Below are 106538 nucleotides of genomic sequence, written 5' to 3'. Positions count from 1 at the left end.
TCATCGCCTAAGGATAATAAGTCACGACTATGGCCAACCAACGTATTCGTATTCGTCTCAAGGCGTTCGACCACCGGCTGATCGACCAGTCAGCGCGCGAGATCGTCGACACCGCAAAGCGCACCGGTGCACAGGTGCGCGGCCCCGTGCCGCTGCCCTCAAAGCACGAGCGCTACACGATCCTGATCTCGCCGCACGTCAACAAGGACGCGCGCGATCAGTATGAGCTGCGCACCCACAAGCGGCTGATGGACATCGTCGATCCGACCGACAAGACCGTGGATGCGTTGATGAAGCTGGACCTCGCCGCCGGCGTGGACGTGTCCATCCGCCTCGGCTGAAGACTGAACCAGAGCGCCGGGCTTACAGACCCGGGCGCGAATCGGGATAGCAGACATGAGCATTGGAGTGATCGGGCGCAAAGCGGGCATGACGCGCATCTTCGGTGACGACGGGGCGAGCATTCCCGTCACCGTCATTGAGGTGGCGCCGAATCGTGTCACGCAGGTGCGCACGGAGGAGACGGACGGCTACCGCGCCGTCCAGGTCACGGCGGGCTCGCGGCGTCCGTCGCGGGTAACCCAGCCGATGGCCGGCCACTTTGCGAAGGCCGGGGTCGAGGCCGGCGACAGCCTGCGCGAGTTCCGGCTCGAAGACGGCGTCGGTGACGACCTCGCGCCAGGCGCGGAGCTCGGCGTCGGCGTATTCGAGGCCGGACAGAAGGTGGATGTACGTGGCGTCACCAAGGGGCGCGGCTTCTCCGGCGCCATCCGCCGGCATCACTTCAGCGGCCAGGACCGCACGCACGGCAACTCGCTGTCGCACCGTGCGCCGGGCTCGATCGGTCAGTGCCAGACGCCGGGGCGCGTCTGGAAGGGCAAGCGCATGGCGGGCCAGCACGGCAACGTGGACCGCTGCCAGCAGAACCTGGAGATCGTCCGCGTCGATGCGGCGCGGAACCTGCTGCTGGTGCGGGGGGCCGTTCCCGGTCCCGCCGGTGGTCGCCTGATCGTGCTGCCCTCCGTCAAGCAGAAGAACAAGGGCTGAGCGAGATGCAACTCAACGCAGCGAATGGCGTGACGGTCGAGGTATCCGACTCGATCTTCGGCGTCGATTACAACGAGGCGCTCGTACACCAGGTCGTCACGGCCTATCTGGCGGGCGCGCGTGCCGGCACCAAGGCGCAAAAGAACCGCTCCGCGGTCAGTGGCGGCGGCGCCAAGCCCTTCCGCCAGAAGGGCACCGGTCGCGCTCGTGCGGGCACCACGCGCAGCCCGCTGTGGCGCACCGGCGGCAAGACCTTCGCCGCGGAACCGCGGAACTACGCGCAGAAGGTCAACCGCAAGATGTACCGCGGCGCGGTGCGCTCGATCCTGTCGGAGCTGTCGCGTCAAGGCCGCATTCACGTGGCGGAGAACCTCGGCATCGAGGAGCCCAAGACCAAGGCGCTGAAGGCGAAGCTCGTTGAGCTCGGCCTCACCGATGTGCTGATCGTCGTTGAAGCGCCGACCGACGCGCTCTTGCTGGCGGCCCGTAACCTGCCGCACGTGGACGTGGCCACAGCAGCGACCGTCGATCCGGTGAGCCTCATCGGTTTCTCGCAGCTTTTGATCACCGAAGCCGCGCTGCATCGCCTGGAGGAGCGCCTCGCATGAATCAGGAACGCTTGATGAAGGTGCTCTTGGGGCCCGTCATCTCGGAGAAGTCGACGCTCGCCGCCGACAACAATGGCCAGTATGTCTTCCGGGTGACCACCGACGCGACCAAGCACGAGATCGGGCGCGCCGTTGAGCTCCTGTTCGAGGTGCAGGTGGACAACGTCCGCGTGCTGAACGTGAAGGGCAAGCGCAAGCGCTTTGGGTCCCGCGGCGGTTGCCGCTCGGATTGGCGCAAGGCATACGTCCGCCTGAAGCCCGGGCAAGACATCGATTTCGGCGGCGGCGCCTGAGCTGCGTCGCACAGGGGTAGGCAGAGATGGCAATCGCAAAAATGAAACCCACGTCGCCCGGGCGGCGGTTTATGGTCAAGGTGACCAACCCCGACCTATACCGGGGCGAGCCGATGCGGCAACTGGTGGAGAAGAAGACGCGCACCGGCGGGCGCAACAACGCCGGCCGCGTCAGCGTCCGCCATCAGGGCGGCGGGCACAAGCAGCGCTACCGCATCGTCGACTTCAAGCGCCGCAAGCAGGACATCCCGGCGACCGTCGAGCGCTTCGAGTACGACCCGAACCGTTCCGCACACCTGGCTCTGCTCAAGTACGCGGACGGCGAATGGGCCTATGTGTTGGCGCCGAAGGGGCTGAAGGCGGGCGATACCGTCATCGCCTCCGAGACGGCGCCCATTGCGGTCGGCAATTGCCTGCCGCTGCGTAACATCCCCGTCGGCACGGAGGTGCATGGCATCGAGCTTCGCCCGGGCAAAGGCGCCCAACTCGCGCGCTCCGCAGGGACCTCGGTGCAGCTCGTGGCCCGCGAAGGCAACCACGCAACGCTGCGCCTGCGTTCCGGGGAGATGCGGAAGGTGCACACCGAATGCCGGGCCATCATCGGCACCGTCGGCAACGGCGAGCACAGCCTGCAGAAGCTCGGCAAGGCGGGTGCGTCGCGTTGGCGTGGTGTGCGCCCGACGGTGCGCGGTGTCGTCATGAACCCGGTCGACCATCCGCACGGCGGTGGCGAGGGCCGGACCTCCGGCGGCCGTAACCCGGTCACGCCCTGGGGCGTGCCGACCAAGGGTTACAAGACCCGCAAGAACAAGCGTACCGACGGCATGATTGTGCGTCGCCGCGGTCGCAAGTAACGACAGTTTCGAGGATCGAGTCAGTGCCACGTTCAATTAGAAAGGGGCCATTCATCGACCACCATCTGGCGAAGAAGGTGTCCGATGCGGTGGCGCAGAACAGCAAGCGCCCGATCAAGACGTGGTCACGGCGCTCCATGGTTCTGCCGGAGATGGTGGGCCTCACCATCGCCGTGCACAACGGGCGGCAGCACGTGCCCGTGTTGATCAACGAGAACATGATCGGGCACAAGCTCGGTGAGTTCGCGCTGACGCGGACCTTCCGCGGCCATGCCGCCGACCGCAAGGCCAAGAAGCGCTGATCCAGGACGCGCCGGGAGAACAGTCATGCAAGCGGTGGCAACACTGAAATACGCGCGCATCTCTGCGCAGAAGGCCCGGCTGGTCGCTGACCAGATCCGTGGCCTGCACGTGGAGCGCGCCCTCAACGACCTGCAATTCAGCACCAAGAAGGCAGCACCGCTGCTTAAGAAGGTGCTTGAGTCGGCAATCGCCAACGCCGAGCACAACGAGGGTGCCGATGTCGACGAGCTGAAGGTCATCGCGGTACAGGTCAATGAAGGGCCGACCATGAAGCGTATTCGCGCCCGGGCCAAGGGCCGCGCGTCGCGCATCCTCAAGCGGACCAGTCACATCAGCGTGACTGTGGCCGAAGGCTAAGTGGCAGAAAGCTATGGGACAGAAAGTTAATCCGACGGGCATTCGCCTCGGCATCGTCAAGGACTGGACGTCCACCTGGTATGCCGACACGAAGGACTACGCCAATTTCCTGAACACCGATATCGAGGTGCGCAGCTTTCTGAAGAAGAAGCTCGCGTCGGCGTCGGTGAGCCGGATCCAGATCAACCGTCCGGCAAAGAACGCGCATATCACGATTCACACTGCGCGCCCGGGTGTCGTGATCGGCAAAAAGGGCGAAGAGATCGACAAGCTGCGCGCCGAGGTCTCCGAGCGCATGGGTGTCCCGGTGCACATCAGCATCGAGGAGATCCGCAAGCCGGAGCTCGACGCACAGTTGGTGGCCGAGGGCATCGCCCAGCAGTTGGAGCGGCGTATCATGTTTCGCCGCGCCATGAAGCGGGCCGTGCAGTCGACGATGCGCGCCGGCGCCGGCGGTGTTCGCGTCAATATCGCGGGTCGCTTGAACGGCGCCGAGATTGCGCGCTCGGAGTGGTATCGGGAGGGCCGGGTGCCATTGCACACGCTGCGCGCCGATATCGACTACGGGTTCGCCGAGGCACGTACGACCTACGGCGTGCTTGGCGTGAAAGTGTGGGTTTTCCGCGGTGAGGTCTTCGAGGGCATGCCCGAGGAGCCGCAGCCGGCGGAGAAGCGCAGCGCGCGGAGGGGCTGACGCATGTTGCAACCCAAGAGAACCAAGTTCCGCAAGCAGCACAAGGGCCGCAACCGGGGTCTGGCGCAGAGCGGCAACCAGGTGTCCTTCGGCGAATACGGCCTGAAGGCGGTCGATCGCGGTCGCCTCACGGCGCGCCAGATTGAGGCCGCTCGACGTGCGATCACGCGCAAGGTGAAGCGTGGCGGCAAGTTGTGGATTCGCGTGTTCCCCGACAAGCCGGTTTCCAAGAAGCCCTTGGAAGTGCGCATGGGCAAAGGCAAGGGTAACGTCGAGTACTGGGTCGCACTGGTGCAGCCGGGCAAGATGCTCTACGAGATCGAGGGCGTCACCGAAGAGATGGCCCGCGACGCGTTCCGGCTCGCGGCGGCGAAGCTGCCGGTGCAGACGACGTTTGAGAAGAGGACGGTGCTGTGAGCAAAGCGGCAGAATTGCGCGGGCGAGCCCACGAGGATCTTCAGAAGCAATTGCTGGAGCTGCTCAGGGAGCAGTTCAATCTGCGTATGCAGAAAGGCAATGGTCAGTTGAGCCGGCCGTCCCGGTTCAAGGTGCCGCGCCGCGAGATCGCACGCATCAAGACCGTGATGGCCGAACAGCCGACGGGCACGGGTGGCAGCCAGTGAGCGAAGATAGCGAACCGAGTGGGACGGCGATGACAGACGATACAGACATGTCCGAGCAGACTAGCAACCGCATCGTCACCGGACGTGTGGTGAGCAATGCCATGGACCGGACGATCACGGTGCTGGTGGAGCGGCGGGTCAAGCACCCGCTGTACGGCAAATTCATTCGTCGTTCCACGAAGCTGCACGCACACGATGCGGAGAACGAGTGCAACAACGGCGACTGGGTCCGTGTCGAGCAGTGTCGGCCGCTGTCGAAGACCAAGTGCTGGCGGCTCGTTGAAGTCGTCGACAAGGCGCGCTGATTGCCGGCGCCGCGACCGTATTGCGCGGACGTCATCCGGGCGCACGCGCCATGGGACATTTATTGAGGTAGGTCCAGACCATGATTCAAATGCAAACCCGCCTCGGGGTCGCGGACAATAGCGGTGCACGTGCGGTCATGTGCATCAAGGTCCTGGGCGGCTCCCATCGGCGCTACGCGAACATCGGCGACATCGTCAAAGTGACGGTCAAGGATGCGATCCCGCGCGGCAAGGTGAAGAAGGGCGATGTGTTCAACGCCGTTGTCGTGCGCACACGCAAAGGCGTGCGCCGACCCGACGGCTCGCTGATTCGCTTCGACGGCAACGCCGCGGTGCTGCTGAACAACCAACTGCAGCCCATCGGTACCCGCATCTTCGGGCCGGTGACACGTGAGCTGCGTGGTGAGCGATTCATGAAGATCATCTCCCTTGCCCCCGAGGTGCTGTGAGCACCAAAGCGGTCGGCGAACCAGGTTTAGAGAGCTATGCGCAAGATCAAGGTAGGCGATGACGTGATGGTCATCGCCGGCAAGGACAAGGGTAAGCGGGGCACCGTGCTGCGTGTGTTGGACGTCGAGCACCTCGTGGTGGAGAACGTCAATATCGCCAAGAAGCATCAGAAGCCGAACCCGCAGCGGGGCGTCGCTGGCGGCATCATGGACAAGGAGATGCCGCTGCACGTGTCCAACGTCGGGCTCTACAACCCGGCTAAGGGCGCTGCCGACCGGGTCGGTTTCAAGGTGCTCGGCGACGGTCGCAAGGTGCGTGTTTTCAAGTCCGACGGCGAAGTCGTCGACGTTTGAGTTGAGCTGTTATGTCCAGACTGGCTACGCAATATCAGGAACAGATCGTCCCGCAGCTACAGGAGCACTTCGCGTATAAGAGCGTGATGCAGGTGCCGCGGCTGGTGAAGATCACGCTCAACATGGGCGTCGGCGAAGCGATTAACGACAAGAAGATCATGGAGAATGCAGTCGGCGACCTGACGCGCATCTCCGGGCAGAAGCCGATCGTGACTAAGGCGCGCAAGTCCGTCGCCGGGTTCAAGATTCGCGAGGGCTGGCCGATCGGTTGCAAGGTCACCCTGCGCCGCGAGCGGATGTATGAGTTCCTTGATCGGCTGATCAGCATCGGCATCCCCCGTATTCGGGACTTCCGCGGCTTGAGCCCGAAGGCATTCGACGGTCGTGGCAATTACTCCATAGGCGTGCGTGAGCAGATCATCTTCCCGGAGATCGACTACGACAAGATCGATGCGATCCGCGGCCTCGACGTGACCATCACGACCACCGCGCGCACCGATGAAGAGGGCCGAGCCCTGTTGGCTGCGTTCAATTTTCCGTTTCGGACATAGGGTCGAGACATGGCGAAGAAGAGCATGATCGCGCGCGAGGTCAAGCGTGCACGCATCGCGGCGCAGTACGCCGGCAAGCGGGAGCGACTGAAGGCCGTCATCAACGATCGCACGGCAGAGCCGGAGGCGGTCGACGCCGCCGTCATCGGCCTGCAGAAGCTGCCCCGTGATGCGAGCCCGGCGCGCAAGCAGCGGCGCTGCCGCATGACCGGGCGCCCGCACGCCGTCTATCGCAAGTTCGGCCTGTCCCGAAACAAGCTGCGCGAAGCGGTCATGCGTGGCGACGTGCCGGGCGTGGTCAAGGCGAGCTGGTAACTGATTGATTGGGTCCGTCTCGGCGGGCAACGGAAATGGTGCAGGTCGCAGCGGCGCCCGGCACCCTGACTCGAACGGGTATCGCGCCGGCATCGGTGGCCTGACCCTGGAGGAATACAATGAGTATGTCGGATCCCATTGCGGACATGCTGACGCATATCCGCAACGGCCAGACGCGCGGCAAGGTCACTATTCGCATGCCGTCGTCAAAGCAGAAAAAGGCTATCGCGGTCCTGCTCAAGGACGAGGGCTATATCAGCGACTTCTCCGTCCACGAGGACGGCGGCAAGGCGCAGCTTGAGATTCGCCTCAAGTACTACCGTGGCAAGCCCGTCATCGAGCAACTGACCCGCGTGTCCAAGCCGGGCCTTCGCATCTACCGCGGTTGCGACGAGCTGCCCCGGGTGTGGGCCGGGCTCGGCATCGCGATCGTTTCCACATCTCAGGGGTTGATGACCGACCGCGCGGCCCGGCAAACGGGCCACGGCGGCGAGATCATCGCCTACGTCGCTTAAGCGGGGGTCGGCATGTCTAGAGTTGCCAAGTCGCCGATCAAGCTCCCGTCCGGCGTGGACGTGACGATCAGCGGTCAGGATTTTGCGGTCAAGGGCCCGAAGGGCACGCTGGCCTGGCATGTGCACAACACGGTGTCCGTGGCGCTCGACGACGGCGTCGTCAAGGTCGCACCGGCCAACGACAGCGGCGAGCATTGGGCCATGGCGGGCACCACGCGCGCGCTGCTGAACAACATGATCACCGGTGTCGCCACTGGCTTCGAGCGCAAGCTCAACCTGGTGGGCGTCGGCTATCGCGCCCAGGCCAAGGGCAAGGTGCTGAGCCTGTCGCTCGGCTTCTCGCATCCGGTGGATTTCCCGGTGCCCGAGGGCATCGAGGTGGAAACGCCGTCGCCGACGGAGATCATCGTCCGCGGTGCCGACAAGCAGCGCGTGGGGCAGGTAGCCGCCGAGATCCGCCGTTACCGCCCGCCGGAGCCGTACAAGGGCAAGGGCGTGCGCTACTCGGATGAGCAGGTCATGCGCAAAGAAGCGAAGAAGAAGTAGGGGTGTCAGCGATGGACAAGAAACAAGCACGCCTGCGGCGCGCCACGCGCACCCGGGCCAAGATCCGCGAGCTCGCTGCGCATCGGCTCTGTGTGTTTCGCTCGCCGCGGCACATCTATGCGCAGATCATCTCGCCGGACGGCAATCACGTTGTCGCCAGCGCCTCAACGCTGGACAAGGAGTACCGACAGACGGCCGAGGGACACTCCGGCAACGTCAGCGCGGCTGCCGCCATCGGCAAGATCGTGGCCGAGCGCGCCCGTGCGGCGGGTGTCGAGCAGGTCAGCTTCGACCGCTCCGGCTTCAAGTATCACGGTCGCGTTAAGGCCCTGGCCGATGCGGCGCGGGAAAACGGACTCAAGTTTTAGGTAAGCGCCAATGGCAGCATTCAATCCCAAGCCGGAAGGCGACGACCTGCTCGAAAAGCTGATCTCCGTCAACCGGGTCGCGAAGGTCGTTAAGGGCGGGCGAGTCTTCGGCTTCGGTGCCCTGACCGTGGTCGGAGACGGCAAGGGCCGCGTCGGCTTCGGCACCGGCAAGGCGCGTGAGGTGCCCGTGGCCATTCAGAAGGCCATGGAATCCGCGCGCAAGAACATGATCGACGTCCGTCTCAAGGGCGCCACGCTGCAGTATCCGCTGGTGGGCCATCACGGTGCCGCGCATGTGTACATGCAGCCGGCATCCGAGGGTACCGGCATCATCGCCGGCGGCGCCATGCGCGCGGTGTTCGAGGTGGTCGGCGTGCAGAACGTGCTTGCCAAGTGCATCGGCACCAACAACGCCATGAACGTCGTGCGGGCCACCATCAACGGCCTCACCAACATGGTGGACGCCGAGTATGTGGCGGCGAAGCGCGGCAAGACCGTCGAGGAGATCTTGTCATGAGCGACGCGGGCAAGGCCACCATGCGTGTGCAGCTCTTCAAGAGCTTGCACGGGCGTCTCGATACACATAAGGCCTGTGTGCGTGGCCTCGGCATTCGGCGCATCCACCAAGTGGTCGAGGTTGAAGACACCCCGGCCACGCGCGGCATGCTGAACAAGGTCTCGTACATGGTGCGCGAGGTCACGGAGAGCTGACATGCACTTGAACGATTTGAAACCGGCCGCGGGCAGCCGCCCGGCGCGCAAGCGTGTTGGCCGTGGCATTGGCAGCGGCCTCGGCAAGACCGCCGGACGCGGCCACAAGGGCCAAAAGGCCCGCGCGGGCGGCTTTCACAAGGTGGGCTTCGAGGGTGGTCAGATGCCCTTGCAGCGCCGACTGCCGAAGGTGGGCTTCACGTCTCGTAAGGCAGCCACCCGCGAGGAGGTCCGCTTGAGCGAGCTCGCAGCGGTGGACGGCGACGAGGTCACGCTCGACACGCTGCGGACCGCCGGCGTCATTGGCAAGTCGATCAAGCGCGTCAAGATCATCAAGTCCGGCGAGGTGAAGCGGGCGGTGAAGGTGCGCGGCGTCGGCGTCACGGTCGGTGCGAAGGCCGCCATCGAGGCGGCCGGCGGCAGCGTCGAGGAGTGACGCCTCAGGCCTCGGATCGCGGTCACCCACGGCGCGCACGCGCGTGCGACGGAGACTCCAGGAGTCCAGCTCACACCTATGGCTAAGAGCAGCACATCGGCCATGCAGTCCCTCGGCGGCATGGGCAGGCTCACCGAACTGCGTCAGCGTCTGCTGTTCGTGCTCGGGGCGCTGCTCGTGTACAGGATTGGGACCTTCATCCCGGTTCCCGGCGTCAACCCGGAGGCCCTCGCGATCCTGTTCGATCAGAACCAGGGCTCCATCCTGGACATGTTCAACATGTTCTCGGGTGGCGCGCTGGAGCGCGCGAGCATTCTCGCGCTTGGGATCATGCCGTACATTTCGGCAAGCATCATCATGCAGTTGATGGCGGCGGTGATCCCGAAGTTGGAGCAGCTCAAGAAAGAAGGTGAGTCAGGGCGGCGCAAGATCACGCAATACACGCGCTATGGCACTGTAGTGCTGGCGACCTTCCAGGCCATTGGCATCTCGTTTGCGCTGCAGGGGCAGACGGCCGGCGGCTCGCCGCTCGTGGTCATGCAGGGCTTCGCGTTCGTGTTCACGGCGGCCGTGTCGCTGGTCACCGGAACCATGTTCCTGATGTGGCTGGGCGAACAGATCACCGAGCGAGGCATCGGCAACGGCATCTCGTTGATCATCTTCGCCGGCATTGTCGCCGGGCTGCCCGCCGCGGTCGGCGGCACCCTAGAGCTGGTGCGAACCGGTGAGATGAACGCACTCACGGTGCTGGCGCTGTTCGCGCTCGCGCTCGGGGTGACGGCATTTGTCGTCTTTGTGGAGCGAGGGCAGCGACGGATCACGGTCAATTATGCGCGCCGCCAGCAAGGCCGGCGCATGATGGCCGCGCAGAGCACCCATCTGCCGCTGAAGCTGAACATGGCGGGCGTCATCCCGCCGATATTTGCCTCCAGCATCATCCTGTTCCCGGGCACACTCGGGCAGTGGTTCGGGCAGTCCGAGGACTTGCGCTGGCTTGCGGACATCACGTCGAAGCTCTCGCCCGGTGAGCCGATCTACGTCATCCTGTACGCCGCCGCGATCATCTTCTTCTGCTTCTTTTACACGGCGCTTGTGTTCAATTCGAAGGACACAGCCGACAATCTGAAGCGCTCCGGTGCCTTCATTCCGGGGATCCGCCCGGGAGAGCAAACGGCGCGCTACATCGACACGGTGATGACGAGGCTGACTGCGGCCGGCGCGATCTACATCACCGCGGTGTGCCTGTTGCCCGAGTTCCTGATCGTTGGTTGGAATGTCCCGTTCTACTTCGGCGGCACGTCGCTGTTGATCGTGGTCGTCGTGGTCATGGACTTCATGGCGCAGGTGCAGGCGCATCTGATGTCGCACCAGTACGAAGGCCTGATGAAGAAGGCCAACCTGAAGGCGCCTGGTGCGGGGCTGACCCGCTGAGGCTAGGCACAGAACAACCAGAGCCGGCCGGCATGGGTCGACGCGGCGAAGGCGCGATCAGCGCCGGGAGAAACCAATGAAAGTTCAGGCATCGGTGAAGAAGATTTGCCGGCACTGCAAGATCATTCGCCGCAACGGCAGCGTACGCGTGATCTGCAAGGATGTTCGGCACAAGCAACGCCAGGGTTGAGTCCCCTTCTATTGACGGGGTCGAAACAGATTGTTAGACTGCGCGGTTTACGTTCGCGCTCGCGAGATTGAGGAGTTCCCAGCATGGCCCGCATCGTCGGCGTCAACATTCCTGACCGCAAGCACGCGGTCATCGCGCTGACGGCCATCTACGGCGTCGGCCGCACGCTTTCCGCGCGCATTTGCGAGTCCGCGAACGTGCCGGCAACGACGCGCATCCAGGACTTGTCCGAGGAAGAGGTCGAACGGCTGCGTGTCGAGATCGGCAAGTACACCGTTGAGGGCGACCTGCGGCGCGAGGTGTCTATGAACATCAAGCGTCTGATGGACCTCGGCTGCAATCGCGGCATTCGCCACCGGCGCGGCCTGCCGCTGCGCGGGCAGCGCACGCGCACTAATGCGCGTACCCGAAAGGGGCCGCGCCGCCCGATCAAGCGCTAGGCGCGAACGGCCGAGCGCAGCACAGTCATACAGCGCAGGCCGCCGGTTCTCGGCGGACCGTGAAGCGATTTCGCCCAGGAGCATTCGGTGGCAAAACAAGTTAAACAGCGTAAGAAGGTTAAGAAGCAGGTGGCAGATGGCATTGCCCATGTGCACGCCTCCTTCAACAACACGATCATCTCGATCACGGACCGGCAAGGCAATGCCCTCGCCTGGGCGACGGCTGGTGGTTCCGGGTTCCGCGGCTCGCGCAAGAGCACGCCCTTCGCCGCACAGGTTGCGGCAAGTCGCGCCGGCGCCGCTGCAAAGGAGTTCGGCATCGTCAACCTCGACGTGAACGTGAAGGGACCGGGGCCGGGACGCGAGTCCGCCGTGCGCGCGCTGAACAACGCGGGGTTCAAGGTCACCAGCATCACCGACGTGACCCCGATCCCCCACAACGGCTGCCGCCCGCCGAAGAAGCGGCGCGTCTAACCGGAGACTCATTCGAAATGGCAAGGTACGTTGGACCGACCTGCAAGCTAGCGCGGCGCGAGGGCGTCGACCTCGGGCTGAAGAGCCGCGCGCGTGCACTAGAAACCAAATGCAACATGGAAAAGGTGCCTGGCCAGACCCAGGACCGTCGGCGCCGGCTGTCTGACTACGGCGTGCAACTGCGCGAGAAGCAGAAGGTACGCCGCATGTACGGCATCATGGAGAAGCAGTTTCGCAACTACTACAAGGATGCAGCGCGCCTCAAGGGCGCTACCGGCGAGAATCTCCTGCAGTTGCTGGAGCGCCGCCTCGACAGCGTCGTCTACCGCATGGGCTTTGGCTCCACGCGCGCCGAGGCGCGGCAGTTGATCAGTCACAAGGGCGTGCTCGTGAACGGCAAGGTGGTGTCCATTCCGTCCTTCAGCGTGTCTCCGGAGGACGAGATCGAGGTCCGCGAGAAGGCCAAGAAGCAGTTGCGCGTGCAGAACGCCATGGCGCTGGCCGAGCAATACGGCTTCGTGGATTGGCTGGAGGTCGATACCAAAGCGGCCAAGGGCGTGTTCAAGCGCGTTCCCGACCGTGGCGACCTTCCCCCCGACATCAACGAATCGCTGATTGTCGAGCTGTACTCGAAGTAAGATTTTTCAGGGGTCTGATCCCCAGAGGTTCTTGAACATGGCAGACGCCGGAAGCGGATTCCTCAAGCCGCGCATTGTCAAAGTGGAGGCCGTCGAAGGCTCGAAGCATCGCGCTCGGGTGTCGATGGAGCCCCTTGAGCGCGGCTTCGGGCATACGCTGGGTAACGCACTTCGGCGCATCCTGTTGTCGTCGATGGACGGCTATGCGATCACCGAAGTGGAGATCCAGGGCATCCTGCACGAGTACACGACCATTGAGGGCGTGCAGCAGGACGTGCTCGAAATTCTGCTCAACCTGAAGGACCTCGCCATTGCGCTGAACGGGCGCGAAGAGGCCACGTTCACGTTGAGCAAGGTCGGTCCCGGGCCGGTGACGGCCGCGGATATCGCCCTCGACCACACCGCCGAGATCGCGAACCCTGAATTGCTCATCGCGAACCTGACCGGCGAAACCGAGCTCAGCATGACGCTGACCGTCAAGCGCGGGCGCGGATACGTGCCGGCGACGCAGCGGGAGCTTGAGCCCGGCGAGGACCGGCCTATCGGCAAGCTGCCGCTTGATGCGTCGTTTAGCCCGGTCCGCCGCGTCTCCATCGAGGTGCCCTCGGCGCGTGTCGAGCAGCGCACGGACCTCGACCGACTGGTGATCGATCTGGAGACCAACGGCACCATCGATCCGCAGGAGGCCATCCAGAAGGCGGCGATCATCCTGCGCGATCAGTTGTCGAGCTTTGTCGATCTGGAGACCAGCACGGGCGGTGACATGCCGGCGGAGTTCGCGCCGAAGGAGCCGCCGTTCGACCCGATCCTGGTTCGCCCTGTGGATGAGCTTGAGCTCACGGTGCGTTCCGCGAACTGCCTTAAGGCGGAAAACATCTACCTAATCGGCGACCTGATTCAGCGCACCGAGGTGGAGCTGCTGAAGACTCCGAATCTCGGCAAGAAGTCTCTCACCGAGATCAAGGACGTGCTGGCCACCCGTGGCCTGTCCCTCGGCATGCGTCTGGACAACTGGCCGCCGGAGAACATCGACGAGCTGATGGTCAAGTGACCTCGCGGCTACAGCACTCAACGGAATCAAGATCATGCGCCATCGCAAAGCCGGCAGGCAACTCAACCGTACCAGTTCGCATCGCGAAGCGATGTTTCGCAACATGACGAGCTCGCTGATCCGTCACGAGCTCATCAAGACCACCTTGCCGAAGGCCAAGGAGCTGCGGCGCGTCGCGGAGCCCCTGATCACCTTGGGCAAGACCGACTCCGTGCATCATCGTCGGCTCGCCTTTGCGCGCCTGCGCGACAAGGTCGCCGTGGGCAAGCTGTTCACGGATCTTGGGCCCCGCTACCAGGCCCGTCCTGGTGGCTACCTGCGCATCTTGAAGTGCGGCTTCCGCCCTGGGGACTCCGCGCCGATGGCCTTTGTCGAGCTTGTGGATCGTCCCGTCGGCGATGGCACCGGTGACGTCGCCGACGATTGACGCGTTGGCGGGAGCTCGCTCCCATGGCCCGCGCGGGCGAGAGAAGGCCGGGTCATCCCGGCCTTTTTCGTTGTCGATGACGCCAGCGCCCAAACCCGTGCGCGTGCCACGCCGGCTAAGGCCTAAGTGCGTGGCACTGCTGAGCGATTTCGGTACCGGACCGTATGTGGGCCAAATGCGGCTCCTGCTCGCCGCAGCGCGGCCGTCCCTTTCGGTCATCGACCTGATCTCGAACCTGGTGCCATTTCGCCCGGATTTGGCGGCCTACCTGCTGCCCGGTCTGGTACGTGACCTGCCTGCGCGGACGCTCTATGTCTGCGTCGTCGACCCCGGGGTTGGCAGCGAGCGTGGCGTTTTGGCGGTGCGCATCGGCAAAGACTGGTTTCTCGCCCCGGACAACGGGCTCTTGAGCGTCCTGGTGCAACGGCAGCGCGGCGCTGCGCGGGCCTGGCGCATCCACTGGCGCCCGTGCGGCATGTCCGCGACCTTTCATGGCCGCGACCTCTTCATACCGCTCGCCGTGCAGATCAGCAATGGGGTTCTGCCGGGCGCTGTGGCCATTGATCCTACTGAGATGCAGGGCGCCGATTGGCCCGCCGCGGCGGCAAAGGTCTGCTACATCGACCATTACGGCAACAGCCTGTCGGGATTGGTGGCCGCAGAGATCCCGGCCGACGCTGTTGTGCACGTCGCAGGCGCCAGCGTCCGCGGCGCGCGGACCTTCTCGGATGTCGTCCCCGGGACCGCGTTCTGGTACGAGAACGCCTTCGGGCTGCTTGAAATAGCCGTCAATCAGGGACGCGCTGATCAGACACTCGGTTTGCGGCCGGGTGATCCGATAACATTCACAACTTGACACAGCGACATCGGTCGGCCCCAGAGACGCTGCGTCGGCGCTGGCAGGTCGCGCTGCGCGGCGTCGATCTCTATCTTCCTTCCGCCGCGTCTGCGGCGCGCCGATAAAGAGTGCTTCATGATTCGACCACGCCTCTTGGCTCCATCTTGGATCGGCGCCGCCTTGTGCTGCGCTGCCTTGTGTTGCGTTGCCATCGCGTCTGCGGACGAGCTCGATCGCGCGCGGGACTATTGGCAGCAAGGCGAGCTCACAGCGGCCACCTTGGTGTTGAAGGAGCATCTGAACAAAGCCCCGGACGACATCGACGCCCGCGTGCTGCTGGCGCGCGTCATTCTTGACCTCTATCAAGCGGCTGCGGCACGGAACGAGCTCCTGAAAGCGCAATCCGCCGGCGCCCCACGCGCCCTCGTGCTGCCGCCATTGGCACGCGCGCTGCTGCTGTTGGGGCAGTACCAGCAGGTGCTGGACGAGGTTGCAGTGGCCGCGGTGGCGGACCCCGCAGGCCAGGCGGCTCTCGCTGCCCTACGGGGCGACGCGCATCGCGGGCTCGGCGACCCGGCGGCGGCTCGCGCCGAATACGGCCGCGCACTGTCCCTGGTTTCAAACCAGCTCGACGCCCAGCTCGGCCTTGCCCGCTTGGCGCTGCTCGAGGGCGACATCGAACAGGCCCGGCAGGTCCTGCTTAGCACAGCGGCGCAGGATCCCAGCGCTGCGCAGGCCTGGGAGCTGCTGGCCGAGGTCGATTTCGCCCAGGCCCGGTATGCGGCTGCCGAGGAGTCGCTAGTGAAGGCCATCGTGGCTGGACGCAACAAGTGGATGCCGCGCTTCAAACGCTCGTTGGCGCGGCTGGAGCTGGGTAAGCTCGACGCGGCCGCAGCGGATATCGACGCCGTCGCCGATGAGTTTCCGGGCTTTCCCGGTCTCTTTTTCGCACGCGGCGCGTTGGCGTTGGCGCATGGGGATTTGGAGGCCGGACTCACGTCACTCGCTGCCTACCTCAAGTTCGACCCCGGCAACCTGCGCGCGCTATACCTGTCTGCGCTGGCCGAGATGGAGCGTGGAAACCTGGATCTGGCCGCCAACTATCTGCAGAAATACCTCGATCTGTTGCCGTCTTCCGTGCCGGCAAACCGCGCGCTCGCGGAGCTGCTGCTCCAAAAACATAACCCTGCGGCGGCCGAGACGCTACTGCGCAAGGCGCTCGCGCAGAAGCCGGATCAGCCCGAGCTGTTGGTGAGTCTCGCGCGCGCGCTCGGCCGCCAGGGGCGCTGGCAGGATGCGCAGCAGCCGCTCGATCGCATCATCGAGCTCGAGCCCGATGTCGCCCAGTATCGCGTCGCCGTCGCCGAGAATCTGCATCGGCTGGGCGAGCGGGAGGCCGCGCTGGTGCAGTTGGAGCAGGCCTTGGCGCTCGATCCGCTGGAGCGAACCGCACCGCTGATGCAGGTGAAGATCCTGCTTGAGCTCGAGCGTGCGGAGGTGGCGCTGGAGCTGGCCCAGCGGCTCGCCAGCGCGCGCCGCGCCGATTCCTATGCGCTCAACGCGCTCGGCCTTGCGCAGCTTGCGGTTGGGGCGTAGGCAGATGCCCGCGCCTCCTTCCGTGCGGCCCTCGACAGCGATCCGGCGTTTCCGGATGCAGCGCTGAACCTGGCTAAGCTTGCTATTCTCGATGCGGAGCCCGAGCGGGCGCGTATGCTCTTGGAGCAGGTCGTTACCGCGGTGCCGGGGCATGTGGAGGCGACGCTGGCGCTGGCAGAGCTCGATGAATACGGCGGCGACCTGCGTGGCCAGGAGCAGCGCTTGCGGGCGGCGATGGATGCCCGTCCGGAGGAGGCGCGTTTCCGGCTCGCGCTGGCGCGAAGCTATCTGCGCCACGGCACGGCGGAACAGTCCCGCACGCTGGTGCAGTCCGCGCCCGAACGGATGCGGCAGGAACCGGAGCTGATGCTGGTGCTCGGCCAGGCCCAGGCCGCCGCGGGGGACCTCGACTTGGCCGTAAAGACCTTGCAGGCCCTCAAGCTCAAGACACCTGACAGCGCCACACCGAACTACCTGCTCGCGGCGGTGTATGCCGAGCAGGAGAACATCCCGGCGATGGAAGAGGCGCTGGTCACCGCGGCCGCCATGGCGCCGCGCAGCCCGCTCATGGGCTCGGCCCTCGATCGGGCGCTGGCGCAATACAAGGGCTCATCCGAGCAGCTCGCACTGGTGCAGCGGCTCCTCGGGGCCACCGATAACGCTCCGCGCTTGCTGGGGCTCAAGGCCGATCTGTTGCTGGCCCACGGCGATGGAGCAGGCGCGGTGCGTCTGCTCCAGGACCTCTACGCGGACTATCCCGACGACCTCGGCGTCTTGCACAAGCTGGTGGACGCTCAGCGCGCCGCCAATGCCACGGCAGAGACCGTGCAGGTGCTCGAGGACTGGCTCGCGCGCCACCCGGCAGACGCCACGGGCAAGGTCATGCTTGCGGAAGTGCTGGTGGATGTCGGTCGCGTGGACGAAGGCCGGATGCTGCTCGAAGGCCTGATGGAGTCGGACGCGGCCCTCCAATCCAACCCGCTGGTGCTGAATAATCTCGCCTGGCTGCTGCGCGAGACGGACCCGGGGCGCGCCCTCGGCTACGCCGAGCGGGCGCTGCGGGCCGATCCGACAGCGCCGGCCATCAAGGATACGCTCGGCATCCTGCTGGTACGCTCCGGCCAGGTGCAACGGGGCTTGACGCTACTTGAGGAGGCGACGCGCGAACAGCCCACGGACGCCACCATCGGGTATCACTACGCCGAAGGGCTGGTCGGGGCGGACCGCAGCGCCGAGGCACGCGCCCTGCTGCTGAACCTGATGACCAGGGAGTTTCCCGAGCGCCCCGCCGCCGAGGCGTTGCTGCGCCGCCTCGGCGGCTGACATCCTGGCTTACATCACATGGACTGACGCCACCCGACGCTACACCTGAGCGCCTCGCTGGGGTACAAAGCGCAGGCTGGGGCGGCCCGGTGCGCGCGCAGCTACGCCGCCCGCTCCCCTGTCATGTCTCCACTTTTTTTTCAGAGGATCGGCACATGAACGACTTCGGCAGCCTCGTCGGCGCCTTCATGCAGAGCGCCATGGCCCCGTCCGCGGGCAACCGCATCGGCAGTGCACTAGAGCAACTCCAGCGCACCGGCTTGGGCGCGATGGGCGGCGGTGGTGCGCCCGGCATGGGCGGCACTCCCGCTGACATGTCCGGCATGCTCGGCGGCCTTCTGGACATCGTCAAGAGCGGCCTCGGCAACGCCGCGCAGCAGCCGGGGCAGAGCGGCGGCCTGGGCGCGGTGCTCGGCTCGCTCATGAGCGGCGGCGGCACTGGCGCGGCGGCGCAGGGCGGCATGCTGGCCGTGCTTGCAGGCGTGGCGATGAAGGCGCTGACCAGCGCCGGCGAGGCCCAAGCAGCGGGCGGACAGGGCGGCGGCCTTGCGGAACTGCTCGGCGGCCTGATGCCGGGCGGCCAGTCCGGCCAGTCCGGTCCGTGGTCCGGTGGTAACGTGCCGCTCGGTCTGCGTGCGCCGCAGAACACCGCCGAGCAGGAGGCGCTCGAGTCCACCGCGCAGCTCGTGCTCAAGGGCATGATCAATGCCGCAAAGTCGGACGGGCAGATCTCCCCGGACGAGATGCAGCGCATCGTCGGCAAGCTGCAGGAAGGCGGCGCCGATTCGGGCATGCAGCAGTGGGTAATGCAGCAGATGCAAACACCGCTCAACGTGCAGGCCTTCGCCGCCGAAATGCCGAACCAGGAGGTCGCCGCCCAGGTCTATGCAGCCTCCCTGCTCGCGGTGGAGGTGGACACCGACGCCGAGCGGCAATACCTCGCGCAGTTCGCCCAGGCCAGCGGCCTGCATCCGCTCGTGGTGGGGCAGATCCAGCAGACCCTAGGGGTTACGGCCTGACGCGCCAGCCAGGGCCGCTTGAGCTGGGGCCGAGGGCCGGGGAGTGTTCCTCGGCCCGCAATCCGCCGCGCTTGGTCGGCTCATCGAGCCATCAGAACTGGCTCACCCGCAGCAGCTTGGCCCGGACGGCCGCGCTGATCTCGGCGGTCTCGTCGAGAAAGATCGGGCCACCGTTGGCCTGCGCCAACCGCCCTTGCACTGCGCCCGGCGGATTGCAACGACGCTGTAGCGCGCCGCGCCGTCAGGCAGCAATAGCGGTGTTCTCCCACCGCGATCGCCGGGCCTTGTCCAACACCCGTGCGGTGAACAAGGCATATGCCAACGACTGGTTGCTCGCCTGGCTGGGACAGGCAACTGGCTCCGACAAGCAGCTAACGGCCATGGCGACCAGCGCCACCCTGGAGGATGAAAGTGGAGGATGAAAGGCGCTGCTCGCCAGGGCCGTTGCCCTCACCCCGGCCCTCTTCCAGGGGGAGATGGGGACTAAGGCGCGCGCTGCGCGCGACTTTCGTGGTAAACAGGGGTGCATCGCGCTCGCTTGCGGTGTTGACGAGGAGGTCAACACTCCAGTCAACACCGACGACACAGGCAACACTAGTCCACCCGTCAGCAACTCGGACAGTCGATGGTGACCACGACCACGACCGCGACCGCGACCACGACCGCGACCACGACCACGACGCCGCGCGTGCAACAGTGCGGGAAACGCCGCACGGGGGTCAGGTGGGCAATGGCCGCTGCCGCCGCGCGAGGTGGTTACCCGACGCGCTCGCAACGAGCGCCGCGGCCGGCATCGGCCGGCCGAATAGGAAGCCTTGCGCCTCGGCGCAGCCTTCGCGGCGCAGAAAATCGGCCTGGGCTTGGGTCTCGACGCCCTCGGCGAGGACCTCGAGCCCGAGCCCGCGGCCCAGCGCAATGATGGCGCGCGCGATGGCGTCGTCGTTCTTGTCGAGCGTCAATTGGTCGACGAAGGACTTGTCGATCTTGAGCCGATGAATGGGCAGCCGCTTTAGATAGGCCAGCGAAGAAAAACCGCTGCCGAAGTCGTCCACTGCAATGGTGATACCCATGCCGCGCAGCACGCCTAAGTTGGCGATGACCTGCTCGGCGCGGCGCATCAGCATGGACTCGGTGACCTCCAGCTCAAGCCGGTCCGGCTCGACGCCGGTGCGCGCTAGGATGGCGACGATCTCCTCCACGAGCCCGGACCGCTCCAGTTGGCGCACGGACAGGTTCACGGCCAGGCGCGGCACCAGAAAGCCCTCCGCGTCCCAGCGTGCGAGCTGCCGGCAGCCATGCTCCAGGGTCCAGGCGCCAAGCTCGCTGATGAGCCCGAGCTCCTCGGCGATGGGGATGAAGCGCGCCGGCGGGATCTTGCCGAGCTCCGGGTGATGCCAGCGCAGCAGCACCTCGGCCCCGTGCATGGTGCCGTCGGTGAGGCGCACCTGGGGCTGGAACTCCAGGGCCAGCTCGTCGCGGGCGAGCGCGCCGCGCAGCGCGTTCTCGAGCTTGAGTCGCTCGATGGCGCCGTCGGTCATTTCGGGCTTGAAGAAGCGGTAAGTGTTGCGGCCCCGTTCCTTCGCCTGGTACATGGCCACGTCGGCGTTGGCGAGTAGCGCGTCCATGTCCTCGCCGTCGCCCGGGAAGACGCTGATGCCGATGCTCGCGGTGATGTGGAGCTCGCGCCCTTGCGCCTCGAACGGCCTAGTGAAAATGGCGAGCAGGCGGCGCGCGAGCATCGCGGCCGCGTTCGGCTCGGCCATGTCCTCCAGCAGCACGACAAACTCATCGCCGCCCAGGCGCGCGATATTGTCGCGGTCCGCCACCTGCTCGGCCATGGCGCCGGCGACGCTTTGTAGCAAGGCGTCGCCCACCGGATGGCCGAGTGTGTCGTTGACGTTTTTGAACAGATCCAGGTCCAGGAACAGCAGCGCGAGCATACTGCCGTCGCGCGCGGCGCGGCGCAGCGACTGCTCCAGGCGGGCGCGCAGCAGCGTGCGGTTGGCGAGTCCGGTGAGGGCGTCCTTGTGCGCGAGCTGGTAGAGGGTCTCCTCGGAGCGCTTTAGCTGGGTGATATCGCCGAATACGGCGATATAGCTCGACAAGCGCCCGCCAGCCTCGTGCACGGCCGTAATGGTGCTGAGCTGCGGGTAGATCTCGCCGTTCTTGCGCCGGTTCCAGAACTCGCCGCGCCATTGGCCGGTGCGCGTCAGCGCTGCCCACACGGCCTGGTAGAAGCTCTCGTCGTGGCGGCCCGACTGGAGAATGCGCGGCGTCTGGCCCAGGGCCTCGTCCTCGGTGTAGCCGGTGATCTCGGTGAAGGCGCGGTTCACGGCGACGATGCGAAGCTCCGGGTCCGCGACGATGATGCCCTCGGAGGTGTTCTCGAACACGGTTTTTGCCCGCGCCTCGCGCAGCGCCGCCGCGCGCCGCTCGGTGAGGTCGTGCCAGATGGCGAAGATGGCCGGCTCGCCGCCGAGCTCCACGGGGATCAGGGTCAATTGCAGCAGCCTGAGGCTGCCGTCGGCGCAGAGGTGCTCCCAGTTGCAGCGTTCCACCTTGCCGTCCGCCAACGCGGCGAGGATACGCGTCTGCTTGTCGATGCTACGCTCGCCGTCCGACTGGAATTCGGGCGCCAGATCCGCCGGCTGCTTGCCGAGCAGCGCGCCCTCGTCGTCGTAGCCGAGCAGGTTCAGGGCGGCACGGTTGAAGGATGTGAACACGCCGTTCTGGATGATGTTCATGCCTTCGCCGGCGGACTCATAGAGCGCGTGGTAGCGCAGCTCGGCCTCGCGGCGGGCGCGCTCGGCGGCGCGCTGCTTGTCGATGTCGGCGATCATGCCGATGGCGCGGCCCTCGCCGTCGTTCGGTTCGTGCAGCAGCGCGACGGTGAGCCGGCCCCAGACGACTTGGCCGTCTTTGCGGACATAGCGCTTGTCGCGGGTGTAGCTGCTGCGGCTGCCGGCGACGAGCTCCGCGTAGAGCTGCGTGTCCCAGGCGACTTCCTCCGGGTGCGTGTAGTCGCGGAAGCTCATGCCGCGCAGCTCCGCGGCGGAATAGCCGAGGAATCGCTCCAGCGCCGGGTTGGTCAGCACCGGGCACCCCTCGGCATCGACCACGGCGATGCCCACCGGCGCGGCGTCGAACATGGCGCGGAAGCGGGCCTCGCTCGCACGCAGTGCCCGGTCCGCATCCACGCGCGCGGTGATGTCCTGGATGCTGCCGCGCAGGCCGCAGACGCTGCCGTCCGCCGCGCACAGCGGCTCGCCGGTGGTCTTGACCCAGCGCTCCCGGCCACAGGCGCTGGTGAATCGCAGCTCCAGCGCGTACGGGGTGCCGTCGGCGAGCGCAAGCATCACGGCGTCGCGCAGCAGCGGACGATCTTCGGGGTGGTAGAAGGCCAGCGCTGACTCCAGGGTCGGCACGAAGTCGTCCGCCACCTCGTGCAGCTCGCGGGTAACCCGAGTCCACAAAAGTGTGTTCAGGCTGCTGTTGAGCTCCCAGCCGCCGACCCGCGCGAGGCGCCCGGTGTCGTTCAGCAGGGCCTCGCTGCGGCGCAGTGCCTCGCGTGCCTCGTGGCGCTGGGTAATGTCGCGGTTGACCCCGCGCCGGCCCAAGTAGCGCCCGTCCATGGTGGCCACGGGCCGGCAGACGTGCTCGATCCAGCGGATGCGCCCGTCGCGGGTGCGGATGCGGAAGCTCAGCGGGTCGTTGTCGTGATTGGGGCTCGTATGTGCAAGCCGGATGTGCGCCTGCCAGCGGGCGCGGTCGTCGTCGTGCACGATGCGCTCGAAGAGCCCGTGATCGGTGCGGAATTCCTCGGCGGTATAGCCGGTGATGCCGGCACAGGCCGGGGAGACGTAGATGAAGGTCAGGTCCGAGCCTAGCCAATAGTCCCAGTCGGGGCTAAAGTCGGCGAGCACGCGATAGCGTTCCTCGCTGCGCTCCAAGTCGTCGTAGGCGCGCGCCAGGGCGTTGCGCTGGCGGATGACCTCGGTTTGGTCCACGATGGCGCAAATGTAGCGCTGCGGGGCCTGTTCCTCCCCGGGCAGGTGGGCGATATGCAGGTCCGCCTGGAAGCGGCTGCCGTCGGCGGCGGAGAAGCGCACCTCCGAGAGGCCCTCGGAATGGCTTTCGCGGGCGCGATGGAACGCCGAGCCGACGGCGCCGCGGTCGTCCTCGTGTACGAGCCGGACCAGAAAATACTGGTGCGAGCGAATATCGCGCAGTGCCAGCAGCGCGCGGGCGCGGGGGTTCACCTCCAGGATCAGGCCGTAGTCGTCCACCACCAGGCCCGCCATCGGCAGCTCCGTGAAGAGCGTGGTGTAGCGTGATAGGGCCGTCTGGGCCTGCTGCTCGCTGGCGCGGAGCTCGTCGTTCTGGATCTCCAGCTCCGCCTGGTAGACGCGGAGGTTCTCGATGAGGCCGGGCACCGCCAGCTCGCCCGACTCCAGCACCTGCTCGACCAGGTCGAAGCGCCCGGCGCGCAGCGCATCGAGGGCGCGGCCCCGGAACAGGACGGCCGGGCTGGCGGCGGCGTCTCCGGGTGGGACCAGCGGCGCGGATGCAGCAGCGCCGGGCGCCATCGGCTCCGCCGACGGCAGCCGTGCCGTGTCGGCATTGGGTGCCGGCGGGTCTGCCCCGGGCCGCTCGGCACCGGGCGCCTCGCGGTCGCCTGTGTTCGCTGTGGTCATGGCTCAATCCTGCGCCGAAGCGCTCGGCACGGTGCCGTTGCGCGTGGCGCCGCGTCCGCAGGCTGTCCGCGCGCGGTTCAGCCGCCGGCGTCCCGGTACCAAGGGCTGATGTCGACATGGCTGACGACGATGCCGCCGTTGCCGTGCACGATGGGTGCTGCGTGCATCGCGAACCAGCGCTCACCGTCAGCGCCGCGGTAAGGGTAGACCATCGCGAAGTCGTCGCGCCCCCCGGCGATGAGCTCATCAAGCCCGGCACGGAGCATCGTCTCCTGCTCGGCCGCGAAACCCCGGCCGCCAGCCCAGGCATCGGGGTAGTGACCACCCGGGCCACCGTTGGCGTTGTGGCTGTCGGCAAACTCGCGCCAGGCGCGGTTGATCATCTGTACCTCACCGTCGTCATTGAGCAGCGCCACGTGCTCCGGCAGGGAGTCGAGCACGGCCTGCAGGCGCTCGGCGTCGCGCAGCACCGTGACGTCCACAAATGTCGCGACGGCGCCGCGCGCCTCGCGCTCGCGCACCGCATAGGGCAGCACCCGCAGCAGGTACAGCCGGCCATTGGCGACGCGGATCTCGCGCTGGCTCATGTTGCCGTCGGCAATGGTGCGCTTGAGCTCCTCAACGAACTCGGGATAGTCCAGCAGGTTTGTGAAGTCTTCGATGGAGCGCCCGAGATCCCCGTCACGGATCTTGAACAGGGTCGTCGCTTCCGGCGTGAAACGGGTCAGCAGCAGGTTGGAGTCGACGAAGATGGTCGCAATCGCCGCCGCCTTGGCCATGTTGTCGAGGTCGGCGTTGAGGCGGTTCAGGATCTCGATCTTTTCCTGGTTCTCGGCGTTGACGGTGTAGAGCTCCTCGTTGACCGACTGCAGCTCCTCGTTGGAGGACTGCAGCTCTTCGTTCGAGGCCATCAGCTCCTCGTTGGTGGCCTGCAGCTCTTCGTTAGCGGTCTCCAGCTCCTCAATGGTGGCTTGCAGGCTCTCGCGGGTGGCCGCGAGCTCGCGCTCCAGGGTCTGCACGCGTTCCACGTGCTCCTGGTCCATGTTCATGGTCTCGATGTCGCTGCTCGCCGGCGCCGCCGCTTCGCCGGCGGGGGCCACGACGTCCGGCTCGAAGGACAACAGCAGGTGCGGCTCGCCGTGGTCGAGCGACACGCTGCGCGCGACCAGGCGCAGGCGCTCCGTGGTGCCGTCCGGGAGCTGCATGGTGAGCAGGTCGGAGCGCAGCGGCTCTTGGCCGCGGGCGGTCTTGTGCAGCAGCGCCTGGGCCACGGGTGCCAGGGTCTGCGGCAGTAGCTTGGCGAGGTCGAGCGTCACGGCGCCCTCGCCGATGCGAAGATAATGGCTCACGTCGCCAAAGACGTGCATCAGCTCCTGGTTGGCGCTGAGCAGCAGGCTGGTGGGCGCATAGGAGCGCAGCAGCACCGACTCGCCCGCCTCGATGGCGGCGGCGTCGGTGAGGTGGCGGTCCTTGGTGGTATGCCGGCGCACATGGGTCGCGCTGCCGGCGAGCCGGCTCAGTTGCGCCGCGCCGGTGTCCAGCGGCAGCGCCACGTGCCGCAGGATGCGGAACACCTTGGCCTTGGAGTTAACGGCGGTGAAATCGCTCTGGAGCTGAGCCAGGGTCTCGCTGGAGCCGAGAAACAGGAAGCCGCCGGGCGCGAGGGCATACTGCAGCCGGCGCAAGGCGCGCTCCTGCGCATCGGTGCGGAAGTAGATGAGCAGGTTGCGGCAGGACACCAGATCCATGCGCGTGAAGGGCGGGTCGGACAGCAGGTTGTGCCGCGCGAAGACGATGTTCTGGCGGATCTCGTTCTTGATGACGAAGTGGTTGCCGCGCTTATAGAACCACTGCTCCAGGCGCTCCGGCGAGACCTCCGTCGTGATGGCCTCCGAGAAGACGCCGGCGCTGCCGAAGTCCACGTTGTGCTGTTCCACGTCGGTCGCGAACAGCTTGAGCGGCGGCCAGCGGCGCGCCCGCGCGCAGGCCTCGGCGAACAGGATGGCGATGGAGTAGGCCTCCTCGCCAGTGGAGGTGCCCGGCACCCAGACGCGGATGGGCTGGTTCTCGCCGCGCTCCTTGACGATGGTGTCGATGGCGGTCTGCGCCAGCACCTCGAAGGCCACCGGATCGCGGAAGAAGTTGGTGACCGGGATCAGCAGCTCGCGGCGCAGCGCGTTCAGCTCGGTGCGGTCGCCATCCAGGAGCCGGGCGTAATTCTCCAGGTCCGGCACGTGGCGGACCTGCATGCGGCGCTCGATGCGGCGCATGACCGTCGCCGGCTTGTACTCGCGAAAATCGATGCCGCCCTGGTGCTGGAGCAGGTGCATGGTCTCTTCCAGCGCGCTTTGGCGGTCGGCGGTGACGCCTTCCTCGGGCGGGCGGATGCGCGGGCGCGGGGCCTGGCTGATGTGGTCCATGACCCGCGGCCCGAGCTCCTCCGGCGGCAGCGTGGCGTCCACCAGCCCGGTGGCGATGACGCTGCGCGGCATGCCGTCGAACTTGGCGGATTCGGGCTCCTGCGCCAGCAAAAGCCCGCCGGCGTCGTTGATGGCTACGGCGCCGCGGGTGCCGTCGGAGCCGGTGCCGGACAGCACGACGCCGATGGCGTACTTGCCAAACTCCCGCGCCAGCGCGGTGAAGAAGAGGTCGATGGGCAGCGTCAGGCCGCGCGGGTTCTTCGGGCTCAGGCGCAACTGGTTGCGCGAGACGCTCATCACGCTCGCGGGCGGGATGAGATGCACCCGGTCCGGCTTGATCTCCATGCCGTCCTCAACCGTGACGACGGGCATGGTGGTGTGGCGCCCGAGCAGGTTGCCCATCATGCTCTTGTGATCCGGCGACAGGTGCTGGATCACGACATAGGCCGCACCGGAGCGCGCCGGCAGGCCGTGGAAGAACCGCTCCAAGGCATCGAGCCCGCCGGCGGAGGCGCCGACGGCGACAACGTAGAACTTGGCTTCGGGCAGGGCGTCCTCGGTCTGCTGCAGGTCGAGGCCGGTGCTGGTATCTGGCATGTGAGACTGCTCTATTGTCGTATCTCCAGCGCTAAGAACCTGTCCGCGATCGCGGCCGGATCTCGGCAAGGCATCGGAAAACGGCAGGCTGCGATCGCGTTTTCAAGGGTTTCGATGCTTGAAACTACCGATGCCCGCTGTCGGAAACGCCTGTTTGCCGCTGCATTCAGCGTCTATGCAGCCTTTGAATTGTACGCCATCCCTAGGTTCAAGCCCCGATGCGGCGAGCGCTACCGCAGCAATTCCGCCTGTATTGATCCGCGTCACCGCCGACGCTTGCGGCGCGCGGCGTAAAAACACCAGAATATTCGGGCTTACCGATAGGTGCCCCGGCCGCTCGCAGCACGCGAGGGGCCGTGGGGTTAAACGGGAAGCCGGTCCAGTGCCGGGCCGCGGACCAACGCCGATGTTCGGCGCCTCCGCCGCCCGCACGATTCCGGCGCTGCCCCCGCAACGGTAGACGAGCAGTGCCGCGGCAATTGACCACTGTGGTCTTCGGACCATGGGAAGGTGCCGCGGCCGGCAAGCCCTGAGGACCTGAGCTCAGCACAGGCCCCGCCTGCCGGCTCGTGAGCCCGGATACCGGCCTATCGGCTGCTCGCGGCGTCGCGGAGGGCGGTGTCGGCGTGCCGGTGCCGCGCGTGCGCCCGTCGCCTGCTCCCCGTGCGCTCTGCCGTACCCGGGCCGGCGCTGGTCCTGCCTTCGTCCATCGTCCACGCCTGCCCCCCCCGGCGTCTTCTTCCATAGCCGGGCCCCAGCGGGTGAGCGGGGCCGAGGGGTGACGCATGTCCTATTCCTGCCTGTCCGAGACTGTCCGCGGCGCGTCGCGCCGCCGGGCACTGCTGCTTGCGTTGGCGCTGTTGCCGCCAACACTCGCTGCGCAAATCGAGAGCGATCCCGACGCGTCCGGCGGCGGTCGCGCCATCAGCGACCTAGACCCCGTCGTGGTCACCGCGACCCGCACCGCCGAGACGGTTGACGCGACCCTGGCCCCGGTCAGCGTCATCACGCGCGCGGAGATCGAGCGCACCCAGGCGCAGAGCACCCTGGGCCTGCTGCGCGGACTGCCGGGCGTGGTGCTATCGAACGCGGGCGGACCCGGCCGCGTCACGGAGCTCTATCTGCGCGGTGCCAACCCGAATCAGGTGCTGTTCCTGGTGGACGGCGTCAAGGTCGGCTCCGCCACCACGGGCCAGACCGAGTTTCAGCACCTACCGGTGAGCCAGATCGAGCGCATCGAGGTGGTGCGCGGGCCGCGCTCCAGCCTGTACGGCTCCGAGGCGGCGGGCGGCGTGGTGCAGATCTTCACCCGCCGCGGCGGCGGGCCGCTCACGGCCTTCGGCGAGGTCACGACCGGCCGCTATGAGACCGCCGGTATTTCCGGTGGGCTGCGCGGCGGCGGCGAGCACGGGCGCTTCAGCCTGTCCGGCAACTTTGATCAGACCGAGGGCTTCAACGCCTGCAGCGGCCGCGGTGCGCCGTACTTCGACGGCTGCGGCACCGACGAGCCCGATGCCGACGGCTACGAGAACCAGGGCGTCAGCGCCAGCGCGGGCTACGACTTCGCCGACCGGGCCAGCGTCGACCTGAGCTTCCTCAGCGTCGACAGCGAGGTCGAGTTCGACGGCGCCTTCCAGAACAAGGCGCGCAATCGCCAGCAGGTGGCCGCAGCCAATGTGCTCGTGCGCCCGCTGGACGCCTGGGACATCCGCATCACGGCCGGGCGAAGCTGGGACGAGCAGCGCAACTTCAAGGACGACGCCTTCGCGAGCCGCTTTGCGAGCCGCTTTGAGACCCGCCGCGACACCCTGAGCGTGCAGAACGATGTCGCCATCGGCGCCGAGCACCTCGTCACCGTCGGCGTGGACTATGTGCACGACGCGGTCGGCGCGAGCGTTGCCTATGCCGAGGACGGGCGCGACAACGTCGGCGTCTTCGGCCAATACCAGGGCTGGTTCGGCCCCGCCGCGCTGAAGGCGAGCCTGCGCCACGACGACAACGAGCAGTTCGGCAGCCATGTCACCGGCGATGTCGTGCTCGGCTATGATCTGCGGCCCAATCTCAGGGCCACCGCCGCCTACGGCACCGCCTTCACGGCGCCGACCTTCAATGACCTGTACTTTCCGTCCGATCCCTTCTTCGCCGGCGGCAACCCGGACCTGGACCCCGAGCAGTCCCGCAGCGCGGAGGTCGGCCTCGCCGGGCGCATTGCCGCGCTGGACTGGTCGCTCAACCTGTATCAGATGGACATCGACGACCTGATCACGCTGGTGCCGCCCGCCTATGGCGCCGAGAACATCGACGAAGCGCGCATCCGCGGACTCGAAGGGGCGCTCGCGGGCGAGGTGCTCGCCACCGAGGTCCGGGCTTATCTCACCCTGCTGGACCCGCTGAACCGCTCCGCCGGGCCGGACCATGGCAAGCTGCTGCCGCGGCGCCCGGAGCAGACGTTCAGGCTGGATCTGGACCGCAGCTTCGGCGCCATCGGTGTCGGCGGGACGCTATTCGCAGCCGGCCGACGCTTCGACGACGCCGCCAACGCGGTGCGGCTCGACGGCTACACGCTGCTGGACCTGCGCGCGTCCTACGCCTTCAGCGACGCCCTGCGCGTCGAGGCGAGCGTCGAGAACGTCTTCGACGAGGAGTACGAGACCGTGGCCTATTACAATCAGCCGGGCCGCGGGTTGTACTTGACCTTGCGCTACGGAAGGAACTAGGTCCTAGGGGCTAGGTGCTAGATGGCCCTAGCCCCCCGCATCTTGTCCCTAGCACCTAGCACCTAGCACCTAGCACCTAGCTCCTAGCTCCTAGCTCCTAGCTCCTAGCCCCTAGCCCCTAGCCCCTAGCCCCTAGCCCCTAGCCCCTAGCCCCTCTCCATGCATACTTTGATCCTTGGCGGCGTGCGCTCCGGCAAGAGCCGGCTGGCGGAGCGCCTTGCGCGCGATTCGGGCCTCGCGGTGAGCTACATCGCTACGGCGCGGGCGTCGGACGACGAGATGGCCGCGCGCATCGCCGCGCACCGCGAGCGCCGCCCGGCAGACTGGCAGACCATTGAGGAGCCGCTCGCGCTCACCGCGACGCTGCGCGCGGAGGCCGCGGGCGGGCGCTGCATCCTGGTGGAGTGCCTCACGCTCTGGCTCAGCAACCTGCTCTGGGCCGACGACGAGCCGGCGCTGCAACGGGAGCTCGCCGCGCTGCCCGCGCTGCTGCCCGAGCTGCCGGGGAAGGTCATCTTCGTCGGCAACGAGACCAACCTGGGTGTCATCCCCATGCACCCCCTGGCCCGGCGCTATTGCGACCTGGCGGGCACGCTGCACCAGGCGCTTGCCGAGCGCTGCGGCGCCGTCTACTTTACCGCCGCGGGGCTGCCGCTGGTGTTGAAGGGGCCACCCATCGACGGAGTCAATACATGAGTCAAACACCCTGGGTTAGGGTCCCCGCCGCCGCGCCGGACGCAGCCATTGCCGCCGCCGCCGCCGCGCATCAGGCCGAGCTGACCAAGCCCGCCGGGTCGCTCGGGCGTCTGGAGGACATCGCGATTCGGCTTGCCGGGCTGCAACGGCGCGCGCGACCGACGGTCGATCGGGTCTGGATCAGCATCTTCGCGGCGGACCATGGGGTCGCGGCGGGCGGCGTGTCGGCCTTCCCGCAGGCCGTGACGGCGCAGATGGTGGCGAACATGGCCGCCGGCGGTGCCGCCATCTCGGTGCTCGCGCGCGCGATCGGCGCGCCGCTGGAGCTCGTGAACCTGGGCACCGTGGTGCCGGTGCCGGAGCACCCCGCGGTGCGCCACGCCGTCATCGGCCCCGGCACCGCGGACTTCACCCGCCAGCCGGCCATGTCCGACGCCGAGCTCGCCATTGCGCTGAACGAGGGGGCGGCGGCCGTGGAGCGGGCGCTGGCGGACGGCGCCGAGCTCTTCATCGGTGGCGAGATGGGCATCGGCAACACCACCGCGGCGGCGGCGGTCGCCTGCGCGCTGCTGCATGCGCCGCCGCGGACGCTCGCCGGGCCGGGCACCGGTCTCAATGCCGCCGGGGTCGCGCGCAAGGCGGCCGTCATCGAGCAGGCGCTGGCGCTGCATCGCAATCGGCTCGACGACCCCGTCGGCGTGCTCGCCTGCGTCGGCGGCTTTGAGATCGCGGCCCTCGCCGGCGCCTACGTCGCCTGCGCGCAGCGCGGGCTGCCGGTGCTCGTGGACGGCTTCATCGCGAGCGCCGCGGCGCTGGCCGCGATGCGCCTGTGCGCTGGTGCGCAGGACTGGTTTCTGCTCGCGCACTGCTCCGCGGAGCCGGGCCATGCGCCGATCCGCGACGCCCTCGGCGGCGGTGCGCTGCTCGATCTGGGCATGCGGCTCGGCGAGGCCAGCGGGGCGGTGACGGCGGTGCCGCTGCTACGGCTCGCCTGTGCGCTGCACGCGGGTATGGCGACCTTCGCCGAGGCCGGCGTCGCTGGCGGCGCCTGAGGCAGCGCGCCGGATGAGCGGCGACGGCTTGCCGGAGCGCTGCGTGGATCTGCTGCGGCACGGCGAGGTGGTGGGCGGGCCCTGCTTTCGCGGCAGCCGGGATGATCCGCTCACCGAGCGGGGCTGGTCCGAGCTCCTAGGCGCCACGCAGCCCATCGCCGACGGCACCGGCTGGGATGCGCTGCTGTGCTCGCCGATGCGGCGCTGTGCGGACTTCGCGCAGGCGCTGGGGGCGAGGCACGGGCTGCCCGTGACGACGCTGCCGGGGCTTGGCGAGCGCCACTTCGGCGACTGGGAGGGGCTGCCGGCGGCCGCGCTGCCGGCGGCCGATCTCGCCGCCTTCTGGCAGGATCCGATCGGCTTCACGCCGCCCGGGGCCGAGCCCTTCGCGGACTTTCGCGCCCGCGTGCTGGCGGCCTGGGGGCAGGTCCAGACGGGGGCCGGCGAGCGCACGCTGGTGGTCACCCACGGCGGCGTGGTGCGCGTCATCGTGGGCGACGTGCTGAGCCTGCCGGCCACGTCGCTGCTGTTGCTGGAGGTGCCGCACGCCTGCCGCACGCGCATCCGGCTGCCGCGGGGTGCGGGGCTGCCGAGCCTCGTGTCCCATGGCGGCTGAGCCGGTCAGGGATGGGCGAGGTCCGACAGCTCGCTCACGCAATCCTGGCACACGCTGTGGTTTATGCGCGGCAGGTCCTCTCGGCCCAGCAGGTTGAGGCGGACCACGGCGTCCTCGATCTCGGTCCAGCGCCCCGCCATGTTGACCCGCTTGCAGCAACTGCACACGTCGAGGCTGCCGTCGTCGTGCGCGTGCGTGTCGTTGAGGATCGCCTGGGGGGCGCGCCGCTTAATACTCAAGATCTTGCTCGCGAACTCGATTTCGCGCGTCTCGGGATCGAACTGCAAGACCATTTGCATGAAGCGCCGGCAGTCCGGTGCATCGCAGCGGTATTGGTAGCGGACGGGCCCGCGGCCGGCGCGCAGCCGGGCCAGCAGCAGCCCGTAAAGGTAGTGGAGCTCGGGGTTACCGATGAATTCCATCAAAGGCCGACCGACGACATCGGCGGCACTGATGGGCCAGCCGTTCTCCGCGGCGAAGTCGAGCCACTCGTCATTGACGTGGCTGATGCGGCCCCGGGCATCGACTCGGTGCTTGAAGGTGCGGGCGTCGAGTTGCTGAAACAGCTGCATCGATCTCGGCCCGTCATGGGGCGGCTGGGAGCCTTGTCTTGTCGGCCTTAAAGATAGCCCAGGGTGGGGGTCGGCCTATATGGCGAATGCGATGGGGGTTACGGTGCCGGGCGGGCATGAGCTTGCCGGAAAACCACAATCGCAGCAGGCGTAAAGCGCGGTTGCGCTCGTGCTTAACGCTCGGGCGGCACCGATAAGACCCGGTTATGGGCTCGCGCGATGTTGCCGGGTGACATCGTCTGTTAGCCTGCGCCTGTTACCATGACAGTCGCGCGCAGCGCGCTCCTTGAAGTCCTCCTCTCCCCCCTGGGAGAGGTCCGGGGTGAGCGAAATGGTCATGGCGAGCAGCGCCTTTCATCCTCCGGGGTGGCGCTGGTCGCCATGGCCGTTAGCCTGTTGTGCAGACCAGGCTTTGTCCGGCCGCCCGTGCGGAGCACCCCATGACGACCTACGCCCCGACCACCGCCGACTCGCTGCTCAACGCCGCCGATTACGCCGCGCTGGAGCGCCGCCTGGGCCGCGCCCGGCTGCGGCAGCGGCTCAACGCACAGCTATTTCATGTCGCGGGGGAGGCGCACCAGGACGCCTTCTTTCTGGGGCTAGGCCGCGTTGTGGACGTCGACGTGCTGGCGGATCGCGCGGCCCGGCTGCTCGGCATCTACCGCTGGGGCTACCGTAATTTCACCGCCCTGAGGCTGGTGGACAATCGCATCCGCCATCCGCGGCTGCCGCCCGGCCTGGATGGGCTCCGGGTGCTGCAGCTCACCGACCTGCACCTGGACCTGGACCCGGCGCTGGGGCATGCCGTGCGCGAGCGGCTGGCGGGCGTCGACTACGACCTCGCTGTCATCACGGGCGACTTCCGCAACACTACCGATGCCGACCATGGCCCGTCCGTGGCGGAGACCACGACGCTGCTCGCGGCGCTGCGCGGACCGGTCTACGCCGTGCTCGGCAATCACGACTTCATCGAGATCGTGCCGCCGCTGGAACGGGCGGGCCTGCGGTTCCTGCTGAACGAGGTGGCGACGGTGCCCTTCCGCGGTGCCGAGCTGCATCTCGCCGGCGTCGATGATCCGAACTTCTACCGCACGCACGATCTCGCCGGCGTGCGCGATGCGGTCCCGGATGACGGCTTCTCGCTCCTGCTGTGCCATTCGCCGGAGACCTACCGGGAGGCCGCCGGCTTCGGCTTCGACGTGATGCTGTCCGGCCACACCCACGGCGGACAGATCTGCCTGCCCGGCGGGTATCCGCTGGTGCGGGTCTGCGACGCGCCGAAACCCATGCAGGCCGGTGCCTGGCGCTACCGGGAACTGGTCGGCTACACCTCCGTCGGTACCGGTTCCTGCGGCGTGCCGCTGCGCTACTTCTGCCCGCCGGAGATCACGCTGCATCGGTTCGAGCGGGGCTGACGGCGCGCTGGTGCCGTCCGGGGGCAGGGGATCTGGTGTCGGCGATTGGTTGCTGAGTGACGGAGGACGGCAAGGCGCCCTAACCGAGCGACACGTGGGAGGTCCTTCAACACTTGAGCGCCCAGGCGAGACGGCGGACTGTACCACTTGTTGGCGAGGCGTTCGTTAAGGCTTGTCCGAACGCCGATCGGGCGGCGGGGCACAATGCTTGCTTGCCGCTTGCGGTCGGCGCTGCTACCTTGCCGCGTGTTTTTCGACCGGCAGCCAACTGAGCTGCCAGCCGAGCCCATTTTTTTCAGGACCGACGATGGCCACTAGCCTGCTTGCCCTGCTCGATGACATTGCCACCGTGCTCGATGACGTGGCCATCCTGACCAAGGTCGCGGCGCGGAAGACCGCGGGCGTGCTCGGCGATGACCTCGCCGTGAACGCCGAGCAGGTCACCGGCGTGCGTGCGGAGCGCGAGCTGCCGGTGGTCTGGGCGGTATTCAAGGGCTCGCTGATCAACAAGCTGATCCTGGTGCCGGCGGCGCTCATCCTGAGCGTCATCGCGCCCTGGGTGATCACGCCGCTGTTGATCGCGGGCGGGCTGTTCCTGTGCTACGAGGGTTTCGAGAAGCTCTCGCACAAGTACCTGCACCCGCACGCTAGCGATGATCGCCACCAGGAGCTCGCGGACGCGCTGGCCGACCCGAAGGTCGATCTCGCCGCGCTGGAGCGCAACAAGGTGAAAGGCGCGATCCGCACCGACTTCGTGCTGTCGGCGGAGATCGTCGCGATTACGCTCGGCATCGTCGCCGAAGAGGCGCTGCTGACGCGCGCCGTCGTGCTGTCCGGTATCGCCTTCGTGATGACAGTAGGCGTGTACGGTCTGGTCGCCGGCATCGTCAAGCTCGACGACGCCGGGCTCTATCTGGCCAAGCGCCAGGCCGAGGGGCTCTGGTCCGAGCTGCTGCGCCACCTGGGTCGCGCCCTGCTGACGGGCACTCCGTACCTGATGAAGTCCCTGTCGGTGCTCGGCATGTTGGCGATGTTTCTCGTCGGCGGCGGCATCCTGGTCCATGGCGTGCCCGCGCTGCATCACGGCATCGGGCACCTCGCCCACGTGCTGCACGGCGTGCCGGCGCTGGAGGGGCTCTTCGGCCTCGTCGCCACCGGGCTCATCGGCGTTGCCGCAGGCGCCGTGGTGCTCGCGCTCGTCACCGTCGTCGGGCGGCTGCGCGGTGGGCCGGCCAAGGCGGCTTAGCCGGGCCCGACGCCGATGCTGCCGCCCGTCGCGCCGGCCTGGCGGGCGTTCTGTCTGGCCGGCCGGTTCCTGACCCGCTGGCCCTTCCGCGCGCCCGCGGATGCGCCGCCGACCCTCTACGGCGAGGCGGCGCCGTACTTTCCGCTCATCGGGCTCCTGCTCGGCGCCGTGCTCGTGGCGTTGGCGCAGCTCGCCTGGGCGCTCGGGCTCGCTGCGTCGCCCGCCGCGGGCGTCGTCGCGGTGCTGCTGCTCGGCGTCTGGGTCTGGTCCACGGGTGCGCTGCACCTGGATGGGCTCGCCGACTGCGCGGATGCCTGGGTCGGCGGCATTGGCAGCCGGGAGCGCACGCTGGTCATCATGAAGGACCCGCACATCGGTGCCATCGGCGTCGTCGTGCTGGTGCTGGCGCTGCTCGGCAAGCTCTCGGCGCTCGCCGCGCTTTTGGGCCTCGCCAGCGGCGCGGCGCCCGGCACGGACGGGGCACCGGCGCTGCTGTGGCTGCTGCTGTGGCTGCCGATGCTGGCCCGGGCGCAGATCCTGCTGCTTGCGCTCACCACGCCGACGGCGCGGCCCGAGGGGCTCGGCGCCGTGCTCGGTGCGCACCTGCCGCGGCGGGCCGGCTGGGTCGCGGGCATTGCTGCGACGCTGGTCGCCTTGGCGGGCTGCGCGCTCGCGTCCGGGCCGGCGGCCCTTGCCGCCGGGCTCACCGCGGTGCTGGTGCTGTGGGCCTGGCGCCGCACGCTCTGTCAGCGGCTCGGCGGCTACACCGGCGATGGCGTCGGCGCGCTGGTGGAGATAACCGAGACGCTGGTGCTGATGGTCGCCGTGCTGGCCGTCGTCGCGGGTCGCTGAGACGCCTCCCGCGAATGACGCCGGCTTTCTACAAGGACTCCTCTGCGCTCACTCCTCTGCGCTCACTCCTCGCGCCTCGCTCTCAGCGCCGAGCGGCCAGCGCCTCCATGGCGGCGTCGTAGCGGCTGCGCAGCTCGTCGCGCAGCCCCGCGTCCTTCGCACCGGGGCAGCCGCCGAGGTCCCGCAGGCGGTCCAGAAAGTCCTGCTCCATGCGCTCGCGGGCGGTGCGATAGTAGCCCTCGGGGAAGTAGTCGTCGAGCACATCGAGCACCGTCATGCGGTAGTTGCTGACCAGCTCCTTGTTCAGGTTCTCGGTGTGGCGGCCGGCCTGATCGCTGCGGCAGCGCGCGTTGTACAGGTCGCTCTCGAAGGCCACCTCCACCGCCTCCACCAGCAGCGCACGATCGGCATCCGTCAGCAATGCCTCGTCGAACGCGGCGGTGGTGCCAGCGAGGGATGCCCCGATGAGCAGCGCGCAGCCGCATAGCAGGCGGCGGCCAGGGCCGCCAGGGCGGTAACGGCGAGAGCGGTTCAGGGTGGGGAGCACGATATTCAACTGCGACCGTACACTGGCACTGCGGCCCCGCTGATGCAGCGGGCGGCCTTGGATGCGAGGAACAGCATCACGTCGGCGAGTGCATCCGGCGGCACCCAGCTCGCGTGGTCGGCGTCCGGCATGGCGGCGCGGTTCTGAGGCGTGTCGACGGTGCCGGGAAGGATGCAGTTGACGTTGATGTCGAGCTCCCGAGTCTCCGCGGCGAGGCTCTCGGTCAGGGATACCACGGCGGCCTTCGACGCGCAGTAAGGTGCCATGTTGGCTTGGCCCTTGAGCGCGGCGCGCGCGGCGACGTTGACGATGCGCCCGAAGCCGGCCTGGCGCATCAGCGGCAGTACGGCGCGGACCGTGTGGAAGACCGAGCGGGCATTCAGGTCCAGCATCAGGTCCCAGGTGGCATCGTCGGTGGCATCAAGGGTCGGACCCATCGTGAAGCCGCCGGCGATGTTGGCGAGCAGGTCGATGCGCCCGAAGCGCGCATGGACCGCGGCGATGGTGCCCTCGACGGAGCCCGGGTCCAGCAGGTCGACGCCGAAGCTTGCGGCGGTGCCTTCCGGCAACTGGCTCACCATCTGGGCCATGGCGTCGGCGTCGCGGTCGAGCAGTGCGACGGTGGCGCCGGCGGCCGCCAGCTTGCGGCTCAAGGCCGTACCCAGGTTGCCTGCGGCGCCGGTGACGACGGCGACTTGGCCTTGCAGCTCAGTCATGGACGCTTCTCCTGGTCTGATCAGATCCGGTGCGGTGCTAGCCTGCGGGGCTAGCCTGCGGTGCTAACCCAGAGAGTTGTGGGCGGAGCGGCCCGAGCTAAACCGTGCCGACGCCCGCGGGCGCACAATGCGACGCCCGAAGACTCTTTGTATGATACCCGCATGATGCGAGCCGATACCGAAGCCTCGGCGGGCGGATGTGCCGATCCGCGCTGCCGCTTGCTCCTGCGCCCCCCGTGCGGGCCGGCGCTCGCGCAGGCCGCGGCGGCCGGCCCATCCCGGCGGGCTGGCTGGCGGGCGCCGGTGCCGGTGCACCGGAGGCTGGCCTGATGGAATGGCTGTTCCTGCTGCTGCCGTTGGCGGCGGCCAGTGGCTGGCTGATCGGGCGGCGCGATGCCCGGGGCGCCCCGGGTGGGGGTCGCGAGCCCATCTTTTTTCGCGGCCTCAACTATCTGCTGAACGAGCAGCCGGACAAGGCCATCGACGTGTTCCTGAAGCTCGCCGAGGTGGATCGCGAAACCATCGAGACGCATCTCGCCCTGGGCGCGCTGTTTCGTCGCCGGGGGGAGGTGGACCGCGCCATTCGCATCCATCAGAACCTGGTGGCCCGGCAGAGCCTGGACGAGGGCGCGCGCGGTCTGGCCCTGTACGAGCTCGGTCGGGACTACCTGCTGGCAGGCCTGTTCGACCGCGCGGAAAGCCTGTTCAAGGAGCTGGTTGAGCGGAGCCTGCAGCAGCGGCGCGCGCTGCGTGGCCTCATTGAGATCTACCAGGCGGAAAAGGAGTGGCGCAAGTGCATCGAGACCGCGCAGGCCCTGCAGCGCATCTCCGACGAGTCCGTCGCGACCGAGATCGCGCAGTACCATTGCGAGCTGGCCGAGCAGTGCCTGCGCGATGGCCAGAGGGAGCGGGCGCGGGCGCACCTGCTGGACGCCCAGGCCATCGACCCCGACTGCATCCGTGCGACCATGGTGCAGGCGCGCATGGAGATGGCCGCCGCTGATCCGGAAAGCGCAGCGCTACTGTACCGGCGGATCGCGCAGCGGGGCCCCCGCTATCTGCCGGCGATGCTGCCGGGGTTGCTGGAGTGCTGGCGCGCGCTCGGGCGCGACTCCGCCATGGCGGAGCTTGAAGCGCTGTTCGAGCAGCATCCGTCGCCGCCGCTGATGCTGCGGCTCTGCGACGCCATCGAGGCCGAGCGGGGCGTCGCCGCCGCGCGGGGCTTTCTGAAGGACTATCTTAGCCAGCGGGCAGATCTGTCTGGCGCCGAGCGCCTGCTGGCGCTGCGCATCCCTGCACAGCAACATGCTGCGTCCGTGGAGGATCGCGTGCTGCGCGAGGTGATCGCGCACCAGCTTGCGCTGAACCCGGCTTACCAATGCGACCATTGCGGCTTCGAGGCGCGCGAGCTGCACTGGCAGTGCCCAAGCTGCAAGCGCTGGGGCACCATCAAGGCGGTGGAGCCGGAGCCCATCGCGGCGCCGCCGGTCCTGCGGCAGCGCAAGATTGCGTGAGCGTCAGACCGACCATAGCAACGCATGAGGCATGCAGATGACAGGATTCCCACAGTGACCGGGCACGGCGAGCCACGCATCATCGTCGCCCTCGACTTCGCCGACGTGAGCGGGGCAGAGGCGCTGCTTGCAGCCCTCGATCCGGCCCGCTGCCGGGTCAAGATCGGCAAAGAGCTGTTCACGCGCGCAGGGCCTCGCTTTGTCGAGCGTGCCGTTGGCGCCGGCTTTGGCGTCTTTCTCGACCTCAAGTTTCACGATATTCCGAACACCGTCGCCGCGGCCTGCGATGCCGCCGCGGACCTCGGCGTCTGGATGGTCAACGTGCACGCCCAGGGCGGACCGGCCATGCTCGCCGCGGCGCGCGAGCGCCTCGCGCCGCGCACGGTGCGACCGCTGCTCATCGCCGTCACGGTGCTCACCAGCCTGGAGGCGGCTGATCTCGCCGCCATCGGCTGCCCGGGCGAGCCCCCGCAACGGGTGCTTCTGCTCGCGGAGCTCGCCCGCAACGCGGGGCTCGACGGCGTGGTCTGCTCGCCGCAGGAGGCCCGGGCGCTGCGGGCGAGCTGCGGCGCCGATTTCCGGCTCGTGACGCCCGGCGTGCGCCCGGCGAGCGCCGAGCGGCATGATCAGAAGCGTGTCATGACCCCGGCCGCCGCCGTGGCCGCCGGCGCCGACTATCTGGTCATCGGCCGGCCCATCACCGCGGCGGCGGACCCGCTGGCCGCGCTCGCGGCCATCGAGGCGGACCTCGTAGCGCCGCTGCCCGACGCCGCCGTGTCCGCCTGAGCGCGGCCACGGCGCAAGCCGCAGGTCGGCACCGACCTGCACGATAAGCAAGACCGACCAGGAGTCGACATGGCGAAAATCCGCAAAGCGGTGTTTCCGGTGGCGGGCCTCGGCACGCGCTTTCTGCCGGCCACCAAGGCAAGCCCCAAGGAAATGTTGCCGGTGGTGGACAAGCCGCTGATCCAGTATGCCGCAGAGGAGGCGGAAGCCGGCGGCGCAGAGCATCTGATCTTCATCACCGGACGGCACAAGCGCTCCATCGAGGACCACTTCGACAAGGCCTACGAGCTGGAGGCGGAGCTGAAGGAAGCGGGCAAGCACAAGCTGCTCGAGCTGGTGCAGAACGTGCTGCCGGCCCACGTGAACTGCATCTTTCTGCGCCAGGCGGAGGCGCTCGGCCTGGGCCACGCGGTGCTCTGCGCCAAGCCGGTGGTGGGCAACGAGCCCTTCGCCGTCATCCTGGCGGACGACCTGATCCGCAACGACGACAAAGGCGTCGTTGAACAAATGGCCGAGGTGTTTGATCGGACCGGCGCGAGCGTGCTGAGCGTGCAGGAGGTGCCGCCTGGTGAGACCGACAAGTACGGCATCGTCGCCACCGAGCCGCAGCCCGACGGCACGCTCAGGGTGGTGTCCATCGTGGAGAAGCCGAAGCCCGCCGACGCGCCGTCCAACCTCGCCGTGGTGGGCCGCTACCTGCTGACGCCGACCATCTTTGACAAGCTGGAGCAGACCACGCCGGGCGCCGGCGGCGAGATCCAGCTCACCGATGCCATCGCGGCGCTGCTCGAAGATGAGCCGGTGATTGCCTATCCGTTCGCGGGCAAGCGCTACGACTGCGGCAGCAAAGAGGGCTATCTGGAGGCGACGGTCGAGTACGCGCTGTCCCACCCGGAGCTTGGCGAGAGCTTTCGCGCCTACCTCAAGCAGCTCGCGCTGTAGCACAGTCGGGTCGCCCGGGAGGCGCTATCGCGGCGAACGCAACATCGAAGGGCCGAGGGCCGAGGGCCGAGGGCTCGGGATCGGGATCGGTTGGCACTCGGTTCGATTTCGATCCCGAACCCGATCCCGACGCGCCTCGCCAGTCCGACGTCCAGTTGCCCGCTTGACGCGCAAGTCAATGAAGGGCCAACGGCCGAGCAGGGCTCCCTTGGCCCTTGGCCCTTGGCCCTTGGCCCTCGTGCCTTCCCCCTTGGCCCTTCCCCCTTCCCCTAAGCCGCCTGGAACCCCGGATAGCTGGACATCCGGTTGCGGCCCGCCTGCTTGCTCGCGTACAGGGCCTTGTCTGCGTGGTTCAGCAGGTCCTCGACATCGCCGGCCATCACCGGGAAGGTGGCGAGTCCGATGCTGACGCTGACGCTGATACGTCCCGTCGGCAGCTCCAGCGGGCATGACGCAATGCGTTTCAGGAGGCGCTCGCCGGCGTGCCGCGCCGCCTCCTCGGAGGCGGAGGGCAACAGAACGGCGAACTCATCGCCGCCGTAGCGGGCAACGATGTCGTTGGCGCGCACGGAGGCCTTGATGGCGTTCGCGACGCTGCGGATGGCCGCACTGCCGGCATCGTGGCCGTGCTGGTCGTTGATGGCCTTCAGGTTGTCGATGTCGATCATCAGGAGCGACAAGGGCTCGTCCAGCGCCCGCGCGCGGCGCTCCAGCCGCGCCAGCGCCTGGTTGAAGGCGCGCATGTTGTTGACGCCGGTGAGGGTGTCGGTCTCCGCGAGCCGCTCTACATAGGCGCGCGCGAAGCCCAAATCCGCCGCCAGCAGCGAGGTCACGTAGGCAACCAGCACGAAAGGCGCGAAGTGCAGCATCAGCGAGCTGAAGATCTCGTACTGGAAGATCTCCGTGCCGTTCACGGAGTAGGCGGCGAGCAGATAGAAGCTGGTAATGAGCGCGAGCTCCAGCAGCGTGATGACCTTGCCCAGCGTCAACGCGCTGAAGATCACCACCAGCAGGAACAGGTTCATGAGCGGGCTGTCCACGCGACCCGTTTGCCAGACGGCAACGGCGTTGAGCCCGAGCATGGCCCAGGTCTCGATGGTGAACTTCCACCGGGCCGGCAGCGTGAACAGGTTGGCGTAGCGAAAGCCCACGACGAACAGGGCATACACGGACGCTGAGGCCAGGATCACCAGCGGCTGCGCCACCGGCTCGTCGGGCAGCGTCATGTACACGAGTATCAGCACCAGCAGGAGCCATTCCGTCTCCGCCAGCGTGCGGTTGAACCCCTTGAGCTCGATGGTGCCGGCGCGTTCCTCGGCGTTGCGCAGGGACATGGCGCTGTGCGTCTCCCGGTTATCGCCGTCACATTCAGCCGAGCAGGGCCTTCTCCAGCTCGTCGAAGTCGATGGCATCCAGATAGGCCTCGAGCGTCTGTTGATCGACGCCGCTGCCCTCCACCTGCACCTGTATGCGCGTGCCGACCATCAGCAGGATGCGGCTCGCGGCCCCGTCGCGCAGCTCCAGCACACCCCGGTAACCGCCGCGGGTGTAAGGCGAGCTGCTGGGATTGGCCTGCATCAGCGTGCTCAGCATCGACAGCACGGGTGAGTCGGCCGTGATGGTGAGGGTCACCGTGGCGTTGTCTTCCGTCCTACGATAGCCGCGCGCGAGGGTCGTGCCCGTGAACATGGCCGCAATTCCACCCGCGTCGCTGACCGGCTCGTCGGCGCTCCAGCCCGGCAGGGGCGCGGGCAGCAGGCCCAACTGCTCGGTTTTGAGCTTGTCCTTGATCTGCGCGATGGCGAACTCGAGCGCCTGCATGGCCACCTGCTCGTCACCGGCGGCATAGGCGCGCTTGGCGGCGTCGATCTGGTCCGTGACGGGGTCGGCAAGCAGTTCTGCCGGGAAGAGGGCTGCGGCGAGCGCCGCAGCGCGGACGAGGGGCGTCAGGCAGGTCATGGGCCGGCTCCGTTGGAGGGCTGCGATGCGATCATGCACCGCGGCTGCCCGGCGAATTGTAGTGGAATCCGCGGCGCAGGACGATGTGTAGGGACCTGACGTGAACCCGGAATCCGGCATGGACTGGGAGCGCCGGCTTTCAGCCGGCTTCGCGTGCCGGGGGCTCAATGCCCCCGGCGCGCGATCTGCATCGTGGGAGCCGGGCGGTTGGCCATGCCGCGCTGCCGGGCCGACACCGCGCATGTGGCCTCTTATCGGCCCGGACGCCGCCGACGCGGCATCGAGCCGCGTCGGCGGCGAGCCGGCTGGAAAGCCGGCGATCCCGGTCACCGGCGCCGGCTCGGACTGGGACCGCCGGCTTTCAGCCGGCTTCGCGTGCCGGGGGCTCGATGCCCCCGGCACGCGATCTGCGGCGCGGGAGCCGGGCGGTTGGCCATGCCGCGCTGCCGGGCCGACACCGCGCATGTGGCCTCTTATCGGCCCGGACGCCGCCGACGCGGCATTGAGCCGCGTCGGCGGCGAGCCGGCTGGAAAGCCGGCGATCCCGGTCACCGGCGCCGAGCTCTACCAGCCGCGGCATCAATAAAGCAGCCGGGAGAGTCTGGCACGGTAGCTCGCGACCAGCGGATCATCGCCGAGCAGGTCGAAGATCATGACCATGCCCTTGCGTGCGGCGTCCTCGCCGTAGCCGCGGTCTTTTTGCATCAGCGTCAGCAGGTTGTCGAGCGCGTCCTGGTACTCGCCGGCGATCACCTGATGCGCGGCGAGGCCGTAGCGCGCCTCGCTGTCCGCCGGGTCGGCGGCCAGGCGGGCTTCGCAATCCGCCCGCGGCGGTGTGCTCGCGGCGGCCTGTGCGAAGGCCACCTGGCCGCGCAGCCGCGCCACCTCGGGGTCGGCGGCGAGCTCGATGGGCGTGCGCTCGAGCCGCTCCGCGGCGGCGGCCGCGTCGCCGCGGGCCAGCGCGAGCTTGAGCTCGGCGATGAAGAGCTTCGCATTGTCCGGGTCCCGGGCACTGACCTCGGCCAGCAGCGCCGCGGCGCCGTCGAGGTCGCCCGCGAGCATGCGCTGGGCGGCGTCGGCGAGGCGCTTGTCGGTCTCGCTCTCGACATGGCGGGCCAGGAAGTCGCGGATCTGTGCTTCCGGCAGCGCGCCCATGAACTGATCCACCGCCCGGCCGCCCTTGAACAGTTGCACCGTCGGTAGGCTGCGGATGCCGAAGGCCGCCGCTAAGCCCTGTTGTGCCTCGGTGTCGACCTTGGCCAGCACGAAGGCGCCGGCGAGCTCGTCCGCGAGCTTGGCGAGGATCGGCATCAGCGCTCGGCAGGGCGCGCACCAGTCGGCCCAAAAATCCACCAGCACCGGCCGTTGCATGGAGCCGGCGATGACCACTTGCTCGAAGTTGCTCTCCGTGACTTCGATGATGTAAGGCGAGTCGGCCATGGCGGTCTCCGGGTTGGGTGGCAACGGGTTGGGTGGCAACGGGGTGGGTGGCAACGGGGTGGGTGGCAAATGGATAGCTGGCAACTGCGCTGGCCTTGGAAAATAATTGGTCAGCCGGGGCGATTCAACCCGGCCGGCGGCTCGGGCACGCACCGGCGCCAGCAAACTGCCGCCCCGGGCCGGCGCAACACTAGCGAGGCGAGGCCTCAGACCGACCAGGGCGCGGAGCGTCGTCTTGCGCAGCCCGCTCGTTGCCGCCGCTGAACCAAGGGCCAAGGGCCAAGGGCCGAGGAGGGCTCCCTTGGCCCTCGGCCTTCGGCCCGATTGCCCTCAAGCGCCTTGGCGCCATGAAACTTGACTCATCTGCAAGCATTTGGTGCCGTCAAGCCATCTAGTGCAACACTATTAGGAGGACACGCCATGGCCGAATCGCTGCACGTCGTCTGCCCGCATTGCGATGCGGTAAACCGCCTGCCCGCCGCACGCCTCGCCCAAGGACCGGCCTGCGGCAAGTGCCATCGGCCGCTGTTCGACGGTCATCCGGTGGCGCTGGACGAGGGTCGCTTCGAGCGGCACCTCGCCCGCGGCGACCTGCCCATGCTGGTGGACTTCTGGGCACCCTGGTGCGGCCCCTGCCGGGCGATGGCGCCGGCCTTCGAGGCGGCCGCGGCGCAATTGGAGCCGCAGGTTAGGCTGGTCAAGGTCAATACCGAGGAGGCGCAGGGGCTCGCCATGCGTTTCGGCATTCGCAGCATCCCGACGCTGGCGCTCCTGCGTGGCGGCAGCGAGGTCGCCCGCACCGCCGGCGCCATGGACGCCGGCAGGCTGGTCGCCTGGGCGCGGCAACTGCTCTGACGCCGCTGCGGCTAGATGCCGACGCGCGCGTCGATGTCGCTGTGCGAGAGACCCTGCAGGATCGTGACCACGATGGCGCGGCTCTGGTCCTCGTGCGGGGTCTCCTTGCCGCGGCGGGCGGCAGTGAAGAACCGCGCCAGCGTGCGGTGGTCCTCCGCGCTCAGTTCCTCGGTGAAGCCGCGCTTGTGCTTGATGTCGCGTTCCGGCACCCGGTTCGGGGCCGTCTCGTCTGCCGCTTGGCGGCCGTGGGACCAGTTCATCGCCCGCGCCGCGTAGAGGATGATCCGGTCCAGCAGCACGAAGGGGAAGCGCGGGTTCGTGACCGGTCCCATCGAGAAGCGCTCGACGCCGAGCGTGCGCTGGATGTCGATCTTGGCCAGCGCCGCACCGCCGAGCACGCCGAGCGCGCCGCCGACGAGGCCGCCGATGAGGGCACCGGTGCCGAAGGAGAGGCCGCCGAGACCGAGGTCGATGACGCCGCCGGACACGGCACCCGCCGCGGCGCCGGCCATGGCGACCTGGCGCTGACGCAGGCCGAGCGCCTCCTCGACCTCCTCGGAGAACAGATCCTTCGCCAACAGTGAGGTCGCCGGGACGTCCCAGACGTTGTGGCGGAAGTGGGCGCGGATGCGCTGCTGGGCCTCCACCTCCAACTGGCGGAGCGCCTGCTGCAGGGCCTCCGTGAGCTGTTGCTTGATGGCCTCGCGGTGGTCGTCCGACTCGATCTCGTCAACCTTGACGATGCGCGTGACGCGCTTGCTCAGCGCCTCTTTCATCAACTGGATGATGGTGTCCGTGCTCTGCTCGATGCGCCGCGCCCAGTCCTCGCGGAAGGCGCGGATGGTCTCCTCCAGCATCGGCTCCCAGCGCTGATCGATCGCCTTGAGTGCCCCCAGCAGCGCAATGCGCTCATCATAGGTAGCGCGGTGGGCGTTGAACTCCCGCACCGAGTTGAAGGACTTGTTCAGTGCGTCCTGCCAAGCCGGCATGTGTTTGTTGACGTTGCTCAGATTGTTCAGGATCGCCATGCGTGGGCGCCCGGTGAGCCGCAGCAGTTCCATCTCGGTGCGGTCCTTCTCTTTGATGCGCTTGGAGCCGTCTACGACCAGGATGATCCCGGCGCCCTTCGCCACCGGGCGGAGCAACGCGCAGTCGTGGCTGAACATCGGATTGTCGCCGTGAGCGGCGAGGAAGGCCCCGGCTAAGTCCGTCTCCTCGGCGTGCGCCTGGAACCACTCCAGCACGTCGCTCGGGTTCTGGAAGCCGGGCGTATCGATGAAGGTCATCACGGTTCGACCGTCGATGATGACCGGGTATTCATCGGTGGTGGTCGTGGTGCCGGCACGCTTGTCGATGGCGATGCGGTCGTTCTCGGTCAGCGTCGCCACCACCGAGGATTTGCCGGCATTCGGATGGCCCATGATCGCGAGCACGGGGGATTCCACGCCGGTGTCTGCGGCGCGTGCCGGCTCCGGCCTGTTGCTCCGGCGCTTGGGGCGTGGCTGCCGGTCGGTCTGCACGCGGCTTGCGGTAGCCATCAGTCGGTCTCCTCGGCGGGGCCCGCCAGCATCTCCAGGCGGAGATAGGGATCGCCAAGCTGTTCCACTTTGCGCTGCCAGTCCTGGTAGTCGAACGCCGACAGCGGCGGCAGCGGGTCTGCACCCTCGGGGTCGCCCACCAACAGCAGCAGGATCTGCGCGTGCTCGCCGGCGGCGGCCCGCAGCGCGCGCAGGAAGCGCAGGCTTTCGGTGATGGGCGGCTGTGAGCCGTCGGCCAGCAGGGCGACCCGTGCCGGCGGCGCCCGCCATTGTGCACCCTCAACGATGGTGAGCGCCTGCTTGGCCATGCCGCTGCCGCCGCCGTAGGTGGCCGATGTCGCCACCCGCCAGCCGGAATGCTGGTGCAGCAGCCGTTGCAGGCGCTCGTGATCGCGCTGATCGAGCACGTCCGCGACGTCCACGTGCAGCAGCAGCACGCAGGCGTCGGCGGCGATCTGCGTGCCGCTTGCGCGCACTGCCGTGGGCTTGACCGGTGCCGGTGCCGCGGGCCGGGGCTGCGGCGGGGCCGGCCGTGTCGGCTTGGCGGCCGGCGTCGGCTCGGCGGGCGCGTCCGCGCTCGCGGGCGTGGTTGGAACCACAGGCCTGGTCGCTGGCGGCCTGGGCGCCGGCGCCGCCTGGGCGGCTGGCTTGGTCCCGGGCTTGGGCTCCGGCTCGGGCTCGGCGGGTGGTCGTGCCGGTGCCGCGGGCGCCGCTGATGGCGGCGCGGCGCGCGGCGCGCTGACCGGCTTAAGCGGCTCCGGGATATACATCTCCGGCCCGTGGCCGGGATCGCCCGCGGTTTCGAGCTGCGGCGTGACCATGCGCGCGTACAGCGCCTGTGTGCGCTGGTGCGTAAAGGGCAGCCGCGCCAGCGTGCGGCGCTCCGTGAGCGCGGAGAGGCCGAGCATGACGAGCCGTGGCAGGAGCCCGTAGGTGAAGACGGACAGCACCAGGAACCAGCGCCACGAGCGCAGGTGCTCCGCGTTCATGATGAACAGCGGGTCCTTCAGGCTGATGCGCGTGCCCTGGACCTGCTCCAGCGTCGGCACGCCGACGCCTTCGCCGAACAACCAGCTCCACGGCAGCGCGATAATGTGAGCGAAGGTGTGGATTGTGCCCGGCTGCACGTTCAGTGCCGAGCCCCAGCCGAAGGCGAGGTCCGTGAACCACTCCAGCGAGATGGTGGCGAGGATGGCGCCGACGTTGAAGCCGATGCCGAACAACTGCGCCGGGATCAGCATCGGCAGGTAGGCCGCCGGCCCGTAGAGGGCGAAGTGGCCCATCAACATGCCCTTGCGGGCCTCGGCCTTCTCGCGCAGGTCCGGCGGCAGATGCGCGAGGCGCTGGCGCTGCACCCAGCGCGCGGCGGTGCTGAACAGCGGCTTCATCAGGTGGCTCAGAAGCGACAGATCCTGCACCGCTGTCTGCACAGCCTTGGTGCGCCGGCTGTACCAGGCCGCCGCGGTGCCGGCGACGAGCAGCACCTGCACGATGACCAGGATGAACACGTACCAGGATACGTTCACCGCCCGGTCGCCTTCGTAGTGGAGCAGGGCGGAGGCGACGCCGATGCCGGCCACAACGCCCAGGATCGCGACCAGAACGGCGACGAGCCGCTGGCCGCGGGCGAAGGCGGCGCCCGGCAGCAGCGCCGCGAGCTCCGGGTCCTCGGCGCCGCGCCGGATGCCCAGCCAGCGTCGCAGTGCCTGACTGCGGTGCTTCGGGCTATGCTCAGGCGCGCTGATGGCGGGTGCGATGCGTTCCCGGTAGAGCCGGCGGTCGCGCTCGGTGAGGCGCTTGCGCTCGGCGGGGTCGGTGCGCAGCGCCTGCTCGTCGCGGTCGACGTAATAGTCGAAGTCGAGCAGGTCCGGCAGCCGCCAGCGGCCGCTGTCGGGCTCCGCGGGCGCGGACTCGGGGTCGAAGCGGTGGGCTGCGGGTTCCATGTTGGCGTCGCGGCGGGCACTGCGGGCCGGCGGTGACCGGCGGGTTGGTATCTTGTCGGCGCCGCACCGGTGGGCGGCGGCGCCGGGGGTAATTCAAGGCAGCACGTTATACCCGCCTTCGCCGGCCAATCAAGGCCGGGAGTCGATGCCGGGTGCGGCTTTGGGTGACGCCAGAGGCGCGAATGAGGAGTTTATGTCGATGAAGCAGCCGAAGCGAACAAGCAGCCGGCACGCCGTCGGGCCCGACGCACTGTTGCAGGCACTGGAGCCGGGCGCCGACGAGGCGCTGCTGCATCAGGCCCTTGCCCATGCGCACTACCGGCCGGTCGCCCAGGCCGCGGCGCTGGCCGCCGACGGCCTGCACTACGCGCTGGAGCCCGCGCTGATGGAGGCCTTCCGCCGCTTTGCGGCGCTGGACCACAAGCGCGACCCGGGCTGCATCGCCAAGGGCGCCCTCGCGCGGGCGCTGGTGGCCCTGGACAGCCTTGATGCGGCCTTCTTCCGCGACGGGCTCAAGCTGCGGCAACTGGAGCCGACCTGGGGCGAGTCGGTGGACACCGCGGGCGACGTGCGCGCGAGCTGCGCCATGGGCCTGGCCGCGAGCGGCGACACCGGCGCGCTCCTGGACCTCGTGGACTTGCTTGTCGATCCGGAGCACCGCGCCCGCAGCGGCGCCGTGCGCGCCATCGGCTGCACCGAGCCCCGTGCGGCCAGCGCGGTGCTGCGCACCAAGGCGCTGCTGGGCGACGCCGAGCCCGAGGTGACGGGGGAGTGCTTCCGCGCCCTGCTGGCCGTGGACGCGGACGGCGGACCGGGCTTCGTCGCGCGCTGGCTCGACGGCGCGGGCGGGGTGGAGCTTGCCGAGCTCGCGGCGCTCGCCTTGGGCGAGTCGCGTCTCGACGCCGCCGTGGCGGCGCTGCGGGCGCGCTGGGAGGCGGAGCCGTTCCGCCGGCCCTGGCACCAGGTGCTGCTGCGGGCCGCGGCGCTGGCGCGCTCGGACGCCGCACTCGCCTGGCTGCTGGGCCTCGCCGCGGATGCTGACGCCGGCACGGCAAGGCAGGTGGTCGAGGTGCTGGCGGTCAATCGGCACCAGCGCCGCGTCGCCGACGCGCTCCGCACGCGGCTCGCGACCCGCGGCGATGCCGCGCTGCTCGCCGCCTTCCGGGCCGAGTTCGGCAACGCGGCGGAGGCCGACCCATGAGCCCCATGAGCCAGTGCCTGCTTGCGCCCTGGTGGCGGGGGGACCTGATCGAGTCGCTGCTGGCGGACCTCATTGCCGATGAGCGCCAGCGGCGCTTGTCGGACATGCCGAGACCGGCCCGGTCGGGGCTCGCCGCAGAGGACATTGACGCGCTGCTCGGCCTCGACTCCATCGACCTGCTCGACATCGCCACCGCCGTGTCCGTGCGCTTCGGGCTCCATCACCACGGGCTCGACCCGCGCCTGCTGGCGGAGCGCCGCCTCGGGGCCTGGGCGGAGGCGGTGATCGAGGCGCGTCGCCGCGACGATGCGGACATCGCCTTCTTCACGTCCGGCTCCACCGGCCGGCCGAAGCGCTGCGTGCACCCGATGGCGGCCCTGACGCGCGAGGTGGAGCACTGGGCCGGGCTCCTCGACGGGCGGCGCCGCGTGCTGCGCGCGGTGCCCTGCCATCACATCTACGGCTTCCTATTCGGCCTGATGCTGCCGGCACGGCTCGACCTATCAGTGGTGGATGTGCGCGACGGCCTGCCCGCCGGCGTGCTCGCGCGTGCCGAGCCCGGCGACCTGCTGGTGGCCCATCCCGGTTTCTTCGCGCTGGCGGCCGACCTTGACGGCCGCTGTGCGGAGGACGTCATCGCCGTCACCTCCACGGGCCAGTGTCCGGACTTCGTCTGGGCAGCCGTTGCCGAAGCCGGTATCGCGCGCATGCTGGAAGTCTACGGCTCCAGCGAGTGCGCCGGCATCGGCAGCCGCTGGTCCGCTCATGAGCCTTTCGAGCTCTTGCCCTGGTGGGTGCCGCAGCCGGGCGCGGCGGAGCGCCTGCTCCGGGCCGACGCCGAGCCTTGCGCCGCCGCGGACCGCTGGGCGTGGCTGGACCGACGCCGCTTCTGCGTGCACGGCCGGCTGGACGGCGCCGTGCAGGTGGCCGGCGAGAACGTCTTTCCGGGGCGCGTGCGCGATGTGCTGCTGTCCCACCCGGGCGTGGCCGACGCGGCGGTGCGGCCCTTCGGTGCGGGCATTGCCGTCCGGCTCAAGGCCTTCGTCGTGCCGTCGGACCGCGGCGCCGACCACGCGGCGCTGCACCAAAGGCTCGTGCCCTGGCTCACCGAGCGGCTGCGGCCCGCCGAGCGTCCCCGGCGCATCGACTACGGCGCGGCGCTGCCGCGGACGCCGGCGGGGAAGCCGACGGACTGGTGAAGAAGGTGCTGGGAGATAGATGCTTGGGGCTAGGGCTGGCTCCTAGCCACTGCTTTTCGGCTGCCACCCGCCGCTCAACGCCTGCTCCGGCGGCAGCGGCTTGGACCAGAGGTAGCCCTGGCCCCAGTCGCAGCCGAGCCGGCGCAGCGCGTCCAGCTCCGTGATGCGCTCGACGCCTTCGGCCACGACGACCTTGCCCAGCGAGTGCGCCATCGCGATCATGCCGGCGACGAGCCGCTGATCCTGCGCGCCGGTGATGTTGCGCACGAAGCCGCGGTCGATCTTGATGGTGGCGATGTCGAGCTCCCGCAGCGAGGCCATGGAGCTGAAGCCGCTGCCGAAGTCGTCGAGCGCGATGCGGATGCCGCCCGCGGTGAGCAGGCGCAGCGACTCGCGCACGCTCTCGGTCATGCGCAGCAGCAGGCCCTCGCTGATCTCGAGCTCCAGGCGCGCCGGTGATACGCCGGCGTCGTCCAGCTCGTCGAGCAGACCGCGCGCGAACCAGCGCGCCTCCAGGTCCGCGGCGGACAGGTTCACGGCCAGCGTGGGCTGGCTGGCGCCCGCCGGCGTGTTGCGTAGCAGGGCGATGGCGCGCCTCAGCACCGCCGTGGTGACCGCGCGGAGCAGCCCGTTCTGGCGCGCGGCGTCGATGAAGTCTTGCGGCAACAGCAGCCGACCGTCGCTGGTGCGCCAGCGGGCGAGCACCTCGTAGCGCGGGTCGCCGTTGGCCGCGGCGATGGGCACCTGGGGCTGCAGCAGGATCTCGACGGCGTCCTCGGCGCGCCGGCCGAGCACGTCGCGCGCGACCTCGAGCCGGGCCAGCGCGCGTTGCTGCAAGCCGCTGTCGAAGGCGCGCACGCAGTTGCGGCCCGCGTCCTTGGCCTGGTAGAGGGCCATGTCCGCCTGTTTCAGCAGCTCGGTGCCGGAGGAGCCGCCGTGACCGAGCGTGATGCCCATGGAGACGGTGACCGAAAAGCGGTCGTCGCCGACCAGGATGGGCGTGCGAAAGGCGGCGACCACACGCTCGGGCATCGCGTCCAGCGCGTCCTCATGGCCGGCGGGCAGCAACAGCGCGAACTCGTCCCCGCCCAAGCGCGCGACGACGGCGCTGTCCGGCAGCGCGCCGACGATGCGTCGCGCCGCGGCCGCGAGCAGGATGTCGCCCTTGTCGTGGCCGAGCGTGTCGTTGACGGTCTTGAAATGATCGATATCGAGCAGCCCGACCCCGAACATCCCGCCGGTGGCCGCCGCCTGGGCGATGGTGTCGGCGAGGATCTGCCGGCAGCGCTCGCGGTTCGGCAAGCCGGTCAGGCCGTCGCGCAGGGCCAGCACCTCGAAGTGGGCGGCGCTGGCGACAATCACCTCCTGCGTCAGGCTGCGCAGCGCCGCGGCGATGCCGAGCTCGACGGCGGTCCAGGGCTGGGCGTGGTGGGTGCGGGTCTCGGTCCAGACCCGGAAGCTGCGCCCGGGCCAGCCCAGCGGGTCGCCGTCCGGCAGCGGCAGCGCGTCCGGGGCGGAGCCCCAGCGCACCTCATAGGTGCTGCGCTGGCGCCCGAACAGCATCACGTAGTCGTCGGACGGTCCGATGAGCACGGCAATGACGCCGGCGAGCCGATCGGGGTAGGCCGCCGCGGCCTCGAGCTCGCCGGACAGGCAGTCGGTGCTCCAGACACCGCCGCCGCGCCCGCGCAGGAAGCGCAGCAGGGTGCGTTGCTCATCGGCGCCGAGGCCGTTGGCGCTGGTCTCCATCAGCGGCGTGTCGCCGTGGTAGATCTGCACGGAGTCGGCCGCGAATAGCTCGCGCAGCAGCCGTTCGTTGCCGACGAAGCCCTGCGGAAAGGGCTTGTGCAGGTCGATGCGGCCGATGATGCCGTTCACGGCCGCCATGCCGGCCTCGCGCGACTTGAGCAGCGCGTACTCGTCGAGCAGCGCGATGCGGGCGGACACGAGCGTCGCGAGCTCGACGAGCCGGCGGCGCAGCGCCACGGTGACCGGATGCGGCCGGCGGTGATGGCAGATGATGAGGCCCCAGAGCCGCCCGCCGCAGGTGATGGACAGCGACAGGCTGCCGTTGACGCCGAAGCGCTCCAGATAGGCGCGGTGCACCGGCGAGTGGGCGCGCAGTTGCGCCGCGCCGATGTCGATATCGGTAGGCGGGAGGTCCTGCGCCAGGAGCGGGATCTCGGCATGATCTCGGCTCGGCATGTAGCGCAGCGGCATCTCGGCGTAGAGCGCCCGGGCTTGCCGCGGGATGTCCGCCGCCGGGTAGCGCAGGCCGAGCACCGAGGGCAGCGTGTCCTCCGCCAGGGACTCGGCGATGACGATGCCGTCCCCGTCCGGCTCGAAGCGGTAGGCCAGCACCCGCTCGAAGTCGCTCAGGTGGCGCACCGCCTGCACCGAGCGCGCGCAGATCGTGCCCACGTCCGGCAGGGCCATCAGCTCCTGGGCGTAGGCGGTGAAGTCGAAGCCCTCAAGGCGCGCGTCGGAGTCCATCTCGGCGTGCGGCTCGATCTCAAGCAGCAGCCGGCCGCGCCAGGGCGTGAGCAGCAGGTCCAGGGCCAGGTCCGGTCGCAGCGGCTGCGGCAGTGTGCGGAAGGCGCGCGGGCAGAAGGCGTCGGGATCTGCACGCTTGGTGGCCACGCAAGTCGCGAGCCCGCCGTCGCCGGCCGGCAGCAGGGCGGCCAGCTCTGCGCCGAGGGCGGTCTCCGGCAGGACGCCCAGAAAGCGCTCGGTATTGGCGCCGGCGGCGATGACCCGGAGCGACGTCGCGTCGAGCACGAGCAGGCAGCCGAAGGGCTGCAAGGTCGCAGAGGTCCCAATCCGCTCCGCCTCGCAGGCGCTGAAGTCAACGGACCGCGCGCTGCGCGGGGCGCCTGCGGCGTCGCCGTACTTGTCCAACAGCATCGCTTCGCCCGCGCTCGCGTCGCGGGCCGGCAGGTACTCCAGCGGCGAGACGATGACCCAGTATTCGCCGGCGCGCTCGGCATCGCGCATGTGGATGCGCACCCGTACCGGCTGCATGGCGAAGTCGTAGATGAACTCGAAGCTCGTGTTCAGCGCGCCGGTGAGCACGCCGCGGCGGAAGCGGCCGTAGAACTCCGGCACGGCGGTGCAGGGCGCCACGTCGCGAAAGAAGTGCCGGCCCAGCACCTGCTGCGGCGCGCGGCCCGTGAGCGAGGCCTGCGCGCGGCTGTAATACAGGATGCGGCCGTCGGCATCGACTCGGATGGCGCCGATCGGCAGGGCGTCGAGCTCGGCCTCGGTCATCGCGTCCAGACGCGAGGCGTCGTGGACGTCGACGCTGAGCGCGTGCGACTTGACCGACATTGGGGGTCCCGTGGGCTCCGGGCACGCGGGCGTCACGCCCGCTCGTCGCCGCGGGCGTTGAGCCGGCGCTGCACCAGATGCAGGGCGGCGGCATCGAGCTCGCCGTCGCCGTGACCCACCAGGGCGTTCACGAGCTGCGCCACCAGCGCCGTGCCGGGCAGCGCGAGGCCGAGGGCGTGCGCGGCCTCCTGCACCAGGCGCAGGTCCTTCTGGTACAGCGCGAGCTTGAAGCCGGGGGTGTAGTCGCCGTCGAGCATGCGCTGGCCGTGCAGCTCCAGGATGCGGCTCGCCGCGAAGCCGCCGAGCAGGGCCTCGCGCACCTTGGCGGCGTCCACCCCGGCGGCTTGGGCCATCAGCAGCGCCTCGCCGACGCCGGCGATGGTCTGGCCGACCACGATCTGGTTGCAGGCCTTGCAGACCTGGCCGGCGCCGGCGGCACCAATGTGCCCGATGTTGCGGCCCATGGCCTCGAACAGCGGCTTGACCCGCAGGAAGGCCGCCTGCGGCCCGCCCACCATGATGGAGAGCGTGCCATCGCGGGCGCCGACGTCGCCGCCGGAGACGGGCGCGTCGAGCATGCTCACGCCGGCCGCGCCGAGGCGCTCGGCGATGGCGCGGGTCGCGGCCGGGGAGATCGTGCTCATGTCCACGACGATGCTGCCGGGCGCGGCACCGGCGATGACGGCGCGCTCGGCTTTGGCGCCGGAGCCTAGGATCACGGCCTCGACGTCCGGCGTGTCGGAGAGCATCGTGAAGGTGATGTCGGCCTCCCGGGCCACCGCCGCCGGGCTGTCGCAGGCGATCGCGCCGGCGTCCGTGAGCGGGACCATGGCCTCCGCCCGCCGCGCGAAGACGGCAAGCCGATGTCCCCGCTTGATCAGGTTCAGTGCCATGGGCCGGCCCATGATGCCGAGCCCGATGAAGCCGATGCGTGCTGTCATTGATCGGTTCCCGCCCCGTCGGATGCCACCCAAACGCCCGAGTTTACTCCTTAGCGGCGAGGCGAAACCTGACCGACAGGGCGGGCTGAGGGCCGAGGGTCAAGGGTCAAGGGCCAAGGGCCAAGGGCCAAGGGCCGAGGGCCGAGGAGGGCTGCCTTGGCCCTCGGCCCTCGGCCCTGCCAATGCTGATCCGGATCAGCCATCCGCCGACAGCGGGATTTGCCTAGATCTAGCGATGGGTCTAAGCTCTACCACAACATCTAGTGCGGCTGCTGGCGACGGGGAGACAAGATATGGGTGCAGAGGGCAAGGCGCTGGCGGTGCTGCCGACACGCATCGTCAAGCGCGACGGGGACGTGGTGGCCTTCGACGCGGGCAAGATCGAGTCCGCCATCCTGCGCGCGGGGCGCGCCACCGGCGAATTTGACGAGCTGGAAGCCAAGCTCCTGACCGCGCAGGTGGTCAAGGTGCTCGCGCACCGCTATGGGCACCCGGCCGGCGCAGCCGCGGGGCAGCCGCGGCATCCGGACATCGAGGGCATCCAAGACGTCGTCGAGCAGACGCTCATCAGTGCCAACCACTTCGACACGGCCCGCTCCTACATCGTCTACCGCGAGCAGCGCGCGAAGCTGCGCAGCGATCGGCGCACGCTGGTGGACGTGGAAGGCTCCATCAACGAGTACCTCGACCGCTCCGACTGGCGCGTGTCGGCCAACGCCAATCAGGGCTATTCGCTCGGCGGGCTGATCCTCAACACCTCGGGCAAGATGATCGCCAACTATTGGCTGAGCCATGTCTACCCGCCGCAGGTGGGCGAGGCGCACCGCAACGGCGACCTGCACATCCACGACCTCGACATGCTCGCCGGCTACTGCGCCGGCTGGTCGCTGCGCACGCTGCTGAACGAGGGTCTGAACGGCGTGCCCGGCAAGGTCGAGGCCGGTCCGCCGAAGCACATGTCGAGCGCCGTCGGGCAGATTGTGAACTTCCTCGGCACGCTGCAGAACGAATGGGCCGGGGCGCAGGCGTTCTCCAGCTTCGACACCTATATGGCGCCGTTTGTGCGCATCGATCGGCTCGGCTATCGCCAGGTCAAGCAATACATCCAGGAGCTGATCTACAACCTGAATGTGCCGAGCCGGTGGGGTTGCCAAACACCCTTTACTAATTTGACCTTCGACTGGGTTTGCCCGGCGGATCTGCGCGAGCAGGTGCCGGTGATCGGCGGCGTGGAGCAGCCATTCACTTACGGCGAGCTCCAGGCCGAGATGGACCTCATCAACCGCGCCTATATCGAGGTGATGACCGAGGGCGATGCGAAGGGCCGAATCTTCACCTTCCCGATCCCGACCTACAACATCACCGATGACTTCCCGTGGGACGGGGAGAATGCGGAGCTGCTGTTTTCCATGACGGCCAAGTACGGCCTGCCGTATTTCAGCAACTTCGTCAGCTCGGACATGGAGCCCAACATGGTCCGCAGCATGTGCTGCCGGCTGCGGTTGGACGTATCGGAGCTGTTGAAGCGCGGCAATGGCCTGTTCGGCTCCGCGGAGCAGACGGGCTCCTTGGGCGTCGTCACCATCAACTGCGCGCGCTTGGGCTTCACCCATGCCGGCGATGAAGCAGGGCTGCTGCGGCGCTTGGATGAATTAATGGAGCTGGCAAAAAAGAGCCTGGAGCTCAAGCGCAAGGTCATTCAGCGCCACATGGACGCCGGGCTGTTCCCCTACACCAAGCGCTACCTCGGCACGCTGCGCAACCACTTCAGCACCATCGGCGTCAACGGCATCAACGAGCTGATTCGCAACTTCACCGATGATGTCGAGGACATCACCACCGAGTGGGGCCACGCCTTCGCGGCGCGGCTGTTGGAGCACGTGCGCGCGCGCATGGTCGCTTTCCAGGAAGAGACCGGGCACATGTACAACTTGGAGGCCACGCCCGCGGAGGGGACCACGTATCGCTTTGCGCGCGAAGACAAGAAGCGCTTCCCGGGGATCATTCAGGCGGGCACCGAGGAGGCGCCGTACTACACCAATTCCTCCCAGCTCCCGGTGGGCTATACCGACGACGCCTTCCAGGCGCTCGCGATGCAGGATGAGCTGCAGACCAAGTACACCGGCGGCACCGTGCTGCACCTGTACATGGGCGAGCAAGTGAGCTCCACCGAGGCCTGCAAGCGTCTGGTGCGCCGGGCGCTGACCAACTTCCGGCTGCCCTACATCACCGTCACGCCGACCTTCTCCATCTGTCCGCACCATGGCTACATCGAAGGCGAGCACGAGTTCTGCCCCAAGTGCGATGCGGAGCTCATCGAGAAGAAGCTTCAGGAGAGGGCCAAGGGCCAAGGGCCAAGGATGGAAGGCGCGCACGACGGCGACGTTCGCAACCATGTTGCTTCGATCAGCAGCGCGGGCGCGGCGCAGGCTTGATTCCTCGGCCCTCGGCCCTCGGCCCTCGGCCCTCGGCCCTCGGCCCTTTTGCATTAACCAGGAGCCCAACCAATGAACATAGATGGCATCGAAATCCACGACGAAGAACGCACCCGCTGCGAGGTCTGGACCCGCGTCATGGGCTATCACCGCCCCGTCAGCGCCTTCAATGCCGGCAAGCAGTCCGAGCACCGCGAGCGCGTCTGCTTCAACGAGCAGCCGGCTGGCGTGCGGGCCGTGCCTCGGCGCCGCGCCGAGGCGGCCTGAGCGGCAGAGCGCGAGACGGTAGGTCGGGAGACGCAAGCGCATGGGCATTGCCACGACGGGCGCCGAGCAACTGCGCATCGGCGGCCTGACCCCACTTACCAGCCTGGACTATCCGGGCGAGCTCGCGGCCGTCATCTACTGCCGCGGCTGCCCCTGGCGCTGCCCGTATTGTCACAACGCGGACCTCCAAGACGCCACGGGGCCGTCGGCACTCGGTTGGCGGCATATCGTGAGCTTCCTGGAGGTGCGGCGCGGTCTGCTGGACGCCGTGGTGCTGAGCGGCGGCGAGCCGACGGCGCAACAGGCGCTGCCGGGGGCGCTCGCGGAGATCCGCAAGCTCGGCTTCAAGACCGGCCTGCACACCGGCGGCCCTTACCCGGACCGGCTTGCCGCCCTGCTGCCGCTGCTGGACTGGGTCGCCCTCGACATCAAGGCCCTGCCCGAGGACTACCCCCGCATCACCGGCGCGCCAGGCTCCGGCGAGCGCGCGTGGCAGAGCCTGCGCCTGCTGCTCGACGCGGGCATCGATCTGGAGGTCCGCACCACCCCGATGCCCGGCCTCGACGACACGGGCTATCTGACGCGACTCTTTGCGCGCCTGGCCGCGGCCGGCGTCGAGACCTACGCGCTGCAACAGTGCCGGACCGTCGGGCCGTCTGCGGGGATGCCCGCACCACGGCAGATCAAGATCGACGACGCGGCGCTCGTCGCCGCGCGCGGGGCGTTCCCGCACTTCACGCTACGTGCGGTGTGAGTATCGCAGCAGCTACTGTTCCTCAAACTCGCCAGTCGCGACGAATTCGGACGCGGATGCGAAACAAGCAAGTTGTAGGGCGGGAAAGCGAAGCGCATCCCGCGCCGAGAACTGGCGGCGGGATGCGCTGGCTATCCCCGGGCTTGTGCCGGATCGCCCTGCTGCAGCAATGCCACAGCCTGTTCCGCGGCCATCGTCGGCGACCATCTCTGTAGCTCCAGAGTAGGCGAGCGACGTATGGCGAAACAGGAGCTCATCTTACAAGGCTTCACCGCCAAGACTCATCGCGTGGCGGTTGCGCAATTATTCGATCTACCGAGTATTGAGCGAGTTATTGTTAGCGTCGCGTTTGTGAATCGCAGCGGTACGGAGCTGCTTGAGAAGCAGCTTAACGAACACGGCGCGAAGACCCAGGCCTTCATTGGCATTCGCAACGACATCACTTCCAGTCAGGGGGCGAGGCATCTGCTCGACATGGGCGTGTCGCTTTATTGCGTCGACACGGGCTCGCGGTCGGTGCTCTTCCACCCGAAACTCTATCTGGTAAAGGGAGCAACCCACGCTCGCCTTGTCATCGGCAGCGCCAACCTCACGATAGGTGGACTGCACAACAACATCGAGGCTGGCCTAGTCGTTGAGCTTGACCTCAATAACGTCGATGAGAAGGCCCTGGTTGAGAGTATCGAGAAAGAGTTTGATGCGCTGGCCAAGGATTATCCGGAACACATCGTCCCGATAGCGAACCCAACGCAGCTTGACGCGCTTGTGGCAACCGGCCGGCTGATCGACGAGATGACGACTTCGCCGCCTCGGCCGGCGTGCTTGGCAACATCGCCGACGAGCGACACCGTACCCAGAATCAAGCTGAAGGTCGTCCCCTTGCGCCGTGCGCTGATTGCGGCGAAGAAGGCGGCGAAGCCCGCCGCGCCAGCACCGGCGGCCAAGAAGGCAGCGCATGCAAAGAAGGCGGCAGCCGCACCAGTCGCGCCTCTGCCCGCGCCTGGTGTCGCGTACGAGCTCGTCTGGGAAAGCAAGGCGCTCACGAGGCGGGATCTCAACATTCCCGACGGTACGAACACCAATAGCACGGGCTCAATCAGCCTTGACAAGGGATTACTGCCGGCGGACATCGATCATCGACACTATTTCCGCGAGGAGATCTTCCCCGAACTGTCGTGGCGGCCAAGCCGCACGGAGACCGTTGAAGAGGCCTACGCGAAGTTTCATCTCGTCCTCAGAGGCATCAGCTACGGGGAATTTGACCTTCGCATTGCCCACACCAAGGGGACGACGAGCGCAGCCTACAAGCAAAAAAACGCTATGACCCGCCTAAGCTGGGGTCCGCTGCGTGACTACGTGGGTCGAGATGACCTTCTCGGTCGCACGCTCGCTCTCTATCGCGACAAGGCCGACCCGAAGCGCTTCGCCCTCGAAATCGACTAAGCGGCTTCAGCCGCCTCGTCTTTCGCATCGCTTGGCGTGCGGTGTCTGCGGTTGCGCAGGCGCAACCATGCATTGAGGATGCTGTCTTGCTGCGCGCACGACAGACCGAGGCCCCCGAGCACGATGCGCGAGTTAGCCTCAAGAACGTCCTGCACAGACATGGACGATCGGATTTGTCGGTCGAGCTCCCTCAGGTCGATTTGCGCCGTCGTGGGCAGCGGCAGCGCCAGTTTCTCGATCTCGGAGGGCACAAGCTCCAGCACGCCGCCCCCGTAGTGCCGCCCTTCCAGCTCGGCACTGAGAGCTGTCAAGCCGTTATAGAAGCAGCCGACGAGGTGCTCCGCGGATGCCCCGTTAAGCGTTCGGATGCGATAGGCCGTGTCCGTGGTGTACGCACGGACCTTATTGAGGATGAGGCGCGGGAGGTCGTGTGAGCGCTTGAGCATCCCGATTTCCGTTGCATACACGGAGGGAACCTTAAACCACGGCGAGCGAATGCGGCACTTGTAGCGTGTATGGAGCGCGACGGCCTCTCCGGCCTCAATGTATGATTTTGACTTCTTGTGTTTCAGTGGTTCGTCGTCGCAGAACCACAGGAAGTTCGTTGGGTTTCCTGCCTTCGCGTTGGCCGCGTGCTGGTTGGCGTCGTAGATGATGCCGGGGCAGTGCTCGCTCCGACCGAACATCGGATGCGCCCAGGGCTCTAAGCCGTGCTTGCTGACGACATCGTTGGTCACGAGGAAAAACTTGTTGGCCCCTGTAACAATGCCAACGTCTACATCTGCGACCTCAGCGAAGCGATGCACGCTGGAGTGACCGCCAACCTCATCGATCAACTCGCCCGTCTCCTTGTCCAGCAACGCGCGTGTCCACTTACCGGCGACCGTCTTGCCGTTAATTGACTGCGGTGCGGCGAAAATCCGCGCCGGGGACTCGCGCAGAAACTCACGGTCGCGGACCGGGTAGATAGCAATGCCTTCGGCAATATCGTGCTGATCTGTCCGCTTCTCGGCCAGCAGCAGCACAGCGCCTTGCAGCGTGCCGGCGAACCACAGCTCCTCAGGGTCGACGATGACCAGGCGACGGCACTCGCGGCCGAGGTACGAGCGTAGCGACTGCGCGTGCATCACATGGATGATTTCAGCCGGGACGACCATCGCCAGTCGGCCGCCTGGCCGAAGCATCCGCATGCTTGCCAAGATGAAAGGCACCCATGCATTGGTGTGCTTTGTGAAAGGCAGCTCGAGCGCGCGGAAGATCTGCTCAGCCTTCACCTGGAACGGCGCCGGCAAGTACTGATAGCGAACGAACGGCGGGTTTCCGACCACCGCATCGAATAGGGTGTCGTGCGGCAAGAGGCCAAAGCCGGCCTTCTCGATAGCCCAACTCAGGAAATCTACGGCGTGGATCTTGCTCGCCGCCAGTCCAACATCCTTTGCGAGCAATGTGGCCTTTGCTGCCTCTTCCTGGTTGAGCTCAAAGCCAGTGACGGCCAACGTTGTGTTAGCGCCCGCGTTGCGAAGCGCTCTGAAGAACACGCCGTCTCCGCAGCTAGGTTCAAGGACGCGGCAAGGGTTGATTTCGAGTACCCACTTGCACAGAAACGTCGCCAAGTCTTCCGGGGTGTAGTAGCCGCCGCGGAGTTTCTGCGCGGTTTCGTTGGCGATAAAGTTCAAGGGCTAGTTCCTACCCTGTGCAGGCGCTTTGTCGACCACGTACTCAGACACCGCTTCGCGCACCACCCACGCCACGGATACCTTCTTCTCCGTGGCGATACGTTCAAGCGCATCATAGAGCTCTGCCGGGAAGCTGATCGACGCCCGAGCCGTTTTTGATTCGGTACGTTGGTTTCCGCTGGTCTTTGGTGTCTTCGCCATGATATGCCCTTTGCGCCCGTTGATGATGCACCACCCTACACCACTGTGGTGCAGCCGTAAAGCCAGAGATCCAAGAGCGGCGCGGGCTTCATGAGCCGATACCAGCGGACAACTCGGCGGCAGGGGTGTCCGGTGGCGTGCCTTCGCTTCGAGAATACGCGTCTGGCGCAGTGGGCACACCCGGAGGGACTGAGTCGAGGAAAAAAGGTTCGTGCGGCACGCCTCGTTCATGCTGCAATCCCCGCACCCGGGGTCAACGGGGGATACCATGCCCACCGATCTGTTGACGGTGCTGCTGCTGCTCGCGGCGGCCATTGTGATGTTCGCGATCAACAAGCCACGCGTGGACGCGGTGGCGCTCATCATGCTGGTGCTGTTGCCCTTCACCGGCGTGCTGACCGTGAACGAGGCCCTCGCCGGCTTTAGCAACCCGAACATCGTGCTCATCGGCGCCATGTTCGTCATCGGCGAGGCCTTGGCGCGCACCGGCGTCGCCCGCAGCATCGGCGACCGGCTGGTGGGCTGGGGCGGCGACAGCTCCGCCCGCCTGCTGGTGTTGTTGATGCTCGCGGTGGGGTTCCTGGGCGCCTTCATGAGCAGCACGGGCGTGGTGGCGATCTTCGTGCCCATCGTGCTGCGCATGGCGAGCCGTAGCCGCATCCCGCCCGCGACGCTGATGATGCCGATGGCCTACGCGGCCCTGATCAGCGGCATGATGACGCTGGTGGCGACCTCGTCGAACCTGGTGATCAACTACGAGGTGGTACGCGGCGGGGCCGATGGCTTCGGCTTCTTCAGCTTTACGCCCTTCGGCGTGCCCATTCTGATCGTCGGTACGCTGTACATGCTGCTCGCCCGGCGCTGGCTCGGCCGGGATGTCCCCGGCCCTGCCGCCGCACGGCTGCGCCCGGGGCTGCACAGTCTGGTGGAGCACTATGGCCTCGGCCTGCGCGAGTACCGCTTGCGGGTGCTGCCGGGCTCGCCGCTGCTCGGGCGATCGCTGGGCGAGCTGGCGCTGACCGCCAAGATCGGCGCCCGCGTCATCGTCATCGAGCGGCGGGTGGGCCGAGCGCGGCGCCTGCTGCCGCGCAGCGACGACACTGTGCTTGCCGCCGGCGACGTGCTGCTGGTCGATATGGACGACGACAGCGCCGATGTCGAGGCGCTGTGCCGGGAGTACGGCGTCGAGCGCCTGGCGCGCGCGGGCTCCTATTACACCGGCCGGGCGCAGGACGTTGGTCTGGTGGAGGTCATGCTGCCGTACCAGTCCGCCTTTGTCGGCAAGACCGTCGCCGAGGCGGAGGCCGCGGCCCAGTCCGAGCTGGCACTGGTGGGCATGCGCCGGCGCCGCGGCGTGCTTGCGCCCCATCATCTGCGCGAGAAGGTGCTGAAGGCCGGCGACACGCTGTTGCTCGCCGGGCCGTGGCGGGCCATCCGGCGGTTGCAGAAGGGCGGTCAGGACTTGGTGCTACTGAACCTGCCGCGGGAGTTCGACGAGTACCTGCCCGCGGCCAAGCGTGCGCCCTACGCGGTCTTCACGCTCGTCGTCGTCATCGTGCTGATGGCCACCGGCATCGTGCCCAACGTGCAGGCCGCGCTCATCGGCTGTCTGCTGATGGGCCTGTTTCGCTGCATCGACCTCGATGGCGCCTATCGTTCCATCCAGATGAAGAGCCTGATCATGATCGTCGGCATGATGCCCTTTGCGCTGGCGCTCGATCGCACCGGCGGTGTGGACATCGCGGCGGACTTTCTCGTCGGCGTGCTCGGCAACAGTAGCGAGCACTTGATCTTGACGGTGCTGTTCGCCATCACCGTGCTGCTCGGCATGTTCATCGTCAACACCGCCAATGCGGTGCTGCTGATTCCGCTGGCCCTGGCCGTTGCGGAGGAGCTGCAAGCCTCGCCCTATCCGTTCGCGATGATCGTCGCGCTGGCGGCCTCCGCCGCCTTCATGACCCCGGTCTCGCCGGTGAATACCTTGGTGACGACGGCCGGCAATTACCGGCTCGTGGACTTCATTCGCATCGGCCTGCCGCTGACATTGATTATCGGGGCCATGAGCGTCGCGCTGGTGCCCTGGCTGTTGCCGTTGTATCCGGCGCTGTCTCCATAGCCGCCCGCCGCCGGCTGATGCCAAGGTGTACAAGCCCATTCAGCGCGCATGGTTGATCATCCGCACCGGCGTTGGCCTGTGGCTGGAGCACAACGCCTTTCTGCATGCTGGTGCGCTCGCCTTCTTCACGCTCTTTTCGCTGGCGCCCACCTTGATCATCGCCGTCACGGTCATCGGCGTCGTGCTCGGCGAGGGTGCGGCGCAGGGCCAAGTCGTCGCGCAGTTGAAGGGCGCCATGGGCACCGATGCCGCCATATTCGTGGAGCAGGCCATTCTGGCATCGCGTATCGACGAGGCCGGGCTGCTGCCCACCATGGTCGGCGTTGGCGCACTGCTGATCGGCGCGACGACGGTGTTCGGCCAACTGCGCTATTCGCTCAACCTGCTCTGGGGCGTGCGGCCCGCGCCCGGGCGCAGCAGGTTCACGCCGCTCGGGCGGTTCGCCAAGACGCGGCTGCTGGCGCTGCTGGTGGTGCTGCTCATCGGCCTCGGCTTCCTGCTCTATTTCGTCGCCATTACCGCCCTCCAGGTCGCCGTGGCCTATTTCCACGTCAAGGGCTTGGGCCTGCTGCCGGCGCTGCAGTTGGATGTGCTGTCCTGGGCCGCCCGCAGCGCCGTTGCGGTGCTCGTCACCACGCTGTTCGTTGCAGCCGTATTCAAGGTGTTGCCGGACGTACTGGTTAGCTGGCGCGACGTGCTGCCGGGCGCGCTGGTCACCGCGCTGATGCTGACGGCGGGGCGCTACGGCATTGCGGCCTTTCTGTCCAGCACCGCGATCGCGTCCGCCTACGGCGCCGCGGCCTCGCTGCTGGTGGTGCTGATGTGGGTCTACTTCTCGGCCCTGCTGCTGCTGCTGGGTGCCGCGCTGACGCGGGCCTATCTCGGCGTTTGCGGGCGGCCGATGCTGCCGGGGTCGACGGCGGTGAGGGTGGTGCAGCAGCGGATGGAGTGACGGGCTCGGTGGTCAAGGCAGGAAGCTTTCCGCACTGACCCCGAACCGATCCGCCAAGGCCCGGCACTGGCGCGCGTTGAGGCTGCGCTTGCTGGACAGGATTTCGGAGACGACACCTGGCTCAGGCCATCGCTTGGCGCTCGCGCAGCGCATCCAGCCAGGCGCGCTGGGCTTCCCGCTGCCGGCGCTGCGTGAGGGCGGTTCGAATACGCTCGCCAACCTGCGCGAAGGGCAGGGGGTGCGCGGCGTCGATGCGCTCGCAGAGCAGGATGTGGAAGCCGATCTCGGAGCAGACGGGCTCGCTGACGCCGCCTGCGGGCAGTGCGAACAGCGCCGCGTCCACCTCCGGATAGAGCTGGCCGCGGACGATGTCGCCGAGCTTGCCGTCCTGCATGGCGGTCGGGCACTCGGAGTGGCGGCGGGCGAGCTTGGCGAAGCGCTGCACCAGGTTCTCGGTGGCGCCGTCGCGGAGCTTCGTGACCAACGTGGCGACCTTTGCTTGAGCGGCCTCGCGGGAGTTTTCGGCGTAGTCGTCGTTGACCGTGATGAGGATATGCCGGGCGGCGCGGCGCTCGGGCGTCGAGAAGCGCTCGTGGTGGAGCTCGTAGAAGAGCCGCGCGTCGGTGTCGGTGACCGCGGCGTGGCGGGCGCCGACGTGGTGCATCACGGCATCGAAGGTCAGCTCCCGGCGCAGCGCGAGCTTGAGTGCCGCGGCGTCGAGGCCGTTGCGAGCCAGGTCGGCGTTGAGCTCGGCGGGATCATCGAAGCGCCCCGCGATCTCGCGAAAGCTCCGCTCGACGGTGGCGTCCGGGATCTGCACCTTGGCGGCTTCCGGCGCCGCGAGCACCAGGTTTTCCAGCGCCAGGGTCTTCGCCGACAGCGCCTCGGCCTCAGCGCGCTGCTCCGCGTCAAGGGCCGGAACGTTGCACTTGAAGCGCTCCGTCGCGGCGCGCAGCAGGTGGTAGCGATGGGCGGCGGCGTCGGTGTCGGGTGCGGATGGCGGCAAGGTCAGCGCGGCGGTCAGGCTCATGCTGCGTCCTCCGGCGCCCGGTCGGCGGGCGGTGGCTGTTGCTCGGTCGCGGCTTCGAGGGCGGATTCCGGCACCTGCAGCGTGTTGCAGCCCGGAAAGTCCACGTAGTAGGCGACGTCGCCGGGGCTGCCGTCGGCGAGCGGCTCGCCGCGCAGCACTCGGGCGACCTCGCCGACGGTGCCGGCCGGCACCAGCACCCGGCCGCCAGCACCGAGCGCGATGCGAGCCGCGACCTTCTCGCGGCCCTCGAACAGGCTCGGCGTCCAGGGCGCCTCGGCGGGTTGGAGCTCCTCTTCGCGGCAGCCGACGACGCGGCCCTGCTCCAGGAAGTGCACGCTGTAGATGATCTGGTCCTGCAGGAAGGTGCCGATATCGCGCACGAAGCCGGTGCTGCCGCGGCGGATCAACAGGGCACCGGTGGGCTCGCCCGGAAAGGTGCCGTCGTTGCGCACGTTGCGCAGCACGCGCACCTCGGCGCCGAAGTCGAACTCAGGACGCATGATCGGCGGCGGGCTTCGTGGCGATCTGGGCCTGGGAGCCCAAGAGCTCGTCCAGGCCGACGTTGACCGTGCGCGGCTCATGCATGCGGAACACCGCAAAGACCTTTTCGGTGCGGGCGTCGGACGCGACGAAGTCCTGGTAGGCCCGGGCTAACAGCGCGCCATAGGCCAGGTAGCGGGGTTCGGCCTCGGTGGGCATGTCCACCGCGGCGTTCAGATAGTCGTGAAAGCGCTGGAGGATGTGCAGCCGGTTGACGTGCACGACGGGCGCGTCGAAGGGCACGCCGAAGAAGGTCAGAAAGTCCTCGGCGCTTTCCAGCTCCTCAAGGGCGTCCTCGAAGTCCTCCGGGACTGGCGGCAGGGTGTCGGTGATGGCGGGCATGGCGGACTCCGGTTGGTGGCTAAGCGTGTGCGTGGCAAGTCCCTGCGCGGCGGAACCTCAGGCCGACAAGGGCAGGTGGGCCGTGTCGCAAGGCCGAGGCGGGCTCCCTTGGCCCTCGGCCCCCGGCCCTTTCGCCTGCAAGCGCCTTGTCGTCGTGAAACTTGACTCATCTGCAAGCATTCGGCGCCGTCAAGCAATCTAGGTGCGGTTGGTGCCGAGAACGAGGTTAATGGATGAATCTCACGTTGTCGCCCAGGGCGCGGACCTCGTCGCGCCGGGCGGCATTGCGCGCCCAGCTCAAGAGCTCGGACAGGCCGAGCCGGTCGCGCTCGTCGAAGTCGGCGATGCGCTCCAGCCGCGCGAGCGCGTCGGCGGGCCGGTCCATGCGCATCAGCACATAGCCCGCGCCCTTCAGCGCCAGCAGCAGGAAGCGGGTCAGGGTCATGGACTGACCCACGGCGTGGCTAAGCTCCGCGGCGCCGAGCGCCTGCCAGTCCGTCGGGATGCCGAGCTCGTCGGCGGCGATGACGATGCAGCGGTCCGCGACGGCGAGCGTCTCGGCATAGCGTTGGCGGTAGAAATAGAAGCGATAGAGCGCGACCAGCACGGTCAGGTTGTCCGGCGCGAGCAACTGCGCGCGCAGCAGACAGCGCTCGGCGTCGTCGCAGTCCTCGCCGTAGCGCGCCGAGGCGGCGTCGATGAGGCGGGAGACCGCCGGCGGCAGCGGGCGGTCGAAGTACATCTCATTGACGCTGAAGTCCAACAGGTCCATGGCGCGGCTCCGGGTAAGCGGGATCAGGTCCGGGTTCAGGCCGGGTTCAGGCGACGTCCGCCAGCAGCGGCAGCACGCTCGCGGGCACAGCGGCCCGAGCGCCGCCGAGCTCGTCCAGGAACCGGCGCAGGTCCGCGCCCTCCGGCGCGTGCTTGGTGGCGGTGACGAAGCGGCGCACCAGCGGCAGCAACTGCTCGGCCTGGGCGTCGTCGATGGTCGTCGCGAGCGCTTCGGCGTAGGCCATCTGCACGGCATGGCGCCCGGAGTGCTTGCCGAGCACCATGCGGTGCCGGCGGCCGACCTCGGCGGGGTCGATGCCCTGGTAGTTGCGCGGGTCCTTCAGCAGGCCGTCCACGTGGATACCCGCCTCGTGGGTGAAGGCACCGTCGCCGACCAGGCTCTTATGCCAGGCGACGGGGTGGCCGGAGGCCGTGGCGACGAGCTTGGACAGCGCCTCGAAGCGGGTGAGGTCCACGCCGGTGGCGACGTGGTGCAGGTGCTTGAGGCCCATGACGACCTCTTCCAGCGCGGCGTTGCCGGCGCGCTCGCCCAAGCCGTGGACGGTGGTGTTCACGTGCGTTGCGCCGCCGCGCACGGCGGCGAGGGTGTTGGCGGTGGCGAGTCCGAGATCGTCGTGGGCGTGCATCTCGATCTCGCAATCGCAGGCGGCGCGCAGGTCCGCGATGCGCTCGCAGGTGGCGAAGGGGTCGAGCAGGCCGACGGTGTCCGCGAAGCGCACCCGCCGCGCACCGGCGGCCTGCGCGGCCTGGGCCACCTGGCGCAGAAACACGGGGTCGGCGCGGGATGCGTCCTCCATGCCGACGCAGACGCCGAGCCCGAGGTCTAGCGCCGTCGGCACCAGCCGCGCGATCTGCGCGAGCACCCAGGGGCGGTCGCGGCCGAGCTTGCGCGCGATCTGCTGATCCGACACCGGCATGGACAGGTCCACCGTGTGCACGCCCAGGCCCCGGCACAGCGCGATGTCCGCCGGCAGCATGCGCGCCCAGACCATGAGCCGCGCGTTGAGCCCAAGCGCCGCGGTGGCACGGATGGCGTCGCGCTCGTCGTCGCCCATGGCCGGGATGCCGACTTCCAGCTCCGGCACGCCGAGCGCGTCGAGCCCGCGGGCGATGGCGAGCTTTTCTTCCAGCGAAAAGGCGACGCCGGCGGACTGCTCGCCGTCGCGCAGCGTGGTGTCGTTGATGGTGACGGTCGCCGGCGTGCGGCTGGCGGGGTTGCCCGGGATCTGCATCGGCCGTGCTCCACGGAGGTGTTGCAGATGGCTAAAGCAAAACCCGGGCCAGAGCTGTAGATGCTTTTGTCATCAGCCGGTTGGGGCGGGCCTGGGCGGCGTCGCTGCGGGCTTTGCGACAGCCGCCGACGGGCGCTTGTCGCGGATGCGACGCGGCGCGCGGCGCCGCGCCGTGGGTCAGTCCGGCAGCCAGTCGGGGTTTAGGATCTGCTCGGTCGGCCAGGGGCAGGACTCGGGGAGGTCATCGAGCCCCGTCTCTTTGAACGCCAGGCCGAAGGCGTCGGCCCAGGCGTCTGCCCACCAGTCCGGGTCGCACAGGCTGTGCTTCAGGCTTGGGGTTCGCGCAAGTCGCCGTTCGATGCCGTGGCGCTGGTTGCGGATGGTGAGCTGCCAGCTCCGGCCGCGCCGCTCGGGTTGGTGCCGCCACTTGATGAGATGCGCCAGCAGCACGGCCATGCGGCTGCCGAGCTCGCGCTGCTCGCTTCGGGCCACGTCCTCGATCTCGTCGGCGACGTGCTCAATGTCCAGCTCAGTGAAGCGCCCGGCACGCAGCAGCGCGGCTTGCCGGTTGGCCCAGGCGATGATGTCGGTGTCGTAGAGCGTTGCAGGATTGCCTGCGTGGTCGGCGACGCGGTAGTCGGGCTGCATGGCGGGGCATGGCCAATGTGGGCGGATTGGGCATTGGCCGGAGTCTAGCGTATTCGGTTCACTGTCGCAGCGTGGATTCGCGCGGGCGCATGTCGCCGGATCGGGGCTGCTGGCGTTGCGGCGGTGCACGCGTCTGGCGGACCGCAAGACTATTCTCGCGTCGTTGTCGTTGTCGTTGTCGTTGTCGGCATCGTGCGCGGTTCGATGGACGATTACGACAACGACAACGACAACGACAACGAATGGATGGCTCGCGCGGCTCGGGCATCAGGGTCGGATCTCGATCGGCGTTCCGTCATCCACGGCCCGCCAGATGACCTCCATCGGCACGTTGCGCACGGCGATGCAGCCGTGGGTGTGGTCGCGGTACTGCATCAGCCAGCCGAGCCAGCCCCAGCCGTTGACCTGGCCGTGGATCATGATGAGCCCGCCCGGGTCGTCGCCGCGCGCGCCGGCGGCGGCGAAGTCTGCTGCGTCCGGGTAGGAGACGTGCAGGGAGCGGTAGCAGCAACTGCCGGGGTTGCGCCAGTCCAAGACGTACTCGCCCTCCGGCGTGCGCAGATCCCCTTCGCGCTGCTTGTGGCCGATGGGGTTGCCGCCTAGGGCCACCCGCCAGCTTCGGTATGGCTCGCCGTCGCGGATCAGGTACAGCCGCCGCTCGGACTTGACCACCAGCACCGACTCGGCCTGCGGCGGCGTCTCGGCGAGCCATTGCGGGATCTGGTACTCGAAGCGGCGCAGCAGGCCGATGGCTGCGAGCACCGCGAACAGAGCGGAGACGAGCATCGTCGGCAGCGCCCGCCGCGGGTTTCGAGCCGAGTCGGTCCGGGTTGGCGCCGACGGGGCGCGGCCGTCCACGACCGGCTCGCGGCTCGGTGTCTGCTCCGTCATCGGCTCGCGCCAGGGCCAATCCCCCGCGTCACCCCCGCAGCTTCTCCTTCAACAGCGCATTCACCTGCTGCGGATTCGCCTTGCCCCCGGTCTGCTTCATGACCTGGCCGACGAAAAAGCCGAATAGCTTGTCTTTGCCGGCGCGGTACTGCTCCACCTGGCCCGGATTCGCCGCGATGATGGCGTCGATGGTGGCCTCGATGGCGCCGGAGTCGGTGATCTGCTTGAGGCCCTTCGCTTCGATAACCTGATCCGCGTCGCCGTCGCCGGCCCACATGGCGTCGAAGACCTGTTTGGCGATCTTGCCGGAGATGGTGTCGTCCTGGATGCGCGCGATCAGCCCCGCGAGCTGCTCCGCCGAGACCGGGCTGTCCGCGATGTCCAGGTCCGCCTTGTTCAGCGCCGCCGCCAGCGTGCCGGTGATCCAGTTGGCCACCAGCTTGGCGTCGCCGCAACGCGCGGTGACGTGCTCGAAGTAGCCGGCCAGGCCAAGGCTTGCGGTCAGCAGCGCCGCGTCGTACTCGTTCAGGCCGTACTGCCCCATGAAGCGGTGGCGCATCGGGTCCGGCAGCTCCGGCAGGTCGGCGGTGGCGGCGTCGATGAAGGCGTTGTCGAGCTCCACGGGCAGCAGGTCAGGGTCCGGGAAGTAGCGGTAATCGTTCGCCTCTTCCTTGCTGCGCATGGAGCGGGTCTCGTCCTTGTCGGCGTCGTACAGGCGCGTCTCCTGGATGATCTTGCCACCGTCCTCCAAGATCTCGGTCTGGCGCGCGATCTCCAGCTCCAGCGCCTTCTGCAGGAAGCGGAAGGAGTTGATGTTCTTGATCTCGGCGCGGGTGCCGAGCTTGTGCTCGCCCATGGGGCGGAGCGAGATGTTGGCATCGACGCGGAAGGAGCCCTCCTGCATGTTGCCGTCGCTGATGCCGATCCAGCGCACCAACTGGTGGATCTTGCGGGCGTAGGCGACGGCCTCCGCCGGCGAGCGCAGGTCCGGCTCGGAGACGATCTCGAGCAGCGGCGTGCCGGCGCGGTTGAGGTCGATGCCGGTCATGCCGCCGCCGCCCAACCGGCCGTCCTCGTGCAGGGACTTGCCGGCATCCTCTTCGAGATGCGCGCGGGTGATGCCGACGGGCTTCACGCTGCCGTCATCGAGCACGATCTCGATGCTGCCGCGGCCGACGATGGGCAGCTCGTACTGGCTGATCTGATAGCCCTTCGGCAGGTCCGGATAGAAGTAGTTCTTGCGCGCGAACACCGAGCGCGGTGCGATCTCGGCGCCGATGGCGCGGCCGAACTGCACCGCGCGCTGCACGGCGCCCAGGTTCAGCACCGGCAGCACGCCGGGCAGGCCGAGGTCTACCGCACAGGCCTGGGTGTTGGGCGCCGCGCCGAAGGCCGTGGCGGCGCCGGAGAAGATCTTCGATTCAGTCGCGAGCTGGGTGTGGATCTCCAGCCCGATCACGGTTTCCCATTGCATGGCCGATAGGGGTCTGATTCTGTGCGGGTGGTGAGCGGCGGGCAGTCTGGCTCAAGCCCGCAAGTATCGGCCATCGCTGCTGCCCGCGTCACCCGTCCGTCGCTGATCTCCCCGCCGGCGTGCCGAGCGCGTCCGCGAGGAGCTGCGCCAGATGGCGCGGCTGCTGGGCGGAGTGCGCGCGGATCTGTGCTCGGCAGGAGAAGCCGTTCGCAATCACGCGCGCATCCGGTTGCGCCGCAAGCTGCGGCAGCAGCTCCAGTGCCGCCATGCGGCTGGACAACTCGGCGTGCTCGCGCTCCAGGCCGAAGGTGCCGGCCATGCCGCAACAGCCCGCGTCCAGCAGCGCGAAGTCGAGGCCGGGCACGAGCTTCAGCACCTTACGCAGCGGCTTCATGCCGCCGACGGCCTTCTGGTGGCAATGGCCGTGGACCAGCACGCGGCCGGCCGCGGCCGGTGCGCCGAGCGGCAGGTCGAGCCGCTTGGCCATGCTCTCCCGGGCCAGGAATTCCTCCAGCAGCAAGGCCTTGTCGGCGACCTCCCGCGCGGCGTCGCCGAGGCCCAGCGCGCGGTACTCGTCCCGTAGCCCGAGCAAGCAGGAGGGCTCCGCGCCGATGATCCAGCGCCCGGCGCGGGCGTGGGGCAGGAGCGCCGCGAGCAGGCGCCGGGCCTCGGCGGCGGCCTGCTCGACCATGCCCTGCGCCAGGTACGTCCGACCGCAGCAGAGCGGGCGCCGGGGCTCGGCGTCGTCCGCGGCGGGCTCGGCGACGAGCACCCGGTAGCCGGCGGCCGCAAGCACGGCGGTCATGGCCCGGGGAATCTCGGGCTCGAAGTGACGGCCGAAGCAGTCCACGAGCAGCACGATCTCCGGCCGGCCGGCCTCGGCGGGCGCCAGCGGCGTTGTCGTCGAAGGCGCGTGGAAGGGCGTCGGCGTCGGCTCCGGCAGCGGTACGCCGGCGGCGATGCCGAACAACCGCTGGCCGAGCCGCGCGAGCCAGCCATGGCGGTTGCGCGCCGCAATGAGGCGCCGGGTCAGCCCCCGGTGGCGGTGCAGCCAGCGCGGCAGCCCCGCGAAGAGCCGGGCGCGGAGCCCATGGCCGTGCTGCGCTGCGCGCTGTGCCAGGTACTCGGTCTTGATCAGCGCCATGTCGACGTTGTTCTCGCACTCGCGCTGGCAGCCCTTGCAGCCGACGCACAGGTCCATGGCCCGGGCGAGGTCCGGCGCGGCGAGCGCGGCCTCGGGCAGCTCGGCATTGAGCGCGGCCTTGAGCAGTCGCACGCGCCCGCCGGTGGAGAGCGCGGGCTCCAGGCTGGCCCGGTAGCTCGGGCACATCACGGCTTTGGCGTCCGTTGCCTCGCAGCGGCGGCTGTTGATGCAGCTCGCGACCGCCTTCGCGAAGTTGCCGCCGTGGCGCGGGATGTCGGCGTAGGCGTCGCCTAGGCCGGCATCCGCGTAGGCGGACCAGTCGAGGATGGTGTTCATCGGTTCGGCAGCAAGCGCGGCGCCGGGCCGGCGCGCCACGCGTTACGCGCTCTCCGCCTCCGGTGCCGTGGCGACCTCCAGGAGCAGCGGCAGCACGGCGTCCAGCCAGGCCTCGATGCGCTCGTCGGTGAGCTGGTGCTGCAGGTGCTGATCGAGCGCGAGCCCGACGAAGCGGCCATCCTGCACGGCGCGGGAGCGCCGAAACTCGAAGCCGTCCGTGGCCATGCCGCCGATCAGCGCGGCACCGGCGTCGCCGAAGAGCTTGTAGAGGTCCATCAGCGCGTCGCAGAAATGGGTCGGGTACTTTTCCTGGTCGCCCAGGCCGAACAGCGCGACGCGCCGGCCCGAGAAGTCCTGCCCCGCGAGCTGCGGCAGAAACTCCATCCAGGCGGCCTCGTCGGTGCCGTTGTCGCGCCCCGGCAGCACGCCCTCGCCGTAGGTCGGCGTGCCCAGGATCAGCGCTCGATAGGCGAGCAGGTCCGCCGCCGTTGCGCGGTTCACGTTCATCGGCTTCGCGGCGACGCCCTCGCCCTGCCGCGCCTTGATGCTCTTCGCGATCTTCTTCGCGATGAGCCGGGTGGTACCGGAGTCGGTGCCGAAGAAGATGCCGATCTGAGCCATGCTGTCACCGTTGCGTCCATCAAGCCCATGCGGGCGCCATACCGATCGCGCATGCGCGTCGGCGATCGGGGCTACTTAGCAAGAGCTGCTCAGCAAGAGCTGCGCCAAGCGGCGCCCACGGGTCTGCCGACGGCCGTGCGCTCGCGGCTGGCGGGGAAGGGCGAGGCCAACCCCCTGAGTCTTTTCGGTTTTGCTCGCGCCGGGGCCGGCCGGGATCGGTGTGGTGCAAGCCCGGGGGCAGCGGACGCCGACGGGCACCGCGGCGGGCGTTGTCGTAAAGCGGACAAAGACAATGACGATAGGGTTGCGACTCGTCCCCAGCGTCGATCTCGCTCAGGACTTGAATAGGTCCTCGGCGGCGCGGCGAACCGCATCGGCGTCCGTCGGTGCGCTGCCGGCGTCCTTCGGAAAGGACGCCTCGAAGTAGCCGCAGAAGTTGGACCGCTCCTTGTCGGACACCGCCTCCGCGATGGGCTCGGCGCAGTCGTTCGGGCGCCCGCGGGCGTACCAGCGGCAGTTGCGGCAGCAGTGCGTGGCCTTGCGGCAACTGGGGCAGGTGGCCTCGCGGGCGTAGTCGAGGTCCGTGAGATCCGCGCCGCAGTGCCAGCAGCGGCCGATGACGGGGTGGTACATGGCTCGAATGCTCGTGTAAGGGGCTTGGCTCGTCAGCCTTCCGCGGCGCGCAACTGCTCGGTGAGCTTGGACAGCTCGCGCTGCATTTCGAGGTTCTGGAAGGGCCGCAGCGCCGGCACCTGGCGCCGCAGCAGGCCGTCCAGGAGCTTTTGGCTCGACTGCACCAGGTCCACCAGCTCGCCGGAGACGCGCACGGTCTCGTAGGTGTTCCAGGCGGTGGCGATGTCCTCCTGCAACGCGGCGCGGGCCTGGGCGACTTGGCCGCCCTGTTCCTTGAGATAACGGCGGTAGACCTCGGCCGCCTCGACGGTGAGCTGTTGGGCGGCGAGGTTGGCGTCGAGAATCTCGGCCTTCTCGGGGTGCCGGCGCTTGAGCTCGCGGGTCTCTGCCGACAGCGCCCGGGCGCGCTCGGCGATGTCGTTGATCTGCGGCACATAGCGCTCGTCGATGGCCTGCTCGACATCGAGGTGCATGCGGTTCAGCGCCCGCAGCAGCACCAGGTACATGCCGTAGTAGCGCCGGGCGCTGTCGAGGTCCTCGCCGGTCTCGCGCATCAGTGCTTCAAGCTGGGCGGTGATCGCCTTGACGTTGTCGAAGACGATGCCGAGATCCACGATGTTGTCGCCGACCACGGTGGAGAGCAGAAACTCCAGTTGCTCGTCGGACAGTTCCAGCCCCATCCCGCGCAGCTCCGCCGCGAAGCGCTGCTTGATGGCGCGGAGCTCCGACTGCGCCCGCGCGATGGCCCGCTCGCGCTCGCTGATGAGCCGGTCGTAGTCGGCGACGGTGCGCTCCACCAGGGACTTCTCGGGGGCCGCGACCCGCGCCTTGCGGTACTGGTCGATGGCCGCACGGGCGTCCCGGATGGAGGTCTCCAGCGCGCGGATCTGCTCGCGGTACTGCTGCACCGGCGACGCGGACAGGATCGCCACGGAGGCGTCGAGCAGATCGTCGATGTCCGCCTGCACATCGGCCTGATCACGGCGGAACCAGGCCTTCTCGGGCAGGTCGCGCTGGACTTCTTCCAGCGCGACGGTCTCCTCCAGCTTCGGCACCACGTTCGTCCAGACCTGGCCGAAGGCGTCCGGCGCCGCGGGCGTCAGCGCATCGCGCGCGCCGTCCCAGGCGCCGCGGGAGCGCTGCCACCAGTCGCCGGCGGTGTCGCGGGAGCGTTCCCACAGCGTGCCGGCCTGCTCGGCGGAGCGCTGCCAGAGCTCCAGCGCCTGGTCCGTCAGCCCGGCGTCGCCGGCCGCGGGCGGGTTTGCGCCGGCCTCCTGTGCCGCGGCGCTTGCGCACAGCAACAGGGCGAGTGCCGGAAAAAGAAGGCGCGCTGCGCCGATCGACAACGCAGCGCGGTCGGCTGGCCTGGGCATGGGGTGGTCGCTGTGGCAAGACATGCCGTCCATTCTAGCGAGGCAGAGCCTCAGAGCGACCAGGGCGAGGAGCCTTATTGCGCAATCTTCGGCTCCGCAGGCGAGCCGGGGGCCGAGGGCCGAGGGCCGAGGAGGGCTCCCTTGGCCCTCGGCCCTCGGCCCTTTTGCCTGCAAGCGCTGTGTCTTCGTGAAACTTGACTCTAGTGGCTTGTCGAATCGCTTGGATTCTAAGGGATGGCGCCGCTGGGCTCGCCCCGAGTCGGGCAACGTCGGTGGGGCCTTTCGCTCCGGCTTGTTCGGGTTGACGGGCTTTGCTACTGTGACGGGCTTCGCGCGGCATGGTTCGCGCGGCAACCAGTCAATGGTGGGCACCGCCGGTCCCCCCGCAACGCGAAACCGTGAACCCGGTCAGGCCCGGAAGGGAGCAGCCGCAGCGGTGGCAGTGTGTGCCGGGGTGTGGCTGGCGGGGCTCGCCGCCCAGTTTCGCGGGTCGTAGGTTTGCAGCGCGGCAGCCGCCGGGCCGCCGCAACACCTTCGGCCCCGGGCCGCTGCGGTACACTCCCGGCATGACGCCGACAGACGCCCTTCCGACCCGTCGCAGATGACCTACGAGGTGCTTGCCCGCAAGTGGCGCCCGCGCGCCTTCGCCGACCTGGTGGGGCAGGGCCATGTCGTGCAGGCCCTGACCAACGGCCTAAAGCGCGGGCAGCTCCACCACGCCTATCTCTTCACCGGCACCCGCGGCGTCGGCAAGACGACGCTCGCGCGCATCCTCGCCAAGACGCTCAACTGCGAGCAGAGCGACGGTCCCACGCCCACCCCCTGCGGCACCTGCTCGGCCTGCACCGAGATCGACAACGGCCGCTTCGTGGACCTGATCGAGGTGGACGCGGCGTCGCGCACCAAGGTGGAGCAGACCCGCGATCTCCTGGACAACGTGCCCTTCGCGCCGGTGCGCGGCCGCTTCAAGGTGTACCTCATCGACGAGGTGCACATGTTCTCCAATAGCAGCTTCAACGCCTTGCTGAAGACGCTGGAGGAGCCGCCGCCGCACGTGAAATTCGTGCTCGCCACGACGGACCCGCAGAAGCTGCCGGCGACGGTGCTCTCGCGTTGCCTGCAATTCCATCTGAAGCGCCTGCTGCCGGAGCAGATCCGCGAGCGCTTCCGGCTGGTGCTGGAGGCGGAGGGCGTCGGCTTCGACGAGCCGTCGCTGGCGCTCCTCGCCCGGGCCGCGGACGGCAGCATGCGCGACGGGCTGAGCCTGTTGGATCAGGCCATTGCCTTCGGCGCCGGTACGCTCGCGGCGGAGGACGTCCGCCGCATGCTCGGCACCCACATGGGCGATCTCGTGCCGGCGCTGGTGGCGGCGCTGGGCGCCGGCGACGGCAAGGCCCTGCTCGCCGAGGTAGACCGCCTGGCCGAGCTGACGCCGGACTTCGCGATGGTGCTGGCGGAGCTCATCACGCTGCTGCATCGCATCGCGCTGGCGCAGCAGGTGCCGGAGACGGTGGTCGAGGACGACCCCGAGTCCGCAGCCCTGCGCCACCTGGCGGCGGACCTGCCGGTGGAGGACGTGCAGCTCTTCTACCAGATCCTGCTCACCGGACAGCGCGACCTGCCGCTGGCGCCGGATCAGCGCACCGGCTTCGAGATGGTGCTGCTGCGGGCGCTCGCCTTCCGGCCGGCGGACGGGCCTGCCGGCGGCGGACCGCGGCGGAGCGCGGCGCCGCCGGTGCCCTCGGCAAGTGCGGCGCCGGCCGCAGCCGTGCCGACCGGCGGCGCGTCCCCACCCGCCGGGGCGCGGGCGCAAGCGCCGTTGCCCGGCGCCGCCGCGGCGCAACCAACGCCAACACCGGCACCGCGCAGTGCAGCGCAACCGCCCGCGGCTGCACCTGCCTTCGCCGGGCCCCTCGCCGACGCCGAGGACTGGCATCGGCTGGTCGGCACGCTGCCGCTTGAGGGCATCGCGCGCCAGCTCGCGGCGCACTGCGCGCTGGTGGACTGGGACGGGCGCACGCTGCGCCTGGCGCTGGCGCCGTCTTTGGGCAACCTGCGCGTCGCCGGGGCCGAGCAGCGGCTCGGCGCCGCGCTGGCCGCCGCGCTCGGCCGCGAGGTGGCGCTTTGCATCGACAGCGTCCCGGCGTCGGCGGCGGTCGCGCTCGCGCAGCCGGCCGGGCTCGCCGAGACGCCCGCCGGCCGCGAGGCCCGCCAGGCGGCGGCGCGCGTCACCGCGGCCGAGGTGACCATGGCGCAAGACCCGGTGGCGGCAGAGCTCAAGCGCCGCTTGGGCGCGGACTGGGTGCCGGGGAGCATTCGGCCGCTCGCTTGAGGCGGCGCGGGGCTGCCGGTGCGGTCGGCTCCAGCCGGGGCCTGCCGATCGTGTCAAAATCCGCTGATCCGGCGTTCAGTGCGGCACGGCCGCGGCACGCCACCGATGTTCAACCCGAGAGGTGATGCAATGAAAGGCGCATTGGGCGGCATGCTGAAGCAGGCGCAGAAGATGCAGGAAGATCTCAAGGCCGCGCAGGAGCAGCTCGCCAAGGAGGAGGTCACCGGCGAGTCCGGCGGCGGCATGGTGCAGGTGACCATGACCTGTCGGCACGAGGTGAAGCTGGTCAGTATCGATCCGTCGCTGATGAGCGACGACAAGGAGATGCTCGAAGACCTGATCGCCGCCGCCGCGAACGACGCGGTGCGCCGCGTCGGCGAGCGCACGAAGGAGCACATGGCCGGCATCACCGCCGGGCTGCCGCTGCCGCCCGGCTTCAAGCTGCCGTTCTGAGCCGAGCCGCCCGGGAGGGACCATGCATCCGTCCGGCTCCGACAGCGGGCTCCTGCCGGCGCTGGTGGAGGCCCTGCGCTGCCTGCCGGGCGTCGGCCCGAAGTCCGCGCAGCGGATGGTGTTCTACCTGCTCCAGCACGACCGCGACGCGGGCCGTCACCTAGCGCGCGTGCTCGCCGACGCCATGGCCCGCATCGGCAACTGCCGCGACTGCCGCACCTTCACCGAGCGCGAGGTCTGCACGCTCTGCGCGAGCCCGGCCCGGGATGCGTCCCTGCTCTGCATTGTCGAGCAGCCGTCGGACATCGCCGCCATCGAGCAGGCCACGGACTACCGCGGGCGCTACTTCGTGCTCGGCGGGCGGCTGTCGCCGCTCGACGGCATCGGGCCGGAGGAGTTGGGCATGGAATCGCTGCGTGAGCGCCTGCACGCGGGCACGGTGCGCGAGGTGATCCTCGCCATCAGCCCGACGGTGGAAGGCAGCGCCACGGCCCATTACATCAGCGAGCTCGCGGAGGGCAGCGACGTCCGGCTGACCCGCATCGCCCACGGGGTGCCGCTGGGCGGGGAGCTTGAGCTGGTCGACGGCGGCACGCTCGCGCATGCCTTCGCCGGGCGCACCGGCATCTGACTGTTCTGCAATGACGCCCTTTGAGGAGGACCTCCCATGGCCGAGGACACGATTTTCGGCAAGATCGCACGCGGTGAGATCCCTGCCGACATCGTCTACGAAGACGACGACGTGGTCGCCTTCCGCGACCTCCACCCGCAGGCACCGACCCATGTGCTGGTGATCCCGCGCAAGCCCATCCCGACCCTGAACCATGCGGTTGTGGAGGACGCGGCGCTCATCGGCCGGTTGTTCCTCGCCGCGGCGAAGGTGGCGGAGCAACTGGGCTTTGCCGAGGACGGCTACCGGACCGTCATCAACTGCAACGCCGACGGCGGCCAGACCGTGTTCCACCTGCACGTGCACCTGCTCGGCGGGCGCCCGCTGCAATGGCCGCCGGGCTGATGCCGGGTACTGGACGGGCTCGCGCGCGGCAGCGCCGGCGCGCGGTGCTCCGCACACGAGGGACGCCGAACCCCGACATCCGCCTCCCGCGGATGCGCTCCACTTGCTGTCGCGGCTTTCAGGTTTGCGCGGCAACGGGTAGCATGCCGCGATCCGCGCCGGGCCGACCGGCGCCTCTGGTTTAAGGACTCGACCCTCAGGAGCTGACCCGCCCGCCGATGGCTGTGCAATCCTCTCCCCAACGCGCCGGTGCCGCAGCCGCGGAGCCTGCCTTTGAGCTCAAGGCGTCGAGCTTCACGCTGCCGGTGATCCGGCTGCTGGGGCACGACATGGACGCCGTCGAGTCGCAGTTGGCGCCGAAGGTGGACCAAGCGCCCGGCTTCTTTCGCAATACGCCCATCGTCATCGATCTGGGCGCACTGGCCCGGGACGCCGATGCGGTGGCGTTTCCGCGGCTCGTGGGGCTGCTGCGCGGCCTGGGCATGATCCCGGTCGGCGTGCGCGGCGGCGGTGCCGCGCAAAACGAGGCCGCACGCGCGATGGAGCTTGCGATCCTGGGCGACCACACCCGCGGTGCGCGCCAGGCCCCGCCGGAGCGGTCAGCGGAAGACGTGGCCGTCGAGGCGCCGCCGCAGGCGGCCCGGGGCGAGCCGTCCGTGGCGAGCACGTCGATGCTCGTGGATCGGCCGGTGCGCTCGGGCCAACGGCTGTATGCGCCGGGCGGCGATCTCACCATCGTCGGCCCGGTGAGCTCCGGTGCCGAGCTGATGGCGGATGGGAACATCCATGTTTACGGCGCCCTGCGCGGGCGCGTCATTGCCGGTCTGCGGGGGGACACGGGTGCGCGCATCTTCTGCCGGGAGCTGCACGCCGAGCTGGTGTCCGTGGCCGGGCATTATCGGGTCAGCGAAAACATCCCGGCCGATCTCAAGGGCCGCACCGTGCAGGTCTTCTTAGACCACGAGGTGCTGCGCATCGAGCCCATCGGCTGAGTCGTTGTAAAACTTGACGCACACGCGCTTTGCGCCGTCAAGGAGTCTAGTCAGCGCTCGTACGGGTGTCGCGGTGCGCCAAGCCGCTTGCGGCGGTGGCCCGCCCGGTCGTCGCCGCTGCCCGGTCAGTGTCCCGGGCGCGCCGCTCCAGGATCGATCAGAAGCAAGCATTGGGAGAGACGTCTTTGGCCAGAATCATTGTCATCACCTCCGGCAAGGGCGGGGTCGGCAAGACCACGACGGCCGCCGCCATGGCCATGGGCCTGGCACAGCGTGGGCATCGCACCGCCGTTATCGACTTCGACGTGGGCTTGCGCAACCTGGACCTGATCATGGGCTGTGAGCGACGCGTCGTGTATGACTTTGTCAACGTCATCAACGGTGAGGCGAACCTGAACCAGGCGCTGATCCGCGACAAGCGCTGCGACAGCCTGTACGTGCTGCCGGCGTCGCAGACCCGCGACAAGGAAGCGCTGACGCAGGAGGGCGTCGGCAAGGTGCTCGAGGAGCTGGGCAAGGGCTACGACTACATCGTCTGCGACTCGCCGGCGGGCATTGAGCATGGCGCAACCATGGCCATGTACTTCGCCGACGATGCGGTGGTCGTCACCAACCCGGAGGTGTCGTCGGTGCGCGACTCCGATCGCATGCTCGGCATTCTCGCGAGCAAGTCCCGGCGGGCCGAGACGGGCGAGGAGCCCATCAAGGAGCACCTGCTGCTGACGCGCTACTCACCGCAGCGCGTGGAACGCGGCGAGATGCTGAGCGTGCAGGACGTGCAGGAGATCCTGTCGCTAAACCTCATCGGCGTGATCCCCGAGTCGCCCGCGGTGCTGAACGCCTCCAACGCCGGCATTCCGGTTGTGCTGGACATCGAGTCCAGCGCCGGCAAGGCCTACAACGACATGGTCTCGCGCTACCTCGGCGAGGATCTGCCCATGCGGTTCGTGGAGGCGGAGCGCAAGGGCATCTTCAGCCGATTCTTCGGGGGGTGAGCCGTGGGTCTACTCGATGTCTTTCGTGCCAGCCGCAAAAAGGCCGGCTCTGCGTCCCTTGCCAAGGAGCGGCTGCAGATCCTGGTGGCGCACGACCGCGCCTTTCGCAACCGTCCGTCCTACCTGCCGAAGCTGCAGCAGGAGATCCTCGCCGTCATCCGCAAGTACGTCGAGGTGGACATGGATGCCGTGTCCGTGAACTACGAGCAGGACGAGACCCAGGAGATCCTGGAGCTCAACATCGTCCTGCCGGACAGCGGCGGGCGCGGCTGAGGCGGACGCACGTCGGCGCGCGGCGCAGCTAGCGCGCTGCGGTCTGTCGCCGGGCCGCTCCGGCAGTGTTCTTCGAGTCGGGCAGGCGCAACCAATTCGGTTGAAATTCGTAAGATTCAACTAATTTGGTTTAATTCTGCCAGATTCAACCTGTTTAGTTGACTGCGACGCCCGTTCGATGCCGCACCTGGTCGTCATCGCCGATGTGATCGCCTCTCGCGGGCTGCCCGATCGTGCCGAGGTGCAGCGCGCGCTCCAGGCGAGCCTCGCGGCACGCAACGCAGAGCACAGGCCGCAGGCCCTGCTGTCGCCCTACACCTTGACGCTGGGGGATGAGTTCCAGGCGGTGCCGGCGCGCGCGCAGGGCGTGTTCCGGGATCTGCTCCAGATCGCCGCCGACTTGCAGCCGGTGCAACTGCGCTTTGCGCTCGGGCTCGGCGACATCGCCACCGGCATCGACCACGAGCGTGCCATCGGCATGGATGGCAGCGCCTTTCACCTGGCCCGCGCCGGCGTCGAGGGGCTCAAGCACAGCGACGGCCGCTGCCGGGTGGAGGGCCTCGATGGTGTCGCGGTGGAGCTGGTGAACCAGGGTCTCGCGCTCGCCTTCGGCCGCCTCGCCGGCAGCCGCGGCAGTCGGCTGGCGCTGGCGGCGGGACTCGTCGGTGCCGAGCCCATTGCCGACATCGCCACACGCCTGGACCGCACCGAGCAGACGCTCTACAAGACCGCCCGCAGCGCGGATCTGTATGCGCTCGCGGGCTTCCTGCACGCGGTCGAGGCGCTGCTCGACGAGCGCCTGGGCGCCGCTGACCGGCCCTGAGCGGCCAGGGCCTCCGGCATGCCGTCGTTCCTGTGGTTTCTGCTGTTCGTGCTCGCGAGCCGCTTCGCGCTGATCCTGCGCGATGCCCCGCTGACGCGGCGCCAGGCAGTGATGCTCGCTGGTGTGCAGGCCGCGGCGCTGCTCGCCGTCGCCCCAAGCGTGCGCATGCTGCCACTCGTGCTGCTCGTCGTCACGGCCAACCTCGCCGGTGCCTGGCTGGAGCACCGGGAACCCGGGCGTGCCGGCGGTTACCGGCTCGCGGTGCTGTTCCTGATCTTGCTCGGTGCGGGCTTCAGCTTCGCACCGGCGCAGGCAGTGGCGCCGAACCCGCTCTGGCCGCTGCTGGCGGACTGGCTCGGGCGGTACTTCCTGCTCCCCGCGCCGCTCGCCGCCGGCAGCGGGAGCGTGCCGGTGGTGCTGACCGTGCTGATCGGCGCGCTACTGGTCATGCACGAGTCGAACCTGCTGATCCGCCTCATTCTCCAGCTCATCCGCGTGGTGCCGTACGCGCGCGACGGTGGCGGCGCGCCGACGGACACTGAGCTGATCCTGCCGCCGCTTCGGCCCGGCGCGCCGCCGCAGCGCCTGGATCTGCGCGAGTACAACGCCGGACGCTTCATCGGCGTGCTGGAGCGGCTGCTGGTCTATGTCTTCGTGCTGCAGGGCCAGTACGCGGCCATCGGCCTCATCCTGGCAGCGAAGAGCTTCGCACGCTTTCGCGAGCTGGACCGGCGCGAGTTCGCCGAGTACGTGCTCATCGGCACGCTGCTGTCGGTGGGCGGCGCCGTGCTAGTGGGGGAGGCGGTGAAGGCGCTGCTGCCCTAGAAGGCGCGACATGAGGGACGAGGGCCGAGGGCCGAGGAGGTCGTCCTTGGCCCTCGGCCCGTTCGCCTTCAATCTAGTCGGCCTCTTGCGCCATGTCGGCCCGCTCCGGTGAGGGCTCCGACTCTGGCTGCTGTGCCGGCCCCACCGCCGGGCATTCCGCCGGCGGTGTCTCGCCGAGGGCCTCGATCCAGGTGCATAGCAGCTCCAGGCGCAGCGCCTCGCCGCCGGCGGCGCTGGTGAGCACGACAATGCCGGACTGGCGCTCCGGCACCGCTGCGAAGAGCCCGCGCCAGTTCGGTGGGTTGTCGCCCGGATGGTAGACGAGCGTGTTGCCGCTGTCGGGGAGGGCCCTCAGCGCGACGCCCAGCCCGTAGCGCGAGCCCGCAAACAGCAGGTCGTTGTCGCTGTTCGGCTGCGGCTCACGGGACAGTTGGACGAGACCCGGGCCGACGGCACCGCGGCCCATGGCCTCCCCGCAGGGGCCGGGCAGCATCGCGGCGACGAAGCGCGCGTAATCCGCCACCGTGGTCTGGAGCCCCGCGGCGCCCAGGGCCGAGAAGCTGCGTGCCGGTGCCGGGTTGCCCGCGTCATCGTAGGTGACGGCGAGCGGCGGCGAGGGGTCCGGGCGGTCCGGCAGGCTGGAGCGGAACATGTCCAGCCGGCGCAGGATCTGCCGGTTCGCCAACTTTGAGAACTGTTCGTTGGCGGTTTGTCGCACCATCAGCTCGGCAAGGGCATAGCCGCCCGCGGAAAAGGCGAAGCCTGCGCCCGGCGGCGCGACGATGGCGACCGGCACATCGCCCGCGTCCAGTGCGCCGCGCAGGGACTGATTCAGCGTCTGCAGCGTCTGCTTCGGTCCAAAGCCCTCATAGCGCGGGATCGACAGCCCCGCGGTGTGGCTCAGCACCCGGGCGGGAGTGACCGCCGCGACGTCGAAGGGCGACTCGGGCAGGTCTCGGCCCTTGAGGTACTGCGACACCGGCGCATCAAGCTTGATCTGGCCGCGCTCCACCAGGTGCAGCAGCGCCCAGGCAGTGATGGGCAGGGTCATGGAGCCCACCTGAAACATCGTGTCCGGCGAGAACGGGATGCGCTTCTCCGGCACCGCCCAGCCGTAGCCCGCGGTCCAGCGCGGATGGCCGTCGGCGATCAGCGCCACGGACGCGCCCGGCACGCCATGGCGGCGGAGCAACTCCGGCAGCGCCGCCTGCACGGCGGCCTCGGCACGCTCGGTCGTCTTGCGCTCCGCGTCGGTGAATTCGCAGTTGCGCTCGGTGGCGCCGCTGGCGGGGAGCGCGAAGGCGAGGCAGAGGCCTGCGCCCAGCAGGGTTCGATGCAGAGGCATCCGTTGACTTCTCCTCATTCCCGGGATTGTGTCGGGCGCCCTAGTTGGAGGGAGCTTGCGCTCCGTGCTGCGGCAGCGGTGCACGGGCTATGGTCGGTCGGGTTATCGCCAGGCCGGAACCCAAGCATTGGCGCCGTTGCTTACTCGCACCGCCACGACCCGGGGCCGATCTGATGAGCCCGGCCCCCAGGCGGGCACGCAGCAGCCCTCAGCAGGCCGCTGCCAAAGCCGGGCAGTCTAACCCGAGGCGGGCCCGGGCTGAACCAGGACGCGCGCAGCAAGGGGTGTCGGCGTCAGGAATTCACCGATGCTGCCGGTTCAGCCGCCGCGTCGGCGGCCTGGGCGGATACGAACGTTGCCCCTTCAATTCTGGTCGAGAAGGCTCTGCTGAGGGCTGAGGGCTGAGGGCTGAGGGCTGAGGGCTGAGGGCTGAGGGCCGAGGGCCGAGGGAGCCCCCTCGGTCCTCGGCCCTCGGCCCTTTGGTTTTTGGATTTCGATAGCGATCAGCATGGACTAAACAACCGTACGCAGCCGCTGCACCACCGTCGCGATGGCGAGTCCCGCGGCGGGCAACAACAGCCACGGCAGCCACGACGCGGTGTGCGGATCGACCGCGAGAATGACCCCGGCGATGCCGAACACCAGCGCACGGTCCGGCGTGCCCATGGGACCTCCCCTGTGGCGCTCGGCACCGCGCAGCAGCGGTGCGAGCCCGGCGATGTCCGCGAGCAGGCCGAGCACCGCCAGGAGTACCACCGGCGTGGCAGCCACACCGGGGTAGAACGCAAGCGGCAGGTACAGCGCGAGGTCGGTGGCGGCATCGAGGACGGCGCCGAGCGCCGGGTCCGCTGCCGGCAGCGCCGGGTGCTCGCGCGCTTGGACCTCGGCAACGGCGCTCGCCAGCGCCCGCAGCAACAGGACTGCCGGCAGCAGCCACAGCACCGCATGCAGCCCCGGCATCACGGCCGGCAAGGTAAGCAAAATGGCGCTCACCAGTCCGGCGATGCCCAGCACCGCCCATGCCAGGCGGTCGCCGACGAGGCCGCTGGCTGCGGCGCGGGTCGAGAGCGGGCCTATCTGGGCCGCGAACCGCTGCGTCAGGCTGCGGGGGATGTCCATGCAAGGCTCCGAATGGCTGGCGAGGCTGAGCGAAGATTCAAGAATAACCGGTACACTCGTGGCAGCGGAGCCCAACGTTGGGCTATCGCTATCGACGGTGAGCGATATCGGCACGACATAAGGGTTTCGCACTTTGCCGCCGCTGGAGCCAAGTGCCGTTAGGGGGCGAGTTTCGATCCCGATCCCGATCTCGATCGCCACTAGGTTGCTTGGGGGCGCCGAATGTTTGCAGATGAGTCAAGTTTCACGACCAGACGGCGCTGGCAGGCAAAAGGGCCGAGGGCCGAGCAGCCGGCTCGGCGCCGACGCGGCTGACTGGGAGCGCCGGCTTTCCAGCCGGCTCGGCGCCGACGCGGCTGACTGGGAGCGCCGGCTTTCCAGCCGGCTCGGCGCCGGCGCGGCTGACCGGGAGCGCCGGCTTTCCAGCCGGCTCGGCGCCGGCGCGGCTGACTGGGAGCGCCGGCTTTCCAGCCGGCTCGGCGCCGACGCGGCTGACTGGGAGCGCCGGCTTTCCAGCCGGCTCGGCGCCGGCGCGGCTCGATGCCGCGTCGGCAGCGTCTGAGCCGATAAGAGGCCACATGGGCAGTCGTCCGCCCCGCGGCGCGGCATGGGCAACCGCCCGGCTCCCACGCCGCAGATCGCGCGCCGGGGGCATCGAGCCCCCGGCACGCGAAGCCGGCTGAAAGCCGGCGATCCCAGTCTGTGCCGGCGCGGTGTCGAGCCCGCTTGTCGGGCATACCTCGGTTTGAGACCACTTTTCTCTGTCCACGCCAGGGCGCAGCGGCCGACATGGCCGTGCTGACATCCGCGGCCGACGACCGCATTGTCACCGGCTCGCCCAGGCGCCGCCAGCACCTGCATAATCCGCCGCCAGCACCTGCATAATCCGCCGCCAGCACCTGCATAATCCGCCGCCAGCACCTGCATAATCCGCCGCCCGCACCTGCATAATCCGCTGCCAGCACCGCACAAGCCGCCGCCAGCATCCGCACGATCCGCCGCAAGGCGCAGGCCGACCCAGGAGCCGACATGAGCGCCGATCCCATCGGACCAGCATTCACCGCGCTGCCGGAGCACCTGGCCGAGCGGCTGCGCCCGATCCCGGACCGGCCGCCGGCGCCACGCGGCGAGCTGGTCTTGTACTGGATGCACCATGCCGTGCGCGGCCACGAGAACCCCGCGCTGGATGCGGCCCGCCACGCCGCTCTGGCGCTCGGCCTGCCGCTACTGGTCTATCAGGGGCTCGCCGGGCGGCATCGGTTCAATGCCGACCGCCACCATGCCTTCATCCTGGAAGGTGCCCGGGATGCCCATGCCGAGCTTGCCGGGCAGGGCATCCGCGCCGTCTTCCATCTGCCGGCGGACCCCGCCGCGCCATCGCCGCTGCCGGTGCTCGCCGCGCGTGCCGCGCTCGTCGTCACCGAGGACTTTCCGGCACCGCCCTTTCCGGCCTGGACCGAGCGGCTGGCCGCGCGCGTCAAGGCCCCGGTCTGGCGTGTGGACTGCGCCTGCGTGCTGCCCATGCGACTGCACGGCAAGCGCTTCGAGCGCGCCTTCGAATTTCGCCCCGCGCACGCGCGCGCCTACGCCGAGCGCGTGCCGCGACCCTGGCCCGTCTGTGTCGCGGCGGCGGAGCCCTATGCGGGCGAGCTGGCGTTCACGCCCGCCGAGCTTGCCGATGCGAACATCGCCGAGCTCTGCGCCCGCTGCGACATCGACCACAGCCTGCCGCCGGTGCCGCACACCCGTGGCGGCTCGCGGGCCGGCTATGCGCGCTGGGATGCCTTTCGGTCCGATGGGCTCGCGCAGTACCACAGACTCCGCAACGATGCCGCCGAGGCCTGGCCGCGCGGCGTGAGCCGGCTCTCGCCCTATGTGCATCACGGCCAGGTATCGCCGCTGCGCATCGCCCGCGAGGCCGCCGCCGCGGGCGGCGAGGGCGCCGAGAAGTTCTTGGATGAGCTGCTCATCTGGCGCGAGCTCGCGCACAACTGGTGCTTCCACACCGCGGACCCGGAGGCCTGGGAGGCCCTGCCGCGCTGGGCGCGCGATACCCTGGCCGCCCACGCGCAAGACCCGCGCGAGCGGGCGCTGGACTCGGAATCCCTCGCCCGCGCGCAGTCCGACGACCGGCTCTGGGACCTCGCGCAGCGCTCGCTCCTCGTGCACGGCGAGCTGCACAACAATCTGCGCATGACCTGGGCGAAGGCCATCCCACACTGGACCGAGTCGCCGGAGCGGGCGCTGGCCGAGCTCATCGACCTCAACCACCGACACGCCCTCGACGGCTCGGACCCCAACTCCTACGGCGGCCTGCTGTGGGCGCTCGGGCTGTTCGACCGGCCCTTTCCGCCGGAGCGCCCGGTGACCGGCACGCTGCGCATCCGCCCCACCGCGGATCATGCCCGGCGGCTGCACGTCGACACATACGCAGCTCGGGTCAGTGCACCCGCGGCGGGCACGCGACTTCGCATCGCCGTCGTCGGTGCCGGCGTCGCCGGGCTCGCGGCGGCGCGCACGCTGGCGGATCAGAACCATGTCGTGACGCTGTTCGAGAAGTCCCGCGGTCGCGGCGGGCGGGCGGCGACGCGCCGCATCGAGCACGCCGGCCGCGAGATCGCCATCGACCACGGCGCGCAGTACTTCACGGCCCGCGATCCGCGCTTTCGGCGCCGCGTCGAGAGTTGGGTGCGCCGCGGCGTCGTCGCGCCTTGGGCAGGCCGTTTCGGCGCGGTGGAGGACGGGGGCATGCGCCGCGCCGGCGACGACGACGCGCGTTTCGTCGGCGTGCCCGGCATGAGTACGCTCGGGCGCATGCTGGCGGACGGGCTCGACCTGCGCCTCGGCATCCGCGTCGCGGCGCCGGAGCGCGCGGGCGACGCGTGGCTGCTGCGGGACGACACCGGCGCCGAGCTCGGCCGCTTCGACCGCGTGCTCATCGCGGCACCGGCGCCACAGGCGGTCGACTTGCTTGCAGCGGCGCCGGCGCTGGCGGCGCGGGCCGCGGGCGTCGACTACGCGCCCTGCTGGACGGTGTTGGCCGGCTTCGACGGGCCGGTGGACCTGCCCCGGGACGGGCTCTTCGTCAACGGCGGGCCGCTCGGCTGGGTGGCGCGCAACACGTCTAAGCCCGGGCGGACCGGCGCCGGGCCGGGCGAGGTCTGGGTGCTGCACGGCGCCGCGGACTTCAGCCGCGCGTGGCTCGAAGCAGAGCCCGCACCCGTCATGGACGCCCTGCTCGCGGCCTTCGCCGATCTCGCCGGCGGCACGCTGCCGGCGCTCGGCTGGTCGCAGGCGCAGCGCTGGCGCTTCTCGTTCTGCACGACGCCGCTCGCCGACGGCTGCCTGTGGGATGCCGCGCTCGGCCTCGGCGCCTGCGGCGACTGGTGCGCCGGCGCGCGCATCGAGGCCGCCTGGCTGAGCGGCGAGGCGCTGGCCGGGCACGTGTTGGGCAGCCTTGCGGCGGATCGAGGCGGCGCATCGCCCCATTGAGCACCGCTTCGTGGCGCGCTGGTCCGCACCCGGTCGCGCCGCTGCGGGCCGGCGGCCTGCAGCCTCGGCAGCAAGCTGAATCCGTTGACGCATAGCCCGGGTGCGCAACGGCCAGGAGCGAGGGCCTGAACCGCAGCAGGACGCGGCGGCCCGAGCGGGTCTCACATGCCGCCGCCGCAGGCTCCGCCCTGGCGCTCGCCTCCGGCGCCGAGGCCGCCATCGTCTACAGCGGCGCCCTGAACACGCCGGTGGACTTCACCCACCTCAACCAGTTCTCGCTGGACCTGGACGGCGACAGCACCGACGACTTCACCATCGACTTCACCGTGGCCGGCAGCAACTTTGAGGCCCAGGCGACGGCCTTCTCGCTGGCGGTGGACGGCTTCGGCGGCGCGCAGCTCTTCGGCGCCGACGACACCATCAGCACCGCCGCGAGCTTTGCCAGCGAGGGCAATTTGTTCTCTCAGAGCGCATCCGACCCGACGGCCGCCGGCCCCTGGGTCCTGGGCGCGTCGGGCTTCGCGGGCATCCTCACCAGCGGCGGCCTGCCGGCCTGGATTCGCCTCACCTTCACCGACGGCGGCAGCGGCCTCGTCGGCGGCATGACGCTGCTGGACTGGGGCTATGACGACGACCCCGCCGCCACCAGCATCCAGGCCGGCGCCGGCATCCCGGCGGAGGTGCCGGCGCCGGCGCCGCTCGCGCTGCTCGCGCTCGGCGCCGCCGGCATCGCCGTCACCCGTCGCGCCCGCAAGGCCAAGGCCTGCGACGCGGCATGAGGGCGGGGCTCGCGGCCGGCGCGGTGCTGGCCGTGCTGGCGGCGGGCGCCGGCGGGCTCGCCGCCGCGCCGGGGCCGGCGCCGCGCATCAGCATCGACGCCGGTCGCGTGTATCTGTCCGCGGCGGCTGTGCCCCAGGATGCGCTGCTCCGCGCCCTGGCCGACGCGGCGGGGCTGGTGCTGTCCGGCAGCCCGGTGACCGGCGACCCGGTGACGCTGACGCTCGACGGCGTGACCCTGGCCGAGGCCGTCGCCGCGCTGCTGCATCCGCAGTGTGGCTATGCCCTGACCGGCACGGCGGGCGGTGCCGGGGCGCCGGACGCCGGGCGGCTGGTGATCCTGGGCTGCGCGGACCCCGAGGTCGCGGCGGCGGCCTCCGCCACGCGCCTGTCACCCACGCTCGCGCCGCACCGGACGCCCGCCATGGCGCCGTCGGACCTGATGGAGGTTGCAGAGGGGCCCGTCGGCGCGGATGCCCTCGCCGTGCTGGAGCCGGCGCTGGCAGACCCGGGCCCGGAGCGGCGCAAGGCGGCGCTGGAGGGTTTGAAGCGGCAGATGGAGCGCGCCGACCCGGCGCAGCGCGACGCCCTCGCGGCCCGCTGGGGCGCCGCCCTAGCGGGCGCGCTGCATGACCCGGAGCCCGGCCTGGGGCGCGCGGCCCTGGAGCTGGTCCACGCGCTTGCGCGGCTGGACGAGCACGACGGCACCGGCGTCGCACTGGAGGCCGCCGTCGCGGCCATGACCGAGGCCATGGGGCATGCGGACCCCGATCTGCGCAAGGAGGCGATCGGTCTGCTGAAGGACATCCCCGGCGTGAGCGCGTCCGAGGTGATGGCCTTGGCGCTGGACGACGCGGACGCGGACCTGCGCCGGGAGGCCGCCGCCAAGCTCGCCGAGCGCGACGACCCGGCCGCCGCGGCGGCGCTGGAGTGGGTGCGGGGGGCGGACGTTGCGCCGCACTAAAGCAGCGGGCGGGGCGCGCGGGTGGCTCTGTGCGTCGGCGCGGTCGAGTGGCGTGGCGCAGGGCTTACCCGTCTTCGCCCGCGAGCCGCAGCACCCTGTCGATCAGCGCGTCACCGAGGCGCATGTCATTTGCGATCAGATCATTCAATGCCGGTCGCAGCCGCGGCAACAGCCCTTGCTTCTTGGCGAGCAACAAGACGCCGAGCGTGCCTTGTATCGGCAAGCCGAGCGAGTATGCGCATTCGCGAGCCTGGAGGTCATCGATGACCGCGGTGAAGCCCGCGTTGGCCCTGGCATAGGTCAGCACCTCCGTTTCGCCGCGACCGAGATTCCAGGCCGCGACGGTCGCATCCATGCATGAGCAATCCACCAGCCAATCCAACGGCACGGAGTCGATCCAGCAGCGGGCCGGATCAGACGGATCACCCGACGCAACCTCTCGCGCGACACCCGAGGGGATACGGAGCACGTCGGCCAACGCCGGAAGGAGATCGATCCTGCCGATTTTTCCCAGAAGAATCAGCGGAGAGGCGTTGACGACCCAGCGGCGCTCAGGCATCGCTCAGAAACTCGTGCTCCAGTTGCTCGGGGCTGACCTGGATGGGGGAGACGCCATAGCGTGCCAGCGCGTCGATGAACTGCTGGCGGCTCAGGTCTGCCAGCTCCGCACCCTTGCCCTGGGAGACGCGACCTTGCTCGTACCATTTCACTGCGGCGGCAATGCGCATCTCGGCAACGAAGTCGGCCGGGTTGGTGCGGAGGATCGGCAAGACATCCTCCGGCAGCTCTATCGTGACTTGCACGGTCATGTCGGATCTCCGGCTGGGGTCATTGGGTGCAGGGTCGGCGCTTGGGCCGCGAGCATTGCGCGTCGCGGGGCGATCGCGCTCGGCGCGGATCGACACCGCGGACGGGGTGGCCAGTCGGCGCATCCGCAAGCGCAGGTCGGCATGGTCGGGGCGCCCGATGGCATCGCGCAGCTCGCTCAGGTTCAGCTCTCGCATTAAGGTAACCCCGCGCTGCTTGCGGCAAAGGCCTGGATTGCAGCACAGGTCGGCGCGGGCTGCAAAAAGGTGACGGCACCATGGCACGCAAGACCCTCGTGATCGGCTGGGATGCCGCGGACTGGAAGGTCGTCCACGCTCTCATCGAGCAGGGCCGCATGCCCCACACCCAGGCGCTCATCGAGCGCGGCGTAATGGGCGATCTGGCGACGCTGCAGCCGGTGCTCTCGCCCATGCTCTGGGCCAGCATCGCCACCGGCAAGCGGCCGTTCAAGCACGGCATTCTGGGCTTCACCGAGCCGACGCCGGACGGTGCCGGCATCCAGCCGGTGAGCCAGCTCGGGCGCACCACCAAGGCGATTTGGAACATCTTCCACCAGCAGGGCTTGCGCCAGCACGTGATCGGCTGGTGGCCGAGCCACCCGGTGGAGCCCATTGATGGGGTCATGGTGAGCAATCACTTCCAGCTCGCACTCGGGCCGCCGGACGCGCCCTGGCCGCTCGCCCCCGGCATGGTGCACCCGCCGCACCTGGCCGACACCCTGGCCGCGCTTCGCATCAACCCCAACGAGCTCTTGCCCGAGCAGGTCCTGCGCTTCGTGCCGCGGGCGGCGGAGATCGACCAGGACCAGGACAAGCGGCTCGGCATGGTGATGAAGATCCTGGCGGAGTGCGTCAGCGTGCACGCGGCGGCTCTGTGGGCGCTGGAGCACGAGCCCTGGGACTTCGCGGCGGTCTACTACGACGGCATCGACCACTTCTGCCACGGCTTCATGAAGTACCGCGCGCCGCGCCGGGCGCACATCCCGGAGCGGGACTTTGCGCTCTACGCCGGTGTCGTGGACATGGCCTATGTGTTTCACGATCTGATGCTCGGCGCCATGCTGGCCGTGGTGCCGGCGGACACCACGGTGGTCATCTGCTCCGACCACGGCTTTCACCCGGACCACCTGCGCCCGGTGCTGCTGCCGAAGGAGCCGGCGGGGCCCGCCATCGAGCACCGCGACCTTGGGCTTTTGATCATGGCCGGCCCCGGCCTGAAGCAGGACCACCTGCTCCACGGTGCGAGCGTGCTCGACATCACGCCGACCCTGCTCGCGCTGCACGGCCTGCCGGTGGGGGAGGACATGGACGGCAAGGTGCTGGTGGATGCCTTTGTGGCGCCGCCCGCGGTGGCCATGATCCCGAGCTGGGATGCGGTGCCGGGGGACGCCGCGCGGCTCGACGCCGAGCACTGCTACGACCCCATCGCCGCGAAGGAGGCCATGGACCAGCTCGTCGCGCTCGGCTACGTGGCGGCGCCGGCGGCGGACCAGGCCGAGGCGGTGGCGAGCACCGCGCGGGAGCTGCGCTACAACCTGGCGCGGTCCTACATGGACGCCGGCCGCTATCTGGACGCGGTGCCGGTGCTCGCGGACCTGTCCGCGGACGCACCGGATCAGTTCCGCTTCGGCGTGCAGCTTGCGCAGTGCTACCGGGCGCTGGGGCTGGTGCCGGAGCTGCGCGCGCTGGTGGAGCGGCTCACCGTGGCGCGCCAGGCCGCCGCCTTGGAGGCCCGGGAGGCGCTCCGCGGGCTCACCGAACAGCTCGAGGCGCGTCAGGCCGCGGCCGGGCAGCTCGGCGCCGACGGGCGCATCGACCCCGAGCGGCTCGATGAGGGTGAGCGGCGCGAGTACGACCGGCTGCGCCTCTTGGCGCGCTTCGGCACCTTCGACCTCGACTATCTGATGGGCTGGGTGCTCATCGCCGAGGGCCGCCCGGAGCAGGCGCTCGCGCACCTCAAGCGTGCCGAGCAGGCCGATGCCCGGCGCCCGGGGCTGCACGTGCAGATCGGCGAGACCCTGTTCGCCCTCGGGCGCATCGACGACGCCGAGGGCGCCTTTGCGCGGGCGCTGGCCCTGGACCCGCTCAGCGCGCACGCGAGCCTCGGCCTCGCCAAGGTGCGCCTGCGCCAGCGCCGTACCGATGACGCCATCCGCCTCGCGCTCGCCTCGGTGAGCGCCCTCTACCAGAACCCGGTCGCGCACTACGTGCTCGGCCTCGGCCTCTGGCGCGCCGGGCAGTACGTGCGTGCCGCCGAGGCCATGCGCGTCGCGGTGGGCATCAACCCGAACTTCGAGCGGGCGCAGCGCTTTCTGGCGCGCTATGCGCTGCGCTTCGAGCAGGACCTCGCGAAGTCCCGCGCGCACTGGCGGCTGGTGCGCGAGATCCGTGCCCAGACCCGCGAGCGGCGCCTGACGCGCCTGGCGGATGCGGCGCTGCTGGTGGAAGGGCTGGCGACGGAGCCGCCGCCCGGGGAGCTCGACGGCGACGGCAATCGCCCCCGCCTCGCGATCGGCGGCGACGACTGGACTGCCACATCCCGGCCGGCCGGGGCGGCGGTTGTCGACAAGTCCGCGGTGCCCGCGCACTGGCGTGACTGCATCACCGTCGTCTCCGGGCTGCCGCGCACCGGCACCAGCCTGATGATGCAGATGCTGGCCGCCGGCGGCATCCCGCCCCTCACCGACGGCGAGCGCGCCGCCGATGCCGACAACCCGCGCGGCTACTTCGAGTACCGTGCTGCCACGCGCCTGCGCCAGCAGACGGACTGGCTGCGGGACGCCAAGGGTGGGGCGGTCAAGATCGTCGCGCAGTTGCTGCCGCACCTGCCGGGCGAGCATCACTACCGGATTCTGTTCATGGAGCGGGACTTAGGCGAGGTGCTGCGCTCACAGTCGGCCATGCTGAGGCGCCTTGGGCGCGCTGCGGCGAAGCTCTCCGACGCCCAGCTCGCGGCCACCTATCGCCGGCAGCTCCGGCAGGTGGCGGCATGGCTCGCGCGCCAGCCGAACTGCTCGGTGCTGCACGTGCCGCACGCCGCGGCCGTCGCCGACCCCGGCGGCACCGCGGCGCGGGTGGCCGCGTTTCTGGGCGGCGACCTCGATGTGGCGGCCATGGCCGCGATGGTGGACCCGGCGCTCTATCGCCAGCGGGCGGTGCCGGCGGCAGCCCCGGCAGCGCCCGACTGAGCGCTTGCGCGATACGTGCGCGTCGCCGCGGTGTCTCTGCTTGGGAACGTTTTCGGCGGCCGAGGCCGAGCGCGCCGGCGCCGCCGGCTTGTGTGACATGCCTGCAGGCGCACAAGGCGCAGATGTCCGTGGGCTGCGCCGAGGCGCTGAAGACGCTCAGGGACGCGAAGAAGGCATAGTCCGCGCCCGCCGATGCGCGCTTGTCGTACGGTCTCCGAACTGTGTGCGAAGGCCTGCGCCGTGGACGAACCGCTGCCGCTCGGGTGGTGGCCGCAGCCGCTCATCGGCTCGCCGTCGGCAGCCACAACATGTTGGGCCTGTTCATTTAATCGTCACTTGACCATGCCGCGGGAAGGGCCAAACTTGTAATTGTCACTCTCGGATGGGGAGTGCTGACGGCTTGTGGCGGCGGTGGGGCAGTCGGCCCGAGCCGGTCGGCGCAGCATGTCAACGCATCGGCCGACTCATGCACCGGCACTCCGCCCCCGATCGCCGCGTTTTCTGCAACCCAGACCCCTGGAGGAGCGAAGACGATGTTCGGTACCTTCGCCGGCTTCCCCGGCACCTTTCTCAATGATCTGACCCGGCTGCAGCGCGAGCTCGATGAGAGCTTGGGCGGCTGGCCCTATGCCGCGGAGCTGCGCTCGCCCGGGCGCGGCGCGTGGCCGCCGTTGAACATCGGCTCCACGCCCGAGCGCGTGGATGTCTACTTGTTCGCGCCCGGACTCGACCCGAGCCGGCTCGACATCTCCTTGCAGCAGAACCTGCTCAGCATCGCCGGCGAGCGGCGCATCGAGCGTACCGGCGATGTGCGCCGCTATCGCAACGAGCGCTTCAGCGGCGAGTTCCGCCGCACCGTGACCCTGCCGGACGACGTCGACCCGGACCGCGTTGACGCGAGCTACCGCGACGGCGTGCTGCACGTGTCCGTGGAGCGGCGCGAGGCCGCAAAGCCGCGGCGTATCACCGTGAGCTGAGCGGGCGCCGATGACCGCGCCCTGAGTCGCAAGCATTCGGAGGTATGAGCATGAACGACCAGACCAAGACCGAGACCCGGCCGGCACGTCGCGACGAGGTCGCGCTGCGCCCGCCGATGGACATCTTCGAAGACGCCGAGGGCATCACCATCGAGGCGGACATGCCCGGCGTCGCCAAGGATCGGCTGCACGTGCAGGTCGAGGCCAACACGCTCCTCATCGAGGGCGAGGTGCAGATCGATCTGCCCGAGACCGCCGAGGCGCTGTATGCCGATGTCCGCAGCACCCGCTACAGCCGCAGCTTCACGCTGAGCAGCGAGCTGCAGGCGGACAACATCGACGCGGCGCTGAAGGACGGCGTGCTCCGGCTGCGTATTCCGAAGCAGCCGGAGCAGCGGCCGCGGCGGATTGAGGTCAAAACTTGAAGAAGGAACTAGGGGCTAGGGGCTAGGGGCTAGGGGCTAGGGACTAGGGGCACCTAGCACCTAGCACCTAGCTCCTGAGGCAAATGAGGTAAAGATCATGACGACATTGCAGCAGTTTCGTGAAGGCTTGAACCAGGCTTGGGGGCGTGTCGTGGAGGGCTGGGAGCAGCTCTCGCGGCAGGCCTCCGGGGCCATGACCCGCTTCACCGGCGGGCATGGCGACAAGGCGCGAGCCGAAGACCGCCGTGAGCTCGCCGAGCGCAGCGCCGGCTGGGGCCTGCTCGCGGCCGAGGTGTTCGATGACGACGACCGCGTCGTCGTGCGCGTGGAGGCGCCGGGCATGGACAAGGACGACCTCAAGCTCGAGGTCCAGGACGACTTCCTGATTGTCAGCGGCGAGAAGCACATGGCCCGCGAGCGCACGGAAGGTCGCTGGCACGTCAACGAGTGCGCCTACGGCGCCTTCCAGCGCGTCGTGCCGCTGCCCGACAGCGTCGACACGGCCAAGGCCGAGGCGAGCTACAAGAAAGGCGTGCTCCGCGTCGAGCTGCCCAAGGCCGCCGAGCGCCGCCGCAAGGTGCGGGTGAGCGTGCACTGATCGGACCGTCGGCGCCCGGCCGGCGACCTGGACTGCCGGCGGCTCGGCCGGCGGGTACCGCCGATTGCGGTCTTGAGATTGGAGATGAACGTGTTGACCCAACGGAACGGCTCGATTTCGCTGGACTTGCGGTTGCCGACGATGATGGCGCCGTGGGCGGCGACCTCGGCACCGGCCGCGTTGAAGCTGGCGCAGCCGTCGCTGACCAGATGAGCGTTCGGGTGCAAGGCGGATCTGGCTCAAGCCGCGAAGCTCTCGCCGGGGTAGTCGTCGATCGGGTCGAAGCGCACATGCTACGGGTAGCCGTCCTCGTCGAGCTCCACCGCGGCCATGAACGGCGACTTGTTCTCTAGGGTGGACCCGATGAGCCTGGCGAGAACTGCTTTCCCGAGATGCATACAAGCCCTGCCTACGCTGCTTCGGCTTCACGGTAGCGCCGAAGCTCGCGTTTGACAGCTTCGGGCAGCGGCCAGAGCGGGCCTGACCTTCGTCTATTGCATCCGGCGATACGGCGTTGCTTGCCCGCGCACCGTGCTTCGGGGGCGAGCACTCGCAGCAGGGTAGCCTAGCGCGAGGTGTTGTTTTCGGCCTGAGGCGGGGCGGCTCGTTGCGGCCGGAGCAATCCGGCGCGCGGGCGCCGGCCGCGGCGGGCTCAGCTTTTGAGCCACCCCGGCGCGTAGGCTCCGGCAACCCCGAGCCGGAGCCACGAGCATGTCCGCCATCGCCCCCGCATCATCCGATCCGCATTGCGCCCGCCCGCCACCTGCACCCGCACTGGATGCAACTGCCCCGAGCGACGACCGCGTTCGCGACCTGCTCGCGGGCCTCCAGCGCAAGTACGCCCCGCGCATCACCGGCGAGCTGACGCTGCCGGCGGCGCCGGCGCGCTTCGCCGAGCTGCCCGCGGCGCTGCACCCGCGGCTGCGGGCCGCGCTCGCGGCACGCGGCCTGACGCGGCTCTACGCCCACCAGCGCGAGGCCTGGGAGCGGGTGCAGGCAGGCGAGCACATCGTCGTCGCCACGCCCACGGCGTCGGGCAAGACGCTCTGCTACAACCTGCCGGTGCTGGACGCGGTGCTGACCCGCCAGGCGAAGGCGCTGTATCTGTTCCCGACCAAGGCGCTGGCGCAGGATCAGGTGGCGGAGCTCTCCGCGCTGAATCAAGCGCTCCTCGGCGGTGCGGCGCGGGGGCAGGGCGAGACGCTCGGCATCAAGGCCTTCACCTTCGACGGCGACACCCCCGGCGATGCGCGCAAGGCGGTGCGCACGCGCGGCGACATCGTGTTGTCGAACCCGGACATGCTGCATCAGGCGATCCTGCCGCATCACACCAAGTGGGCGCAGTTCTTCGAGTCGCTGGCCTTCGTCGTGGTGGACGAGCTGCACGGCTATCGCGGCGTGTTCGGCAGCCACGTGGCGAACGTGTTTCGGCGGCTGCTGCGTGTCTGCGCGTTCTACGGGGCCAGACCCATCTTCATCTTCGCGTCTGCGACCATTGCAAATCCGGCGGAGCTGGCCGCGCGGCTCATCGGTGCGCCGGTCACGGCCGTCACCGACAGCGGGGCACCGCGGGGCGAGCGGCATCTGTTGCTCTGGAATCCGCCCGTCATCGACCCGGATCTCGGCATCCGCGCGTCGGCCCGCTCCCAGACCACGCGCATCGCGCGGGCGGCCACCAAGCAGGGGCTCAAGAACATCGTTTTCGCGCGCTCGCGGCTGATGGTGGAGGTCATCACCAAGTACTTAAAAGACGTCTTCGACCGCGACCCGCGCCGTCCGCCGCGGGTGCTGGCCTACCGCGGCGGCTATCTGCCGAGCGAGCGGCGCGCGGGCGAGCAGGCGCTGCGGGCCGGGCGCGTGGACTGCGTGGTGAGCACCTCGGCGCTGGAGCTCGGCGTGGATATCGGCGCGCTGGACGTGGCGGTGCTGAACGGCTATCCGGGCACCATTGCCGCCACGTGGCAGCGGCTTGGACGGGCCGGGCGGCGCAATCGGCCATGCCTCGGCGTGCTCGTCGCCACCAGCGATCCGCTGGATCAGTACATGGTGCGGCACCCGGAGTTCTTTCTCGGCAGCTCGCCGGAGCACGCGCGCATCCATCCGGACCAGCTCCTGATCCTGATGGACCACGTGCGCTGCGCCGCCTTCGAGCTGCCGTTTCGCGACGGCGAGGGCTTCGGCGACTGCGCGGAGGACGTGGGCGAGATGCTCGCGTATCTGCGCGACGAGGGATTGCTCCAGCGGACAGGAGACGAGGGGCGCGGGCAGTGGTTCTGGGTCGCGGACAGCTATCCGGCCAACGCGGTGTCGCTGCGCTCCGTGGCGGAGGGCAACTTCGTCGTCATCGACACCAGCGGGGGCAAGCAGACCATCATCGCGGAGGTCGATTACTCCGGCGCGCCCGGCACGGTCTACGAGGGCGCGATCTATATGGTCCAGTCCCAGCCCTATCAGGTGGAACGGCTCGACTGGACCGGCCGCAAGGCGTTCGTGACCCGCACCCGGGCGGACTACTACACCGATGCCATCGACTATACGAAGCTCAAGATCCTGGCCGAATTCGATCGGGCGACCAAAGGGGGCGGAACATCGGAAGACGCCGCCGTCGCCCACGGCGAGGTTCACCTGGTGCGCCGCTACCCCGGCTACAAGAAGATCCGCTACTACAGCCACGACAACATCGGCTACGGCAACATCGAGCTGCCGGATCAGGAGATGCACACCACCGCCGTCTGGTGGCAGCTCCATCCGCGGCTGCTGGAGCGGGCCGTCGCCGAGCGCTTCGGCAGCCGGGAGCGGGCGGTCGAGGGCTTTCTCGGCGCCGCCTATGCGCTGCACCACGTGGCGGCGCTGCGGGCGATGGCGGAGGTGCCGGACTTGGGCCGCGCCGTCGGCGACGGGCAGGGGCGCTGGTTTGCGGTGGTCGGTGCGGACGGGCGCGGGCAACTGCGCGGGCCGGACAACCAGCCGGTGGCGGCGCCGGATGTGATGGGCCGCTTCGAGCCGACGCTGTTTCTGTACGACAACTATCCGGGCGGCGTCGGGCTGTCGGCGCCGCTGTTCGATGCCGCGGCGGTGCTGGTCGCCGACGCGCTCGCGCTGGTTGCGGGCTGCGCCTGCACCGGCGGCTGCCCCGCCTGCGTCGGGCCGATTCTGCCCGGCGACGAGGCGCGAGCACAGACGCCCAAGCAGCTCGCGCTCGCCGTGCTCGGGCTCTTGGCGGGGCAGGGCATGGCCGGGCTTGGCGTGCAGCGGGCCGAGACGGCGCAGCGGATCGCGCCCGCGCGCCGGGCCGACGCATGAGCGCGCTGCGCGAGCGGCTGGGGCGGCTCCGCGGCGAGGCGGCACCGGCGGCCGTCGCGCCTGCACCCCCGGCAGCCGAGCCGCCGGAGCAGCCGAGCCTGGTGGAGCGGCTGCGTCGGCTTGGCGGTGCGCGCACGGGGCAGCCGCCCGCGGCCCGGGCGCCGGGCGCGCCGGCGTCGGCCGCTGCGCGCGACGCGCCAAGGCTGGACGAGGCGGTGCTCGCGGCGGCCCTCGGCGCCGAGCAGCTCGCCCCCGGCGTCCTCTGCCGCCGCCGGCGCCTGCCGCTCGCGCAGCGCCACGGCAACGCGGCACGGCATCCGGACCCGGATGCCGTGCGGCTCCTGCTGCCGGACGCGCCGCCGGACCCGGACGGCTGGTGCGTCATCGACACGGAGACGAGCGGGCTGGCCGGCGGCACCGGCACCTGGGTGTTCATGGTCGGCATCGCGCGCTGGGAAGGGGCGGTGCTCGCCCTGAGCCAGCTCCTGCTGACGCGGCTCGATGCCGAGGCGGCCTTCCTCGACCACTTGCGCGCCGCCGTCGCCGACGCCGAGCTGCTGCTCAGCTACAACGGCAAGAGCTTCGACCTGCCGCTGCTGGCGGCCCGGCTCCGGCTCGCGGCGCGGCCGGACCCGCTTGTGCGGCTCGCGCACCTGGACCTGCTGCACCCGGTGCGTCGGGCGTTTGCGACGCGCTGGCCGGACTGCCGGCTCGCGAGCGTCGAGGCGCGGCTGCTCGGGCATGTCCGCCACGGCGATCTGCCCGGTGCGGAGGCGCCGGCGGCCTGGCTCGCGTGGCTGCGCGCGGGCGACGGGCGGCGGCTCGGCGCGGTGCTGGCGCACAACGCCGTAGATCTGCTGTCGGTCGCCGCGCTGCCGGCGCGGCTCGCGGCCGTGCATGCCTCGCCGACGGACTTCGGCGCTGATCCTGCACGCATCGCGCGCTGGTGGCTCGCGGCCGGGGATGCCGAGCGCGCCCGGGGCGTGCTCGGTGCCGCCGATCCGGCCGTGCGCGACACCGAGGCCGCGCACCTGCTCGCCGAGCTGCATGCCCGCGCGGCGGACTGGCCCGCGGCGCTGGCGTTGTGGGAGCCCTTGGCGGTGGCCGGCGATGCGGCGGCGCACGAGGCGCTGGCCAAGCATTACGAGCACCGCGCCAAGGACCTGCGGCGCGCGCTCGCCCATGCCCGTCGGCTGCCCCCGGGCGCGGCGGCGGAGCGGCGATGTAAGCGCTTGACCTACAAGCTTGGGCGCGAGATGCGCCGAAGCGACGGGGGGCATTGACGGATGTAGGAGCGCTGACGGTATAAAGGTCTGCTGTGCTGATAACGTCGGCGCGAGGCGCAATGCGCGCGGTCAGTCCAAGCGTTCCCGGAGCCTGTCATGCCCATCAAAGTCGTTCTTGCCGATGACCACAAGATGATTCGCGAGTCCCTGGGCGCGCTGCTGTCGCGCGAGCCGGACATCCAGGTGGTGGCCTATGCCGGCGACGGCTCGGAGGCCATCACCCTCGCCCAGGCCTGGAAGCCGGACATCGTGCTGATGGACGTCTGCATGCCGGGGGTGGATGGCATCGAGGCCGCCATGCGCATCGTGAAGCTGCTGCCGCGCACGCGGGTCATGGCGCTGTCAGCGCAGGGTGAGCGGCCCTTCGTGTCGCAGATGGTGGAGGCCGGCGTGCAGGGCTACGTGCTGAAGGACGAGTCCGTGTCGACGCTCGCCAACGCCGTGCGCACCGTCGCCGCCGGCCAGACCTGGCTGCCGGACCCTGAGCATATTCTGAGCGGACCCGAAAAGCGGCTGTTGTCGCGGCGCGAGCGCCTGGTGCTGAAGGAGCTAGCCGAAGGCAAGCGCGCCCGCGAGGTGGCCGAGGTCATGGGCATCAGCACCAAGACCGTGGACACCTATCGTCGCCGCATGATGTCCAAGCTCGGGCTGGAGTCCCAGGCCGAGCTGATCAAGTATGCAGTGGCCCTGCATGGCGGGGTCGGCACCGGCGTCCGCGGGGCGGCGCCGGCCGTGGCTGCCTGAGCGCGGCCATACCGACGCCGCGCGGGCTCGGTACCGCCGTCAGCGCGGTGCCAGCGGGCTGCGCGGCGGTGGCAGCAGCAGCGGACGTGCGTCGGTGAGCCACTGCGTTAGTGCCGAGTCCCCCGGCGGCCATTGGCCCTTCTGCTGGTTGTCCGGCGCATCGCCGGTGAAGGTCAGCCAGCCGTACTTGCCATAGTGCGGCAGCTTGCGCGCGAGGCCCGGCACCGCGGTGCTTGTTGCCGCCGCCACCCAGCCGATGGGCCGCTCGGGGCCGCCCGTGGCCAGCGCGACGCTGACGCCGGCCTGCTCCTCACCCGCGAGCGTCAGCTTTTGTGCGCCCGCATCCAGCGCGAGGTCGCCGCCGACGGCTAGCTCGTCGAGAAACGCATTCTCCCAGCCGAACAGCCACACGGCGCCCTCGTCCGGCAGCCCATCCAGGGCGCTGTCCTCGACAACGCGCCAGCCCGGATGGCCCTGCTGCCAGGCGGTCGCGAGCTGTCGGTAGGCCGCCTTCAGAGCACCCGGCGCCGCCGCGGGGAGCACCATGATCCCTGCCTCGGCGCCGAACAGGCTGCTGAGCGACGCCGGAGATTCCTCCGGCAGCAGGCGCCGGAAAGTATCGAATTCGGGGTCCACGGCGACCCGCGCCGGCGCCGTCGCGAGCTTGGCCTCGAAGCGTGTGGCGCGTTGGTTGAAGGTTGCCAGCACCCGCCGCGGTGTGCCGCGCTCTGAGTGCACGACCACCGGCACCGTCATCGGGAAGGGCGGCTCCGGCTGCACCTGGTAGACGCTGCCCGTCACGACATAGCCGCCGCCCGCGTCGTGCGTGACCTGTACGTCGCCGAGCTTGAGCTCCGCGGCGCCGGTGCGGGTGGTCCAGGCATCGAAGAAGCCGCTCAGGTCCTGGTTGGTGGCGAGCTCGAAGGCGAAGCGCAGGTCGGCGAAGCTCGCGGTGCGAAAGCGGTTCTGCCGGTAGAAGGTCCGCAGCCCCGAGCGAAAGGCGTCGTCGCCGAGCAGGACCCGCAGCATGTGCGCGGTCATCAGCATCTTGCCGTAGCCGATGGCCTGGGAGGCGCTGCCGTGGCGGGCGCGGAACTCGGTGAGCGGGACGTCCTCGCCGCCCTGCACATAGTCGGCGTAGGCCTTGAGCTGGTCGCGCCGATAGTCGGCGCCGCGGCCGTCGATGGCCTGGTTTAGATGATCGGACAGGTAGGCCGTGAGCCCCTCTGCCCAGTTGCCGCTTGCGTAGTCGATGTAGACGCTGTTGCCCCACCAGTTGTGCAGGATCTCGTGCGGATAGGAGCTGGTGAGGATGAACGGCAGGCGCAACACCCGCGAGCCCAGCAGCGTAAACGACGGCATGCCGTAGCCCGTCTCCCAGAAGTTCTCCACCAGCGCGAACTTGGCATAGGGATAGTCGCCGATGAGCGCGCTGTAGCGGGCCAGATAATCCGCGGTGGCGTCCAGGTAGCGGTTCGCAAGCGCCTCGTCCGGCAGCCGCAGATAGGCCTGCGCCTCGCCATGGGGCGTCGGCCGGCGGTAGAGCTTGAAGCGCGCGGCGCTCAGGTAGAGCGTGTCCTGCGGCTGCTCCTCCACCCAGCGGATGCGGGTGTCGTCTCCGTCCAGCCGCTCCGGGCCCGCCCCCTGGGACACGGCGAGCCAGCCGGGCGGCACACGCACGGTCAGGTCCATGCGGTTCAGCGCGTCCGGCACGTTCGGATACCAGCCCGTCCAGCCGGTCAGAAAGACGCCGTTGCTGTCGATGGTGCCCACCAGTTGCTCGCTGCTGCGGCCCATGCCCTCCGCAATGCGCTCCGGCGCGTGGCGGATGCTGCCGCCATAGCTGAGCGTGGTGGTGCTGCCGTCACCGAGCGTCAGGCGGAAGCGCTCCAAGTGCCCGTCGCGGCCGATGCGCTCCAGCACCGCACTGCCGTCGCTGACCCTCGGCGCCAGGCCCGCGTGCAGCAGAAAGGCAATCTGCCGCACGCCGTCCGGCAACGTGAGCTGGTCCGTGGCGCGCAGCGTACCCGCGCCGGGATCGAGCACGGCATCGATGCGATGGCCGATGACCGGCTGCTCGTCGGCCAGCGCCGACTGGCCGAGCAGCAGCGCGACGGCAGCTAGGAGGGCGATGATGGGCGTGGGTCGGGGCCGCCGCCGGCCTGGCGGGCGAGGGAGCAAAAAGTTGATCTGCATGTCCGTGGGAGGGTCCGAAAGGGGCCGGCCGGCTCGCAGCACGACTTCCGCCGGCAAGGTGAAGCTCCACAAGTGAAGCCCCATAATGGACCCGTCGGCCGCACAATCACAGCAGGTGTCATGAGCAAGCGCTTCGTCATTTTCGTCAGCTTCCTGGTCTGGGCATGCGCCAGCACCGCGCTCGCCGCGGGGGCCGCGCTGCTGCCCGGCCAGGATGAGATCCACGACACCGCCACCGCGGTCATCGATACCGCCAACGTCCGCGGGCTCGATGCGCTGCTTGACATCCTCGCCGACAAGCGCGTGATCTACATCGGCGAGTCCCACGATCGCTACGAAGACCACCTGAACCAGCTCGGCATCCTCCGCGGGCTCAAGGCGCGCGGGCGACATCTCGCCATCGGCATGGAATTCTTCCAGCAGCCGTTCCAGCCGGTGTTGGATGCCTTCGTCGCGGGCACGCTCGGGGAGGCGGACTTTCTGAAGCAGACCGAGTACTTCGAGCGCTGGCGCTTCGACTATCGGCTGTATCGCCCGCTGCTGCGCTTCGCGCGCGAGCACGGCATCCCGGTCATAGCGCTGAACGTGCCGAAGGAGATCACCGACCAGGTGGGCGACGGCGGTATCGCGTCGCTGTCGGCCGCCGACGCGGCCAAGATTCCGGCGCAGCTCGATCGCGACGACGACACCTATCGGCAGCGCATCGAGGCCGTGTTTGCGATGCACCCGAAGGGCGACGATGCGAGCTTCGAGCACTTTCTGGAGGTGCAGCTCCTGTGGGACGAGGGCATGGCCGAGCGCGCCGCGGAGTACCTGAGGACGCACCCTGACAAGACGCTGGTGGTGCTGGCCGGCAGCGGGCACGTCGAGTACGGCCAGGGCATCCCGCGGCGCGTGGCGCGGCGCATCGACGTGCCCGCGGCCACCGTCGTCAGCGGTAGCATGCGCCCGTTCGATCCGGAGCTGGCGGACTTCATTCTCTACCCGCGGCGCGTGGAGCTGCCGGCCAGCGGCCTGCTCGGCGTGATGCTGGACACCGAGTCCGACGGCGAGGGCATCGGCGTGCAGGGCTTCAGCGAGGACAGCGGCGCGAAGGCCGCGGGCGTCGAGGAGGGCGATCGCATCGTCAGCGTCGGTGACCGCGCCATCGACGGCTATGCGGACATCCGCATCGCGCTGATGGACAGCCGCCCGGGCCAGACGCTGTCGGTGGCGGTGCTGCGCAAGAAGCTCATGGGCGGTGCGGAGCGACTCACCTTCGACGTGCAACTGCAGTGACCGCCGGCGCCGCGCCGGCCGGCCGGCGGCCGGAGCTGCTCGCGCCGGCCGGCACGCTCCGAAACCTTCGCTATGCGCTGGCCTACGGCGCCGACGCCGTCTACGCCGGCGTGCCGCGCTACAGCCTGCGCGTGCGCAACAACGACTTCGACCTCGCCAACCTCGCCACCGGCATTGCGGAGACGCAGGCGCTGGGGCGGCGTTTCTATCTGGCCGCCAATGCGCTGCCGCACGGCGCCAAGCTCAAGACCTTTCTCGACGACATGGCGCCGGTGGTGGCGCTCGGGCCGGATGCGCTGATCATGGCGGACCCCGGCCTGATCCTGCTCGTGCGCGAGCAGTGGCCGGACTTGGCCGTGCACCTGTCGGTGCAGGCCAACACCACCAACGCCGCCGGCGTGCGCTTCTGGCAGCAGCAGGGCGTCACGCGCGTCATCCTGTCGCGGGAGCTGTCGCTGGAGGAGATCCATGAGATCCGCAGCGCCTGTCCGGACATGGAGCTGGAGGTCTTCGTGCACGGCGCGCTCTGCATTGCCTACTCCGGGCGCTGTCTCTTGTCCGGCTATTTCAACCATCGCGACGCGAACCAGGGCACCTGCACCAACGCCTGCCGCTGGGAGTACCGGCTCGCCGCGCCGACGGCCGCCGGCGACGAGGCGCCCGCGCCTGCGCCCATCGCTGCGCAGGATCTGCTGCAAGCCGAGCCGGCGGCGCCAGACGCCCGCCACCCGGCCGCCGACGAGATCTGGCTCTTGGAAGAGGCCCGTCGGCCCGGCGAGTACATGCCGGTGTTTGAGGATGAGCAGGGCACCTACATCCTGAACGCGAAGGACCTGCGCGCGGTGCAGCTCGTGGCGGCGCTGGTGGCGA

Annotated in this window: 107 protein-coding genes, 1 other RNA gene, 1 pseudogene and 1 riboswitch (1 of these 110 only partly in view); of the genes and pseudogenes, 77 read left to right on the top strand and 32 right to left on the bottom strand. The window is 69.1% G+C overall.

All coding sequences use genetic code 11. The features are described from left to right. Positions 1 to 29: 29 nt before the first annotated feature. From rpsJ to ML01_RS08620, 32 genes and pseudogenes are all read left to right on the top strand, one after another. A complete protein-coding gene (gene rpsJ, locus ML01_RS08770; RefSeq protein ID WP_058555019.1) occupies positions 30 to 341 on the top strand; it encodes a 30S ribosomal protein S10 in 312 nt (103 codons plus the stop codon). A gap of 55 nt (positions 342 to 396) precedes the next feature. Continuing rightward, on the top strand, positions 397 to 1047 hold the full coding sequence (rplC, locus tag ML01_RS08765) for a 50S ribosomal protein L3 (RefSeq protein ID WP_058555018.1): 651 nt from the start codon (positions 397 to 399) through the stop codon (positions 1045 to 1047). 5 nt (positions 1048 to 1052) lie between these two features. After that, on the top strand, positions 1053 to 1655 hold the full coding sequence (gene rplD / locus ML01_RS08760; RefSeq protein ID WP_058555017.1) for a 50S ribosomal protein L4: 603 nt from the start codon (positions 1053 to 1055) through the stop codon (positions 1653 to 1655). Continuing rightward, complete coding sequence (gene rplW, locus ML01_RS08755) at positions 1652 to 1948, top strand: 50S ribosomal protein L23 (RefSeq protein ID WP_058555016.1); 297 nt, start codon at positions 1652 to 1654, stop codon at positions 1946 to 1948. The genes rplD and rplW overlap by 4 nt, the downstream gene beginning before the upstream one ends. Before the next feature lie 26 nt (positions 1949 to 1974). Beyond that, entirely contained in the window at positions 1975 to 2802 is an 828-nt protein-coding gene (rplB, locus tag ML01_RS08750) for a 50S ribosomal protein L2 (RefSeq protein ID WP_058555015.1), read from the top strand. Positions 2803 to 2825: 23 nt separating this feature from the next. After that, entirely contained in the window at positions 2826 to 3104 is a 279-nt protein-coding gene (gene rpsS / locus ML01_RS08745) for a 30S ribosomal protein S19 (RefSeq protein ID WP_058555014.1), read from the top strand. A gap of 25 nt (positions 3105 to 3129) precedes the next feature. Continuing rightward, complete coding sequence (rplV, locus tag ML01_RS08740) at positions 3130 to 3462, top strand: 50S ribosomal protein L22 (protein WP_058555013.1); 333 nt, start codon at positions 3130 to 3132, stop codon at positions 3460 to 3462. A gap of 13 nt (positions 3463 to 3475) precedes the next feature. Further along, positions 3476 to 4156: a 30S ribosomal protein S3 gene (gene rpsC / locus ML01_RS08735; protein WP_058555012.1), complete on the top strand. Its 681-nt coding sequence runs from the start codon at positions 3476 to 3478 to the stop codon at positions 4154 to 4156. A 3-nt stretch (positions 4157 to 4159) separates the two neighbouring features. Further along, the gene (gene rplP / locus ML01_RS08730; RefSeq protein WP_058555011.1) at positions 4160 to 4573 is read left to right on the top strand and encodes a 50S ribosomal protein L16; all 414 of its coding nucleotides are present in this window, start codon (positions 4160 to 4162) and stop codon (positions 4571 to 4573) included. After that, entirely contained in the window at positions 4570 to 4779 is a 210-nt protein-coding gene (gene rpmC, locus ML01_RS08725) for a 50S ribosomal protein L29 (RefSeq protein WP_058555010.1), read from the top strand. The genes rplP and rpmC overlap by 4 nt, the downstream gene beginning before the upstream one ends. Positions 4780 to 4826: 47 nt before the next feature. Beyond that, a complete protein-coding gene (gene rpsQ, locus ML01_RS08720) occupies positions 4827 to 5084 on the top strand; it encodes a 30S ribosomal protein S17 (protein WP_058555009.1) in 258 nt (85 codons plus the stop codon). Positions 5085 to 5164: 80 nt separating this feature from the next. Further along, entirely contained in the window at positions 5165 to 5533 is a 369-nt protein-coding gene (rplN, locus tag ML01_RS08715; protein ID WP_058555008.1) for a 50S ribosomal protein L14, read from the top strand. 36 nt (positions 5534 to 5569) lie between these two features. Next, a complete protein-coding gene (gene rplX, locus ML01_RS08710) occupies positions 5570 to 5887 on the top strand; it encodes a 50S ribosomal protein L24 (RefSeq protein WP_058555007.1) in 318 nt (105 codons plus the stop codon). 11 nt (positions 5888 to 5898) lie between these two features. Continuing rightward, positions 5899 to 6438: a 50S ribosomal protein L5 gene (rplE, locus tag ML01_RS08705; protein ID WP_058555006.1), complete on the top strand. Its 540-nt coding sequence runs from the start codon at positions 5899 to 5901 to the stop codon at positions 6436 to 6438. A gap of 9 nt (positions 6439 to 6447) precedes the next feature. Beyond that, positions 6448 to 6753, top strand: coding sequence for a 30S ribosomal protein S14 (rpsN, locus tag ML01_RS08700; protein WP_058555005.1), 306 nt, complete (start codon positions 6448 to 6450; stop codon positions 6751 to 6753). A 119-nt stretch (positions 6754 to 6872) separates the two neighbouring features. Then, positions 6873 to 7268 carry a 30S ribosomal protein S8 gene (gene rpsH, locus ML01_RS08695; RefSeq protein WP_058555004.1) on the top strand — a complete coding sequence of 132 codons (396 nt, stop codon included), beginning with the start codon at positions 6873 to 6875 and terminating at the stop codon, positions 7266 to 7268. Between the two features lie 12 nt (positions 7269 to 7280). Continuing rightward, on the top strand, positions 7281 to 7814 hold the full coding sequence (gene rplF / locus ML01_RS08690; RefSeq protein ID WP_058555003.1) for a 50S ribosomal protein L6: 534 nt from the start codon (positions 7281 to 7283) through the stop codon (positions 7812 to 7814). An 11-nt stretch (positions 7815 to 7825) separates the two neighbouring features. Beyond that, complete coding sequence (gene rplR, locus ML01_RS08685) at positions 7826 to 8182, top strand: 50S ribosomal protein L18 (protein WP_058555002.1); 357 nt, start codon at positions 7826 to 7828, stop codon at positions 8180 to 8182. A 10-nt stretch (positions 8183 to 8192) separates the two neighbouring features. Then, positions 8193 to 8699, top strand: a complete 507-nt coding sequence (gene rpsE / locus ML01_RS08680; protein WP_058555001.1) for a 30S ribosomal protein S5 — start codon at positions 8193 to 8195, stop codon at positions 8697 to 8699. Then, the gene (gene rpmD / locus ML01_RS08675) at positions 8696 to 8893 is read left to right on the top strand and encodes a 50S ribosomal protein L30 (RefSeq protein WP_058555000.1); all 198 of its coding nucleotides are present in this window, start codon (positions 8696 to 8698) and stop codon (positions 8891 to 8893) included. The genes rpsE and rpmD overlap by 4 nt, the downstream gene beginning before the upstream one ends. A gap of 1 nt (position 8894) precedes the next feature. Then, positions 8895 to 9329, top strand: coding sequence for a 50S ribosomal protein L15 (gene rplO / locus ML01_RS08670; RefSeq protein WP_058554999.1), 435 nt, complete (start codon positions 8895 to 8897; stop codon positions 9327 to 9329). Positions 9330 to 9431: 102 nt separating this feature from the next. Next, positions 9432 to 10760: a preprotein translocase subunit SecY gene (gene secY, locus ML01_RS08665; RefSeq protein ID WP_371258198.1), complete on the top strand. Its 1329-nt coding sequence runs from the start codon at positions 9432 to 9434 to the stop codon at positions 10758 to 10760. Positions 10761 to 10836: 76 nt separating this feature from the next. After that, a complete protein-coding gene (rpmJ, locus tag ML01_RS27055) occupies positions 10837 to 10950 on the top strand; it encodes a 50S ribosomal protein L36 (RefSeq protein ID WP_082674081.1) in 114 nt (37 codons plus the stop codon). Between the two features lie 83 nt (positions 10951 to 11033). Continuing rightward, the gene (gene rpsM, locus ML01_RS08660) at positions 11034 to 11390 is read left to right on the top strand and encodes a 30S ribosomal protein S13 (protein WP_058554997.1); all 357 of its coding nucleotides are present in this window, start codon (positions 11034 to 11036) and stop codon (positions 11388 to 11390) included. Positions 11391 to 11477: 87 nt separating this feature from the next. Next, positions 11478 to 11864 (top strand): 30S ribosomal protein S11, encoded by a 387-nt coding sequence (rpsK, locus tag ML01_RS08655; protein WP_058554996.1) that lies wholly within the window; start codon positions 11478 to 11480, stop codon positions 11862 to 11864. A 17-nt stretch (positions 11865 to 11881) separates the two neighbouring features. Further along, a complete protein-coding gene (rpsD, locus tag ML01_RS08650) occupies positions 11882 to 12502 on the top strand; it encodes a 30S ribosomal protein S4 (protein WP_058554995.1) in 621 nt (206 codons plus the stop codon). Positions 12503 to 12539: 37 nt separating this feature from the next. Beyond that, positions 12540 to 13553, top strand: a complete 1014-nt coding sequence (gene rpoA, locus ML01_RS08645; protein WP_058554994.1) for a DNA-directed RNA polymerase subunit alpha — start codon at positions 12540 to 12542, stop codon at positions 13551 to 13553. Between the two features lie 34 nt (positions 13554 to 13587). Further along, positions 13588 to 13980, top strand: a complete 393-nt coding sequence (gene rplQ / locus ML01_RS08640) for a 50S ribosomal protein L17 (protein ID WP_058554993.1) — start codon at positions 13588 to 13590, stop codon at positions 13978 to 13980. A 130-nt stretch (positions 13981 to 14110) separates the two neighbouring features. Beyond that, a complete protein-coding gene (locus ML01_RS08635; protein WP_254045180.1) occupies positions 14111 to 14836 on the top strand; it encodes an S-adenosyl-l-methionine hydroxide adenosyltransferase family protein in 726 nt (241 codons plus the stop codon). Positions 14837 to 14953: 117 nt separating this feature from the next. Next, complete coding sequence (locus tag ML01_RS08630; RefSeq protein ID WP_082674080.1) at positions 14954 to 16414, top strand: tetratricopeptide repeat protein; 1461 nt, start codon at positions 14954 to 14956, stop codon at positions 16412 to 16414. A gap of 12 nt (positions 16415 to 16426) precedes the next feature. After that, positions 16427 to 17737 (top strand): annotated as a pseudogene (locus ML01_RS08625) (tetratricopeptide repeat protein); the annotation flags it as partial. A 155-nt stretch (positions 17738 to 17892) separates the two neighbouring features. After that, entirely contained in the window at positions 17893 to 18756 is an 864-nt protein-coding gene (locus ML01_RS08620) for a DUF533 domain-containing protein (protein ID WP_058554989.1), read from the top strand. Between the two features lie 91 nt (positions 18757 to 18847). On the opposite strand, the gene ML01_RS28510 is transcribed toward ML01_RS08620, so the two are convergent. Further along, on the bottom strand, positions 18848 to 18943 hold the full coding sequence (locus ML01_RS28510) for a sigma 54-interacting transcriptional regulator (protein WP_371258197.1): 96 nt from the start codon (positions 18941 to 18943) through the stop codon (positions 18848 to 18850). Positions 18944 to 19040: 97 nt separating this feature from the next. Here ML01_RS28510 and ML01_RS28505 point away from each other — a divergent pair, with 97 nt between their 5' ends. Next, positions 19041 to 19178: a hypothetical protein gene (locus tag ML01_RS28505; RefSeq protein ID WP_156427610.1), complete on the top strand. Its 138-nt coding sequence runs from the start codon at positions 19041 to 19043 to the stop codon at positions 19176 to 19178. Between the two features lie 297 nt (positions 19179 to 19475). On the opposite strand, the gene ML01_RS08615 is transcribed toward ML01_RS28505, so the two are convergent. Both ML01_RS08615 and ML01_RS08610 read right to left on the bottom strand, forming a co-directional pair. Next, entirely contained in the window at positions 19476 to 23450 is a 3975-nt protein-coding gene (locus ML01_RS08615) for a PAS domain S-box protein (protein ID WP_058554988.1), read from the bottom strand. 77 nt (positions 23451 to 23527) lie between these two features. Further along, on the bottom strand, positions 23528 to 26467 hold the full coding sequence (locus tag ML01_RS08610) for a chemotaxis protein CheB (RefSeq protein WP_058554987.1): 2940 nt from the start codon (positions 26465 to 26467) through the stop codon (positions 23528 to 23530). Between the two features lie 305 nt (positions 26468 to 26772). Continuing rightward, positions 26773 to 27073: riboswitch (cobalamin riboswitch) on the top strand. A 179-nt stretch (positions 27074 to 27252) separates the two neighbouring features. Between ML01_RS08610 and ML01_RS08605 the strand changes: the two genes are divergently transcribed. The 4 genes from ML01_RS08605 to ML01_RS08590 all read left to right on the top strand — a co-directional run bounded on the left by ML01_RS08605 (position 27253) and on the right by ML01_RS08590 (position 31548). After that, on the top strand, positions 27253 to 29184 hold the full coding sequence (locus ML01_RS08605; RefSeq protein WP_058554986.1) for a TonB-dependent receptor domain-containing protein: 1932 nt from the start codon (positions 27253 to 27255) through the stop codon (positions 29182 to 29184). Positions 29185 to 29343: 159 nt separating this feature from the next. After that, on the top strand, positions 29344 to 29880 hold the full coding sequence (gene cobU, locus ML01_RS08600) for a bifunctional adenosylcobinamide kinase/adenosylcobinamide-phosphate guanylyltransferase (protein ID WP_058554985.1): 537 nt from the start codon (positions 29344 to 29346) through the stop codon (positions 29878 to 29880). After that, positions 29877 to 30932, top strand: a complete 1056-nt coding sequence (cobT, locus tag ML01_RS08595) for a nicotinate-nucleotide--dimethylbenzimidazole phosphoribosyltransferase (protein WP_058554984.1) — start codon at positions 29877 to 29879, stop codon at positions 30930 to 30932. The genes cobU and cobT overlap by 4 nt, the downstream gene beginning before the upstream one ends. 13 nt (positions 30933 to 30945) lie before the next feature. Beyond that, on the top strand, positions 30946 to 31548 hold the full coding sequence (locus ML01_RS08590; protein WP_058554983.1) for a histidine phosphatase family protein: 603 nt from the start codon (positions 30946 to 30948) through the stop codon (positions 31546 to 31548). Positions 31549 to 31553: 5 nt separating this feature from the next. On the opposite strand, the gene ML01_RS08585 is transcribed toward ML01_RS08590, so the two are convergent. Continuing rightward, positions 31554 to 32120, bottom strand: a complete 567-nt coding sequence (locus ML01_RS08585; protein WP_058554982.1) for a hypothetical protein — start codon at positions 32118 to 32120, stop codon at positions 31554 to 31556. A gap of 440 nt (positions 32121 to 32560) precedes the next feature. On the opposite strand from ML01_RS08585, the gene ML01_RS08580 reads away from it, so the two are divergent. From ML01_RS08580 to ML01_RS08570, 3 genes are all read left to right on the top strand, one after another. Then, positions 32561 to 33535, top strand: coding sequence for a metallophosphoesterase (locus tag ML01_RS08580; RefSeq protein WP_058554981.1), 975 nt, complete (start codon positions 32561 to 32563; stop codon positions 33533 to 33535). Positions 33536 to 33842: 307 nt separating this feature from the next. Next, the gene (locus tag ML01_RS08575) at positions 33843 to 34781 is read left to right on the top strand and encodes a DUF808 domain-containing protein (protein ID WP_058554980.1); all 939 of its coding nucleotides are present in this window, start codon (positions 33843 to 33845) and stop codon (positions 34779 to 34781) included. Between the two features lie 15 nt (positions 34782 to 34796). Further along, a complete protein-coding gene (locus tag ML01_RS08570) occupies positions 34797 to 35633 on the top strand; it encodes an adenosylcobinamide-GDP ribazoletransferase (RefSeq protein WP_058554979.1) in 837 nt (278 codons plus the stop codon). Between the two features lie 82 nt (positions 35634 to 35715). Here the strand turns inward: ML01_RS08570 and ML01_RS08565 are convergent, their stop codons facing one another. Together ML01_RS08565 and ML01_RS08560 are read right to left on the bottom strand one after the other, a co-directional pair. Continuing rightward, positions 35716 to 36180: a hypothetical protein gene (locus ML01_RS08565; protein WP_254045179.1), complete on the bottom strand. Its 465-nt coding sequence runs from the start codon at positions 36178 to 36180 to the stop codon at positions 35716 to 35718. Between the two features lie 5 nt (positions 36181 to 36185). After that, positions 36186 to 36896: an SDR family NAD(P)-dependent oxidoreductase gene (locus tag ML01_RS08560; RefSeq protein ID WP_058554978.1), complete on the bottom strand. Its 711-nt coding sequence runs from the start codon at positions 36894 to 36896 to the stop codon at positions 36186 to 36188. A 329-nt stretch (positions 36897 to 37225) separates the two neighbouring features. Here ML01_RS08560 and lapB point away from each other — a divergent pair, with 329 nt between their 5' ends. The 3 genes from lapB (at position 37226) to galU (ending at position 40138) form a co-directional block, all read left to right on the top strand. Further along, positions 37226 to 38410: a lipopolysaccharide assembly protein LapB gene (gene lapB / locus ML01_RS08555; RefSeq protein WP_371258196.1), complete on the top strand. Its 1185-nt coding sequence runs from the start codon at positions 37226 to 37228 to the stop codon at positions 38408 to 38410. A 54-nt stretch (positions 38411 to 38464) separates the two neighbouring features. Next, positions 38465 to 39196 (top strand): orotidine-5'-phosphate decarboxylase, encoded by a 732-nt coding sequence (pyrF, locus tag ML01_RS08550; protein WP_254045178.1) that lies wholly within the window; start codon positions 38465 to 38467, stop codon positions 39194 to 39196. A gap of 69 nt (positions 39197 to 39265) precedes the next feature. Further along, entirely contained in the window at positions 39266 to 40138 is an 873-nt protein-coding gene (gene galU / locus ML01_RS08545; protein ID WP_058554976.1) for a UTP--glucose-1-phosphate uridylyltransferase GalU, read from the top strand. Between the two features lie 269 nt (positions 40139 to 40407). On the opposite strand, the gene ML01_RS08540 is transcribed toward galU, so the two are convergent. Together ML01_RS08540 and ML01_RS08535 are read right to left on the bottom strand one after the other, a co-directional pair. Continuing rightward, a complete protein-coding gene (locus tag ML01_RS08540; protein WP_058554975.1) occupies positions 40408 to 41472 on the bottom strand; it encodes a GGDEF domain-containing protein in 1065 nt (354 codons plus the stop codon). Between the two features lie 34 nt (positions 41473 to 41506). Continuing rightward, the gene (locus ML01_RS08535; RefSeq protein ID WP_058554974.1) at positions 41507 to 42097 is read right to left on the bottom strand and encodes a hypothetical protein; all 591 of its coding nucleotides are present in this window, start codon (positions 42095 to 42097) and stop codon (positions 41507 to 41509) included. A gap of 241 nt (positions 42098 to 42338) precedes the next feature. On the opposite strand from ML01_RS08535, the gene ML01_RS08530 reads away from it, so the two are divergent. Next, positions 42339 to 42683: a hypothetical protein gene (locus ML01_RS08530; RefSeq protein ID WP_058554973.1), complete on the top strand. Its 345-nt coding sequence runs from the start codon at positions 42339 to 42341 to the stop codon at positions 42681 to 42683. Here the strand turns inward: ML01_RS08530 and trxA are convergent. Beyond that, complete coding sequence (trxA, locus tag ML01_RS08525; protein WP_058554972.1) at positions 42677 to 43537, bottom strand: thioredoxin; 861 nt, start codon at positions 43535 to 43537, stop codon at positions 42677 to 42679. The two genes, ML01_RS08530 and trxA, sit on opposite strands and share 7 nt — an antisense overlap. A 420-nt stretch (positions 43538 to 43957) precedes the next feature. Between trxA and trxC the strand changes: the two genes are divergently transcribed. Beyond that, positions 43958 to 44392: a thioredoxin TrxC gene (gene trxC, locus ML01_RS08520; RefSeq protein WP_058554971.1), complete on the top strand. Its 435-nt coding sequence runs from the start codon at positions 43958 to 43960 to the stop codon at positions 44390 to 44392. A gap of 11 nt (positions 44393 to 44403) precedes the next feature. Here the strand turns inward: trxC and ML01_RS08515 are convergent, their stop codons facing one another. Then, complete coding sequence (locus ML01_RS08515) at positions 44404 to 45813, bottom strand: GTPase/DUF3482 domain-containing protein (RefSeq protein ID WP_058555029.1); 1410 nt, start codon at positions 45811 to 45813, stop codon at positions 44404 to 44406. Positions 45814 to 45929: 116 nt separating this feature from the next. Further along, positions 45930 to 47873, bottom strand: coding sequence for a DUF2868 domain-containing protein (locus tag ML01_RS08510; protein WP_058554970.1), 1944 nt, complete (start codon positions 47871 to 47873; stop codon positions 45930 to 45932). Positions 47874 to 48072: 199 nt separating this feature from the next. Here ML01_RS08510 and ML01_RS08505 point away from each other — a divergent pair, with 199 nt between their 5' ends. Together ML01_RS08505 and ML01_RS08500 are read left to right on the top strand one after the other, a co-directional pair. After that, complete coding sequence (locus ML01_RS08505) at positions 48073 to 49074, top strand: hypothetical protein (protein ID WP_058554969.1); 1002 nt, start codon at positions 48073 to 48075, stop codon at positions 49072 to 49074. Continuing rightward, positions 49071 to 50273: an AMP-binding protein gene (locus tag ML01_RS08500; RefSeq protein WP_254045177.1), complete on the top strand. Its 1203-nt coding sequence runs from the start codon at positions 49071 to 49073 to the stop codon at positions 50271 to 50273. The genes ML01_RS08505 and ML01_RS08500 overlap by 4 nt, the downstream gene beginning before the upstream one ends. 42 nt (positions 50274 to 50315) lie before the next feature. Here ML01_RS08500 and ML01_RS08495 read toward each other — a convergent pair whose 3' ends face one another. Both ML01_RS08495 and ML01_RS08490 read right to left on the bottom strand, forming a co-directional pair. Further along, positions 50316 to 53600 (bottom strand): EAL domain-containing protein, encoded by a 3285-nt coding sequence (locus ML01_RS08495; protein ID WP_058554967.1) that lies wholly within the window; start codon positions 53598 to 53600, stop codon positions 50316 to 50318. 32 nt (positions 53601 to 53632) lie between these two features. Continuing rightward, complete coding sequence (locus tag ML01_RS08490; RefSeq protein ID WP_058554966.1) at positions 53633 to 54541, bottom strand: NAD(P)-dependent oxidoreductase; 909 nt, start codon at positions 54539 to 54541, stop codon at positions 53633 to 53635. 293 nt (positions 54542 to 54834) lie between these two features. Between ML01_RS08490 and ML01_RS08485 the strand changes: the two genes are divergently transcribed. The 4 genes from ML01_RS08485 to ML01_RS08470 all read left to right on the top strand — a co-directional run bounded on the left by ML01_RS08485 (position 54835) and on the right by ML01_RS08470 (position 59440). Further along, positions 54835 to 56976 (top strand): ribonucleoside triphosphate reductase, encoded by a 2142-nt coding sequence (locus ML01_RS08485; RefSeq protein ID WP_082674079.1) that lies wholly within the window; start codon positions 54835 to 54837, stop codon positions 56974 to 56976. A gap of 72 nt (positions 56977 to 57048) precedes the next feature. Continuing rightward, complete coding sequence (nrdD, locus tag ML01_RS08480; protein ID WP_058554965.1) at positions 57049 to 57243, top strand: anaerobic ribonucleoside-triphosphate reductase; 195 nt, start codon at positions 57049 to 57051, stop codon at positions 57241 to 57243. 40 nt (positions 57244 to 57283) lie between these two features. Then, the gene (locus ML01_RS08475; protein WP_082674078.1) at positions 57284 to 57997 is read left to right on the top strand and encodes an anaerobic ribonucleoside-triphosphate reductase activating protein; all 714 of its coding nucleotides are present in this window, start codon (positions 57284 to 57286) and stop codon (positions 57995 to 57997) included. Positions 57998 to 58234: 237 nt separating this feature from the next. Next, the gene (locus ML01_RS08470; RefSeq protein WP_058554964.1) at positions 58235 to 59440 is read left to right on the top strand and encodes a phospholipase D family protein; all 1206 of its coding nucleotides are present in this window, start codon (positions 58235 to 58237) and stop codon (positions 59438 to 59440) included. Here ML01_RS08470 and ML01_RS08465 read toward each other — a convergent pair. Together ML01_RS08465 and ML01_RS30140 are read right to left on the bottom strand one after the other, a co-directional pair. Then, the gene (locus ML01_RS08465; RefSeq protein ID WP_058554963.1) at positions 59437 to 61116 is read right to left on the bottom strand and encodes an N-6 DNA methylase; all 1680 of its coding nucleotides are present in this window, start codon (positions 61114 to 61116) and stop codon (positions 59437 to 59439) included. The two genes, ML01_RS08470 and ML01_RS08465, sit on opposite strands and share 4 nt — an antisense overlap. Before the next feature lie 3 nt (positions 61117 to 61119). Continuing rightward, on the bottom strand, positions 61120 to 61548 hold the full coding sequence (locus ML01_RS30140; RefSeq protein ID WP_216819141.1) for a ribbon-helix-helix protein, CopG family: 429 nt from the start codon (positions 61546 to 61548) through the stop codon (positions 61120 to 61122). A gap of 37 nt (positions 61549 to 61585) precedes the next feature. On the opposite strand from ML01_RS30140, the gene ML01_RS08460 reads away from it, so the two are divergent. Together ML01_RS08460 and ML01_RS08455 are read left to right on the top strand one after the other, a co-directional pair. After that, positions 61586 to 63433, top strand: a complete 1848-nt coding sequence (locus tag ML01_RS08460; protein WP_058554962.1) for an SLC13 family permease — start codon at positions 61586 to 61588, stop codon at positions 63431 to 63433. Between the two features lie 25 nt (positions 63434 to 63458). Continuing rightward, entirely contained in the window at positions 63459 to 64385 is a 927-nt protein-coding gene (locus ML01_RS08455) for a YihY/virulence factor BrkB family protein (protein WP_058554961.1), read from the top strand. A 121-nt stretch (positions 64386 to 64506) separates the two neighbouring features. Here ML01_RS08455 and nifM read toward each other — a convergent pair whose 3' ends face one another. From nifM to ML01_RS08395, 12 genes are all read right to left on the bottom strand, one after another. Further along, positions 64507 to 65415 carry a nitrogen fixation protein NifM gene (nifM, locus tag ML01_RS08450; protein ID WP_058554960.1) on the bottom strand — a complete coding sequence of 303 codons (909 nt, stop codon included), beginning with the start codon at positions 65413 to 65415 and terminating at the stop codon, positions 64507 to 64509. Then, the gene (locus ML01_RS08445; protein WP_058554959.1) at positions 65412 to 65915 is read right to left on the bottom strand and encodes a nitrogen fixation protein NifZ; all 504 of its coding nucleotides are present in this window, start codon (positions 65913 to 65915) and stop codon (positions 65412 to 65414) included. The genes nifM and ML01_RS08445 overlap by 4 nt, the downstream gene beginning before the upstream one ends. Beyond that, positions 65905 to 66297: a nitrogenase-stabilizing/protective protein NifW gene (gene nifW, locus ML01_RS08440; RefSeq protein ID WP_058554958.1), complete on the bottom strand. Its 393-nt coding sequence runs from the start codon at positions 66295 to 66297 to the stop codon at positions 65905 to 65907. Before nifW ends, ML01_RS08445 begins: the two co-directional genes overlap by 11 nt. Positions 66298 to 66523: 226 nt before the next feature. After that, entirely contained in the window at positions 66524 to 67069 is a 546-nt protein-coding gene (locus tag ML01_RS08435; protein ID WP_058554957.1) for a hypothetical protein, read from the bottom strand. A gap of 46 nt (positions 67070 to 67115) precedes the next feature. Next, positions 67116 to 68321: a homocitrate synthase gene (gene nifV / locus ML01_RS08430; protein ID WP_058554956.1), complete on the bottom strand. Its 1206-nt coding sequence runs from the start codon at positions 68319 to 68321 to the stop codon at positions 67116 to 67118. Between the two features lie 177 nt (positions 68322 to 68498). Beyond that, positions 68499 to 68969, bottom strand: a complete 471-nt coding sequence (locus ML01_RS08425; protein ID WP_058554955.1) for a DUF29 domain-containing protein — start codon at positions 68967 to 68969, stop codon at positions 68499 to 68501. 267 nt (positions 68970 to 69236) lie between these two features. Beyond that, positions 69237 to 69755 (bottom strand): murein L,D-transpeptidase family protein, encoded by a 519-nt coding sequence (locus tag ML01_RS08420; protein ID WP_058555028.1) that lies wholly within the window; start codon positions 69753 to 69755, stop codon positions 69237 to 69239. Positions 69756 to 69888: 133 nt separating this feature from the next. After that, positions 69889 to 71334, bottom strand: a complete 1446-nt coding sequence (gene gatB, locus ML01_RS08415; RefSeq protein ID WP_058554954.1) for an Asp-tRNA(Asn)/Glu-tRNA(Gln) amidotransferase subunit GatB — start codon at positions 71332 to 71334, stop codon at positions 69889 to 69891. A gap of 88 nt (positions 71335 to 71422) precedes the next feature. Continuing rightward, the gene (locus ML01_RS08410) at positions 71423 to 72814 is read right to left on the bottom strand and encodes a (Fe-S)-binding protein (RefSeq protein ID WP_058555027.1); all 1392 of its coding nucleotides are present in this window, start codon (positions 72812 to 72814) and stop codon (positions 71423 to 71425) included. 42 nt (positions 72815 to 72856) lie between these two features. Continuing rightward, positions 72857 to 73435, bottom strand: a complete 579-nt coding sequence (locus ML01_RS08405) for a flavodoxin (RefSeq protein ID WP_058554953.1) — start codon at positions 73433 to 73435, stop codon at positions 72857 to 72859. A 333-nt stretch (positions 73436 to 73768) separates the two neighbouring features. Next, complete coding sequence (locus tag ML01_RS08400; RefSeq protein WP_058554952.1) at positions 73769 to 74068, bottom strand: hypothetical protein; 300 nt, start codon at positions 74066 to 74068, stop codon at positions 73769 to 73771. A gap of 32 nt (positions 74069 to 74100) precedes the next feature. Beyond that, a complete protein-coding gene (locus ML01_RS08395; protein ID WP_254045176.1) occupies positions 74101 to 75441 on the bottom strand; it encodes a hypothetical protein in 1341 nt (446 codons plus the stop codon). Between the two features lie 372 nt (positions 75442 to 75813). Between ML01_RS08395 and ffs the strand changes: the two genes are divergently transcribed. The 10 genes from ffs to ML01_RS08350 all read left to right on the top strand — a co-directional run bounded on the left by ffs (position 75814) and on the right by ML01_RS08350 (position 83149). After that, positions 75814 to 75910: signal recognition particle sRNA small type (gene ffs, locus ML01_RS27045), an RNA gene on the top strand. A gap of 132 nt (positions 75911 to 76042) precedes the next feature. Then, on the top strand, positions 76043 to 77773 hold the full coding sequence (gene dnaX / locus ML01_RS08390; RefSeq protein WP_058554950.1) for a DNA polymerase III subunit gamma/tau: 1731 nt from the start codon (positions 76043 to 76045) through the stop codon (positions 77771 to 77773). A gap of 129 nt (positions 77774 to 77902) precedes the next feature. After that, positions 77903 to 78226, top strand: a complete 324-nt coding sequence (locus ML01_RS08385; protein WP_058554949.1) for a YbaB/EbfC family nucleoid-associated protein — start codon at positions 77903 to 77905, stop codon at positions 78224 to 78226. A gap of 22 nt (positions 78227 to 78248) precedes the next feature. Next, on the top strand, positions 78249 to 78857 hold the full coding sequence (gene recR, locus ML01_RS08380; protein WP_058554948.1) for a recombination mediator RecR: 609 nt from the start codon (positions 78249 to 78251) through the stop codon (positions 78855 to 78857). A gap of 36 nt (positions 78858 to 78893) precedes the next feature. Further along, positions 78894 to 79241 carry a histidine triad nucleotide-binding protein gene (locus ML01_RS08375; RefSeq protein ID WP_058554947.1) on the top strand — a complete coding sequence of 116 codons (348 nt, stop codon included), beginning with the start codon at positions 78894 to 78896 and terminating at the stop codon, positions 79239 to 79241. 218 nt (positions 79242 to 79459) lie between these two features. Continuing rightward, positions 79460 to 80233, top strand: coding sequence for a septum site-determining protein MinC (gene minC, locus ML01_RS08370; protein WP_058554946.1), 774 nt, complete (start codon positions 79460 to 79462; stop codon positions 80231 to 80233). 185 nt (positions 80234 to 80418) lie between these two features. Then, complete coding sequence (minD, locus tag ML01_RS08365) at positions 80419 to 81228, top strand: septum site-determining protein MinD (RefSeq protein WP_058554945.1); 810 nt, start codon at positions 80419 to 80421, stop codon at positions 81226 to 81228. A 3-nt stretch (positions 81229 to 81231) separates the two neighbouring features. Beyond that, positions 81232 to 81501 (top strand): cell division topological specificity factor MinE, encoded by a 270-nt coding sequence (minE, locus tag ML01_RS08360; RefSeq protein WP_058554944.1) that lies wholly within the window; start codon positions 81232 to 81234, stop codon positions 81499 to 81501. A gap of 178 nt (positions 81502 to 81679) precedes the next feature. Next, a complete protein-coding gene (locus tag ML01_RS08355; protein ID WP_058554943.1) occupies positions 81680 to 82324 on the top strand; it encodes a SatD family protein in 645 nt (214 codons plus the stop codon). Between the two features lie 18 nt (positions 82325 to 82342). Next, complete coding sequence (locus ML01_RS08350) at positions 82343 to 83149, top strand: hypothetical protein (RefSeq protein ID WP_058554942.1); 807 nt, start codon at positions 82343 to 82345, stop codon at positions 83147 to 83149. Between the two features lie 73 nt (positions 83150 to 83222). Here the strand turns inward: ML01_RS08350 and ML01_RS08345 are convergent, their stop codons facing one another. Then, the gene (locus tag ML01_RS08345; RefSeq protein WP_058554941.1) at positions 83223 to 84494 is read right to left on the bottom strand and encodes a serine hydrolase; all 1272 of its coding nucleotides are present in this window, start codon (positions 84492 to 84494) and stop codon (positions 83223 to 83225) included. 513 nt (positions 84495 to 85007) lie between these two features. Next, positions 85008 to 85613 (bottom strand): hypothetical protein, encoded by a 606-nt coding sequence (locus ML01_RS08340; protein ID WP_058554940.1) that lies wholly within the window; start codon positions 85611 to 85613, stop codon positions 85008 to 85010. Positions 85614 to 85845: 232 nt separating this feature from the next. Between ML01_RS08340 and ML01_RS28500 the strand changes: the two genes are divergently transcribed. The 4 genes from ML01_RS28500 (at position 85846) to ML01_RS08325 (ending at position 90846) form a co-directional block, all read left to right on the top strand. After that, positions 85846 to 86175, top strand: coding sequence for a hypothetical protein (locus tag ML01_RS28500; RefSeq protein WP_156427609.1), 330 nt, complete (start codon positions 85846 to 85848; stop codon positions 86173 to 86175). A 467-nt stretch (positions 86176 to 86642) separates the two neighbouring features. After that, a complete protein-coding gene (locus ML01_RS30135; protein WP_216819140.1) occupies positions 86643 to 89105 on the top strand; it encodes an NAD(P)-binding protein in 2463 nt (820 codons plus the stop codon). A 248-nt stretch (positions 89106 to 89353) separates the two neighbouring features. Next, positions 89354 to 89884, top strand: a complete 531-nt coding sequence (locus ML01_RS08330; protein ID WP_058554939.1) for a PEP-CTERM sorting domain-containing protein — start codon at positions 89354 to 89356, stop codon at positions 89882 to 89884. After that, complete coding sequence (locus ML01_RS08325; RefSeq protein WP_058554938.1) at positions 89881 to 90846, top strand: hypothetical protein; 966 nt, start codon at positions 89881 to 89883, stop codon at positions 90844 to 90846. Before ML01_RS08330 ends, ML01_RS08325 begins: the two co-directional genes overlap by 4 nt. A 64-nt stretch (positions 90847 to 90910) precedes the next feature. Here the strand turns inward: ML01_RS08325 and ML01_RS27040 are convergent, their stop codons facing one another. Both ML01_RS27040 and ML01_RS08315 read right to left on the bottom strand, forming a co-directional pair. Next, the gene (locus tag ML01_RS27040) at positions 90911 to 91405 is read right to left on the bottom strand and encodes a DUF3368 domain-containing protein (protein ID WP_082674075.1); all 495 of its coding nucleotides are present in this window, start codon (positions 91403 to 91405) and stop codon (positions 90911 to 90913) included. Further along, entirely contained in the window at positions 91398 to 91655 is a 258-nt protein-coding gene (locus ML01_RS08315; protein WP_058555025.1) for a UPF0175 family protein, read from the bottom strand. The genes ML01_RS27040 and ML01_RS08315 overlap by 8 nt, the downstream gene beginning before the upstream one ends. A 275-nt stretch (positions 91656 to 91930) precedes the next feature. Here ML01_RS08315 and ML01_RS08310 point away from each other — a divergent pair, with 275 nt between their 5' ends. The 8 genes from ML01_RS08310 (at position 91931) to ML01_RS08280 (ending at position 102194) form a co-directional block, all read left to right on the top strand. After that, positions 91931 to 94861, top strand: coding sequence for an alkaline phosphatase family protein (locus ML01_RS08310; protein ID WP_058554936.1), 2931 nt, complete (start codon positions 91931 to 91933; stop codon positions 94859 to 94861). A gap of 533 nt (positions 94862 to 95394) precedes the next feature. Continuing rightward, on the top strand, positions 95395 to 95838 hold the full coding sequence (locus ML01_RS08305) for an Hsp20/alpha crystallin family protein (RefSeq protein ID WP_058554935.1): 444 nt from the start codon (positions 95395 to 95397) through the stop codon (positions 95836 to 95838). 50 nt (positions 95839 to 95888) lie between these two features. Next, entirely contained in the window at positions 95889 to 96263 is a 375-nt protein-coding gene (locus ML01_RS08300; RefSeq protein WP_058555024.1) for an Hsp20/alpha crystallin family protein, read from the top strand. Between the two features lie 97 nt (positions 96264 to 96360). After that, entirely contained in the window at positions 96361 to 96861 is a 501-nt protein-coding gene (locus ML01_RS08295) for an Hsp20/alpha crystallin family protein (protein ID WP_058554934.1), read from the top strand. A gap of 84 nt (positions 96862 to 96945) precedes the next feature. Continuing rightward, positions 96946 to 97074 carry a hypothetical protein gene (locus ML01_RS31020; protein WP_256363627.1) on the top strand — a complete coding sequence of 43 codons (129 nt, stop codon included), beginning with the start codon at positions 96946 to 96948 and terminating at the stop codon, positions 97072 to 97074. A gap of 498 nt (positions 97075 to 97572) precedes the next feature. Next, complete coding sequence (locus ML01_RS08290) at positions 97573 to 100164, top strand: DEAD/DEAH box helicase (RefSeq protein ID WP_082674074.1); 2592 nt, start codon at positions 97573 to 97575, stop codon at positions 100162 to 100164. Continuing rightward, the gene (locus ML01_RS08285; RefSeq protein WP_058554933.1) at positions 100161 to 101447 is read left to right on the top strand and encodes a ribonuclease H-like domain-containing protein; all 1287 of its coding nucleotides are present in this window, start codon (positions 100161 to 100163) and stop codon (positions 101445 to 101447) included. The genes ML01_RS08290 and ML01_RS08285 overlap by 4 nt, the downstream gene beginning before the upstream one ends. 99 nt (positions 101448 to 101546) lie before the next feature. Continuing rightward, positions 101547 to 102194 (top strand): response regulator transcription factor, encoded by a 648-nt coding sequence (locus ML01_RS08280; protein ID WP_058554932.1) that lies wholly within the window; start codon positions 101547 to 101549, stop codon positions 102192 to 102194. A gap of 39 nt (positions 102195 to 102233) precedes the next feature. Here ML01_RS08280 and ML01_RS08275 read toward each other — a convergent pair whose 3' ends face one another. Then, positions 102234 to 104390: a M1 family metallopeptidase gene (locus ML01_RS08275; RefSeq protein WP_058554931.1), complete on the bottom strand. Its 2157-nt coding sequence runs from the start codon at positions 104388 to 104390 to the stop codon at positions 102234 to 102236. Positions 104391 to 104510: 120 nt separating this feature from the next. Here ML01_RS08275 and ML01_RS08270 point away from each other — a divergent pair, with 120 nt between their 5' ends. Both ML01_RS08270 and yegQ read left to right on the top strand, forming a co-directional pair. After that, positions 104511 to 105668: a ChaN family lipoprotein gene (locus ML01_RS08270; protein ID WP_058554930.1), complete on the top strand. Its 1158-nt coding sequence runs from the start codon at positions 104511 to 104513 to the stop codon at positions 105666 to 105668. Beyond that, positions 105665 to 106538: the 5' portion of a tRNA 5-hydroxyuridine modification protein YegQ gene (gene yegQ, locus ML01_RS08265; protein WP_082674073.1), read on the top strand. The gene runs 488 nt beyond the window's last position; only the first 874 of its 1362 coding nucleotides appear in the window; its start codon is at positions 105665 to 105667; the stop codon falls past the right edge of the window. Before ML01_RS08270 ends, yegQ begins: the two co-directional genes overlap by 4 nt.

The organism is Thiohalocapsa sp. ML1 (assembly GCF_001469165.1).
GTDB lineage: Bacteria > Pseudomonadota > Gammaproteobacteria > Chromatiales > Chromatiaceae > Thiohalocapsa.
Note: the sequence above shows the minus strand (reverse complement) of the source record. Positions and strands in the feature narration are given on the sequence as shown.

Bases quoted from the DNA above. Each gene is read 5' to 3' on its own strand.
- rplE (WP_058555006.1), top strand. From the start codon at position 5,899: ATGTCCAGACTGGCTACGCAATATCAGGAACAGATCGTCCCGCAGCTA.
- ML01_RS08630 (WP_082674080.1), top strand. From the start codon at position 14,954: ATGATTCGACCACGCCTCTTGGCTCCATCTTGGATCGGCGCCGCCTTG.
- ML01_RS30140 (WP_216819141.1), bottom strand. From the start codon at position 61,548: ATGAACGAGGCGTGCCGCACGAACCTTTTTTCCTCGACTCAGTCCCTC.
- ML01_RS08345 (WP_058554941.1), bottom strand. From the start codon at position 84,494: ATGCCTCTGCATCGAACCCTGCTGGGCGCAGGCCTCTGCCTCGCCTTC.
- ML01_RS08475 (WP_082674078.1), top strand. From the start codon at position 57,284: ATGGGCATTGCCACGACGGGCGCCGAGCAACTGCGCATCGGCGGCCTG.
- ML01_RS08270 (WP_058554930.1), top strand. From the start codon at position 104,511: ATGAGCAAGCGCTTCGTCATTTTCGTCAGCTTCCTGGTCTGGGCATGC.
- ML01_RS08445 (WP_058554959.1), bottom strand. From the start codon at position 65,915: ATGCGTCCTGAGTTCGACTTCGGCGCCGAGGTGCGCGTGCTGCGCAAC.
- ML01_RS08300 (WP_058555024.1), top strand. From the start codon at position 95,889: ATGAACGACCAGACCAAGACCGAGACCCGGCCGGCACGTCGCGACGAG.
- rpsQ (WP_058555009.1), top strand. From the start codon at position 4,827: ATGTCCGAGCAGACTAGCAACCGCATCGTCACCGGACGTGTGGTGAGC.
- ML01_RS08620 (WP_058554989.1), top strand. From the start codon at position 17,893: ATGAACGACTTCGGCAGCCTCGTCGGCGCCTTCATGCAGAGCGCCATG.
- ML01_RS08535 (WP_058554974.1), bottom strand. From the start codon at position 42,097: ATGACCTGCCTGACGCCCCTCGTCCGCGCTGCGGCGCTCGCCGCAGCC.
- rpoA (WP_058554994.1), top strand. From the start codon at position 12,540: ATGGCAGACGCCGGAAGCGGATTCCTCAAGCCGCGCATTGTCAAAGTG.
- ML01_RS08585 (WP_058554982.1), bottom strand. From the start codon at position 32,120: ATGCAGCTGTTTCAGCAACTCGACGCCCGCACCTTCAAGCACCGAGTC.
- rplR (WP_058555002.1), top strand. From the start codon at position 7,826: ATGGACAAGAAACAAGCACGCCTGCGGCGCGCCACGCGCACCCGGGCC.
- rpsE (WP_058555001.1), top strand. From the start codon at position 8,193: ATGGCAGCATTCAATCCCAAGCCGGAAGGCGACGACCTGCTCGAAAAG.
- ML01_RS08395 (WP_254045176.1), bottom strand. From the start codon at position 75,441: ATGCCCAGGCCAGCCGACCGCGCTGCGTTGTCGATCGGCGCAGCGCGC.
- ML01_RS08290 (WP_082674074.1), top strand. From the start codon at position 97,573: ATGTCCGCCATCGCCCCCGCATCATCCGATCCGCATTGCGCCCGCCCG.
- ML01_RS08580 (WP_058554981.1), top strand. From the start codon at position 32,561: ATGACGACCTACGCCCCGACCACCGCCGACTCGCTGCTCAACGCCGCC.
- galU (WP_058554976.1), top strand. From the start codon at position 39,266: ATGGCGAAAATCCGCAAAGCGGTGTTTCCGGTGGCGGGCCTCGGCACG.
- ML01_RS08375 (WP_058554947.1), top strand. From the start codon at position 78,894: ATGGCCGAGGACACGATTTTCGGCAAGATCGCACGCGGTGAGATCCCT.
- rpsC (WP_058555012.1), top strand. From the start codon at position 3,476: ATGGGACAGAAAGTTAATCCGACGGGCATTCGCCTCGGCATCGTCAAG.
- ML01_RS08285 (WP_058554933.1), top strand. From the start codon at position 100,161: ATGAGCGCGCTGCGCGAGCGGCTGGGGCGGCTCCGCGGCGAGGCGGCA.
- rpmJ (WP_082674081.1), top strand. From the start codon at position 10,837: ATGAAAGTTCAGGCATCGGTGAAGAAGATTTGCCGGCACTGCAAGATC.
- ML01_RS08355 (WP_058554943.1), top strand. From the start codon at position 81,680: ATGCCGCACCTGGTCGTCATCGCCGATGTGATCGCCTCTCGCGGGCTG.
- ML01_RS08460 (WP_058554962.1), top strand. From the start codon at position 61,586: ATGCCCACCGATCTGTTGACGGTGCTGCTGCTGCTCGCGGCGGCCATT.
- ML01_RS08615 (WP_058554988.1), bottom strand. From the start codon at position 23,450: ATGACCACAGCGAACACAGGCGACCGCGAGGCGCCCGGTGCCGAGCGG.
- secY (WP_371258198.1), top strand. From the start codon at position 9,432: ATGCAGTCCCTCGGCGGCATGGGCAGGCTCACCGAACTGCGTCAGCGT.
- ML01_RS08605 (WP_058554986.1), top strand. From the start codon at position 27,253: ATGTCCTATTCCTGCCTGTCCGAGACTGTCCGCGGCGCGTCGCGCCGC.
- nifM (WP_058554960.1), bottom strand. From the start codon at position 65,415: ATGAGCCTGACCGCCGCGCTGACCTTGCCGCCATCCGCACCCGACACC.
- trxA (WP_058554972.1), bottom strand. From the start codon at position 43,537: ATGGCCGACTCGCCTTACATCATCGAAGTCACGGAGAGCAACTTCGAG.
- ML01_RS08610 (WP_058554987.1), bottom strand. From the start codon at position 26,467: ATGCCAGATACCAGCACCGGCCTCGACCTGCAGCAGACCGAGGACGCC.
- rplD (WP_058555017.1), top strand. From the start codon at position 1,053: ATGCAACTCAACGCAGCGAATGGCGTGACGGTCGAGGTATCCGACTCG.
- ML01_RS08485 (WP_082674079.1), top strand. From the start codon at position 54,835: ATGGGTGCAGAGGGCAAGGCGCTGGCGGTGCTGCCGACACGCATCGTC.
- ML01_RS08340 (WP_058554940.1), bottom strand. From the start codon at position 85,613: ATGGACATCCCCCGCAGCCTGACGCAGCGGTTCGCGGCCCAGATAGGC.
- trxC (WP_058554971.1), top strand. From the start codon at position 43,958: ATGGCCGAATCGCTGCACGTCGTCTGCCCGCATTGCGATGCGGTAAAC.
- rpmD (WP_058555000.1), top strand. From the start codon at position 8,696: ATGAGCGACGCGGGCAAGGCCACCATGCGTGTGCAGCTCTTCAAGAGC.
- rpsD (WP_058554995.1), top strand. From the start codon at position 11,882: ATGGCAAGGTACGTTGGACCGACCTGCAAGCTAGCGCGGCGCGAGGGC.
- ML01_RS08405 (WP_058554953.1), bottom strand. From the start codon at position 73,435: ATGGCTCAGATCGGCATCTTCTTCGGCACCGACTCCGGTACCACCCGG.
- nifV (WP_058554956.1), bottom strand. From the start codon at position 68,321: ATGCAGATCCCGGGCAACCCCGCCAGCCGCACGCCGGCGACCGTCACC.
- rplX (WP_058555007.1), top strand. From the start codon at position 5,570: ATGCGCAAGATCAAGGTAGGCGATGACGTGATGGTCATCGCCGGCAAG.
- gatB (WP_058554954.1), bottom strand. From the start codon at position 71,334: ATGCAATGGGAAACCGTGATCGGGCTGGAGATCCACACCCAGCTCGCG.
- rplW (WP_058555016.1), top strand. From the start codon at position 1,652: ATGAATCAGGAACGCTTGATGAAGGTGCTCTTGGGGCCCGTCATCTCG.
- rplB (WP_058555015.1), top strand. From the start codon at position 1,975: ATGGCAATCGCAAAAATGAAACCCACGTCGCCCGGGCGGCGGTTTATG.
- ML01_RS27040 (WP_082674075.1), bottom strand. From the start codon at position 91,405: ATGCCTGAGCGCCGCTGGGTCGTCAACGCCTCTCCGCTGATTCTTCTG.
- rpsN (WP_058555005.1), top strand. From the start codon at position 6,448: ATGGCGAAGAAGAGCATGATCGCGCGCGAGGTCAAGCGTGCACGCATC.
- ML01_RS08590 (WP_058554983.1), top strand. From the start codon at position 30,946: ATGAGCGGCGACGGCTTGCCGGAGCGCTGCGTGGATCTGCTGCGGCAC.
- rpsM (WP_058554997.1), top strand. From the start codon at position 11,034: ATGGCCCGCATCGTCGGCGTCAACATTCCTGACCGCAAGCACGCGGTC.
- nrdD (WP_058554965.1), top strand. From the start codon at position 57,049: ATGAACATAGATGGCATCGAAATCCACGACGAAGAACGCACCCGCTGC.
- ML01_RS08570 (WP_058554979.1), top strand. From the start codon at position 34,797: ATGCTGCCGCCCGTCGCGCCGGCCTGGCGGGCGTTCTGTCTGGCCGGC.
- cobT (WP_058554984.1), top strand. From the start codon at position 29,877: ATGAGTCAAACACCCTGGGTTAGGGTCCCCGCCGCCGCGCCGGACGCA.
- recR (WP_058554948.1), top strand. From the start codon at position 78,249: ATGCATCCGTCCGGCTCCGACAGCGGGCTCCTGCCGGCGCTGGTGGAG.
- ML01_RS08420 (WP_058555028.1), bottom strand. From the start codon at position 69,755: ATGCTCGTCTCCGCTCTGTTCGCGGTGCTCGCAGCCATCGGCCTGCTG.
- rplV (WP_058555013.1), top strand. From the start codon at position 3,130: ATGCAAGCGGTGGCAACACTGAAATACGCGCGCATCTCTGCGCAGAAG.
- ML01_RS08495 (WP_058554967.1), bottom strand. From the start codon at position 53,600: ATGTCGGTCAAGTCGCACGCGCTCAGCGTCGACGTCCACGACGCCTCG.
- ML01_RS08275 (WP_058554931.1), bottom strand. From the start codon at position 104,390: ATGCAGATCAACTTTTTGCTCCCTCGCCCGCCAGGCCGGCGGCGGCCC.
- ML01_RS08505 (WP_058554969.1), top strand. From the start codon at position 48,073: ATGAAGCAGCCGAAGCGAACAAGCAGCCGGCACGCCGTCGGGCCCGAC.
- ML01_RS08310 (WP_058554936.1), top strand. From the start codon at position 91,931: ATGGCACGCAAGACCCTCGTGATCGGCTGGGATGCCGCGGACTGGAAG.
- ML01_RS08540 (WP_058554975.1), bottom strand. From the start codon at position 41,472: ATGTCCCTGCGCAACGCCGAGGAACGCGCCGGCACCATCGAGCTCAAG.
- ML01_RS08325 (WP_058554938.1), top strand. From the start codon at position 89,881: ATGAGGGCGGGGCTCGCGGCCGGCGCGGTGCTGGCCGTGCTGGCGGCG.
- ML01_RS08410 (WP_058555027.1), bottom strand. From the start codon at position 72,814: ATGAACACCATCCTCGACTGGTCCGCCTACGCGGATGCCGGCCTAGGC.
- rplN (WP_058555008.1), top strand. From the start codon at position 5,165: ATGATTCAAATGCAAACCCGCCTCGGGGTCGCGGACAATAGCGGTGCA.
- ML01_RS08490 (WP_058554966.1), bottom strand. From the start codon at position 54,541: ATGACAGCACGCATCGGCTTCATCGGGCTCGGCATCATGGGCCGGCCC.
- ML01_RS08515 (WP_058555029.1), bottom strand. From the start codon at position 45,813: ATGGGCCATCCGAATGCCGGCAAATCCTCGGTGGTGGCGACGCTGACC.
- ML01_RS08575 (WP_058554980.1), top strand. From the start codon at position 33,843: ATGGCCACTAGCCTGCTTGCCCTGCTCGATGACATTGCCACCGTGCTC.
- minC (WP_058554946.1), top strand. From the start codon at position 79,460: ATGGCTGTGCAATCCTCTCCCCAACGCGCCGGTGCCGCAGCCGCGGAG.
- rplF (WP_058555003.1), top strand. From the start codon at position 7,281: ATGTCTAGAGTTGCCAAGTCGCCGATCAAGCTCCCGTCCGGCGTGGAC.
- rplC (WP_058555018.1), top strand. From the start codon at position 397: ATGAGCATTGGAGTGATCGGGCGCAAAGCGGGCATGACGCGCATCTTC.
- rplP (WP_058555011.1), top strand. From the start codon at position 4,160: ATGTTGCAACCCAAGAGAACCAAGTTCCGCAAGCAGCACAAGGGCCGC.
- nifW (WP_058554958.1), bottom strand. From the start codon at position 66,297: ATGCCCGCCATCACCGACACCCTGCCGCCAGTCCCGGAGGACTTCGAG.
- ML01_RS08295 (WP_058554934.1), top strand. From the start codon at position 96,361: ATGACGACATTGCAGCAGTTTCGTGAAGGCTTGAACCAGGCTTGGGGG.
- ML01_RS08435 (WP_058554957.1), bottom strand. From the start codon at position 67,069: ATGGACCTGTTGGACTTCAGCGTCAATGAGATGTACTTCGACCGCCCG.
- lapB (WP_371258196.1), top strand. From the start codon at position 37,226: ATGGAATGGCTGTTCCTGCTGCTGCCGTTGGCGGCGGCCAGTGGCTGG.
- ML01_RS31020 (WP_256363627.1), top strand. From the start codon at position 96,946: ATGAACGTGTTGACCCAACGGAACGGCTCGATTTCGCTGGACTTGCGG.
- ML01_RS08510 (WP_058554970.1), bottom strand. From the start codon at position 47,873: ATGGAACCCGCAGCCCACCGCTTCGACCCCGAGTCCGCGCCCGCGGAG.
- rplQ (WP_058554993.1), top strand. From the start codon at position 13,588: ATGCGCCATCGCAAAGCCGGCAGGCAACTCAACCGTACCAGTTCGCAT.
- ML01_RS08385 (WP_058554949.1), top strand. From the start codon at position 77,903: ATGAAAGGCGCATTGGGCGGCATGCTGAAGCAGGCGCAGAAGATGCAG.
- ML01_RS08470 (WP_058554964.1), top strand. From the start codon at position 58,235: ATGGCGAAACAGGAGCTCATCTTACAAGGCTTCACCGCCAAGACTCAT.
- ML01_RS08500 (WP_254045177.1), top strand. From the start codon at position 49,071: ATGAGCCCCATGAGCCAGTGCCTGCTTGCGCCCTGGTGGCGGGGGGAC.
- ML01_RS28500 (WP_156427609.1), top strand. From the start codon at position 85,846: ATGAGTCAAGTTTCACGACCAGACGGCGCTGGCAGGCAAAAGGGCCGA.
- rplO (WP_058554999.1), top strand. From the start codon at position 8,895: ATGCACTTGAACGATTTGAAACCGGCCGCGGGCAGCCGCCCGGCGCGC.
- cobU (WP_058554985.1), top strand. From the start codon at position 29,344: ATGCATACTTTGATCCTTGGCGGCGTGCGCTCCGGCAAGAGCCGGCTG.
- dnaX (WP_058554950.1), top strand. From the start codon at position 76,043: ATGACCTACGAGGTGCTTGCCCGCAAGTGGCGCCCGCGCGCCTTCGCC.
- ML01_RS08560 (WP_058554978.1), bottom strand. From the start codon at position 36,896: ATGACTGAGCTGCAAGGCCAAGTCGCCGTCGTCACCGGCGCCGCAGGC.
- ML01_RS08400 (WP_058554952.1), bottom strand. From the start codon at position 74,068: ATGTACCACCCCGTCATCGGCCGCTGCTGGCACTGCGGCGCGGATCTC.
- rpsJ (WP_058555019.1), top strand. From the start codon at position 30: ATGGCCAACCAACGTATTCGTATTCGTCTCAAGGCGTTCGACCACCGG.
- rpsH (WP_058555004.1), top strand. From the start codon at position 6,873: ATGAGTATGTCGGATCCCATTGCGGACATGCTGACGCATATCCGCAAC.
- ML01_RS08350 (WP_058554942.1), top strand. From the start codon at position 82,343: ATGCCGTCGTTCCTGTGGTTTCTGCTGTTCGTGCTCGCGAGCCGCTTC.
- ML01_RS08305 (WP_058554935.1), top strand. From the start codon at position 95,395: ATGTTCGGTACCTTCGCCGGCTTCCCCGGCACCTTTCTCAATGATCTG.
- ML01_RS08530 (WP_058554973.1), top strand. From the start codon at position 42,339: ATGTGGCCTCTTATCGGCCCGGACGCCGCCGACGCGGCATCGAGCCGC.
- ML01_RS08425 (WP_058554955.1), bottom strand. From the start codon at position 68,969: ATGCAGCCCGACTACCGCGTCGCCGACCACGCAGGCAATCCTGCAACG.
- ML01_RS08315 (WP_058555025.1), bottom strand. From the start codon at position 91,655: ATGACCGTGCAAGTCACGATAGAGCTGCCGGAGGATGTCTTGCCGATC.
- ML01_RS30135 (WP_216819140.1), top strand. From the start codon at position 86,643: ATGAGCGCCGATCCCATCGGACCAGCATTCACCGCGCTGCCGGAGCAC.
- ML01_RS08280 (WP_058554932.1), top strand. From the start codon at position 101,547: ATGCCCATCAAAGTCGTTCTTGCCGATGACCACAAGATGATTCGCGAG.